Here is a 115,092-nt window from a genome sequence, read left to right on the forward strand (position 1 = left end):
CGGCGGAAGTGGTGTTTCTGTTGCAGGATGGGCGCGCTGGCTGGGCCCTCGTTAACGTGGCGGTGAACCTGCTGGGATCGTTTGCGATGACAGCGCTGGCGTTCTGGCTGTTTTCTGCGGCGAATGCAAACTGAAGGGATAAAAAAAACCCGCCGTGAGGCGGGTTTTGGGATTCTTGCTAAACGTAGCTCAATTAGACAGGCATTACGTTTGCAGCAGATGGGCCTTTGGCACCGTTAGTGATTTCAAACTCAACGCGCTGACCTTCAGCCAGAGTTTTGAAACCATTGCTCTGGATTGCAGAGAAGTGTACGAACACGTCTTTGCTGCCATCTTCCGGAGTAATGAAACCGAATCCTTTGGATTCATTAAACCACTTAACGTTACCTTTAATCTTAGACATCAAAATTACCTTTACATGAAAAAACGACACAAATGCTGTGTCGGGTATCAGTACAACAATTGTAGCGACTTTTGTCCAGTCGTTATTCACTAAAAAGTGATAAATGTCGCTAACTTTTTTTCGGTAGCAGGTTTATGCCGCATTTCACGCGCTGTATAAAAATTGCGCACCGCGTCAACCCGCTTTTACCCCCTTTACTGCCCTCAGAACTGAAAACGCATCCAGGCGAAGTAAACGTTACCGTTGTTGTATGTGCCGGGGATATAGGTCATCTGGAACGTTGCCGGACCGTAGCCAATCGACGCCAGCGGCAGCAGCACCGGGATCGGGATGTAGTGCCAGTTATCACGCGCGGTAAAGCCTGCCGTGTACCCCAATCCCAGGCGGAAATTATCGTCCGCCAGCGGGCGCCAGGTTTTCTCCCAACCGTAACCGCCAATCGGCTCCCATTTGTTGAAGGAGTCTTTAAACGCCATCAGATACAGGCCGTGCCAGTTACCGTTTTCATCCCAGCGAGACTGACCAAACCCCGCGCCCCAGGGACGCTCGTTATAGCGGTCAGTTTTTTCCTTGTCATAGGCAAAACGCGCATGCCAGGTGATCGCCGGCACATACAAGTCGTAATGCTCAGGCTGCTGCCAGGTTTGCTTCACATTGTCAGTAAAATCAGAAAACCAGCTGTTTTCTGCTGCGTGTGTGGAAACCACCGAAAGCTGACAAAATAAAGAGAATAAAATCCACAAAATCTTCTTATTTACAAACACCGTATTCATTCCATGTTACGAATCGACGTATATTCTCGGACAGGGTATCTGAATATTCTCTTAACGAAATCAGATTAATTCTGAAAACGCAGCGGCATTGTTTTTCGGCCATAATAAATTTTTTCCGCTAATACAATTAGATGCGCCCCGAATACGGAGCGCAAAATTAATTCAGCGTTGGCGATGCAGCAGTAAATAAATGGCCGGAATAACAAACATCGACAACAACGGCGCCGTTACCATGCCGCCAATCATCGGTGCCGCAATGCGGCTCATCACCTCGGAACCGCTGCCCCCGCCCCACATGATAGGCAGTAACCCCGCCATAATGGTCGCTACCGTCATCACTTTCGGGCGTACGCGCAGCACCGCTCCTTCGTGGATGGCGCGCATCAACACCTTATTTCCTTCATCAGGATCAGGTCGCCGGTATTTCTCCAGCGCATGATTGAGATAGAGCACCATAATAACGCCGAACTCGGCCGCCACACCAGCAAGTGCAATAAACCCAACCGCCCCGGCAACGGACAAATTATAGCCCAGCAGCCACAGTAACCAGACACCGCCAATCAACGAGAAAGGTAATGTCCCCATTATTAACAGGGCATCGGAAACCCGTTTAAAGGTAATAAATAACAGCACAAAGATAATCATTAGCGTCACCGGCAAGACAATTTTCAGTTTTGCCGTGGCGCGCTCAAGATATTCAAATTGTCCCGACCAGGAGAGCGTAACCCCTTGCGGTAACTGCACCTGTTGCGCCACCCGCTGCTGCATCTCATCAACCGCTGATTTTAAATCCCGTCCACGTAAATCAACGTAGATCCAGTTGGAAAGCCGCGCGTTTTCGCTTTTCAGCATCGGAGGCCCTTCTTTCACGACAATATCCGCCAGTTCACCAAGCGCAATCTGGCTGCCATTTTCGGTGATCACCGGCAAATTCCGCAGATCATCAACATTATCACGCAGTTCTCGCGGGTAGCGCACATTGATTGGATAACGCTCGCGCCCTTGCAGGACTTCGCCAATGTTTTCGCCGCCCACCAGCGTGGAAACCAGCGATTGCAGCTCTTTGACCGAGACCCCATAGCGCGCCGCCTGCTGGCGGTTAATCGTGATATCGACATAGCGACCACCCGCCAGGCGCTCTGCCAGCGCGGAGGTTACGCCCGGCACGGTTTTCACCACCTGTTCGATTTGCTGCGCCACGCGCTCAATATCGGCAATATTATTACCGTTCACCTTTATGCCCACCGGGCTTTTGATCCCCGTCGCCAGCATGTCCAGTCGGTTACGAATGGGCGGAACCCAAACGTTAGCGATCCCTGGCACATTGACGGTTTTATCCAGTTCCGCCACCAGTTTTTCCGGCGTCATACCGGCACGCCACTGGTCGCGAGGTTTAAAATGGATGGTGGTTTCCAGCATCGTTAGCGGCGCGGGATCGGTCGCGCTCTCGGCACGTCCGGCTTTGCCAAACACGCTTTCTACTTCCGGTACGCTTTTAATGAGCCGGTCGGTTTGCTGTAACAAACGCCCGGCTTCGCGGGCCGAAATCCCCGGTAGCGTCGACGGCATATACAGGAGATCGCCTTCGTTGAGCGGCGGCATAAACTCGCTGCCCAATCGACTGAGCGGCCACAGCGTTGCCAGCAGCAACAAGAGCGCCAGCCCCAGCGTCGCCTTCGGCCAGGCCAGTACGCGATCCAACAGCGGTTCATAAATGCGGATCAGAAAACGGTTAATCGGGTTGGCTTTCTCATCAGGGATCTTACCGCGAATAAACAGCCCCATCAGCACCGGCACCAGTGTTATCCCGAAACCTGCGGCCACCGCCATCGCCCAGGTTTTGGTAAAGGCCAGCGGTGAAAACATCCGCCCTTCCTGCGCCTCCAGGGAAAAAACCGGAATAAACGACAAGGTAATGATCAACAGACTGCAAAACAGCGCAGGCCCCACTTCAACCGCTGCTCTTTCCGAGAAGCGCCAGTAATCCGCCCCCGTTGGCTGCTGTCCGGGGTTATCGTGCCGCCACTGCTCCATCACTTTATGCATGTTCTCTATCATCACGATGGCGGCATCCACCATCGCGCCGATGGCGATGGCAATCCCCCCCAGCGACATGATATTGGCGTTAATCCCCTGATAGTGCATGACGATAAACGCGCCGAGGATCCCTAATGGCAAAGAGACAATCGCCACCAGCGCAGAGCGAAAGTGAAACAGAAACAGCGTACAAACCAGCGCAACAACGATGAATTCCTCAATCAGCTTATGGGTCAGCGTCTCAACGGCATGCTCAATCAGCGTCGAGCGGTCATACACCGGAACGATCTCAACACCCGCAGGTAATGTTTTCTGTATCTCGCTGAGCTTTGCTTTCACGGCATGAATGGTGTCCAGCGCGTTTTTGCCGTAACGCATCACAATGATACCGCCCGCGACCTCCCCTTCGCCGTTATACTCCGCCACGCCACGGCGCAGCTCAGGCCCAAGGCGTACCGTGGCCACATCAGATAACATCACTGGCACGCCATCGCGGCTGGCAATCACTATCTGGCGAAAATCCGCCAACTGGCGCAGATAGCCCGTGGTGCGCACCATAAATTCCGCTTCGCCCATCTCCAGCAATGCGCCGCCGCTCTCCTGGTTCGCCGCCTGCACGGCATTCACAATCTGCTCGTGCGTAATGTTAAGCGCCCGCATGCGCGCCGGATCCGGTACTATCTGATACTGGCGCACCATCCCGCCAACGCTGGCGACCTCCGCCACATTCGGCACCGTTTTCAGCTCAAACTTGAGCGTCCAGTCCTGCAACGCCCGCAGATCCGCAAGGTTGTGTTTCCCACTGCGATCCACCAACGCGTATTCGTAGACCCACCCCACACCGGTTGCGTCCGGTCCCAGCCCCACGTTCACCCCCGCAGGCAGCGATGACTGGATCTGGCTCAGGTTTTCCAGGACCCGCGATCGCGCCCAGTAGAGATCGGTATAGTCTTCAAACAAAACATAGACATATGCATCGCCAAACATTGAATAACCGCGCACGGTTTTCGCCCCCGGTACGGATAACATGGCGGTGGTTAACGGATAAGTGACCTGATCTTCGATAATTTGCGGCGCCTTCCCCGGGTAGCTGGCGCGAATAATGACCTGCACATCCGACAGATCCGGTAGCGCATCCAGCGGTGCACGCTGAACCGACCATAATCCCCAGCCGGTCAGCACCACGGCAGCCAGCAGGATCAACAAGCGGTTTCGCAACGAGGCGCGAATAACGGCAGCAATCATTTCATTGCCTCCTGCATCGGCATCAGGTGGGTGATCACCGCGCCTTCCTCATCATCCAGCATGAAACTAAACATCACCGTATCCCCGACTTTAATCGCCGGATCAGGTTGTTTCACAACAAAGTCCATGGTCATCGCCCCCCAGTTCAGCGCCGGAATGGGCTGGTGCGACAGCGTGATGCTGCCCGCATCAATGGCTTTCACCACGCCGGTAGCGTCGTACTGCTGCACGTTTTTCTTCGCAGTCTGTGTGGCCTGTTGTTCCGGTAACGCGCTGCGCAGGTTCGCTTCAGAGTCAATCAGGAACTGACCGGAGGTCACCACACTGTCACCCGCGTTAAGACCAGACAACACTTCCGTCCAGCCCTGCGCGGTGCGCCCGGTGGTGACATTTACCGCCCGGAAATGACCGTCGCCGGTAGCCAGCAATACCCGGCTGGCAGCGCCGGTTTCAATCAACGCCTCTTCCGGAATAGCCAACACCGCAGGCTGCTGCGCGGACGCCGCAGTGGAGACGGTCAGAAACATACCGGGTTTCAGTTTTTGTTGGGGATTGTCCAGCACGATACGGGCTTTCAGCGTACGGGTGGCGGTCTCCAGTTGCGGCAACAGTTCGCTGACGCGACCGTGAAATTGCTCACCCGGCCAGCTCGCCGAGGTCGCCACAATCTCGCTGCCCGTCGCCAGCGCTTGTGCCTGGGTTGGCGGGTAATCCACCACCAGCCACACCGGATCGAGGCTCGCCAGCTCAAACAGACTTTGCGTGGCAGCCACCTGCGCGCCTTCGCGCGAATCCAGTTTGACCACATACCCGTCTTTGTCAGCGCGCAGCGTCAGCCGCGTTTCCGGTTTACCACTGCGTTCGACGACCCGAATGATCGCTTCCGGCATAAACTGCAACGCCAGTCGTTCACGGGCTGCGCGGGTCAGTTCACTATCCCCCAACTGGCGAACAGCCAGATACTCCTGCTGAGCGGTAGTCCATTGAGGGATCCATAACTGCGCCAACGGTTGGCCTTTTTTCACCCACTGTTGCGGTGCACGAACAAAGAGTTTTTCCACCACCCCGGCCGCCGGTGACGGCACGCTCTGAATGCTGCGCTCATCGGTGGTCACGGTGGCAAAGGCGGAAAACGCGCTGGCCAGCACACGTTGTTCCACGCGCCCGGTGGTCATGCCCAGATTCTGCTGTTGCTGCGCACTGACGCTCACCCCGCCAGCAGCGGGCGCGTCATCGGCATAACGCGGCACCAGCGGCATATCCATAAATGGGGATTTACCCGGCTTATCAAAACGTTGATCCGGCATCATCGGATCGTACCAGTACAACACTTTACGCGCGGGGGCCGCTTCCGTTGAAGTGGCAGGCGCGGTATGTTGCCGCCCGGTCACATACCCAATACCCGCAGCCACGCCGGCGGCAATCACAACGGCAACTATGCTCTTTTTCATCACATCAACTCCTGCGGGATCAACCAGCGGATCGCGGCCCATGTCCGCGCCATCTCTTTTTCGGCCTGGTTTGCGGCCAGTTCGCTGTCGAGCACATTACGCCGCGCATCCAGCAGTTCCGGCAGCGCGCTCTGCCCGGATCGGTATTGCGCCGCCAATAGCGTGGCGCGTTGGCGCACCAGCGGTAGCACTTCATCGCGCTGGCGCATCCATAAGGTTTGTGCCGCGTTATATTCGGCAATCAGTGAGTGCAGTTGCGCCATGTGCTCACGCCCGGCAAGCGCCAGTTGATCGTTAGCCTGCATCGTGCGGGAGACATCCGCCGCGTGGTCTTTATCCTGGCGGCGTGACTGGAACAGCGGCAGATCGACGGTAAACATCACCCCGGCCATATCTTCATAGCCTTCGGCGCGCCGGCCATACCACACCTCCACTTCCACATCCGGAATGGCGGCAATCGCCGACTCCGCAGAACGGGCTTTAGCGCTGTTAGCGGCGCTGGCGGCGGCCACCACATCAGGATGTTGTGCGATGCCCTGCTCAAGCGTTTTTTCATCGGCGGGCAGGCGCTGGTAACGGGGGAGTTCACCGGCAATATCGGTCACGCTTTGCCCGGTGAGTTGCATCAGACGGGTTTGCGCCAGTTGCACATCCCGCTCGGCAAGGGTGACTTTGTCGCGCATGGCGCTAAGCCCAATCCGCAAGGCCAGTACGCTGTCCGGTGCGGCGCTGCCTGCCCCAACGCTGGCGCGCTGCGCCCCCTGCTGTCGCTCAGTCTCCTCCAGCAGTTTGCGGGCGGTTTGCACGGCTTTCTCTGAGAGCGCCAGATCAAGCCATGCCTGTGCGGTATCGCGCTGTAACGTGGCGCGCACCACGGCAGATTTGGCGCTCACACTCTGCGCTTCAGCCAACAGCGTATCGGCCTTGCGGTCACGTTTTTCCGCGCTGATGTATTGCTGCATGATGCCAACCCGCTGCATGGTCATGCCTTCACGGGTCAAACGGCGGTCGTTGTTGCCCTGCACCGGTACGTTTTCGATCCCGAATTTCAGCTTCGGATCCGGCAACTGACGGGCGGAATCCGCCATCGCATCCAGCGCTTGCGCTTCGTTACGATTGGCGGACAGTTCGGCGGAGTAACGTTCGGCAGCGGCGAGTGTCTGCGTCAGCGTCAGTGACTCCGCCTGTACGGCGGAGCACACTAATCCGAGCGCGACCGCACCGAGCCGCAGGCTCAGTGTGCATCGTTTCATTGTTGCCTCCGGTTACGCTTGTGGCGTCAATGAAACGAGCTGGTATCCATCGTCATGCTGGACGAAGGTAAAACTGACCTTATCGCCAGGCTTCACAGCAGGCAATGCACTCCCCTGAGGGCGTGCAAACTGCATGGTCATTGGCGGCCAGTTAAGGGCAGGAATGGCGGTATGGGCGATAGAGACAGATTGCGCAGAGACCTTTTTGACCACGCCCTGGCTTTGGTAGACCTGGGACTGCATAGCCTGGTGCTGCGACATATCGTGCATGCCCTGCATGTCGTGTTGCATGCCTTGCATGTCGTGGGTGGTTTGCGCCTGAGCGGCGGTGAAAGAGAACAGCAGTACGCCAGTCAGCGCACAAAGTACATGAGAACGCATAATAAGACTCCTGTTAATCATAAAATTATTAAAATTCAATGGATTAACAGTTATCTACTCCCGATACCGGCAAAAACGGATCGTTGCCGGCGGGCCTGCGGCAGGCGGGGTTAATGACCATCCCTCGCGGGAAACGTCGGTACAAACGGGTTTAACCACCGCAATGGCGAGCGTTGACGGCAGCGCCACCAGCGGTTGATGCGGCGTGTCTTTTTGCGCCAGGTCCGGAACACAATGTTTTTCGCACAATGGCGTTTTCATGGCGTTCATTTGCGGCGCGTTGTCCGCCATCATCATATGGTCCATATGCTGGACCATCACCGTTTCACCCTGCACGCTGACATCACAATCGTGGGACGCAATCGCCACCTGGCTTTGGATCAGTAACCAACCAAACGCCATCAGCAGCATCAGCAGATGCCGCTTAATAAAGCGCAGTCGGTATAGCCAGCCAGCGTGCATACACTACCTGAAGGTGAACGGGAATTAACGGCGAGTATAAGCAGGACAGTTTTTATTTTTAAAGATTTTTTTAACAAATTTACGTCGGGCAGGTTATTGCCGCAAATAACAGTAAAATCATTAACCAGGAATTATCATTAAATAAACAAATTCGCTACTATCATTCTTGCCGATTATTTATCGCTGCTTTTTATTTTTCGGCTGAATAGCAATTTCACGCGATATTCCGCTCAAAGCGTCGCTTTGTTGATTTTAATCATCTACAGAAAAGATGTTATTCGGCACATTGCGACTCCTGTTTTTTTACTTACTTATCTTTTCAGGTCAACTTCCGGGGCCAATAACATGATTTCTACACTCATTGAACTGCTGATCGGCGTGGTGGTGATTGTCGGCGTCGCGCGCTACATCATCAAAGGGTATTCCGCCACCGGCGTGCTGTTCGTCGGCGGTCTGGCGTTATTAATCGTCAGTGCGTTAATGGGCCATAAAATATTGCCCGGCAGCGCGACCAGCACCGGTTACAGCGCCACCGATATTGTGGAATACGTGAAGATCCTGCTGATGAGTCGCGGTGGCGATCTCGGCATGATGATCATGATGCTGTGCGGGTTTGCCGCCTATATGACGCATATCGGTGCGAACGATATGGTGGTGAAACTGGCCTCCCGCCCGCTGCGTTTTATCAACTCCCCTTATTTACTGATGATTGCCGCCTACTTCGTCGCCTGCCTGATGTCGCTGGCGGTGTCGTCAGCAACCGGTTTGGGTGTACTGCTTATGGCGACGCTGTTCCCGGTGATGGTGAATGTCGGGATCAGTCGCGGCGCAGCAGCGGCGATTTGCGCCTCTCCGGCGGCAATTATTCTCTCGCCAACCTCCGGCGACGTGGTGCTGGCGGCCAAAGCAGCGGAAATGCCACTGGTGGATTTTGCCTTTAAAACCACGCTACCGATCTCCATTGCCGCGATTATCGCCATGGCGATTGCCCACTTCTTCTGGCAACGTTACCTGGACAAGAAAGAACACATCGTCACTGAAATGCTGGATGTGAAAGATATCACCACCAGTGCGCCGATGTTCTACGCCATCCTGCCGTTTACACCGATTATCGGCGTGCTGATTTTCGACGGTAAATGGGGGCCTGAGCTGCACATCATCACTATTCTGGTGATCTGCATGTTGCTGGCGGCGGTGCTGGAATTCGGACGCGGCTTCAACACGCAGAAAGTCTTCTCCGGCCTTGAAGTGGCGTATCGCGGCATGGCGGATGCGTTTGCCGGTGTCGTCATGCTGCTGGTAGCGGCGGGCGTCTTTGCCCAGGGGCTGAGCACCATCGGCTTTATTCAGAGCCTGATCTCGATTGCCACCTCCTTCGGCTCGGCAAGCATTATTTTGATGCTGGTGCTGGTGATCCTCACCATGCTGGCTGCAATGACCACCGGCTCCGGTAATGCGCCGTTTTACGCCTTTGTCGAGATGATCCCGAAACTGGCGCATGAGTCCGGCATTAACCCGGCGTATCTGTCCATTCCGATGCTGCAAGCGTCAAACCTGGGTCGTACCATCTCCCCGGTATCCGGCGTTGTGGTGGCGGTCGCAGGCATGGCCAATATCTCACCGTTTGAAGTGGTAAAACGCACCTCGGTGCCGGTGGCTGTCGGGCTGATTGTGGTGATTATCGCAACCGAGATCCTGGTGCCGGGCGTTGCAGTGCACTAAGGCCTTCTGACGGATGAAAAAGCGCCAGCCTGGCGCTTTTTTTTATGCTTTAATTATTTCCTGTAATCATCCAAACACATTCATCAGGAATTGAAATGTTCAGACAGGGACTCGCCGTCAGCCTTTGCGCTACCGGGGTACTGTTCTCATGTGCCCACGCCGCGCCGCTTCAGCCCAAACAGTATGGGGATTATGACCGCTATGTGCTGGCGCTCTCGTGGCAAACCGGTTTTTGCCAAAGCCAGCATGTTAATGGGCGCAACGAGCCCGACGAATGCCGCCTGCAAAAAGAGCTGCCGCATAAAGTGGATTTTCTGACAGTTCATGGCCTGTGGCCCGGTTTACCGAAATCCATTGCCGCGCGCGGGGTCGATGAAAACCGCTGGATGCGCTACGGGTGCGCCACCCGCCCGATTCCCAATATGCCGGAGGCCAAAGCCAGCCGGAAATGCGCCGCTGCCGAAACCGGCCTCTCCCTTGAAATGGCCAACAAGCTGAATGACGTGATGCCAGGCGCAGGCGGCAACTCCTGCCTCGAGCGCTACGAATACGCCAAACATGGCGTCTGCTTTGGCTTCGATCCGGATGACTATTTCGGCGCAATGGTCCGCATGAATACCGAAATCAAACAGAACGCCCTTGGTACTTTCCTGGCGGACAACTACGGCAAAACGGTGACCCGCGCGGCGTTCGATAGCGCGGTTGCCAAGGCTTACGGCGAGCAGGGTGTGAAAGCGGTAAAACTGATCTGTAGCGGCAACCCGGCGTGGCTAACAGAAATGCAAATTGCCATCAAAGCCGATGCCATCAACGCGCCATTATCGGCAACCTCGCTGCTCGCGCAGCCGCATCCTGGCAACTGTGGCGCACAGTTTGTCATCGACAAGGTGGGTTACTGATCCGGCTCAATTCCGGCAAATGTGCGCCGTGTCACTTCACAGTTTGCTACGCTGTCAGTATCATCCCTTGTAGACAAACCCTCGCTGCCCGTCGGCGAGGGTTTTTCTTTGGATCAATCAGGCGGCGCTGCCGCTTAAACGACATGGAGTAACAGGAGTAACAGATGTCCAGACCTGCCATTATCATTAATGAGCGAGACGCCGAGCGCCTCGACCGACTGCTTGAGCAACCGGCTCACGCCAGCCTGCCGGTCGCGGATGCGCTGAATGAAGAACTGGATCGTGCACAAATGTGCGCGCCGGAAGCCATGCCGCACGATGTGGTGACGATGAACAGTCGGGTGAAATTTCGCGAGCTGAAAAGCGGCGAAGAGCGTGTCCGCACGCTGGTCTACCCGGCGCAAATGACCGACAGCACCAGCCAATTGTCGGTACTGGCCCCGGTCGGCGCGGCGCTGTTGGGCTTACGGGTTGGCGACAGTATTCACTGGGCATTACCCGGCGGCGCCACAGCCGATCTCGAAGTGCTGGAGCTCCTTTACCAGCCCGAAGCCGCTGGCGATTTTATGCTCTGATCGCGCCGCTGCTTTGTTTTGCAGAGGATGCGCCCGCATCCTCTTTCCGTCCTTTTCCCACCCATTTTTATATTTGCCAGCCAGGCAACAAAATATTTCTGCCCTTTATGCTTCAATCAGATGGACATAACCTACAGGGAGAAGCGTTTATGTATCAGACAATCATTATGCCGGTCGATGTTTTCGAAATGGAGTTAAGCGACAAAGCCGTGCGTCACGCTGAATTTCTCGCTCAGAGCGAAGGCGTTATCCATTTGCTGCATGTATTACCCGCCTCCGCCAGCCTGAGTCTGCACCGCTTCGCCGCCGATTTACGCCGTTTTGAAGAGCATCTGCAACACGAAGCACAAACGCGCCTCAGCACCATGATCACGCACTTTAATATCGACTCCTCACGTATTCATACCCATGTTCGTTTTGGTAACGTGCGCGATGTGCTGAATGAGTTAGCTGAAGAACTGCATGCCGATATGGTGGTGATTGCCTCGCGCAATCCGTCTATCTCCACTCACCTGCTCGGCTCCAACGCCGCCAATATTGTGCGTCACGCGCATATCCCGGTGCTGGTCGTCAGGTAGACCCGGTCAGGCGCAAGCCACCTGCGGGCATAAAAAAAGAGGCTACCCAAAGGCAGCCTCTTTTGTTTGCAGGTGTAGTCTTACTTTTTTTGATTATGCAGTTTTAGTACGGATCAGGTAGTCAAACGCGCTCAGCGACGCTTTAGCCCCCTCACCCGAAGCAATAATGATCTGTTTGTACGGCACCGTCGTGCAGTCACCGGCCGCAAACACGCCTTTCACGCTGGTTTCACAACGGGTATCGATAATGATTTCACCCATGCGGTTGCGCTCAATTGCGCCTTCCAGCCAGGTGGTGTTCGGCAGCAGACCAATCTGCACAAAGATCCCCGCCAGCGCCACGTGGTGCACATCACCACTGACACGATCGCGGTACTCAAGACCGGTCACTTTACTGCCGTCGCCTTTCACTTCGGTGGTCTGCGCATTCAGCACGATGTCGACGTTTTTCAGGCTACGCAGCTTATTCTGCAACACCTGATCCGCTTTCATCTCAGGAGCGAACTCCAGCAACGTGACGTGCTCAACAATCCCGGCGAGATCGATAGCCGCTTCCACACCGGAGTTGCCGCCGCCAATCACCGCCACGCGTTTGCCTTTAAACAGCGGGCCGTCGCAGTGCGGGCAGTAGGTCACGCCTTTGGTGCGATACTCATCTTCACCCGGTACGTTCATGTTGCGCCATTTCGCGCCGGTGGCAATGATGATGCTGCGTGCTTTCAGCACCGCGCCGGAGGCGGTTTCAATCTGATGCAGGCCGCCTTCAACCGCCGCTGGCGTCAGTTTGCTGGCGCTCTGGCTGTCAATCACGTCCACATCATACTCAGCCACGTGCGCTTTCAGCGCGCCAGCCAGTTTCTGACCTTCGGTTTTCGGCACGGAAATGTAGTTTTCAATGTCGACCGTATCCAGCACCTGGCCGCCAAAGCGCTCGCCCATCAGACCAGTACGGATGCCTTTACGGGCAGAGTAGACTGCTGCCGCTGCGCCTGCCGGGCCGGAACCCACAATCAGCACATCGTAGGCATCGCGTTTATTCAGTTCTTCCGCCGCACGTTTCTCTGCACCGGTATCAATTTTGGCGACGATCTCCGCCAGCGTCATACGCCCCTGGCCAAACTCTTTGCCGTTCACGAACACCGCCGGAACACCCATCACGTTACGATCGGTGATTTCGTTCTGGAAAGTGCCGCCATCAATTGCCGTATGTGTGATGCGCGGATTCAGCACCGCCATCAGGTTCAGCGCCTGCACCACGTCCGGGCAGTTATGGCAGGAGAGCGAGTAATAGGTTTCAAAGGCAAAATCCCCGTCGAGATCGCGGATCTGCTCCAGCAACGCCTGCGCTTCTTTTGACGGATGCCCACCGGTCCACAGCAGCGCCAGCACCAGGGAGGTAAATTCATGACCGAGCGGCGAACCGGCAAAGCGCGGGCCGTTGTTCGAGCCTGGGTTCGTTATCAGGAATGAGGGTTTACGCACCGCCAGGCTGTTGTCTTCTTTGAAGGAGACCTTGTCTGACAGTTCCGCGATTTCAGCCAGCAGTTCCTTGATTTCTGCCGATTTCGCGCTGTCATCCAGCGTAGCAATCAGCTCAACAGGTTTGGTCAGTTTCTCAAGGTACGCCTTGAGTTGCGTTTTCATATTGGTGTCGAGCATCGTCATTCCCTCTCTTAAAACATCATCATGCAAGCCGAATCATGTGAGGCTGCATCAATGCAACTTGCATCATGGTGCTGAATAAAACGGGCCCCAAAAAGCACCCGTTTGCAAGATAATTTCCCCAGTATTTCGCGTCAGAGCAAGGCGGCCAGCCTGCTCACCCCGGAAGCTTACACCAGTAAGCGACCGGGGTGAGCAGGAGACGCCAACGCCGCTATGCCGTGAAAGACGCCGGGAAATTTAGATTTTACCAACCAGGTCCAGAGACGGAGCCAGCGTCGCATCGCCTTCTTTCCATTTCGCCGGGCACACTTCGCCTGGGTGAGAAGCAACATACTGCGCCGCTTTCACTTTACGCAGCAGGTCAGACGCGTCGCGGCCGATGCCTTCAGCGGTCACTTCGATAGCCTGGATGATGCCCTGCGGGTCAACGATAAAGGTACCGCGGTCAGCCAGACCTTCGTCTTCACGCATGTTTTCGAAGTTACGGGTCAGGGCACCTGTCGGGTCGCCGATCATCGCGTATTTGATTTTCGCGATGGTGTCAGAGCTGCTGTGCCATGCTTTGTGGGTAAAATGGGTATCGGTGGAAACAGAGTATACGTCCACACCCAGTTTCTGCAGTTCGTCGTAGTGATCAGCCACGTCGCCCAGTTCGGTCGGGCATACGAAGGTGAAGTCAGCCGGGTAGAAGAAGAAGACGCTCCAGCGGCCTTCGGTATCTTTCTCGGTTACTTCGATGAACTCACCGTTTTTGAACGCCTGGTTTTTAAAAGGTTTAATCTTGGTATTAATTAAGGACATCTATACTTCCTCCGTGTTTTCGTTGGGGTGTAAGTTAACGAACTTTGTGTGACAGGGCTAATGCGTTTGCATTATCAAATCAATAAGCGTTAGCTAACAACCCGCAACAAGCAACCTTGTGAACGATCAATTTGCCAAACGTAAAAAGGCCACCGCGACGGGTGGCCTCGATACCTGAAATACCCGTGGGTGCTTCAGCGCCAGCAAGCTGGCAATGTGTTGCGCTCATAACCAAAGGTCATCAAGCAAATCGATTAGACCATCCCCGGCGTCCCGCGACAATGCCAGCCGGACGGGGTCTTATCTATGGCTGTGATAGGTTTGATCTAAGTTGAATTTTACCCATTGATTTTATAAGGATTTTTATGTTCAAGCGCCTGTTAATGCTGACATTGCTCCCGCTCACCCTGCACGCGGAAGAGCTGCCCGCGCCGGTAAAAGCCATTGAAAAGCAAGGCATCACCATTATCAAATCCTTTGACGCACCCGGCGGCATGAAAGGCTATCTCGGCAAATACCAGGACATGGGGGTCACCATTTACCTGACGCCGGACGGCAAACACGCCATCTCCGGCTATATGTATGACGAGGCAGGCAGCAACCTGAGCGAAAAATTGATCGCCAAAGAGATCTACGCGCCTGCCGGGCGCGCGCTGTGGCAACAGATGGAAAAAGCCGACTGGATCCTGGATGGCAAAAAAGAGGCACCGCGGGTGGTGTATGTGTTCGCCGATCCTTACTGCCCCTATTGCAAGCAGTTCTGGCAGCAGGCACGCCCGTGGGTAGAGTCCGGCAAAGTGCAGATCCGTACCTTGCTGGTCGGCGTGATCAAACCGGAAAGCCCGGCCGCGGCGGCCGCCATTCTGAGCGCGAAAGATCCGGCGAAAAGCTGGCACGACTATGAGCAATCCAACGGCAAAATGGCGCTGACCTTGCCCAAATCCGTCCCGCCGGAAATGATGAAAAAACTGAACAGCAATCAGAAAATCATGGACGATCTCGGCGCAAACGCCACGCCTGCGATCTACTACATGAATGAAGATAACGTCCTGCAACAGGAAGTCGGCCTGCCGGATGCTGAAAAACTGAAAACCATCATGGGCGACAAATAACGGCGACGCAGAGCGCGCCGCCGAAGAGGGTTACAGTTTACACAGGCGCTCTGCCGCTGCCAGCAGCGTCGATTCCTGTTTCGCAAAGCACAGACGAATAAGCTTGTGCGGGAAGGGATCGGCGCAGAACACCGACAGCGGGATCGCCGCCACGCCTACCTCTTTCGTCAGCCACTGGCAAAAGCTCACGTCGTCGAGATCGGAGATAGCGCTGTAATCCGCCAGCAGGAAATAGGTGCCTTCACAGGGCAAAATCTCCAGCTTGCTGTTGCTCAGCGCATTGACCAGTACATCGCGGCGGGCGCGGTAAAAGGCTGGCAACTCACGATAATGCTCAGGCGCAGCACGCAGCATATCCGCCAGCGCCAGCTGCGCCGGCGTATTGACAGAAAACGTCAGGTATTGATGCACCTTGCGCAGCTCCGCGCTGATGGCGGCTGGCGCTACGCAGTAACCCACTTTCCAGCCGGTCATATGATAAGTCTTACCGAACGACGACACCGCCACCGCCCGCTCACGCAGTTGCGGGTGCGCCAGCACGCTGGCATGGCCCTCTTCGGCAAAGCAGATGTGTTCGTAGACTTCATCGCTGATGACATAAATTTCACGATCGGCAATCGCCTGCCACAGCGCGGCAAAATCCGCATTGCGCCACACCGTTGCCGACGGGTTGTGCGGCGTGTTGAGGATCACCAGCCGCGTACGATCGCTCAGTAGCGTGGCAAATTCCTGCCAGTCGACGCGAAACTGCGGCGGCTGCAACGCAATGCGCTTCAGCACACCGCCGGAAAGTTCCACTGCGGGCGCATAGCTGTCGTAACTGGGATCAAAACAGATAACTTCATCACCCTGACGCACCAGTGCCGTAATGGCCGCATACAATGCTTCCGTCGCCCCGGCAGTCACCGTGATGTCGCTATTCACATCCGGTTTATGGCCGTACAGCGCTTCGGTTTTATCGGCAATGGCTTCGCGCAACGCCTGCACGCCTGTCATCGGCGCGTACTGATTCGCCCCCTGCGCCACGTGGTGCGCCAGCCGCTCCTGCAAATAGCGCGGGCCGTCGAAATCCGGGAAGCCCTGCGACAGATTGATCGCCTGATGCTGCTGCGCCAGCGCGCTCATTTGCGTGAAGATGGTGGTGCCAAGTGCGGGAAGTTTACTCTCAGGAATCAGTGGGTTATTGCTCATCGTTGCGTGCCTGCTTGTAATACTCATGTTGCTGCCACTATAACACGATGTTAGTATTTGGCAATCAAGACGCTTAGACGTCTATACGATAACAATATTCCTTATAAGGAAGGGTTATGACAGACAACCTGCAACTCCATGAACTCGTTTCCGCCTGCCACTGGCTGGGGGCGAAAGGCTGGGCGCCAGCCACCGGCGGCAATATGTCGGTGCGCCAGGACGCCGACTGGTGCTGGCTGAGCGAATCCGGTAAAGACAAGGGCAGCCTGACCACCGCAGACTTTTTGCAGGTTTCCATTGCCGACAATCATGCGCCTTCCGGCCGTAAACCCTCGGCGGAAACCGGGTTGCATACCCTGATTTATCGCCTCTACCCGCAAGCCAACGCGGTGCTGCATGTGCATACCGTCAACGCGACGGTGCTCTCCCGCGTGGAGAAATCCGCCGCACTGCAACTCAATGGTTACGAGATGCAAAAATCCCTGCGCGGGCAGACCAGCCATCTGGACACCGTGCCAGTGGCGATTTTCGATAACGATCAGGATATCGACGCGCTGGCAAAACGCATTGAAGACGCCGCACAAACCCACCCGCTACATTATGGTTTTCTGCTGCGTGGTCACGGGCTAACCTGCTGGGGGCGCGATGTCGCCGAAGCCCGCCGCCATCTGGAAGGGCTGGAATTTTTATTTGAATGCGAACTGCAGCGCCGCCTGCTGGAGAGACTATGATCCGCGCTATCGTTACCGATATTGAAGGCACCACCAGTGATATCCGCTTTGTGCATAACGTGTTGTTTCCTTACGCCCGCGAGCGTCTGGCCGCATTTGTCACCGCAGAGCAGTATAAAGAGCCGGTTAGCACCATTCTGAACAATCTGCGCGAAGAAGTGGTGCAACCGGATGCCAGCGCAGCCGAACTTACCGAGGTGCTGTTTGCTTTTATGGATGAAGACCGCAAGTCGACGGCGCTCAAAGCGTTGCAGGGGATCATCTGGCGCGACGGCTACGTCAACGGCGATTTTACCGGCCACCTTTACCCGGACGTGCTGCCGCAGCTTGAAAAATGGAAGGCGCAGGGCATTGATCTGTATGTATATTCCTCTGGCTCCGTTGCTGCGCAAAAACTGTTATTTGGCTACAGCGACGAAGGTGATATTACTCATCTGTTCAGCGGTTACTTCGATACGCTGGTGGGTGCGAAGCGGGAGGTGCAATCCTACCGTAATATTGCCACGCAGCTTGGACTGCCGCCCTCGTCCATTCTGTTCCTGTCGGATATTCACCAGGAGCTGGACGCCGCCGAAGAGGCCGGTTTTCGCACCACACAACTGATTCGCGGTGATGATGACGCAGCCAGCCATCATCATCAGGTTCCCTCTTTCAGCAACATTAAGCCGGAGCAGATACCTTCATGAGCGCACTGACGATTTACACCGATACCGATGCCAGCACGCCGGTGTGGCACAGCACAGAAGCGAGCGAAATCCAGCAGCAGCTGAACGCCAAAGGCGTGCGATTTGAACGCTGGCAGGCAGACCGCGACCTGGGCACGGACCCCACGCCGGAGACGGTGATCACCGCTTACCAGCACGCTATCGACACACTGGTGGCGGAAAAAGGTTACCAGAGCTGGGATGTGATCAGCCTGCGCGCCGATAATCCGCAAAAAGAGGCGCTGCGCGCGAAGTTCCTTAACGAACACACCCACGGCGAAGACGAAGTGCGCTTCTTCGTGGAAGGCGCAGGCTTGTTCTGCCTGCATATCGGCAACGAAGTTTACCAGGTGCTGTGCGAGAAAAACGATCTGATCTCCGTGCCCGCAGGCACCCCGCACTGGTTTGATATGGGCTCAGAGCCGAACTTCACTGCTATCCGGATTTTTGATAACCCCGAAGGGTGGATAGCGCAGTTTACCGGTGACGCGATAGCGGACCAGTATCCAAGGTTGAGTTAATCAATTAATGGCTCCCCTCCATTCAATTAAGAGGGGAGTTCTGCAGATTTAAAAAAACAAATCACACATAACTTATAAAAAGACTAAATGATGAAAAAGTGCAGTACAAATAACTATATTTATAGAAATTCATGAGAATAAAAATGCCCGGCAGAGAATTATTGAGATGTATTAATTAACTCATTGATTATAATGTCCTTTCAATCTTTACCACTGGCCCCATCGCATAAAAAAACAGCCTAAAATAAATTCTCAAACTAATATCATTAAAAAACCAGATAACAAAGGCTAAAGGACTGCTATATTATTCTTTTCAAAACATCGGCAGGTTCTAATCCCACCAATCTCGCCAAATGCACAAACTCAACCACGTCTAACCTTCTTTCACCGCTCTCAATTTTGGCAATGAAAGATTGTGGACGACCAAGCGCCTCTGCGAGTTGAACCTGCGTGATGCCACGCTCTTTACGGGCTTTTTTGAGCGCTGTGATCACGCTCTGATACTGTTCTGAATAGATGGATGCCATGCGCTCGATTCCATGATAAATATCCCGAAATCGAATATCTACTCATTGCCATTTTATCCCAAAACGGGATAATTGAACGCATAACAACCTGTGTAAGGAGCACACAATGGAAGGTCATAACTGGCATCATGCAGATATCCTCGCAGCCCTGAAGAAACGAGGAACCAGTCTGGCTGCACTATCCCGCGCAGCGGGACTGGCATCATCAACGCTGGCAAATGCATTACAGCGTCCATGGCCGAAAGGTGAATCTATTATCGCGAAAGCGCTTGAACTGGAGCCAGAAACTATCTGACCAGAACGCTACAGAGATCAGAACGGAAACAAGATCGAACGACGTTTTCGCCATTCTTTTCGCTAATGAAGAGAGAAGAAGATTCGCTGCCCTATATTCTCATTTGCCCTCTCCTGCTTGAGGAGAGGGATCAGTACATTCGACTCATTCTGAATGAAAATTCGTGGAAGCAAGTGATGGATGCATTGGAAAACCCGCCTAAACCGAATGCAAAACTCAAGCACGCAGCACATCGTTTGCGAAACATAAAAACCTAAGTCCCCGATTATCACCCTACCTCAACGGCAATGCGTTGCGCGGATTTCATGCTTCACGCTGGAAATATTCCCCACCACAGACAACACTCGTTAGGCCGTTTTATGGGAGAAGGAACGAAACATGTCGGACGATTTTTACTGGATCAACGCGCCGCACGTCTGGCGCAAAACGCCGGACGGGCTCAGCGTCGTGACCGATGGCAACACCGATTTCTGGCAAACCACCTGGTACGGGTTTGAGCGCTTCAGCGGGCACGGTTTTGTCCGCGACGTAACGGGGGACTTCACCTTTCAGGTGCGGATACAGGCGCGTTTCTCTGCGCTGTACGACCAGGCAGGTATTCTGCTGGTGGCAGACAAACAACACTGGCTGAAAGCCGGGATCGAGTTTAACGACGGCGCGCCAGCGATAGGCAGCGTACTGACGCACGGGCAGTCGGACTGGGCGACCGGTATTTTCCCCGGTGATGCGGGTGACTTCTGGCTGCGGCTGAGCCGCAAAGGCGACGCGCTCAGGCTGCAATACTCCACCGACGGTCAGGTGTGGCCGCTGTTGCGGCTCTGCCCTTTTGCGCACACGCAATGTGCCGTCGGCGTCATGTGCTGCACCCCCGAACGCGAAGGTCTGGAGGTGCGTTTTACCGATATCACCTTAACGCCATTGCAGGAAAAAGATCTTCACGATCTCTCCTGAGCATCAGGAAACGCCGTAGCCCGCCGGATGCGCTGGCTACGGACCTGACTCAGAACGTCTCCCAGTTCCCTTCGCCAGCCGGGGCCGCCGTTTGAGCCACTGGCTGAGCGGCAACGGTACGTGTTCTATGCGACTTACTTTCCCCGTCATGACCCAGTTTAAACAGGGAAATCAACCGGCTTAACTGGCCGGATTGTTGCTCAAGCGAGCCTGCGGCGGCGGAAGACTCCTGCACCAGCGCGGCGTTTTGCTGGGTGGTGGTGTCCAGTTCGCTCATCGCTTTACTGATCTGATCAATACCGCGACTTTGCTCGTCCGAAGCATGGGAGATCTCAGTCATAATGCCGCTTACGCCTTCCACGGAAGAGACAATCTCTTTCATGGTTTCTCCGGCTTTGTTCACCATTTCTGAGCCGGAACTGACCCTGGCGACCGACTCCTGAATCAGCCCTTCAATCTCTTTGGCAGCCTCGGCGCTACGCTGTGCGAGGCTTCTGACTTCACCTGCCACCACGGCGAAACCGCGCCCCTGCTCCCCGGCGCGGGCCGCTTCCACCGCCGCGTTCAGCGCGAGGATATTGGTCTGGAAGGAGATACCGTTGATCACGGTGATGATGTCTTTAATTTTATTGGAGCTTTCGGTGATGTTATCCATCGTGAGCACCACGTCCGACACCAGCTTGCCGCCGCTCTGCGCATTTTTCGCCGCCGTCTGCGCGAGGTTGCTGGCTTCGCGGGCGTTATCCGCGTTGCGTTTTACGGTGGAGGTCAGCTCTTCCATACTGGCGGCGGTTTCAACGACCGCCGCCGATTGTTCCTCCGTACGGGAGGCGAGATCGGTGTTGCCAGCGGCAATCTGCGACGATGCCGACGCCACGCTGACCACCGACTCTTTGATTTGTGAGATCAGATCGCGCAGTTTCTGGTTCATGGCCGCCATTGCCGTGCTCAGGCGCCCCAGTTCATCGGTGGATTCCGCTTCAATAATGGCCGTGAGATCGCCCTGGGCAATGCTTTCCGCCAGCGTCAGGTTGTAACGGATCTGCCGCGTCATCTGTCGGGTAATCAGCCATGCCGTCGCCATCCCAACCAGCACCGCACACACGGTGACCACCAGCAAAATGTAAATCACATTGCCGATGGAGGCGTTACTCTTCTCGGTCTGCATTTTCGCCAGGCTATTGGTGACAGTATTGAGCTTATCCGCAACGGCCGAAAGTGCATCCGACGCCGTCTGGGCTTTTGCCAGCGCGACAAAATAGCCGTCTACTAAGCGATCCAGATTCTGCAACTGGTTATGCACGTCATCCACCATCACCGTATCTGCCGTCCCCTCCCCCTGTTTTATCAGGGCGTGGAGCGCGTTGGCATTTTGCAGCGCCTCAGAGAACTGGCTCTTATCTTCTTTGCCGCGAGAGTCGACAATGCCGTCGGCATCTGCCTGCAACGCCGCCAGTAACATCATGTAATTGACGTCGTTTTTCTGCGGAGCCGCACTGCCTTTTATCACATCGCTGTATTCCGTGAACACCGGGTGGTTCAGCGCCGCCAGAACCTGTCTGGCCTGCTGGGTCGTGGCATTTTCATCAGCCAGCAGGTTATTGCGCAACTCCACATAGCGCGGAAGCGTGGATTTCAGTTCTTCGAACAACAGTCCGGTGTCATGCTCCCAGATGAGGTTACCGCCCTGCTCAATACCGGCCGACATTTTTTCGATAGCGGCATGGTTAGCCTCCATCGTTTTTTGATCATGATTTAGCTGAAAAACAAGGCGATTTCGTCTGGCGGTATTCAGATCCTCATTAATCTGTGTCACCAGTTGTGCTTTATCCGAGTGATCGCGAATAACCGATAGCTGATAAATACTTAATACAGAAGAAAGAATGATAATGGCGAGCAAAACAGAAAAGCCGCCAAATAACTTTGCCGCTACAGAGAGGTTTTTAAACATTGTAATCTGACGTGCCATCTGCTTACTCCTCGATGCCCTGTATGAGAATGATGACAACAAATAAATGCCGAAAACACCGGATTAGCCTGCTTAGTATTATCAGGCTAATTTCTGGTGCGGCGACATTAATGCTGTGTACTCGATGCTATATCTACTATCGGCAAGCCGTGCTTTTTTAATTAGTCAAAAAACGCATTAAAAAATAGTATTTATGTTTTTCACTATTAAATAAAACCACGATCACATTTTATTTTATATGATATATCAAGGAAATCAACACCACCCACCAGGAATATATTATATACAATTTAAAAACACCGCTTCACACGTTACTTATTGTATTAAAACACTATTTCAGCATTGCTATTTATTATTCCAGAATAGATCAAAAAATATCCGATTTTTACGTAAACAGCCGTGAAGATTTTAATCAGGAAGCCGATAAAAAAAACTCCTCTCTATGGAATGTTTCTGAGGCCATTATGACCATCCTGAAGAAATTGTTATTTGTTTTTCTTATCACGTTTGTTGCAATAATCATCCTGGGTAGCCTGAGCATCAGGGCTTTAGATAAAGCGCAGGAACGTTTTGATTACGTTGTAGAAAACAGCCTGCCAAGCATCAGTAAGATCAGCGAAGCACTCCAGCACCGTGAAGAAGCCAGACGGCAAATTCTGATGTCATTACTGGTTAATGATGAAAGCGTCTTTACTAAACATATTACCCAGGCAAAAGATGAACTGGGAAAAACACGAGCCATTCTCGATTATTACAAAACCGACCTGGTCAGCGATAAAATGGATGGCGAGTTGCAGCAAAAAACCAGCGATTCATTTGACGACTACGCGCAAAAAGTGGATGCGTTGATTACTGCCTACCACAGCGATGGGGGTATTGAAGCCGCCCGGAAAATGGTTTCTGATGGCGGAGTCACGGCAACGGCTTCCGTGGCGCTCAGCGCCAATTTAAATGGCATGCTCAAGCATAATTATGATATCGCTAAAGAATATGCACAAAACAACCATCAGCAATATATCAGTACCTTCTGGCTACTGGTCGGGACCATTATTGGTTTAGTGGCGCTGGTTGCCGTTTTCGCAACGTCTATTCTTAGCTATCTGAATAAAGGTTTAAAAAACCTGCAATCCAGTATGGGAACCATCAGTAACACGCTGGATTTAACCGTAAAAGTGGATCTGCATAAAAAAGACGAACTTGGCGCAACCGCAGAAAGTTTTAATAACCTGATGGATAAAATCCGCCAGGTGCTGGCAAGCGTAAAAGATGCCAGCAACGAAGTGGATATTGCCGCCAGTGAAATCGCCAAAAGTAACGATGATCTCTCTTCCCGCACAGAGTCTCAGGCTTCGTCACTGGAACAGACTGCCGCCAGCATGAACGAGCTGTCAGTGACGGTGAAACACAATATGGACAATGCCCAGGAAGCCAATGCGTTTATTGGTCGGGTTCAGTCCATGGTCAACGAAAGTCATCGGGAACTGAGTTCGCTGCAAAAATCCATTGATGATATTTCTGCTTCTTCGGCGAAAATCTCTGAAATTACCGACATTATCGACGGCATTGCTTTCCAGACCAACATCCTCGCGCTGAACGCGGCAGTGGAAGCGGCCCGCGCCGGAGAGCAAGGCAAAGGCTTTGCGGTCGTTGCCGGTGAAGTGCGCTCCCTGTCGCAGCGCTCCTCCGTGGCCGCACGGGATATTCGCGGGTTAATTGACGAAGCGATAAAAAACGTCGGTGAAGGTGTAAATTATGCGGCGAATGTCACCACGCGCATGAACGACGCATTGGGCGCGGTCGATGAAACCACGGTGCTTATCAATCAGGTCAATAACTCCTCCACCGAGCAGAGCCACGGCATCGAGCAGGTGAATATCGCCGTCAGCCAGATGGAGGGGAATTTGCAGCAAAACGCCGCGATGGTGGAAGAGATGGCCACGGCCGCAAACTCCCTGAGCCACCAGGCCGGGAAACTGCTCAACGATGTGAATGCGTTTAAGTTGTAGCCACAGAGCCGGGTGTTTCGCGCATCCGGCTACCCTACTCGCTTATCCAGGCACTGTTCCGGGTCCGCTAACCTCTATCGGCACAAAAGCTGGCGAATGGTCAGAGGTCCGGAACGTTCACAACGCATGCTGCTGTCTGCGTAACTGACTAAGCTTGCGATACCTCTGCGGCGGCATCCCCACATATTTGCGAAACGTACTGTAAAAACGGCTGCTGGAGCCAAACCCGGCGGTGAGCGCAATATCGAGTATGGTTTTATCTGTGTCGCTGAGCAACGCGCGCACATGGTTGATGCGCATAGCGGTAATGTACTGCTTCATGGTGAGTTGCATCACCCGCTGGAAGATCCCCATCGCATAGTTGGGATTCAGCTTCACATGCTCGGCAATCGCATCAATGGTCAGCACCTGGTCGTAATTGACTGCAATAAACTCCAGCATCTGACTGACATAAAACTGCGCGTGGCGCGAGACGCTGTTTTTGTGGGTGCGCGAGGTCTTATTCACCAGTATCGGCTGCCAGCCGGAGAGGCTAAAGCGCTTAAGCATCAGGGCGATTTCGTCGATGGCCAGTTGATGGATCTGTTCGTTATCGCTGTTGAGATCGTTCTGCCAGCGCTGCACTTCAAACGCGCTCAGCTGCTGCGCCGCCAGGGATTTGATCACCATCCCGTGCGTCACATGATTAATCAGCTCGCGATCCAGCGGCCATGACAAAAACAGATGCATCGGCAGGTTGAAAATCGCCATCTGCTTACACTCACCGGGGCGCGTAAGCTGGTGCGGCGTACAGGCCCAGAACAGGGTGATATAGCCCTGCTTGATGCGCACCACCTCGTTATTGATCAGGTACTCCACATCGCCATCAAACGGCACATTCACCTCCACCTGCCCATGCCAGTGGCTGGCGGACATCGCGTGCGGCGCGCGCAGTTCAATCTCCATGCGCTGATACTCGGAGTACAGCGACAGCGGGCCACGGGTGGTTTTCTCATCCCCGCTGCACATATCCGCTCTGATCTGCTCTTTTGCCATCCTGCCCTCTTCCTGGATCGTCACTTTCGCGATTCGTTTCTCTCAATACTGTTCTATTTTAGTTAACGGTATTTATGTGGAAGGGAAAATCTACAGAATGAATGTGAACCTGAATAGCGGTTTTAAGCGAGGAACAGACGTTATCCCTTAACACCCGGAGAGGGTCGGCATTATTCTGCCGACCCCAGGTAGCTCAGACGGAACGATCGCCATCAATGGCAAGTGCATCGTAGCCTTTCCATTTATAATTAAGGATCGAAATCAGCCAGCACAGAACAAATAATCCGACAACAAAGAATCCCGCATTGCTCAGGTTATCGTTCATGAGCCCGACAATTTCCCAAACGCCACCCTGTAAATTCAGCTTATCCATCAGCAGTCCTAACGCTTCTGTGCCGCCGATAAAAAGAGCAACAATGACGGATGTGCCTGTGATAGTCATATTGTAATAAAGTTTGCGTTGCGGTTTATTAAATGCCCAGCCGTAGGCGCTAACCATGATGATGTTATCCAGCGTATCAATTAACGCCATTCCACTGGTGAACAATGTGGGAAAGACCAGAATAGACCAGATAGACATACCGTCGGATGCCCCGGCTGCAGAGATACCCAGAACGCCAATCTCTGTTGCCGTATCAAAACCCAGACCAAATAAGAAGCCGACCAGGTACATTTGCCAGCTTCTGGAAATAAGACGAAATGTTTTTTTAAAGACCCAACTCATCATTCCGCCATGCGTATTGGCATCAAAATCCTGCGTAATTTGTTCACCTTTTTTGAGTCGGTGGAAAGCATGCCAGACGCCATGCAAAATAACGAGATTCACCAGCGCCATAAGGATCAGAAATACCGCAGATACTGTTGTACCAATGATCCCACCGGTTTCATGAAACCATTCCATTTGATTGCTGAATGCAGTAGCTGTTGCGGCGATAGCAATAGTAGCCAGTACGACGATGGTCGAGTGACCCAGCGAAAACCAGGTCCCAACACTGAAGGGTTTCTTACCCTGCTGCATCATTTTACGCGTGACATTATCAATTGCCGCGATGTGATCCGCATCGACAGCATGGCGTAATCCATAACACCATGCCAGCAGGCTTGCTGCGATCAGAGTAGGACTGTGGCCAAAGGCAATAAATGCCCATATCCAGGACGCAATGTTAACGAAAAGCAGGGTAGTTAAGAGCAAGCGCGCATGAAGATTTCTGGACAACACTGCAGACAACATAAAAAGCCTCGATGAGTTGAATTGACGAATAGCGCTATGTGTCAAACATGACAAATAAAACGCATTGTTTTTATGAGCTTTATTGCCATCAGTCAGGCCATTTCCTGCGATTTATGACGATGAGCGGGGGAAGCGTTACGCTCAGGGCAGAGCATTGGATGACTCACCATGACATCACGTTTGTTTGATAGAAAATCATTCCCATAATTAAATTATGGTTTTAAGGATTTACTCAAACTTTTTCAAGTGTTGCGTATGATAAAAATTGTAAATTATCATACAAAATGCGGAGTGAACCATGTCATGCCGCGCTTTTCTTAACCCCTGCCTGTTAAGCATCATTGCGGCCTGGGGATAAACATCTTGCACAGCGCGTGACCCATCGTTATATGCGGGGGAGAAAAAAGCGTGTCGCCTGGCGGGTATTCTCGCCATGGAGCCTGAAATACCGCGACTGGATGAACCAATCAAAGGTGTTGAACAATTGTCGCCTCTCTTCCTGTGATTATCAGATCGCAGGTTACGCTTATTTCCCCTCCTGGAATAATGTTTTAGATGCGGTAATAAATAACGCTTCGCAAGTAACGTTGAGAATAAGTTTTTAGTCTGCTTGTTGTGTTAAGTATTACTTTAGTAAATGTTGATACGCACCATTTTGATAAAAAATGATCTTTCACAGTGCAATACCCGTTTTTTTAAATGACACACCTCGACAATTAATCAACTAAAAACAATTAGTTATAATTTTGGCATATGGATTGCTTTTGGAATTCCATCTTGTATACCAACAGGAATTCCAGCATGACAATAATGACAGGGAAAACCCTGAGTGAATGGCGAAAGATAATTGAGAATGACAGTAAAGCGATACTCTCGCTATTAAAGACACACATTGACTCTCTTTCCGAAGACGATAACGCATGGATTGTTCTGGCTGATGAAGAACAATTACGTGTGCAACTGGATGCATTATTTCCACTGTATCTCGCGACCCCCCAGGCACTGCCGCTGTTTGGTATTCCGTTTGCGGTAAAAGACAATGTGGATGTCGCCGGCTGGCCAACCAGCGCCGCCTGTCCGGCATTTACTTACACCGCTGAGCACGATGCCACTGCGGTTGCCCGGCTCAAAGCAGCAGGTGCGGTGTTGATTGGTAAAACCAATCTCGATCAGTTCGCTACCGGACTGGTGGGAACGCGTTCGCCCTACGGCGCTGTGTCAAATACGTTTAACAGCGATTATGTGAGTGGCGGGTCGAGTTCCGGTTCCGCCTCGGTGGTTGCGCGAGGGCTGGTGCCATTCTCGTTTGGCACCGATACCGCCGGGTCCGGGCGTGTCCCAGCCGGATTCAACAACATCGTTGGGCTGAAACCCACCAAAGGCTGGCTGTCGGCGAAAGGCGTTGTTCCGGCCTGTCGCCTGAATGACACGCTCTCAGTATTTGCGCTCACTGTGGAAGATGCGTTTTACATTGCCACCCTTGCGGGCGGCGAAGATACAGATGATGCGTACTCCCGCACCAACCCGTCTACTGCACCTGCTGCGCTGGCGAAAAATCCGGTGTTTGCTATTCCTGCTGAACTGAAATTCTTTGGCGATGTGCAGGCCGAACATGCGTGGCTGAGCGCACTTGAGTCATTGCGTACCAGCGGTGCAACGTTGAAACCGATCGATTTCTCACCGTTCTACCAGCTTGCCGAACAACTTTATCAGGGACCGTGGGTGGCGGAACGTACCGCGTCAGTCGGCGAGATGCTGCAACACCCGGAGCAGATGGACCCCACCGTACACACCATTATTTCTGCCGGGTTGAACTACAGCGCAGTGGACGCATTCAACGCGGAGTATCTGCGCGCGGATCTGACACAAAAAATTCAGCAAACCCTGAGCGACGTCGATGCGCTGGTCGTACCGACATCGCCAACCATCCACACGCGGGAAGAGATGCAGCAGGAACCGATCCTGTTCAACTCGCAATTCGGCACTTACACCAACTTTACCAACCTGGCCGATCTCTGTGCGCTGGCCTTGCCTGCGCCATTCCGCGCCGACGGGCTGCCAGCCGGTATTACGCTGATCGCGCCGGCCTGGCATGACCGAGCGCTGGCGGATTTCGGCCTGCGCTGGCAGCAGCAACTGGCGCTGCCGCTTGGCGCGACCGGCCTGCCATTCACGCCGCAAGGGGCAACATTACCGGTTTCTCCGCACCATGTGCGCGTTGCCGTGGTGGGAGCTCATCTGCGCGGCATGCCGCTGAACTTCCAGCTCACCACGCGCAATGCCGTATTTGTTGAAGCGACCGAAACCGCACCGTGTTACGGGCTGTACGCGCTGGCAAACACCCAACCAGCCAAGCCGGGCATTGCCCGCCAGGCGTCGGGTGCCGCTATCGCGGTTGAGCTGTGGGATATCCCGCTGGCCCGCTTTGGCGAATTTGTCGCAGAAATTCCTGCGCCGTTGGGCATCGGTTCTCTGGAACTGGCCGACGGGCGTTGGGTTAAAGGGTTTATCTGCGAACCGGCTGCGCTGAACGATGCCACCGACATTACTGAATTTAAAGGCTGGCGTAACTGGATTACCCGCCAGGAGAGCAAACATGTTTAATACCGTACTGATTGCCAACCGGGGCGAGATCGCCTGTCGCGCCATCCGCACGCTGCAACGTCTGGGGATTAAAAGCGTGGCAGTCTATTCCGACGCCGATAAAAACGCCGAACATGTCAAACAGGCTGATGTTGCCGTGGCGCTCGGCGGCGAGAAGGCCAGCGACAGTTACCTGCGCATCGACAAAATTATCGCCGCGGCGCAGGAAACGGGCGCGCAGGCTATCTGGCCAGGCTACGGATTTTTGTCGGAAAGCCTGCCGTTTGCCGCCGCCTGCGAGCAGGCCGGAATTATTTTTGTCGGACCAACCGCGCAGCAGATTGGCGAATTCGGGCTGAAACACCGGGCGCGCGAGCTGGCCGCAGAGGCGGGCGTTCCGATGACGCCAGGCACCGGGCTGCTCGACTCGCGGGAAGAGGCACTGGATGCGGCGGCAAAAATTGGCTATCCGGTGATGCTGAAAAGCACCGCGGGCGGCGGCGGTATCGGCCTGACGCGCTGCGCCGATGCGCAAGCCCTCAACCAGGCCTGGGAGAGCGTGCGTCGTCTGGGCGAGCAGTTTTTTAGCGACGCCGGGGTGTTTGTCGAGCGTTGTATTGATCGGGCGCGGCATATCGAAGTGCAGATCTTTGGTGATGGCAAAGGCAATGTGGTGGCGCTCGGCGAGCGTGACTGCTCATTGCAGCGCCGCAATCAGAAAGTGGTGGAGGAAACCCCGGCGCCGCATCTGCCTGCAGCCACCCGCGAAGCGTTGCTCAGCGCCGCCGTGCAGCTTGGCAAGCAGGTCAACTATCGCAGTGCAGGCACCGTGGAATTCATCTATGACGCCACACGGGACGCATTTTATTTTCTGGAAGTGAATACCCGTTTGCAGGTTGAACATCCGGTGACTGAATGCGTGACCGGGCTGGATCTGGTGGAGTACATGCTGCGCGTGGCGGCGGATGAAGCGATTGACTGGGCGCGCCTGCAACAGGCTCCGCAGGGGGCGGCCATCGAAGTCCGTCTCTACGCCGAAAACCCGCTGAAAAACTTCCAGCCCAGCCCCGGTGTATTAACCGAAGTGGCTTTCCCGCAAGGTGTGCGCGTGGATACCGGCGTCACCACCGGCAGTGAAGTGTCGGCATTTTACGATCCGATGATCGCCAAACTGATTGTGCAGGGAGCCAACCGCGAAGAGGCACTGGCAAAATTACGGGCGGCGCTCGATGCCACCCAACTGCATGGCATCACCACTAACCTTGATTATCTGCGCCAGATCACGGCCAGCGAAGCCTTCCAGAATGGCAGCGTATGGACACGGATGCTCGACAGTTATGAAGCGTACTCGACGGTGATTGAAGTGCTTCAGCCGGGTACCTGGAGCAGCATTCAGGATTTTCCGGGTCGCCTCGGTTACTGGGACATCGGTGTGCCGCCCTCCGGCCCGATGGACGATTTTGCCTTCCGTCTTGCTAACCGCATTGTCGGTAACCACGACGCGGCAGCAGGACTGGAATTCACCCTGCAAGGCCCTGTACTGCAATTTCACAGCGCGGCGGTTATCGCCCTGACGGGCGCAGATTGTCAGGCGACGCTGGACGGCGAGGCGGTGCCATTGTGGCAACCCATCACCGTTAACGCCGGACAAACGCTGGCGTATGGACGTGCGCAGGTTGGCTGTCGCGCTTATCTCGCGGTGCGTAACGGCATTGATGTGCCGCAATACCTCGGCAGCCGCTCCACCTTTGCGCTCGGGCAGTTTGGCGGTCACGCCGGACGCACGCTGAAAGTCGCCGATCTGCTGCCGATTTCGCGCCCGGAACTGGCTGCCTGCACGACGCCCGCCCCGGTGAGCGAACCGCAGGCGATAAGTCCGTCGCTGATCCCGGAATATGGCGAACTGTGGCGCATCGGCGTGCTGTACGGGCCGCATGGCGCACCGGATTTCTTTACCCAGGAAGCGATTGATGCGTTTTTCGCCAGCGACTGGCAGGTGCACTACAACTCTAACCGCCTCGGCGTGCGGCTGATCGGGCCGAAACCGAGCTGGACGCGGCCAAACGGCGGCGAAGCTGGTCTGCATCCTTCTAACGTTCACGACTGCGAATACGCGATCGGCGCGATTAACTTTACCGGCGACTTCCCGGTGATCCTCACCCGCGATGGCCCAAGCCTCGGCGGCTTTGTCTGCCCGGTCACCATCGCCAAAGCGGAGCTGTGGAAAGTCGGGCAGGTCAAACCGGGCGACCGCATTCGTTTCTACCCCATCAGCGTGGAAGAGGCCGTGGCGCGGGAAAAAATGCAGGAGCGCTGCATTGAGACACTGCATACCAGCCATCTTGCTGAATTTACAACGCCATCGCTTGCAGATCGCGACGGCGTTTCTGCCACCGCACTGGTGTCGCTCCCCGCCACTGCTGGCGCCCCGCCGATTGTCTATCGCCAGGCCGGGGATAACTACATTCTGATCGAGTATGGCGACAACGTGCTGGATCTGGCGCTGCGCCTGCGTGTTCACCTGTTGATGGAGCAATTGCGCAAGCGGGCACATCCGGGCGTGAAAGAACTGTCGCCGGGCGTGCGTTCGCTACAGGTGCGTTACGACAGTCTGGCCATCAGCCAGCCGGAACTGGTGGCGCTGCTGCTGGAACTGGAATCGTGTATTGGCGATGTCAGCAAGCTGAAAGTACCTTCACGCATTGTGCATATGCCGATGGCGTTTGAAGACAGCGCCACGCTGGATGCGGTCAGCCGCTACAAAGATACAGTGCGTGCAACGGCACCGTGGTTGCCCAACAACGTTGATTTTATTCAGCGCATCAATGGGTTATCCAGCCGCGAAGACGTGAAACAGACGATTTTTGATGCCAGCTACCTGATTCTGGGCCTGGGTGACGTCTATCTCGGTGCCCCCTGCGCGGTGCCCGTTGATCCGCGCCATCGTCTGCTCAGCTCCAAATATAACCCGGCGCGCACCTTCACCGCCGAAGGTACCGTCGGGATCGGCGGGATGTACATGTGCATCTACGGCATGGATTCTCCCGGTGGTTATCAACTGGTGGGGCGCACACTGCCTATCTGGAACAAGTTCCTTAAAAACGAACAGTTTGCTGCCGACGAGCCATGGCTGCTGCACTTCTTCGACCAGGTGCGTTTCTACCCGGTGAGCGAAGAGGAGCTGGCGCTGCTGCGTGACGATTTCCGCGAAGGCCGAGCAACCATCCGCATTGAAGAGACGGTGTTTGATTTCCAGCAGCATTTGCAGTTCCTGCGTGACAACGCCGCCGACATTGCCGATTTCCGTACGCGGCAGGCCGAAGCGTTCGAAGCGGAAGTGGAACGCTGGCAACGGGACGATCAGGCCACAGTGACGGAAAGCCTGCCACCGGAGGTGGTGGAAGAGGATGACGGTGCGTTGCCGGTGTGCGCGGATATGAACGGCAACATCTGGAAAGTGCTGGTTAATCCGGGCGATGTCGTCGAGGAAGGTCAGCCGCTGGTTATCGTCGAAGCGATGAAGATGGAACTTGCCATCAACGCGCCGCAGAGCGGGAACGTCAAACGCATTGCCTGCCAGCCTGGGCGTCCGGTCAGCCCCGGCGACACGCTGCTGTGGCTGGAATAAGGGAGACTAATGATGAGCGAAAAAGACGGTAAAAAACGCACCGTGGGTCTGGCGGAGCGCATTTATCACGAGCTGAAAAACGACATCTTTGATTTCCGCTTAATGCCGGGCGCGCATTTCAGTGAAAACGAGATTTCCGAGCGAATGTCCGCCAGTCGTACCCCGGTGCGTCAGGCGCTGTTCTGGCTCGAACATGAAGGTTATGTGCAGGTGTACTCGCGCAGCGGTTGGCAGGTAAAACCTTTTGATTTCAATTATTTCGAAGCGCTGTACGACTTTCGCATCGTGCTGGAAAGGGAAGCAGTGCGTCGCCTGTGCGGCATGCCACCGGGCATCTGTTCAGAGCATCTGGCACCGCTGGTCAGCTTCTGGATGACCTCGCCGCGCATGGAGCCCAGTAAAGCGTTATCGCTTCAGGATGAGCAATTTCACACCACGCTGGTTCGCGCCAGCGGCAACAGTGAGATGGCACGGGTGCATGTGGAGCTGACCGAGAAGATGCGCATCATTCGCCATCTCGATTTCACCCGCGATGACCGTGTGGACGCGACTTACAACGAACATGCCCGTGTTTTACAGGCGATCCTGAAACAGCAAACCGAGGAGGCGCAACGCATTCTGACCGAGCACATTTCGCAGAGCAAAGCTGAGGTCAGGAAAATCACCTTACACATGCTCCAACAAGCCAGTTTACAACCCGTTTCACCGTAGCCGTGGTTCTGCCCCGCTGTACGGCGGGAATATTAATTACTCAATATCATTTAGGGGTTTTGTAATGAAAAGACGTTCTTTACTGAAAGCATTTGCCCTGTCAGCCACGTTTTTGAGCATGGGGTTATCGTTACAGGCATACGCAGCAGACACCATTAAAGTGGGGATCATGCACTCCCTCTCCGGCACCATGGCGATTTCAGAAACGCCGCTGAAAGACATGGCGCTGATGACCATTGATGAAATCAACGCCAAAGGTGGCGTATTGGGTAAAAAACTGGAACCGGTTGTGGTTGACCCTGCCTCTAACTGGCCGCTGTTTGCGGAAAAAGCGCGTCAGTTACTGACCCAGGATAAAGCGGCCGTGGTCTTTGGCTGCTGGACATCGGTATCGCGCAAATCGGTGCTGCCGGTGTTTGAAGAACTGAACGGCCTGCTGTTCTACCCGGTGCAGTATGAAGGTGAAGAGATGTCGCCAAACGTGTTCTACACCGGCGCTGCGCCAAACCAACAGGCGATCCCGGCAGTGGAATACATGATGAGTGAAGATGGCGGCAGTGCAAAACGCTTCTTCCTGCTCGGCACCGACTATGTCTATCCTCGCACGACCAACAAAATCCTGCGCGCGTTCCTGCACTCCAAAGGCGTTCAGGATAAAGACATCGAAGAAGTCTATACGCCGTTTGGTTACAGCGATTACCAGACCATCGTTTCCAATATCAAGAAGTTCTCAGCAGGCGGCAAAACTGCAGTGATCTCCACCATCAACGGCGACTCCAACGTGCCGTTCTATAAGGAACTGGCTAACCAGGGCATCAAAGCGACCGACGTGCCGGTAGTTGCTTTCTCGGTGGGTGAAGAGGAACTGCGCGGTATCGACACTAAACCGCTGGTCGGCCATCTGGCCGCGTGGAACTACTTTGAGTCAGTCAGTAACCCGGTGAACACCAAATTTGTTGCCGATTACCGCGCCTATGCCAAAGCGCACAAACTGCCGAACGCCGACACCGTTGTGACCAACGATCCAATGGAAGCGACCTACGTCGGGATCCATATGTGGGCGCAGGCGGTTGAGAAGGCGGGCACCACTGACGTGGATAAAGTCCGCGCCGCAATGGCAGGCCAGACGTTTGCGGCCCCAAGCGGCTTTACACTGACCATGGATGCCACCAACCACCACTTACACAAACCGGTAATGATTGGTGAAATCGAAGAGAACGGTCAGTTCAACGTGGTGTGGAATACCGATAAACCGATCCGCGCACAACCGTGGAGCCCGTATATCACAGGCAATGACAAAAAACCGGATTACCCGGTCAAAACCGGCGGTAAATAAACCCGGAGAAGTGACAGGGGCAGGTTCGCTGCCCCTGTCCGTGGTTGAATGTTCCGGCCTGGCCGGATAACCATCAAAAGACGCTGACAGATGAAAATATTCCCGGTTTTGGGCTTTCTCCTTTTCGGCTGCCTGCTGATGACCTCGTCAGCACAGGCCGGGCCTGCCGCAGATTACGGCAAGGCCAGCCGTGCGCAACAGGCACAACTGCTTCAGCAGTGGTCAGCCGCGCCGGAGGCATCACGGTTGCCGCTGTTGCAGGCGCTGAATGACGAAACAGTGGTCACTGACACCAACGGCCAGCTCTTCACCGATCAGAACGGCACATTGACGGCGCTGGAAGGTAATGCAGTACCTGAGGGTGCGACGAAAAAAGTGTTTATGAATAACCGCATTCGCAGCCTAGTGGCCAGCGCGCTGGCTACCCACCAGTTGATCAACAATGACGACAATGTACGCCTTCAGGCGGCGCTGACCTTGCAAAACAGCGCCCAGGCCGAACAGCTCCCGTTCCTCACCGGGCGGCTGGAGGCGGAGAAAAATGAACGCATACATACCGCGCTTGCCATCGCGGTGGCTAACTTACAGCTTTCCGACAGTCGGGCCGGGATGCGCTTAAAGGCAGTCAAATTGCTCGGCGAATCGAGCGACCCGCAGGTACAGGCGAGCCTGATCCGGCTGACGCAACCGCAAAATGAAGCAGATTCTTCAGTGCGTGATGCCGCTGCCGCCAGTCTTAAACAGGTGCAACAACGTCTCAAATGGGGTGACTGGCTGGGGCAGGCATTCAGCGGCATTTCACTAGGGTCAATTCTGCTGCTGGCGGCGCTGGGGCTGGCGATCACCTATGGACTGCTCGGTGTCATCAACATGGCACACGGTGAGATGCTGATGCTCGGCGCATACTCCACCTGGCTGGTACAGGATCTGTTTCAGCGCTTTGCCCCTGACTGGCTGGCGATCTACCCGTTGGTGGCGCTCCCAGTGGCGTTCTTTATTACCGCTGCCGTGGGGATGGTGCTTGAGCGCACCATTATTCGCCACCTGTACGGCAGACCGCTGGAAACTCTGCTCGCCACCTGGGGGATCAGCCTGATGCTTATCCAGTTGGTTCGTATCTTGTTTGGCACGCAGAACCTTGAAGTCGCCAACCCGGCATGGCTTTCCGGCGGCTGGGCGGTATTACCGAATCTGGTTCTGCCCTGGAACCGCATCGCGGTGATTATCTTCGTGTCAGGCGTCTTGATTCTGACCTGGCTGCTGCTTAACAAAACCCGTCTGGGGATGAATGTACGTGCGGTGACGCAAAACCGCCGGATGGCCGACTGCTGCGGCGTGCCTACCGGGCGTGTAGACATGCTGGCCTTCGGCCTGGGTTCCGGTATCGCCGGACTGGGCGGCGTGGCGCTGTCACAACTGGGTAACGTTGGCCCGGAACTGGGACAGGGTTACATCATCGACTCTTTCCTGGTAGTGGTGACCGGCGGCGTCGGGCAACTGGCGGGAACGGTGGTCGCGGCGCTGGGGTTGGGCGTGCTCAACAAAGTGCTGGAGCCGCAAATCGGTGCGGTGCTGGGCAAAATCGCCATTCTGGTGTTGATCGTGCTGTTTATTCAAAAACGACCGCAGGGGTTGTTTGCATTCAAAGGGCGGGTAATTGACTGATGAGCCAACCTATTACGCTAACTATCGCCCGCCGCGCACCGCGCCTGACCAGTATGCTCGCTTCACTGCTGCTGGTCGCACTGCTGATCCTGCCCTTTTTCGCGCTGCTTCCGGCGGAAAATCCGCTGGCGATTTCCACCTATACGCTGACGCTGATAGGCAAAATTCTCTGCTATGCGATTGTGGCTGTGGCGCTTGATCTGGTGTGGGGATACGCCGGGCTGCTGTCGCTGGGGCACGGTCTGTTCTTCGCCCTCGGCGGCTACGCGATGGGGATGTATTTAATGCGTCAGGCGGCGGGAGACGGGCTGCCCGCGTTTATGTCATTTCTGTCATGGACTGAGTTGCCGTGGTTCTGGGCGGGAACGCAGCATTTTGCCTGGGCGCTGTGCCTGATTATCCTGGTCCCCGGCTTGCTGGCGCTGGTGTTTGGCTACTTTGCCTTTCGCTCACGTATCAAAGACGTTTACTTCTCCATCATGACCCAGGCGCTGACCTACGCCGGGATGCTGCTCTTTTTCCGTAACGAAACCGGTTTTGGCGGCAACAACGGCTTTACCGGCTTTACCACACTGCTTGGTTTCCCGGTGTCCGCGACCGGCACGCGTATCGGCCTGTTTGTTGCCACCGTGCTGCTGCTGGCGGCATCGCTTGCCATTGGCGTGCTGCTGACACGCAGTAAGTTTGGCCGCGTGCTGACGGCGGTGCGTGATGCGGAAAACCGCCTGATGTTCTGCGGCTATGACCCGAAAGGTTTCAAGCTCTTCGTCTGGACGCTCTCCGCCGTGCTGTGTGGACTGGCGGGGGCGCTGTATGTGCCGCAGGTGGGCATTATTAACCCCAGCGAAATGTCGCCGACCAACTCCATCGAAGCTGCCATCTGGGTCGCACTTGGCGGGCGCGGATCGCTGGTTGGCCCGATCCTCGGGGCTGGTATCGTCAACGGTGCCAAAAGCTGGTTTACCGTGGCATTCCCGGACTTCTGGCTCTTTTTCCTCGGCCTGATGTTTATTCTGGTCACGCTGTTCCTGCCGCGTGGGGTGATTGGCCTTCTCAAACGGAGGAAGCATGACTGATTCGTTGTTTACCCAGCCACAGCCCCAGGATCGTTTTCGCAAGACGACCGACCCGGTGTTGCAGCTTGAAAATATCAACGTCACCTTTGACGCCTTTCGCGCACTGACCGACCTGTCGTTGTCGATTGGTGTGGGTGAACTGCGCTGCGTGATCGGCCCGAACGGTGCAGGGAAAACGACCCTGATGGATGTGATAACCGGCAAGACGCGCCCGGACAGCGGTAAGGTGATGTACGACCAGAATATCGATTTGATAGGTCTGTCATCGGTGGACATCGCCCGCGCCGGAATTGGACGTAAGTTCCAGAAACCGACCGTCTTTGAAGCATTGAGCGTGATGGAAAATCTTGAAATCGCGCAAAAAATGGATAAATCCGTGTGGACCAGCCTGCGGGCGAAGCTGACTGGAGAGCAGCAGGACCGAATTGACGAGGTACTGCAACTGCTCAGACTAACCGAGCACCGCCATCGACTATCAGGGCTGCTCTCCCATGGGCAAAAACAATTCCTTGAGATTGGCATGTTGCTGGTACAGGAGCCACATTTGCTGCTACTCGACGAACCTGCCGCCGGACTGACCGATGCTGAAACAGACTATATTGCGGAACTGTTTCGTACACTGGCGGGTAAGCATTCCCTGATGGTGGTCGAGCACGATATGGGTTTTGTGGAAACTATCGCTGATCACGTGACGGTGCTGCATCAGGGGCAGGTACTGGCAGAAGGCTCGCTGCGCGAAGTGCAGGCCAATGAGCAGGTTATTGATGTTTATCTGGGGCGCTAACTATGTTGCAGGTTAATGATTTAAATCAGTATTACGGTGGCAGCCATATTTTGCGTGGCCTGTCATTTGACACCACGCCCGGCGAAATTACGTGCTTACTGGGGCGTAATGGTGTGGGTAAAACCACGCTGCTGAAATGCCTGATGGGAATTATTCCGGCGAAGTCCGGTACCATTCACTGGCAGGGAAAATTAATCAACCACAGTAAGCCACACCAGCGGGTACAGCAGGGGATTGCCTATGTACCGCAGGGCCGGGAGATCTTCCCGCGCCTGACCGTTGAGGAAAATCTGTTGATGGGACTGTCGCGATTTTCCGGTCGCCAGGCGAAAAGCATACCGGAGGAGATTTATGACCTTTTCCCGGTGTTGCGCGAAATGAAACAGCGCCGGGGTGGCGATCTCTCGGGGGGGCAACAACAGCAACTCGCCATTGGCCGGGCGCTGGCCTGTAAACCCCAACTCCTTATTCTGGATGAACCGACCGAAGGCATTCAGCCCTCGGTTATCAAAGAGATCGGTGCGGTCATCCGGGGGCTCGCTAATCGCGGCGATATGGCCATTTTACTGGTAGAGCAGTTTTATGATTTCGCGGCTGAACTGGCGGATCAGTATCTGGTAATGTCCCGCGGCACCATTATTCAACGCGGTCGAGGTGATAATATGGAAGAAGAAGGCGTCAGGCATCTGGTGGCAATTTAGACGTTCTTTTCAGTGTCCTCTGAGCATGATGTTACTACTCCAACCCTGTTCGATCTTTATACAGCAAATATTGCATTCCACTTAACTGACTTGCCGTTAACTCTACTTAACCGCCTATTTTTTCCCGGAAACTCAGATCCAACGCCGTATATAGCGCAATCTGAGTTTTCGGGAATGCACCCGCAGGAACAAGGCAGATGGCGCACAAGGCGCGTGCCACGCTCAGGAAGAACAACCATCACCAGGGAGAATGCACATGCCTGCTGCAAAAATTACCTTTATCGGCGCCGGTTCAACGGTATTTGTTAAAAATATCCTCGGCGATGTTTTTCAGCGCCCGGCGCTGAAAGATGCGCACGTCGCCTTAATGGATATCGACGCCACCCGCCTGGAAGAGTCGCACATTGTGGTGCGTAAGCTGATGGACTCTGTCGGCGCGAACGGGCAAATCAGCTGCCATACCGACCAAAAGACCGCCCTGAAAGACGCCGATTTTGTGGTGGTCGCCTTTCAGATTGGCGGCTATGAGCCCTGCACCGTCACCGATTTTGAGGTCTGCAAACGTCACGGCCTCGAACAAACCATTGCCGACACACTTGGCCCCGGCGGCATTATGCGGGCGCTGCGCACCATTCCGCATCTGTGGCAAATCTGTGAAGACATGACCGACGTCTGCCCGAACGCCACCCTGCTTAACTACGTCAACCCAATGGCGATGAACACCTGGGCGATGTATGCCCGTTATCCGCATATCCGTCAGGTTGGCCTGTGCCACTCGGTGCAGGGCACAGCGGAGGAGCTGGCGCGCGATCTCGATCTCGACCCGGCGTTATTACGCTACCGCTGCGCCGGTATCAACCACATGGCGTTTTACCTGTCGCTGGAGAAAAAACAGCCCGATGGCAGCTACACCAGCCTCTATCCGGAGCTCCATCAGGCCTGGGCCGATAAACGCGCACCAAAGCCGAACATGCACGGCAATCCACGTTGCCAGAACATTGTGCGCTACGAAATGTTCCAGAAACTGGGCTATTTCGTCACCGAATCCTCCGAGCACTTTGCCGAATACACCCCGTGGTTTATCAAACCGGGGCGTGACGATCTGATCGCACGGTATCAGGTGCCGTTGGATGAGTACCCGAAACGCTGCGTCGAACAACTGGCGAACTGGCAAAAGGAACTCCAGGAGTACAAAACCGCCGACCGCATCACCCTCAAACCGTCGCGCGAATACGCCAGCACCATTATGAACGCCATCCACACCGGCGAGCCGAGCGTGATTTACGGCAACGTCCGCAATGATGGCCTGATCGACAACCTGCCGCAGGACTGCTGCGTGGAAGTCCCCTGTCTGGTGGACGCCAACGGCATTCAGCCCACTAAAGTGGGCAAACTGCCCGCGCATCTGGCCGCGCTGATGCAAACCAACATCAATGTGCAAACCCTGCTGACGGAGGCGATCCTCACGGAGAACAAAGACTACGTGTACTACGCAACCCTGATGGATCCGCATACCGCCGCCGTACTGGGTATTGATGAGATCTACGCGCTGGTAGACGACTTAATCGCCAGTCACGGCGACTGGCTGCCCGCCTGGCTGCATCGCTAATGCGCAACGCCGGGTTCGCCCGGCTGTGGGCTTCCCCTTCCGACACTGAAAGAGGCAATCGGTACCCTATGAGTATTTCAATGACAACAAAACTCAGCTACGGATTTGGTGCATTTGGTAAGGATTTCGCGATCGGCATCGTCTACATGTACCTGATGTATTACTACACCGATATCGTCGGCCTGTCGGTCGGCATGGTCGGTACGCTGTTTCTGGTCGCGCGAATTCTCGATGCGCTGGCAGACCCGATCATGGGCTGGATTGTGGACTGCACCCGATCGCGCTGGGGGAAGTTTAAACCGTGGATTTTAATCGGCACGCTGACCAACTCAGTGGTGCTCTATATGCTGTTCAGCGCGCATCACTTTACGGGCGCAACCCAACTGATCTGGGTGTGGGCGACTTACCTGCTATGGGGCTTCACCTACACCATTATGGATGTGCCGTTCTGGTCGTTGGTGCCAACCATCACGCTGGATAAGCGCGAGCGCGAACAACTGGTGCCCTACCCACGCTTTTTCGCAAGCCTGGCGGGCTTTGTGACCGCCGGGATTGCCTTACCGTTCGTCAATGCCGTTGGCGGCGCGGATCGCGGTTTCGGTTTTCAGATGCTGACGCTGGTGTTAATTGCTTTTTTTGTTCTTTCCACGCTCGTTACCCTGCGTAACGTGCATGAAGTTTACTCGTCAGATAAGCAGCCCAGCGCCGGGCAGAATGCCATGAGCCTGAAACAGATGGTGCAGCTGATTTTTAAAAACGATCAACTGGCTTGCCTGCTGGTGATGGCGCTGGCCTATAACACCGCAGCGAACGTGATTGAAGGGTTTGCCATCTACTACTTCACCTATGTGATTGGCAATGTCGACCTGTTTCCCTACTACATGTCCTATGCCGGCATTGCCAACCTGCTGATCCTGATTTTGTTCCCGAAACTGGTGAAGATCTTCTCCCGCCGGGTGCTGTGGGCGGGCGCATCGGTGTTGCCGGTGCTGAGCGGCGGCATATTGCTGTGGATGGCGCTGATGGGGCAGACCCATGCCTGGATGATTTTGCTGGCGGGCGTCTTTTTCAGTATCGGTAAAGCCTTCTTCTGGGTATTGCAGGTGATTATGGTGGCCGACACCGTCGATTACGGCGAATACAAACTGAATGTCCGTTGCGAAAGTATCGCCTATTCGGTGCAGACCCTGGTGGTGAAAGCCGGAGCGGCATTCGCAGCGTACTTTATTGCCATTGTCCTCGGAGTGATTGGCTATGTGCCGAACGTTGCGCAGTCCGCCAGCACCTTAATGGGCATGCAAGTGATTATGCTGGCGCTGCCGGCCTGCTTCTTCCTGGTCTCGCTGCTGGTCTACTTCCGCTTCTACAAACTCAATGGCGACCTGCTGCGCCGCATCCAGATCCACCTGCTGGATAAATATCGCCACGTGGATAAACCCGCCGCGAAAACCGCGCAGCCGGTCATGGCGGACCAGATTCAGGTGTAACACCATGATGATCAGGCAGCGGCGGCAACAGACTGCCGATTGTCACTTTTAAGCAATACGTTGTCATCTGCGCGTGCGCACGCCAATGGCTCTCCGTGGAAACTGGGGAAAACCCCGACGGAGAGCCATGATGTTAACGACCCCCAGTGACAAATATAAACCGCACACGCCAGTGAAACTCAGCGACCGCCGCTGGCCGGACAATACCCTTACACGCGCGCCGCGCTGGTTATCCACCGACCTGCGGGACGGCAACCAGGCACTCGCCGAACCCATGGATGCAGCGCGTAAACTGAAGTTCTGGGATTTACTGCTCGTCTGCGGGTTTAAAGAAATTGAAGTCGCTTTCCCATCCGCCTCGCAAACCGATTTCAATTTTGTGCGCCAGTTAATTGAGGAACAGCGCATCCCCGGCGATGTCACTATTCAGGTCTTAACGCAGGCGCGGGAAGACTTAATTGCCCGCACCTTTGAATCGTTGCAGGGCGCGCATCGCGCCACGGTGCATTTATACAATGCCACAGCGCCCGTGTTTCGCGAGCAGGTCTTCCGCCAGAGCCGTGAAGAGATTGTCATGCTGGCTGTCAACGCGGCAAAACAGATCCGCCGCCAGTGCGAAGAGGCAACGGGCACCGAGTGGGTGTTTCAGTACTCGCCGGAAACGTTCTGTTTTACCGAAGCCGAATTTGCGCTGGAGATTTGCGAAGCAGTAGCCGATGTCTGGGACCCCTCCCCCCAGCGGCCAATGATCATCAACCTGCCCGCCACGGTTGAAGTCAGCACACCGAATGTGTACGCCGATCAGATTGAGCACTTCTGCCGCCATTTCTCGCGCCGGAAACAGGTCTGCATCAGCGTGCATACCCATAACGATCGCGGCACGGGCATTGCCAGCGCGGAACTGGCGTTGCTGGCTGGTGCCGAGCGTGTAGAAGGGTGCCTGTTTGGCAATGGTGAGCGCACCGGGAATGCAGATCTGGTGACGCTGGCGCTGAACCTCTATACCCAGGGCATCGCCCCGCAGCTCGATTTCAGCGAAATGAAAAAAGTGGTGGAGATCGTCGAAGAGTGCAACCAGCTCCCCGTTGCGCCACGCCATCCTTACGCCGGAGAACTGGTGTTTACGGCGTTTTCCGGCTCGCATCAGGATGCCATCAAAAAAGGGTTCGCCGCCCGCCAGCATGCCCCGGCCCCGTACTGGGACGTGCCCTACCTGCCGCTCGATCCGGCGGACGTCGGTTGCAGCTACGAAGCGGTGATCCGCGTGAACAGCCAGTCCGGCAAAAGCGGTGCGGCATGGTTGCTGGAACAGAACCACGGTCTGAGTCTGCCGCGTAAACTGCAACAGGCCTTCAGCCAGCAGGTACAGCATGAAGCCGATCGCGCAGGAAAAGAGATGTCGCAAATGGCCATCTGGAACCTGTTCCGCCAGCGTTACGGCCTGGTGGATCAGCCCGCGCTGCAACTGATTGAGTACACCTGCACTAACCAGCCAGGGCAAGAGACCGCCCTGTTGGCGGAAATCCGCTACGAGGGTAAAGCACTGAAGTTCGGCGCGACCGGCAACGGATTTCTTTCCGCCGCCATCACCGCACTGTGCCGAAGCCTGAAAGTGGAGATCAACATTGAGAGCTATCACGAACATACGCTGGGGAAACACAGCGACAGCCGCTCAGTCGCCTATGTCTGCTGCGAAAATAAAAAAGGCGAGCGCGCCTGGGGCGTGAGCATTGATAGCGACATAACCCGCGCCTCATTACAGGCGTTGCTGAACGCTGCCGGGCAGTTTATTACGGCGTAAAGTAATCGCCGGGCGGCATGCCCATCACCCGGCGAAACATGGCGCTAAAGGCGCTGGGATTCGCATAGCCGGAGTCCAGCGCTACCTGCGTGACCGCCTCGCCTCTGGCCAGCCGCGTCAGCGCAACCAGCAATCGCGCGCGCCGCACCCATTCGCTGAACTGCAACCCGGTTTGCTGGTAGAAATGGCGCGACAGCGTGCGTCCACTCATGCTCACCTGGCGGGCGGCATTTTCCAGCGTCCACGCTCCGGCGGGCGTTGCACGCACGGCATCGCACAGCTGTTTTAAACGGGGTGACGAGGGTTCCGGTAAACAAAACGGCAGCGTGTTCATCAGGCGGATTTCATCGAGGATCAGTTCATAAATACGCTCCGCCCGCGTCCCGGCCTGATACGCCTCAGGCAGATCCAGGGCGTTCACAATCAGCGCCCGCAATAACTCACTGATCCGCACCACCTGGCAGATAACCGGCAGATCGGCGCGCGCCAGCGGCTGCACAAACACGCCCCGCGCCTGCACGTCGCCGTCAATATGCAGGGCATGAGAAACGTGCGCCGGGATCCAGACGCCACGGGCTGGCGGCACCACCCACGTCCCCTGCGCGGTTTCAACGCGGATCACGCCGCTCAGGGTATGAATCAGTTGATCGCAAGGGTGCGTATGCCACTGCTCATGCTCGCCATGCCGGTAGTCATGGGCATAAGGGATCAGAGAACGGTGGGAGAAATCCAAAACGAAAGTCTGTTTCACGGCGCGCCTGTAGGGGTCATTGGCAGAGTCACCCTACCTTAAACAGCGCCGCGTTTTCTGTCATCCGTTGTCTGCGTCGCCGGAAAGCAGCAGGCAGAAACGCAGACACACGCACAGGCCCGGTAAACCACACGCCACCGGGCACAATGCAAAACACTTACTGCCCGTAGTAGGCGTTTGAACCGTGCTTGCGCAAGTAGTGTTTATCCAGCAACGGTTGCTGCATATCCGGTAACTGCGGCGCCAGCTGGCGGGAGAAGAGTCCCATATACGCGCACTCTTCCAGCACCACCGCGTTGTGCACCGCGTCGGCGGCGTTCTTGCCCCACGCAAACGGGCCGTGGGAATGCACCAGTACCGCCGGGATCTGCATCGGGTCGATATCACGCTGTTCGAAGGTTTTAATGATCACCTCCCCGGTCTGATACTCATACTCGCCGTTGATCTCCTCGTCGGTCATCAAGCGGGTGCAGGGGATCGCGCCGTAGAAGTAATCCGCGTGGGTAGTCCCCCACGCAGGCAGATCCAGCCCGGCCTGCGACCAGATGGTGGCATGGCGCGAATGGGTATGCACAATGCCGCCAAGTTGCGGAAAACGGCGATACAGCGCCAGGTGCGTTGGCGTGTCGGATGACGGTTTTTTATTGCCCTCCACCACCCTACCGCTGGCAATCTCCACCACCACCATATCTTCTGCGGTCATCACGTCGTACTCCACGCCGGAGGGTTTGATCACCATCAGTGTGCCGCTCTCATCCACCGCGCTGACGTTACCCCAGGTGAAGGTCACCAGATGATGGGCGGGCAGCGCCAGGTTGGCGGCCAGCACCTCGGCTTTCAGTTGCTCTAACATACAAATCCTCCTTCCTGCATACGGGCTTCGATCCAGCGGCGGGCCTGGATAATTTCCAGCACCGGCTCTTTGGCTTTTTCGGTCCACATCTCAATTAAAAACGCGCCGCGATAGTTCAGTTGGTGCAGCGTGCGAAACACACCAACAAAATCGACGCAGCCTTCGCCAAACGGCACATCGCGGAACTGGCCAGGGCTCTCTTCAGTCACTGGCTGGGTATCTTTCAGATGAATAGCGGCAATGCGATCGATCCCCAGCGCCAGCTCGGCAGACACATCGTTACCCCAGGCCGTCAGGTTGCCGACATCCGGGTAGACGCTAAACCACGGCGAGGCAAGCATGTCATCCCACTTTTTCCATTTGCTGATGGAGTTCATAAAGGCGGTATCCATAATCTCGACCGCCAGCATCACCTGCGCAGCGGCGGCCTGTTCCACCGCCCACGCCAGCCCGTCGGCAAAACGCTGCTGCGTGCCCGCGTCATGCTCTTCGTAGTAAACGTCGTACCCGGCCAGTTGAATGGTGCGGATCCCCAGATCGCGCGCCAGACGAATAGCTTTTGTCATAATGTCCCGCGCCCGTTCACGCACGCGTTCATCACGGCTGCCAAACGGAAAACGGCGGTGCGCCGATAAGCACATCGACGGAATAGACACCCCGGTTTCCAGCATCGCTTCCACCAGCGATGCCCGCTGTGTGGTGCTCCACTCCAGTCGCGACAGACGCTCATCGGTCTCATCAACGGACATTTCGACAAAATCGAAACCGCAGCTTTTCGCCAGCACCAGCCTCTCCGGCCAGCTCAGATCTTTCGCCAGCGCTTTTTCATAAATGCCCAACGGATGTGTGCGCATTACTTCTCTCCCCAGATGGCATCAATGTGCTGATGAAACTCGCGGGCAATCTGCTGCGGGTTCGCCGCACCGGACAGTGCGCGCCCGGCAATAAAGGCTTTCACGTTAATGTCCTTAAACAGCGGCAGATCCGCAGGCGTCAGCCCGCCGGTGACCGACAGTTCGAGACCGATATCAGAAAGCGCTTTCATCCGCGCCAGATCCACCTCACCCCACTGCTGACCGCTGGCCTGCGCGTCACGGCCACGGTGGTAAATCGCCTGGCGCACTCCCACGCGATACCAGTCGCGGGCGTGGTCGAAAGTCCAGTTGCCAAACAGCTCAATCTGAATGTCACCGTGGTGCGCCTGCGCAACTGCATGGCCTTTTTCGATAGTCGCCAGTGGCGCAGCACAGATAATGGTCATCCAGTTCGCGCCCGCACCAAGCGCCTGCTGTGCCAGCGTTTCCCCGGCGTCGGCGACTTTCCAGTCCGCAACGATGATCTTCTCCGGGCACTGGGCGCGCAGCGCGCGTACGGCGTTCACCCCTTCGCACAGGCACAAAATGGTGCCGGCTTCGACGATGTCGACATGATCCTGTAACAGCGCCACATCGCGCTGGGCAGCCGCGAGGCTGGTATGGTCGAGCGCCAGTTGCAGTAATGGTCGGCTCATAACGTCTGCTCCTTAATGCGGGCGTGAAAGCCCTGTAGTGCTTCAATCAAAATCTGGTAACGCGCGTATTTGCGCTGATAAGCGGCGTGGGCGGTCATGTCCGGCGTCAGGGTGCGAATGTCATGCTTTAACACCTGCTGCGCGTGCTGGAAGTCGCGGTACTCGCCGGTACCGACAAGAGCGGCAAGCGCCGCGCCGAAACAGCCGGTCTCTTCCACCTGCGGCAGTTCCACAGGCAGCCCGCTGACATCCGCCAGCATCTGCATCCACACGTCGGAGTGCGCCGGACCGCCGGTAACGCGCAGCGCTTCAACGTGGGTAAAACGCGCCAGCATGCGGTTAAGGTGCGTCATATGGCAGAACACCACCCCTTCGTAAACCGCCTGTAAAAGGTGCGCGCGGGTGTGCAGCGCCTGCATGCCGTAAAAACCGCTGGTCATCTCCAGGCCCGCGTTGCTGCCATACAAAAACGGCAGGAAAAACAGCTCGCTGCCCGCTTTGGGCAACGAGGCAACGGCGTGGTTTATCTCCTCAAACGACATGTCGCCCCACTGTGCGGTCAGCCACTCGAGGTTGCCGGAGGAGGTCGGGCTGGCTTCGTGCACAATGTACTGACCGTCGTTAACGTAGCGCCCGTATACATAGGGGTGGGCTTCGTTGTCACGAAGGCCATCAGCAATGCCGCTGGCCACGGCCCAGGTCCCCATCACCGCATTCAGCCGCTGTTCATCTTGCAGCCCGGCGCAGAGCGCGGTGGAAACCACATCAAACAGACCGCCCACGACGGGCGTACCCGCCGCGAGACCGGTTATGGCGGCTGCCTGAGCGGTGATTTCCCCGCAGATTTCTGCTGAGCCCACAATCGGCGGTAACGCCGCATCAATTTCACCAATCCCCAGCCACTGCGACAGACGCGCGTCGTAGTAACCCCGGGACATGTTGTAAAGGTTGGATTCCGAGATATTGCTCTCTTCACAGCCTTTAACGCCGGTCAGACACCAGCGCAAATAGTCGTGCCCCATCAGTACGCAGCCAATCTGCGCATAACGCTGCGGCTCGTTCTCTTTCAGCCAGCGCAGCAATGAGACCGGGTGCCCGGTCCACAGCGTCTGGCGGGTCAGCGGGTAGAGCTGTTGCGGAATGCCATCCTGTTGCCAGCGCTTCACCACCTCCAGCGCGCGGCGGTCGGATGAGAGCATCGCATTGCCCAGCGGCTGATCGTTTTTATCCAGCAAAAACAGCCCTTTGCCCTGCGCCGAAATGCCCACGCCGCGAATGCGTTCGCCGGAGGTATGAGTGCGTTGCAGCAAACGCGAAACGGTCTGGGCGCAGGCGGTCCACAACGCGCGCATATCGCGCTCGGCGTAACCGGGTTGCGGGCTGAGCGTCTTCAGAGACTGGCGTTCAATACCGTGCTCCCTGCCCTGGCTGTCATATAAACCGGCTTTCAGATAAGTACCGCCACAATCGATACCCAGCCAGAAGGTCTCTTTATCACTCATCGTCGTGCTCTCGTTTTTATTGCCGGATGGCAACGGCCTTATCCGGCTTACAGAATCGGTCATTCTCTTGCCCGGTCAGCGCAGCGCCGCCGGGCTGGTTATCAGGCTTCGCGTTTACGGGTGCTGACCGGGCTGACTGAGACGTTTCCCGCGTCGCACTTCGCCGGGAGCAGCAGCGCCATCAGCGCCGCCAGCGCCAGAGAAATAGCGAGGCAGTACACCCCAGCATCTTTGCTGTAGAGGTTGATCAGCACGCCCACGGCATAGGGGCCGCAGAAACCGCCGAGGTTACCCAGCGCGTTAATCACCCCACGCGCCCCGCCTGCCATCTCTGCGCTGAACAGACGCGCCGGAATGGTCCAGAACACGCCCGCCGCCGATTGCAGGAAGAAACCACACCCCACCAGCGCCGCATACGACAGCCAGATGCTCTCTTTCAGCGCCACGGAGAGGAACATGCACAGCGCAAAGCCCAGCAGCGGGAGGGAGACGAACAGTTTGCGTTTACCGGTACGGTCAGAAAGGGACGAGAAGAGGAACATCCCGGCGATGGCCCCGAGGTACGGCAGGATGGCGAGCATGCCCACCTGCCCCATGGTGCTGTGGGTTAACTCTTTCAGAATGGTCGGCAGCCACAGGGTGTAGCCGTAAATTCCGGTCTGGTAGAAGAAGTTGAGGGCAATCAGTTGCCACATGGTTCTGTCGGACAGCACGGCGCTCAGCGAGGCGTTTTTCACCTCTTTACCGGCAATTGCGCGCTGCTCGGCGGCCAGCGTCTCCACCAGATATTTTTTCTCTGCGTCGGAGATCCAACGGGCTTCCTGCGGACGGTCATAAATCGTCAGTGACCACAGCACCAGCACCACCAGCGACAGCAGACCTTCAATGATAAACAGCCAGCGCCAGTCCAGCGCGGTAATGATCCAGCCAGAAAGCGGCGCCGTCACAATACCGGCAATCGGCACAAACATGATCACAATGGCATTGGCGCGCCCGCGTTCCGCATCCGGGAACCAGTTACTGATCATTGTCAGCACCACCGGCAACATGCCGCCTTCCGCCACGCCGAGTAAGAAGCGCAACGCCAGCAGTTGATACTGACTGGTGACAATCCCGGTCAGGACAGAGATCACCGCCCAGGCCACCAGCGACCAGCCAATGAATTTTTTGCCGCTGCCGTGAACGGCGATTTTGCCGCCCGGCACCTGCAAAAACAGATAACCGATAAAGAAAATGCCCCCGGCGAGACCAGCCATGGATGCAGAAATCCCTAATTCCTGATCCATCCCGCCGGGCATGGCGAACGCGATATTCACGCGGTCCATGTACGAAATAATACAAGCGATAAGAATAGGAGGAATTATTCTTAACCAGCGCTGGCGCGGAATATCCGCAGATGTAGAGTAAGAGGAAGTATTCATAATTAGCATCTCGTTAAAAGTAACTGGTATGCGATGTCAGATATTTTTGTATTTATTGTCTGGCTTTATGTAAGGCGTTAATGCCGTCGCGTAATATTTCCACGCGATGTCCCACACTGGCGTTGGCATCAATTTCCAGTAATTTAATACCGGTAAAGGACAAACTTTCTGGCGCCGCGACCTGAAATAAGGCGTTGGCGCTGTCGACGGTTAATAAACTCTCCGGGCAGAACGGCGCGAACGGTGCGTGCAGATCCTGCCACTCCCCGTACGGGCCGTTTTCCGTGGTGCCGGAAAACATCAGGCCACGCAGTTTCCCGGCTTGTTGCGCCTGCCGGGTATGGGCCAGCGGCAGCGTGGTGTTGCGCCCTTCAATGGCGGAACGCGCCCAGTTAATGCACACGCCGATCTCATAACCCGCCAGCGTTTCCAGCACGTTCTCCAGCGGTAAAAACCCTTTGCGCGGCGCGGCGGCATTCATGGCATCACAGTGTTCCAGCACCAGTTCGCACGTCCAGTCCCAACTGGCTATCTCCTTGATCGAACGGGCAAACGCCTCGGTGGCCTGTTCCACGCTGGCATTGCCCACCAATGGCGCGGCCTGCATTTCCAGCGCGACGACTTTGCCGGGGAAACGGGCATTCAGCGCAGCGATCTTGTCATGTACATGACGGTAATACGCCACGCAGGCACGGCGCTGCGCTTCATCACTGGAGGCGAGGCCAAAACCGCGTTCTCCACCGCCGCGGCGACGCATGGTTTCCATCACCGCCGTGACGACAATGCGCCACTCGCCCGGCGTATGCGTTAACAGCCACTCGTCACCAAGCGGGTGCAGTTCTTCCAGGCACGGCTGCTCCAGCCCGGCAATGTGCGGGGTATCCGCCAGTTGCCGCCAGAAATCCTGCTCTTGCTGTTCCCCTTGTTGGTGAAAAGAAGGCGCGCAGGGATACGCGCCGATAATATAACCGGCGTTATGACGCTTCATATTTAGCTCCTGCTTATGCGTGAATTAATTCAATGCAGAAATAGCCACCTTGACGACAATTTTACGAATAGGCGTGGCACGATATTTATTACAAGCGGGACGGTGTACATCCTGCGGGAAAAATATCGCGTAGCTGCCAGGCACCATTTCAAAAAAAGATTCGTTCTCGCTCGCCTGATAAAAAATAATATCGCGCTGCTCCAGCAGATTTTCCGCAATCACGTTATTACCGGTATCAATGGCAATACCGATTTCCTCTTCACCCCATGCCATAAACTGGATATCCAGATACTTGCGGTGCACTTCCGGTTTTTGCTCCTCACGGGGCCGGGTGGTGAGATCGAGGATCTGCGCAAAAATGGTGCGCCCTTCGATTTCTACCACGCCAGGCTCAAGCGTGCGGAAATCCGTGGTGCGCAGGAAATCGAGCGCTTTTTCAATCGCCGCCGGTAAACGGCAGGGATTGGGCTGTGAAATATGGCCGAATAACATCGTTCGCTCCTTACAGCGCCTGGATCTTCGCCCATACGCTGTCATCAACGGTGATACCGTCGCGACGGTTTTCTTCCAGCAGGCGCGTAAACTCGTGGCCCGGCAGACGAATCGGTGCATTTTCATCCGCGCGTTCCGCGCTGGTGATGTAATCCATAATGCGTTGCAGCTTGGCGTCACGGCTTGCGCCATCGATCAGCTTGTCGACTTCGATGGCGATAAACACCTGCGAAATGCCGTATTCATCGCTGTTCTCTTCGGTGACTTCAGCAACTGATGCCCCGTCTGACAGCAGGGTGGCGATCATGTCCAGCACGATGGATAAACCGGAACCTTTCCAGTAGCCCATCGGCAGAATGCGGCGGTTTTTCTCAATCACGCCGGGTTCTTTCGTTAACTTGCCATCGTCGTCAAAGCCGCCATCTACCGGCAGTTCGCGCCCGGCCAGGCGGTTCACTTCCAGCATGCCGTAGGAGAACATCGACATTGACATATCCACCATGGTGATTGGCGTAGAGGGGATCGCCACAATCAGCGGGTTGGTGCCAATGCGGCACTCTTTCGCGCCCCACGGTGGCATCACGGCGATGGAGTTGGTCCAGCAAATCCCGATATAGCCCTTCTCTGCCGCCTGCCAGCCATAGCTGCCGCCGCGCATCCAGTGGTTGGCGTTACGCACCGCCACCAGACCAATACCGTGATCGGATGCCAGTTCAATGGCGCGATCCATCATCTTCTTCGCGGTTAAGTTGCCAATCGAACGCTGCGCGTCCCACTGCTCAATCGCGCCGAGGTTCGCAATGCGCTTCGCCTGCGCATCCGGAATGATGTCACCGGCATCCAGTTGCTGAATGAAACGCGGAAAGCGGTTCACGCCGTGTGAATAGACACCCGACTCGGTGGTACGGGCAAACATCTCCGCGCAGGCGTCGGCAGTCTCTTCACGCACATTGCGGGAACGCAAAACGCGTTTGAAGGATTGCTTAAGCTCTTCGAAGGTAACCTTCATCTTTTTCTCCTGGTTGCATCGGACTTCTGTGTTGTTTTTATACTCCTGAATTTCAAAATGCGAAATACCATTCCACATAACAAAACACGGATGTGTGATCCACGCTTCACTTTAAATTTCGAAGTTGATTACTATCAAAGGCTTATAAACATAACCTGATTTTGTGTGGCCCGTTCCATTTTGCGCTAGTATTGAGGCTGGCAAAATTAACGGGTCCAAAAGCGGCAGGAAGCGAGAACGCATCAATGCAAGACGAAAAAGAGAAACCGGCGGGCAGTCAAAGCCTGTTCCGCGGATTACAACTGCTGGATATTCTGAGTAACTACCCGAATGGCTGCCCCTTGGCCCATCTTTCCGAACTGGCTCAGTTGAATAAAAGCACCGTGCACCGTTTGTTACAGGGGCTGCAATCGTGCGGCTATGTCAAACCGGCACCCGCGGCAGGCAGCTACCGGCTGACCACCAAATGTATCGCCATCGGGCAAAAGGCGCTGTCTTCGCTGAATATTATTCACGTGGCCGCCCCCCATCTTGAAGCCCTCAATCTGGCGATCGGGGAAACCATCAACTTTTCCACCCGCGAAGATGATCACGCAATTTTAATTTATAAATTAGAACCGACCACCGGCATGTTAAGAACGCGGGCCTATATTGGTCAGCATCAGGAGTTATATTGCTCGGCAATGGGCAAAGTCTATATGGCCTTCGGTCAGCCGGAATATGTGGAGCAATACTGGAAAAGCCATCGCGAATATATTAAGCCGCTCACCCGTTACACCATTGATAAGCTCGATGTGATGCAACAGGAGTTGAAAGAGATCCGCGCACAGAAATGGGCAAAAGACCGTGAAGAGAACGAGTTAGGCGTCTCCTGCCTGGCGGTTCCGGTGTTCGACATTCATGGTCGGGTGCCTTATGCCGTGTCTATTTCGTTATCCACTTCGCGCCTTGAATTATTAGGCGAAGCGCGTCTGCTTGCGGCGTTACAAAATACCGCCAAAGAAATTTCACAGGAATTAGGCTACGAAGTCGAAGCGTAAAATAAATGCCCGTTAGCTTTTTTTCAGCAGCGGGCAATTATGACAATACTCCACCGGTTGTGATGCCTTGTAATAAAAGCAGCAGGTGCGACGAAAACGCACCGCCTGCCCTGCTGCATTGTTTTGCAACGGTCGACGAAAGCGTTTTAGCGGGTTCCATGCCAGCCCAAACTGTTCCGGCTCAGCCTGTTCCAGCAGCCAGTGGAAATCCGCCTGCCGACGCTGTTCCTGCACCGCATCCAGCGTCTCCATGCGCCCCTGATACAGCGAATAGACCCGCACGGCGGTGTTTTCCCACAAGATAGCCTCCGGCAGGCCACTCACCCGCGCCAGACTTTGCCACAGCGGCGCAAAATAGCCTTTAAACAACGTGCTGACAATCTCCGCACGCCACGTCTCACGCTCCCCAGAAGCGGCCTGCGTGGTGGTAACATCCACCGGCAGCGAGGAGCGCCACACCCCATTATCGTGCGCATACTCCAGTCGACTGGCGGTTAATGACAATGGCAGACCTTTATCAAACACCGTCATGGCATACAGCACGTTGCCGGAAGCGAGAAAGGCCAGTCGTTTGGCAAGCAACGACGCGGCGATCGCCAGATCCGGCGCGCCCATAAACGTCATCACCCGTTGCAACACCGCGCGGCAGGTATCGTCATCCAGCATGGCGGACGCGGGCACGCTGCGTTCATCTGCCTGCGCCAGGCTGCGCAGACGAAACGTGTTTTGCAGATAGCTGTACTCTTCAGGACTCAGCATGCGAGTCACCAGGAAAAGGGATACACAACGGCGTGTGGAAAAAGGGATCGTCGATAATACGGCAACGCAGATTAAACACATCCTGCACCAGCGTTTCACTCATGATCTGCTGCGGCGCGCCCTGCGCGTAGACGCGCCCGTCATGCACCGCCACCAGGTGGTCGGCATAGCGGCAGGCCAGATTGAGATCGTGCAGCACCATCACAATGGTTTTCCCCTGCTGGCGATTGAGCGTGCGTAACAGTTCGAGGATCTCAATCTGATGTGCCAGATCGAGATAAGTCGTGGGTTCGTCCAGCAACAACGTACCGGTGGCTTGCGCCAGCGTCATGGCGATCCACACGCGCTGGCGCTGCCCACCGGAGAGCGCATCCACCGGGCGGTGCTGTAAAGGCGCAGTGCCCGTCAGTCGCAACGCCTCATTGACCTGCTGATCGTCCTCTTCGGACCACTGGCGTAACCAGTTCTGCCAGGGAAAACGCCCAAGGCTGACCAACTGGCGGACGGTGATCCCCTCCGGCGCAACCGGGGTTTGCGGCAGGATTGCCAGCTTTTGCGCCACCTGTTGCGTTGCGCTGGCGTGGATATCCAGACCATCGAGAATGACGCGACCAGACTGCGGCGTTAACAGGCGCGCCATCGCTTTTAGCAGCGTGCTTTTGCCACAGCCGTTACTGCCAATCAGCACCGAGACGCGCCCTGCGGGCAGGGCCAGATCCAGCGCGTTAATCACCGTTTGCTGTTGATAGCTGACGCTCAGCTTGTCAGTTGAAAGAGACACAGATTCCCCATTGCATTACGTCCGCTGCCGGATAAGCAGCCACAAAAAGAATGGCGCACCGGCCAGCGCCACAAAAATCCCGGCCGGGAGATCGGCGGGCCGGAACAGCGTTCGTGCCGCCAGATCGGCGATCATCACCATCACGCCTCCGCCGCTTACTGCCACACAGGCCTGGCCGACAAAGCCGTTACGCACCCACAACCGGGCAATGTGCGGCGCGATCAACCCGACAAACGCCATCGCGCCCACCTGCGCAATCGCACCGCCTGCCAGCACCACGCTGCCGAGCATCAGCAACACGCGTATCGCGTTCACCCGAATCCCCAACCCCAGCGCTTGCTCATCATTCAGTTGCAGCACGTTCAGGTAACGGATAAGACAAAACAGCAGCGGAACCGCCCACAGATAGACGGCAAGCAGGTGCAACACTTTTTCCCACGTGGCGGCGTACACACTGCCGCTCAACCAGACCCATGCCGACAGCGTGGTGGTGAGCGGGCTGAACACCAGCACCAGCGACACAATCGCGCCTGCCAGCGCCGAAACGCCGACTCCCGTCAGGATCAGCCGCAGCGGCGTGAGCCCTTTGCGCCAACTGAGCAGAAAAACGAACCCCACCGCGCACGCTGCGCCAGCCATCGCCGCATAAGGCAACATGCCGCTGCCATACTGCAAACTGAAGCCAGCCAGCCAGATCAATGCACCCGCGCTGGCTCCGGTGGTGACCCCCAGCGTATCCGGCGAGGCCAGCGGGTTACGCACCAGCATCTGGATAATCAGCCCCGCGATGCCAAGGCCACCACCCGCCAGTAACGCCAGCGCCACGCGCGGTAAACGCAGCTCATGCAGAATAAAACTCTGCGGCGACGCATCCGGGCTGAGCAACAGTGTGAACGTCTGCGAAAGCGGCAGCAGCACATCGCCAATGCTTAACGACACCAGCGCCAGCACCAGCGTCACAAGCAGGCAACTTAGCACCAGCGGAATACGCCCGCGCGCGGACTGGCGGGAAAACGCGCCCCAGCGCAACACCGGATTACCCCGCATGGCTCCCCCTTCGCTGCGCCAGCATGATAAAGAACGGCGCGCCCAGCAGTGCGGTCATCACGCCAACCGGCACCTCCTGCGGCACAATGATCAGCCGGGCGGCAATATCAGCCGCCAGCAGCAGTAACGCCCCCAGCAGCGCACAAGCGGGTAGGGTCCGACGTAAATCGCTGCCAAAGATCTGGCGAACAATGTGCGGCACCATCAGCCCGACAAAGCCGATATTACCGGCCAGCGCCACCGCGCATCCTGCAAGGCCAACCACCAGCACACTGGCAATCAACCGCACCCGGGCAATGTTCTGCCCCAGCCCGCGGGCGATCGCTTCCCCGGCGTTCAGTACATTCATCTGCCGCGCAAACAGCACCGCAATCACCACCAGCCCGGCGCCCGGCAACAGCAGCGGATAAAGCCGCGTCGCATCACTAGCGGACAGGCTGCCCGCCAGCCAGAACAGCATCGTATCGAGGCTTTGCTGATCAATAACGAGGATCGCCTGGGTGAAGGCGTTACACAGCGCGGTGATCGCCACCCCGGCCAGCACCAGCCGCAGCGGATTGAGCTGACCATTGCTGACGTTGCTGACAAACCACACCAGCATGCCGGTGGTACACGCGCCGAGAAACACCAGCAGCAGGGTGATCCACGGGTCGCCAATGGAAAACAGCGTACCGGCCAGCACAATCATCAGCGCCGCCCCGGCATTCACACCAAACAGCCCCGGCGCAGCCAGCGGATTACGGGTTAAAGCCTGCATCAGCGCTCCGGCGACCGCCAGAAACGCGCCCACGCACATCGCCAGTACCGTGCGCGGCAAACGCGAGGTCTGAATAATGGTATCCGCCGCGCGGGTCGCCTCCGGGTGCAGCAGAGCAGCGGCAATCTGCGACGGGGTGTACCAGCCCGCGCCCGCCATCATGCTGAGCAATGCCAGTAATCCCAGCAAAAGCGCGCAGAGCAAAAACTTCATTGCCCCTCCCCGCGCACAAAACGCTCTACATCGTCCACGATGTGATTCGCCCCCAGAATGCCGCCGGAGAGGCTCCAGGGCACACTGTCCACCGTCATAATGCGCCGGGCTTTTACTGCCCGCAGTTGCTGCCACAGCGGGTGAGCAATCAATCGCTGGTACTGGCGGTCAATGGCCGGGCTGTTGGCGCGCAGCAGAATGAAAAAGAGATCCGCATCCAGCAGCGGGATGTTCTCCAGCGTGGAGAAGCGCAGCGAGGCGCTACGGGCTTGCGCCGCCTGCGCATTCCACGTAAAGCCCAGTTCCGACATCACCGAGCCGGGAAAACTGTGCGCCACATAGCTGCGGATGTGATCCGGGCGGACTTCAATCACCGATACCTGCGGCGGGTTTTGCGCGGAAAACTGCCGCGCCATTAAGGCCTTGATCGTCGCCACACGGCTGTCCCAGCGTTGCAGTAACATCGCAGCGGCAGGGTTCAGGCTGAGTGCATCCGCCACCACGGTCAGCGTTTTTTTAAACTCAAACACATCATCCAGCAGCGTAACCGGGGCGATCTTCGCCATCACGGGGACGATATCCTGGTGGCGAAAACGCGACGCAACGATGCGATCCGGTTGCAGCATGGCGATTTTTTCCAGTGCGGGCTGCGTTTCCAGCCCCAGTTGCGCCACCGGGGACAACATTGGCCGCAAATAACGGTACACCGGTTTTTCCGCCCACGACTCAACGATGCCGCACGGCGTCACACCGAGCGCCACCAGGCTGTCCGTCGCGCCCTGGAACAGAGAAACCACGCGCGGTAAACGGGGCGTGGCGGCAAACAGCGACGGCGACAAACCGCCAAGCAAGAGTGCCTGGAGTAATCGTCTGCGCCGCAGCGAGCAATAAACAGAAGTCATCATCGTCAATCCGTGCTGTCGCCCCTTTTCAGAGGCGACGCGGGTCAGAAATCGAGACTGTAGCCCAGCGTTGCGGTACGCCCACGCCCGGCGAAGTAGCGATCCTCATCCACGGATGCACTCTGTGAGTAATAGGTGATGTACTGTTTATTCAGCAGGTTAGAAATCCCCAGGCTGAGCTGACCGTACGGCAGTTTATAACCGACCGCCGCATCCACCAGCACGTAGCCGGAGAAGTCTTTCTCCGCGTCATCAAACGACTTGCTGAGCGCCCAGTTGGCCTGCAGGAAGGTGGTCAGTTCCGCGTTCCAGTTTGCCGACCAGTTAGCAATGATGCGGTCCGGGGCGATGTTCAGGCCGTCCAGCTTCGCATCGAGGCTGCCGTTGTTGTCGCTGTCGTAACGCCCGCGCATATGCGACCAGGAGACGGTAAATTTGTGGTCCGCATTTGGCGTATAACCCGCACTCAGTTCCACGCCGTCAATTTCGGTTTTCTCACGGCGGGCAACAAAGGCATCGTTGAGCAACTCTACGCGGCTGCCCAGTTTGGAGGTGGACTGGTAATAGCTGGCTTCAAAATCAAACGGCGCGTGCTGCACACGGAAGCCCACTTCGCTGTTTTTGGTGACGATCGGTTGCAAACCAGAGTAATCATCCAGTTTGACGCCTGGCGTGTCGATGCCGCGCAACACGCGCCCGACATCCGGCACGGTGAAGCCCTCACTGTAGCTGGCGAACAGGCTCAGCGGTTCAACCGGCGTCCAGACAATGCCCGCATTGTAGAGGGTTTGATCGAACGACGGATTGCCGCCTTCCACCGTGACGCGATCGTTGGCCCATACCGTCTGGTAACTGTCGATATTCAGCCGCGCATATTCATAGCGCACACCGCCGCTAAGTTTGACGGACGCTACCGGGCTGTACTCCAGTTGCAGGAACGGCGACAGATCGGTGTAATTAATTTCCGGCACATAGGTACGCCCGGTGCCCCACAGATCCTGTTTGGAGTTATCAAACAGCGTGTCGAAACCGACCGTCGCCTTAATGCGATCGTCCCAGATGTCGTCTTTGGTCAGGGCAATTTTGCTGCCGTACTTGTCGGTATACGCCCGCGTCTGGTCATAGAGCGTGCCGAGGGGCGCAATGTTCGGATCCTGGAATGACGAGGAGTTGGTGGCGCCAAACAGCGCTTCGTAGCGCTGGTAATACGCCAGCACATTGAGCTTCATGCCCGCCAGGTTGTAGTTATCGTAGGTGGTGCCTACCGTCCAGACATCGTTATGCGGCGCGACGCCTTCCGGGTTGCCTTTCACCGATGTGGTGACAATACCGGCCTCGCGATCGCCGGTCACACTGACGTAGTTATCTTTGTTTTTCAGGCGGTAGCGATTCAGGCTCAGTTGCACGCGCTGATCGTTATCCAGCCAGTAGCCCACTTTCGCCAGCAGATCCCAGGCACGGGAATCCATCAAATCGCCCTGCGTATTATCAACACCAATGGCGTGATTATTGGCGTCTTTGAACAGGCCCTGATCTTCATAGCTCAATGCAAACAGGTAATCGATGTACTCTTCGCTGCCATTAATGCTGTAGTTGGTTTTGTACGACAGCGTATCGCGATCAAATGCCGCCGTTGGCGTGGTGGTTTCCACGCTGACGTGCTGGTTCACCGTACCCGGCTTCGCACGTTTGGTAATAATGTTGATCACCCCGCCGGTGGCTCCTACGCCGTTGCTGGCGTTGGCCCCTTTGATCACTTCAATCCGCTCAATCATCGACGCATCAATGGTGTGCATTTCGCGTCCTGTCGGGCGCAACGGGTTCGATTGCGGAATGCCGTCAATCATCACCAGCGGCGTTCTGCCACGCAGCGTCTCCCCGCTGCCGGACATTTTTTGCCGTGGCGGAGAAAATGACGGGATCAGGTTACTGAGGATCTGCGACGTGTCAGAGGTGACCTGACGTTGCTGCGCGATCTCTTGTTCGGTGATGACTTTGATGACCTGGGGGGAATCATTGCGCGAACCGTCGGTTCGTGTGGCGGTCACAATCATTTCGTCACTGCTATCGCCCGTTCCACTCTGCGCATAAAGCGGAGCGGCGATGACCAATGAGAGCACGCCGTACAGCGGGGAAAATCTCATACAAGCTATCCTCATTCTTCGATTCCCCCACAACCGCAAGGGATCATTCCGTAATAAAATCAAATAACAACAATAAGAAACAATTTGATACCGATTATCATTATCAACAACAAAATGTAAAGTGAATATTTTCGCGCCGAAACTGAAAAAACATGCGCCAGCGACAACGCAAAGAAAAGGAAAGAGGAGAAGGGAACGACAGCAATAGCCAGGCGAAAGCGCTCGCCCGGCGCTCAGCACAGGTTACTGCCCGATCAGGTTTTCTTCCGACAGATGTTCAATAAAGGCAGCGATCGTGGAGGGAACGGGTCGGATGGGCAAACGCAATAAATGCATCGGTCGCATCGGCGGCGTGTAATCCGGCAATACCCGGTGCAGCTTGCCGGAAATGATATCGGCTTCAAGGATCACCGCGGAATTAAACGCAATCCCCAGCCCCGACAGCGCCGCCTGACGCACCGCATCACCGGAGTTCACAATCAGCCGTGGAATGATTTCCACTTCGTAGCGCCCTCCCGGCCCTTCCATTTGCCAGAAATGGTTTGATTGCCACTGGGTAAAACTGATGCAGTTATGTTTCGCCAGATCTTCAGGTGTCTTCGGCGTGCCATAGGTTTCAAGGTAGGCGGACGATGCCGCCAGCAGCATGCGATAAGGGGGCATGGGCAAGGCGATTAACCCCTCATCGCGCACATTGCCAATGCGAATGGCGATCTGGAAACGCTCTTCAATCAGGTCAACACGCCGGTCGGTCAATACCAGATCGATATTCACTTCCGGGTAGCGCAGCAAGAAAGGCGTTAACACCGGTGTCAGCACGCGGTTGCCAAACGCCACCGGCGCGCTGATGCGCAGGTCGCCCGCCACTTCATCATTCAGGCGATGAACAATGGTATCCGCTTCGTGCACGGCGGAGAGGATCTGAATACCGTGCGCGTAAAAACGTTGCCCTGCGCCGGTCAGCCCCTGGCGTCGGGTACTGCGGTGGATCAACTGGCAACCGAGCCGCTTCTCCAGCTCGCGAATGTGCTTGCCCACCATTGCAGGGGTAATGCACATCACCTCCGCGGCGGCGGTGAAACTGCCTTTATCCGCAGAAAGGATGAACGCTTCAACGCTTTTCAGGTAGTCCATTTTTCGATACTCCGACCGTCAGTATTCGCATGATTATAAACTGACAGTAATAAATCAATAAAAAGAATGACTATTTATCCCCTCCTGGTTTTTGCCTAATAATGCCAGCAGCACAAGACGAGATGGCGGTACTCGCCAAGGTTTATGTGTGACGCATTCCCATCACGATTATCAGTGATATTCACCGCAGTGGTTCGGGGTTAAGCGCATGAGTAAATTTGTAGTATTTAATGGTAGCTCCCGCTATCCGGGCAACAGTTCCGTTATCGTTGAAAAAGTGTTTAGCGGCTTCGACGCTGAGGCGTTTCGCCTTAAAGACTTTACTATCACACAGTATGAAGATTATCGGGAAACCGATCTCAAATATAAGCCCGTCACCGATGATTACGATTATTTGATCAATAAATTTCTGCACAGCGACGTGGCCGTTTTTGTTTCCCCGGTTTACTGGTATGGCATTTCGGGAACGATGAAAATTTTCATCGATCGATTCTCTGAATCATTAAAGAAAATTCCCGACTTTCGCCAGCGCTGTCAGGGTAAAAAAATCGTCCTGATTGTGATCGGTGGCGATAATCCGCAACACAAAGCGGACATTATTACCACCCAGTTTGAATACATTTGCGAATTTCTCGGCATGTCGCTGTGCCACACCTTCAAAGGTGAAGCCGATCGCGTCGGAGAAATTGAGGAACAACACGAGTTTATTCTTTCCATTAAGAATTACTTCGAAAGCAACTTCATTATTTAATCTATCTTAAGGGAATTATCATGAAAGCATTTAAATGCCTGACCTGCTCATCTTCTGTTGACGTTGTTGACGATATTCTGGTTGGTGAAATTGTTGAATGCGGCGCTTGTGGCCAGGAACATGAATTAGTGAAAGATAGTAATGGCTATCACCTGGAATTTGCACCAGAGGTGGAAGAAGACTGGGGCGAATAATGGAAAGCAAACCCTCCGTCTTATTATTTGTTACCAAAATCAGGGAAGAAGAAAAGCGCATCGTCGAATTTTTACAGCACGAGGGCGCAGATGTAGAAATTATTTCTGAACAGTCTTCATGGAACGTACAGGATGTAAAACACTACGATATTGCGTTGGTGCGCTGCCTTTCACAGAGCACGGCTCTGGCGCGCGCCCGCTATATTGAAGCCGCTGGCGTTAAAGCCATTAATTCACGCCACGCGATTGAAATCTGTACGGACAAAGGATTGCAGTCGGTACTTTTTTCCCGGCATGAAATCCCGGTGCCAGCCTGGCGGGTTGTTCATCATTACCGCGATCTCGATGGACTACTGACGCAGTTTGGCAACCGCTTTGTGATCAAGCCCGTCAATGCTTCCTGGGGTCGCGGTGTGACGCTGATCGACAGTCCGGCAAGCCTGGCGGTCTGGCTGGCCGCCAGAGAATCCGTGGATCTCAAAGGACAGCACTTGCCGGTACTGGTTCAGGAATATATCGAAAAGGATAACTTCGATATCCGGGTGGTGATTGTTGGCGACCAGCCCGTTGCAGCCATAAAGCGGGTCTCAGAAGATAACTGGAAAACCAATACGCACCTCGGCGCAGACATTATTCCGCTGGCCATTGACGATGACATTACGCGTCTGAGCCACGCCGTTATCCAGGTATTGGGTGAAGGCGTTTACGGTCTGGATTTAATGTTTAACACACGCACCGGACAATATGTTGTCTGCGAAGTCAACCAGAATCCCGAATTTGCCAAATCATGGAAAATTCATCAGGTTGATATCGCTGCACTTATCGCCAGATATACCATCAACTCAATTGAGTAAATAAGGTGGAATTATGCAGTCTCAAGGAACTCATGAATTAGCAACACAGCATTTCCAGGTCTCATTCGTTTTAGCACGAGTGTTAACCTCGGGCGTAATTATGAGTATCGAGAAAAATGAAAGCGAACTGAAAGGCCTGGAGAATATTTTAAAAAAATCATCCGGCAAACAGTACGCAGTCACCTACAACAGCATCAGCGGCGCGGTGATTGGTGCGCTCTGGGGTCAGGATATTGTTTACGGTGGAAAGACCAACCAGCGTACCCTCGATGAGCAGCAAGAGAAATTACTGAAATGGTTGGGAATTGGCCACGATAATTTATTAGCCAGACCTTATCTTTTACATACCGCAAGCTGGGAAAACCTCGCCGGCACAGGCACGTCATGTCATAACGACGAGCCGGTCAATATTATTGACTTTGCCGGGCTGGGCTTTGGGCCCTGCGCGGTCTTACTGACCAACTCAGAGAGCATTTATAAAAAAGCGGAACGCTTAAAAATCTTTGGCGCTTTTGATTTACGCACCATGTGGACTCAGCAAGAAACAGAAAAAGAAATTCAGCCAGGTCTGCAATTTAACTTCCGCCTCAGTCCGCTGGTCGGCGCGTGCATCAAAATGTCGCTTATTAAAATGGGGTTAAACAAATGAAGACCGATTTCATTATGACGCCGCTGGCCATGCCAGAGGATGGCGTGGTTGACCATAATCTGGCACTCGATGGCGATGCGCCGGTTATTCCCAAAGCCAACCGTAAAACCCTTTTCCCGAATATCACCAAAGAAGATCTGTTCCAGATGATGATCTCTGTGCAGCAATCACCGCAGGACGTGGTGGCAGAGTTCGCAGAGAAATACCGCCAGCGCGTGGGCGCGGCGTATGCCATTCCGACCGCCAGCGGGACGTCCAGCCTGCATCTGGCGTTGATTGGCGCAGGCGTGAAACCCGGCGATGAAGTGCTGGTGCCCGCCTTTACCTTTATCGCGACTGCGCAGGCGATTGTCGCCGCCAAAGCGATCCCGATTTTTGTCGATATTACTCCCGGAACGTGGTGTATCGACCCGGCGCAACTGGAGAAAAAACTCACGCCCCGCACCAAGGCGGTGATGCCGGTGCATGTGCACGGCCTGCCTGCGGACCTCGATGCCCTGACGGAATTCTGCCAGCGGCATAATCTGGCGTTAGTTGAAGATGCCTCCCATGCGCACTCCGCAAGCTGGCAGGGACGCCATTGCGGCACCTTTGGCGATGCCGCCGGGCAGAGCCTGATGGCGGATAAAAACTTCCCGCTCGGCGGCGAAGCCGGGATTGCTTTCTTTAAAGATCGCAGCAGCTACCAACGCGCCTGCGCGTTCCTCGAAGAATCCGGCCTGGATTACAGCATGTCCTGGGTGGCGGCGGCCTTTGGCATCAGCCAGCTCGCGCGTCTCGATTACTATGATGAAATCCGCCAGCGCAATGCACAGCACCTGATTGCAGAGCTTGCCACCACGCGCCTGTTCCGTGGCCCGGCCATCCCGGAAGGGGCGAAACACAGCTTCAATATGTTCCGCATCAACATCAACTGCGATTTGCCCGAGCTGGCTGGCATTCCGGAACACAAAGTCAAACAGGCATTACAGCAGGCGCTAAATGAAGAAGGGGTATTTGCCCGCGAGTGGCAAAACACCCTGCTGCCCTTCCATCTCCCCTTCCAGAACCAGAAAGGGTTTGGCAAAGGCTTCCCGTTCTTCCTGGCAGAGCGGAAACACTACCAGCATGAAGACTTCCCTAACGCCATGAAGATGCTGCGCAGCACGCTGGTGCTGTGTCGCGAACTGCGCTCGCCGGTGGAGTACGAAAAACTGCGGTCCTATGTGCTCGCGTTCAAAAAAGTGGATCGCCATCTTTCCCGCATCGCGGAGATCGCCCGTCACATCGACGATGTTCCGCCCTACGAAAAGGATGCACGACTCGGATGAATACTGTCTACACCGCCGCCATTCTTGGCGGCTCCGGATTCGTCGGCGGTGAAGTGTACCGCCTGTTAAGCACCCATCCGCAGATTGATGTGCAGTTTGTCTCTTCGGAGTCTAAAAAAGGGCTGCCGGTGGAACGCCAGATGCGCAGTTTCCGCCGTCACAGCCATAAACCGGGTCTGAAGTTCTCGTCCATCAGCGACATCAAAGACAACCATTACGATCTGGTCTTTTCCTGCCTGCCGAACGGCAAACTGCCACAGATGGTGTCGTTAGTCAGCGAACACTGCACGCGCCTGTTCAACCTGAGCGGCGACTACCGCTTTGATGAAGAGGCGATTAACGCGGTGCACTACCCGGCCACACCGGGCAGTTTGCCGCCGCAGGTGGTCAGCCAATATTTTGTGCCGGAATTCACCACGCCCGACCCGGCGGCGACCCTCATCAACCTGCCTGGCTGTATGGCGGTGGCTTCGCTCTATGCGCTGTGGCCGCTGGTCAGCAAACAGCTGGTGGCGGGCAATATCATCGTTGATGCGAAAACCGGCTCCAGCGGCGCAGGGAAAAGCAGCGCCGAAACCCATGCCGAACGCTCACACAATTTCCGTCTGCACAAAGCGTTCAACCATCGTCACGGGCCGGAAGTGACGAAATTACAGCAACTGACCGCCGATCCGCTGGACATCACCTTTGCGGCTTTCAGCCTCGATACCGCCAGAGGGATCTACGTCAGCGCTTACAGCACGCTCAAACCGGGCTGTACGGCGGCGGATGTGCGTCAGGCGTTTTTCTCCCACTACCAGCAGACGCCGTTTGTTCACTACCTGAAAAACGGCCAGGTGCCGATGCTGAAAACCGTCTGCGGCACCAATCACGCCGAGGTCGCCACGCTGGTTGAGGGTGATAAGTGCCTCAGCCTCTGTTCGCTGGACAACCTGCTTAAAGGCGCGGCGGGCCAGGCGGTGCAGGCGGCAAATCTCTGGCTCGGCCTGGAGTCGTTTGCCGGGCTGGATCATCTTAACGAAGCCGGGTGGCCATAATGGATAATCTCTACGTCATCAAAGCCGGAAGCAGCACCCTGTATAGCGGCAGTGGTTTTTTCCGTGAAGTGATGGAGATCAGCCGCGCCGGCGGTAAGGTGCTGGTGATCTGCGGCGGCGCGGAGGCTATCGAACGGGAGTACCGCCACCAGGAGATCGAGGTGGCGTATCTGCCGCTGGCGAACGGCGATCGGGTGCGCTATTGCAGCCCGGAACACATGGACGTGATCCTTAAAGCCTACCGCGAGCGCATTGGCAACCTGATTAGTCTTGCGGCACAAACGCTGGATTTTTCCGCCTATTACCAGGTCGCTGGCGACAATCAGCTGGTGACCGGAAAGATGGGTAAGCCACTGAAAATCACCGAAGGCGGGCGCAGCCGCATTGTGCGCGACTCGCTTTACGGTGGATTCAACGACGCAAAAACCGCCGTCTTGCGCGCGCTGCTGGAAAGCTATGACATTGTTTTTCTCTCACCGCCAATCTGGGAAAGCCACGCGCGGCAGTACATCAATATTGATGCCGATATGCTGGCAGCACACCTGGCGGTGGCGCTGAACGCCAACCATCTGCGCTTTGTCACCGGTACAGCGGGGATCCTGCGGGACATCAACGATAGCGCCAGCACCCTGCTCGATGTCTACGCCGACGACGAACTGGTGGTAAGCGGGCGGATGAAACAGAAAGTCCGCGCCTGCCAGCTCGCGCTGCAACAGGGCGTTTGCGATATCGCCATCAATGGCCCGCACTCACTCTCTGCCGCCGCCACCTGGTTCTGGCGTGGCACCGGCGTCAGCGAGCCGATGCGCCTGCTGAATATGATGGTCAATATCTCGTCCATTTCCGGCGACGAGTCGGTACTGGCGAACTTTTTGTCTCAGCGTCTGGCCGGTAGCGACATCGATGCGCAGATTGACCCGGCAGGCAACCTGGTGCTGAGCAAAGGCAACGGACCAAACACTCTGCTGATGCTCGGCCATCTGGACACCGTTCCGGGGCTGTGGCGCAGCGACGCGGGCGAGGATTTTGTCAGCGGTCGCGGCAGCGTCGACGCCAAAGGCTGCCTGGCAAACTTTATCGACGTTCTGCAACAGGTTGAGGTGCCGCCTCACGCGCGTTTACTGGTGGTGGGCGCCACCGAAGAGGAGGTTTCCTCCTCGAAAGGTGCTTACTACGTACGCGATAACTACCCCGCCAACGCGGTGATCATTGGCGAGCCCAGCGGCGTGATGCACGTTGCCATTGGCTATTATGGCCTGCTGAAGATCAAAGTGACCGTGCGCAAAGGCATGGAGCACACCGCCGCACGGGACGCGAAAACCTCTATCGAACACGTTTATGAAGCCGCTGGCGCACTGCGGGCGGTGATGAACGATTTTGACAGCAACAATATCTCCAACATCATCGGCATCACCCATCGCCACGCGCTTTCCTGTGAAGAGTCGCAGTTGGTGATCAATTTCCGCGTTTCGCCGGAAGCGCGCCCTGGCTACATCGAACCACTGCTTGCGCTGAGCGGCGATGGGCTCACGGTGGAGATCGAGCGCAGCACGCCGGGCTATAAATCGTCACGCACCAACCCGCTCTACCGCGCGCTCAATCAGGCTTTCAGTCGCGTACTGACGGACACGCCACCGCGGCCGGTAGTGAAAAAAGGCACCTGCGATATGAATACGCTGGCAACAAGCTGGCGCAACGTGCCGTTCATCGCCTATGGCCCCGGTGATTCCGCGCTTGATCATACCGACAAAGAGATCAACTACACCGACGATGTGCTGCTGTCGCGGCGCATTTTGCAGGAGACCGTTATCAACTGGATGCGGCTGAATGGAGGGGAGAAGTAATGGCCTCGTTGCATGAACTGCCCGCACTGGCAGCCCAGGCGCGCGGCGTGATTATTGATATCGCCGCCAGCGACGTCGGTTGCCATATTGGCGGCTCGCTGTCAGTCATCGATATTCTGCTCTACGCCCTTAACCGCTACCAGGCGGATGAGCATAACTGCGTGGTGCTGAGCAAAGGGCACGCCGCCGCCGCGCTCTATAGCGCACTGTACGTGCTCGGTTACAGCGACACCAACCCGGCGGAACACTATGGCCGCAGCGATTCGCTGCTGACCGGCCACCCGAACCATAAAATCCCGCATATTCGTTTCTCTACCGGCAGCCTCGGGCACGGCATCGGTTATGCCGCAGGCTGGGCGCTGGCGCAGCGTCAGTTGAACAGCAACGGCATTGCCGTGGCGATTGGCGGTGATGGCGAGTTGCAGGAGGGGTTGTGCTGGGAAGTGCTACAGGTGCTTTCCGCGCAGGAGATCAACAACCTGGTGTATGTCATTGATAACAATGGCGCACAAAACGATGGCTATGTCCGGGATATCTCCCCCATCGCCGATATCAAAGCGCGTTTCGCCTCTTACCGCATGGATGTGGTGGAAATTGACGGGCACGACTTCGGGCAACTGGAGCAGGCGTTTTCTGCCCGTCAAAACCGCGGGCTGGTGATCATCGCCAACACGGTGAAAGGCAAAGGCATTGCCGAGCTGGAAGGCAACCCGTCCTGCCACTACGCCAGGCTGAAGCTTCACCAGGCAATCAAATGGAAAAGGAGACTCGCCGATGCTGTCAGGTAGAGACGCGTGCAAGGATGAACTGGTTAATTGCGCGCAGGAAGACGCGAAAATAGTGTGTCTGGAGGCAGATCTCGGCGGGCGTAATCACCCTTTTCAACAGCGCTTCCCGGACCGTTTTTACAATATCGGCATCGCCGAAATGGCGGCCATCGATATGTGCACCGGGCTTGCCGCTGCCGGGTTCAAACCCTTTTTCACCACCTTCGCGCCGTTCGCCGCGCTGCGTTGTGCGGAGGCGATCAAGCTGTCGCTCGGCTATATGGGCCAGCCGATCACCGTGATTGGCGCGTATGGCGGCGCCTCTGGCGGCTGGTTTGGCACCACCCATCACAGCCTTGAGGATGTCGGTGCGGTGCGATTGTTCCCCGGTATCCGTATCGCCTGCCCGTATGGCGAAACCGAAACGCGGCAGGTGCTGCGCAACGCCGCCCTGGGCAGCGAGCCTTGCTATATCCGGCTGGGGCGCAACGACGTTTACCCCGATCTTGAACGCTCGGCGGAATTCGACACGCTGATCGTTGAGCAGGGTTATCGCGCCAGCCACCCGGTTACGCTTGTCTCGGTGGGCGAAAAAGCCACGCAATTGTGCGTCGCCGCCAAGCAAGAACTGGGCGAAATCAATCACCTGCATTTGTGCTATGTGGACAACGCCTCCCTGCACCACCTTATGCCAGACATCGCCCGGCTTCCCGGCCCGCTGATGGTGGTGGAAGAACATCGCCGCGCGGGCAGCGTGGCGGCGGAACTGGCGCTCAGCATGCCGCATAAACAGGTGCTTTCTTACACCCCCAACGATGACTGGCCACAGTATGGCGGCAGCCAGGACGACGTACTGGCGGGCCTGAACTTCTCTCTTGAAAGGTTACTCACCACCATAAAAGACATTATTTATGCCAAGGAGCATGTATGAGCACGAGCTTTGCCATTTTAAAAGATCCGCGTTTCCGGGCGTTTTTTCTCTCTGATATCGTTTCAGGGTTTGGCGTCGGAATGGCGACGATCGGGGCCAACTGGTTTGTGCTGATGAAAACCGGGTCGAATCAATATGTCGGTATCTTACTGGCGGTGAACGTGATCGCAGGGTTTGTGGCCTCCCTCTTTTCCGGGGTGATCACCGATAAATATAACCGTAAGACCGTGATCTTTTTCACCCATGCTATTCGCGCGCTCTTTTTGCTGCTGCTGTTCGTCATGCTGTCGAATTTCGATTTCAATATGTACTACCTGTACGCGTTCGCCATTATTAATGGCGTCGGCTGGACGGTGTATATGTCGGCTTCGCGCAGTTTCCTGCAGGAAATTCTCGAAGAGAAAAAATATGTCACCGGCAACTCTCTGCTGGAGATCAGCTTGCAGGTCGGGATGTTTCTTGCGGCGGCAGCGTCCGGGTTTATTTATAAGTACTTCAGCTTTAACGCCATTCTGCTGGTAAATGCGCTGATGTTTGTCTTCAGCGCCATCACCATTAACCTGATTAAGTACCGCGCCGTCTCCCGCGAAACCGACAGCGAAAATTACACCGTAATGCTGCGTCGCGGCTGGTCATTTCTCTATGAAAATAAGGGAATTTTCGTGCTTGGCGTGGTATCGATTGTGCCGCTGATTGTCACCATGATCTATAACGTGGTGCTGCCGGACTACGTGAACAATACCCTGCAACGGGATAGCGTCACTTTCGGCTTTGCGGATATGTCTTACGGCATTGGCGGGTTGCTTTCCGGGATCATGATGTCGTCGCTGGCCATGAAACTCGACGCCCGTAAATTAATCAGCGCGTTCTTTGTTCTGGCCTGCATCAACCTGTTATTCCTCAGCCAGAACAGCTTCGTCTTTAATTTATATCTGTGCAGCCTGTTACTGGGCCTGTGCAACTCTTCGCTGCGTATCTTAATGAACTCCCTGCTGATGCAAACCGTGCCAAAAGATTATATGGGGCGTTCGATGGCGGTGTGGATCGGTATTTCGCTGATCTGCCAGTGCCTCTTCTCACTGTTTATTGGGTCCTACCTCGATCAGCATGGCGCAATGATTGGCATTGTGATCATGGCGCTGATGATGGGGGCGGGATTCGTCATGTTTGTTCTTAATCAACTGTTGCTCTCAAAAAAGCATCCTGAAAATTTACAGGGGTAACGACTATGTCAGATAAAAAAGTCATTTTTTTGGTTGAACCGAGTTTCTTCGGCGTCAGTTTTGCCCGCGAGGCGCACAAAGCAGGTTTCTACGTTGTTGTGCTGGTTTCGGCGAAAGACAATCCACAGCTCTATGGTTATGAAGGCGAATACGATGACTTGCTGGTCTGCGACATCCGCGATGCGGACTCCATCTACCAGGCCATCTATCGCAGCCCGTATAAACGCATCGACGCGATGATTTCGGCAACGGACTACGCCATGGCGACCACCGCCGAGGCGGCGCAGCGTTTAAACATTCCCTGCATCAGCCATGAAACGGCGACGCTGGCGCGCAACAAAGATTTGGCCCGTATTCGCTACAGCGAACGCGGCGTGCCAAGCGCGCAGTTCAAAATCGTCCACCGGTTGGGAGAAGCGGAAGACGCGGCGGCAACGATTGGCTACCCGGTGGTACTGAAACCCACCAATACCGCCAGCAGCCAGAACGTCTTTTTTATTAACGATCGCCAGCAACTGCGCGACGCCTTTAAAGTGCTGGAAAATTTCACCACCAGCTATATGGGCTTCAGCGTGCGCAAAGAGTACCTGGTGGAAGAGTATCTGGAAGGGCCGGAATTCAGCGTGGAGATCTTCTTAACCCACGGTGAAGTGGTCTTCGCGGAAGTGACCGAAAAAGTCACGTCGCCGCTGCCTTACTTTGTCGAAATGTTCCATATCTTCCCGACGTCCGTGCTGGAAGATAAAAAGCCGCAAATGATTGAAGTGGCACGCCAGGCGCTGGAAGCCATCGGCTTCACCAACGGCCCGGCGCACGTCGAGGTGAAATACACCCAAACCGGGCCGCGTATCGTTGAGGTCAACGGCCGACCGGGCGGGGATAATATTACCTCCGACCTGATCCCTGGCGCCTACCACCTCAATATTTTCCGCCAGGCGGTATTTAACGCGCTGAAACTGCCGGTTGACTTTACGGTGGAAAAACCGATGAGCTGCGCAGTAGGCTATATCTGCGCCGATCGCGACGGCGTGTTAGCGTCCATTGAGAACCTTGCCAGCGTGCAACACGATCACGCAGTGCTGCGCTCCGCCATCAGCGCCAGACCGGGCGATAAAGTCGTGGTGCCGAAAAGCTCCGATGACCGGTTAGGGTATTTTATTGTGCAGGCGGAAACCCCGGCCAAAGCAAAAGCCAAGATCACCGAACTGATCGGCAAATTAAAACTGACCTACCGCAACTAACATCCTGACGCAGCCCCTCTCCATTCAGCGGGAGGGGCGCATTGCTAACCCCCGCCACCTGTTCTATAACGTAAATCCTCTTCATCAACGGATCCCGATAATGGACACCAGGTTACAAGCCGCCATTGCACTGCGCAAACAGGGCGAACATGAGCAAAGCCGCCAGCTGTTACAGGCGCTGACCACCGAGCCGGAACTGCGCGCCCTCGCCTTTTTACATCTGGCCTGGTCTTACGATAATCAGGGACTGGAACGGGAAGCCGAGCACAACTACCTTGCCGCACTGGACGCAGGACTTGATGAAGAAGAGCGGTTCGAAGCCCGGTTTGGCCTCGCCTCAACCTGGCGCTGCCTCGGCAAGTATCAGCAAGCCAAAGCGCTGTTTGAAGAGATCATGATCGCGTGGCCTCAGGCGACGGAAGTCAGGCCGTTTTATGCATTGTGCCTGTATAACCTGGGTGAACATGAATGTGCAGTCAGCGTGTTACTGGAATCTGTCGCACAACACCCCGATGAGCGTACCGCGCCCTATCAGGAGGTTCTGCGCTATTACGCGCAGAACCCGGATCAACGCTGGTAACACAGTCCCCCTCAGCAAACGGAGGGGGTAGCCTTCAGCGGTGCTGTTTTTGTGTTTGCCACAGCGCCGCAACGCTGAGAAACACGGTGACCATCAGGTATAACCCCGGCGCGAAGTGGCTGCCGGTAGCACTAATCAACAGCGTACAGATAAACGGCGCAAAGCCGCCAAACACCGTGACCGCCACGTTGTAACTGATCGACATCCCGCTGGCGCGGGTCGACACCGGGAAGATATCCGCCATCAACGACGGAATGGTGGAGAAGTAGACCGATTTCAGTAACGCCATCCAGCCCACCAACAACGCCAGCGACAGCGGCGTCACATTCAGGCTGGTCAGCCAGAAAGCAGGCAGCAGCGTAAACGCCATCAACACCAGCGCCACCCACAGCAGGCGCACGCGCCCGACACGTTCCGCGAGCAGACCGCCAATCGGCGTGACCACCGTCAGGATCACCCCGGCCAGCAGCGTGGCGCTATAGGCAGACGACGGCGGTAACCCCAGACTTTTCGTCGCCCAGGTCGGCACGTAGTTAAGCATATAGTTGATCGCGGTCGACACCACCATCAGACCGATCGCCAGCCCGATCAGACGTTTTTGCGCACCGAATAACAGCCTGACCGGATGGCGCGGTTTTTCCGTCTGCGCATAGGCCGCAGGTTCATGCACATGGCGACGGATCCACACGCCAACCGGACCAATCAGCAGACCGAAGGCGAACGGAATACGCCAGCCCCAGTCGCTGAGTTGCTCCGGGGTAAGCCACTGCGCCAGCCCGAGACCAAACGCGGACGCCAGCAGTGTGCTTGCCCCCTGCGTCGCAAACTGCCAGCTGGCGATAAACGCTTTTCGCTCCGGGAAGTGCTCCACCAGAAACGCGGTCGAGCTACCAAACTCACCACCGGCAGAGAACCCCTGAATCAACCGCGCCACCAGAATCAACAACGGTGCTGCCACGCCCAATGTGGCATACCCCGGCATAAAGGTGATCATCGCACCACCCAGCATCATCAGGTTAATGGAGAGCAGCAACGACGCCTTACGTCCATGCTTATCGGCGTACGCCCCCAGCACCACCGCGCCCAGCGGACGGATCAGAAAGGCCACGCCAAAGCTGCCAAATGCCAGCAATAACGACACTGTCGGGTTGGCGGTAGGGAAAAACGCATGCGCAATGTAGCTGGCGAAAAAGCCGTACACCGCGATATCAAACCACTCCAGCGCATTACCGATGCAGGTGGCGAACAGCGTTTTATAAAGGCTCGGGCGCTCTCCGCCCTGCTCGATTTCACGGGCAAGCGTACTCATTGCGCACCTCCGGCCTGATGTTGACGATGGCGCGCCAGCAGCTCACGCCCCTGTTCGCCTAAATCCCAAAACAGACGGGTCATGATTGCCAGGCCTTCACGGGCAATGGCAATCGGCAGATGTTCATCCGGTGCATGCTGCCCACAGGCAGGATATGAATGCGGCACCCACAGCGTCGGCAAACCTAAAATTCCGGCGAACACGTCGTTCGGCAGCGAGCCGCCCAGGTTTGGCAGCAGCGCTGGTTTACTGCTGCTGGTTTCCGCCATCACCTCAAGCGCCCAGTGCACCAGCGGATCGGTCGGATCGAAGCGAGTCGCCGGCGTTCCGCGCACATCGCTGATGGCAACCATCGAAAAACCGTGCGCATCGAGATGTTCACGCAGCGCCTGTTCCAGTGCTGTCCAGTCCGTGCCGACCACAAAGCGCAACTGACACACGGCGGTGGCGTGGCCGGGGATCGCATTCATGGGCTGCGCCGGGTTGCCGGTCAGAAACGACAACACTTCCAGCGTATTCCAGCCAAACAGCTTCTCGGCGGCCGACAACCCTGGCTCGCCCCAGTCCGGATCGGTTTGTGGATCGTTGTTACCGCGCGCCGGGGTGATATCTGCGAGGATCGCTTTTAAGGCAGGCGTTAGCGCAGGCGGCTTCAGCGCCGGGATACGCATTTCGCCTTTGCCATCCACCAGGCTGGCAATGGCGTTCGCCAGTTGCGTTCCGGGGTTGCTGAGCAGACCGCCCCAGTTGCCGGAGTGATAATCTTTGGCGCGGGCGTTGATGGTCAGGCGGAAGTTCGCGCAGCCGCGCGAGCCAAGAAACAGCGTCGGGCGATCCGCACTCAGGCGTGGGCCATCGGAGGCGATAAACAGATCCGCCTTCAGCCGTGTTTTCAACTGCTGACACACTTCCGCCAGCCCCGGCGAGCTCATCTCTTCGCCCATTTCACACAGCCAGACACAGTTAAAACCCAGCCGCCCCTGGCGAGCGTGGTACACCTGCGCCAGTGCCGCGAGGTTGACCGTATGCTGGCCTTTGTTATCGGCAGCGCCGCGCCCGTACCAGTTACCGTCGCGCTCCACCAGCGTCCAGGGTGATAACCCTTCCGTCCAGCGCGCGTCATCGCCAAACACCACATCACCGTGGCCATAGCACATCACGGTCGGCAGCGCCGGATCCTCTTCATAACGGGCGAGCAAAAAGGGCCGGGCGGCGTTAACCGGGTTGGCCACAATTTCCGTTTGAAAACCCATTTCACGAAACGCGGGAGTAAACGCCTCGTGGTAGTAGCGCAGCAGTTGATCGTCGCGGTCGGTGCGCTGGCTTTCGCTGGGAATAGCGACCCGGCTGGCGAGCGTCGTTTTAAAATGGCCGCTGTCAAACCACGCCAGCGCTTGCGCGATAAGTTGTTGTGTTGTCATGGTGTTTACCCTGTTCATGTTGCTGCCGGTGGCGCAACTGTCTGTTGTTGTCTTTTTGTTCTAAACCAGAACAGAGCCTTGCCACAATAATAATAATTGCAATTTGGCATTGCCTTTTTGATAAGGGTAAACTGCACAATCTCAGGGCACTGCACCGGAAACACCCATGCTGACCAATGAACTGCGTTATTTCCTCGCTGTCGCCACGTCCGGCTCGCTCAGCACCGCCAGCGAACAGCTTTATGTGGCGGGTTCCGCCATCAGCCGACAGATCCAAAAACTGGAGACCCGGCTGGGCGTGACGCTGTTTGAACGTCATGCGCGCGGCATGATCCTTACCGACGCGGGGCAAATTCTGGCGAACCATGTGCGCAAGAGCATGCGCGACATGGAGTATGCGCTGGCGGAAATTCAGGGCCTGAAAGCCGTGCGCAAAACGCTGGTGCGTATCGCCTGTACCGACGGCATGGCCTTTGATTTGCTGCCGGGTTTGCTGGCGCGTTTTCGCCAGCACTATCCGGGCGTCAGTTTTGATTTGCAGGTCGGCAGCGCGATGCAGGTGGCAGAGTGGATACGGCGCAGCGAGTGTGATGTGGCTTTTCAGTTCAGCCTCGCGCCGGAAAAAGAAGTGGAGATCATCGCCGCATGGCCTGCGCCGGTCCTGCTGTTGCTGGACTCAGCCCATCCGCTGGTGCAGCAGTCTGGCGTGGCGATTGATGATTTACACCCCTACCCGCTGGTGTTACCGGAAGCCGGCACCACTATTCGTCAGCTATTCGACCTGTCATGCCGGATGGCGGGCACCTTTCTCGAACCGGCATTCAGCAGCAATAACTTTTCTGCGCTGTATGAATTTACCCGCCACACACCGCAGGCGATTACCGTCTGTAGCCACTTCAGCGTACTGTGGCGTGCGCGGCTTGATGCAATGACACTGAAGCCGATGACCAATACCTCGCTCAGTCAGCGCACGTTGCAGATTCAGGTGCCGGGCAGCAAACACCGCCCGGCGGCGGTGAGCGCCTTTTTAGCGATGGCGGAGCACATACTGGGGGAAGAGCATGGGAAATGGATGCAGGATCTGGGGTGATGTTCCCCTCACCCCAGCCCTCTCCCCAGAGGGGAGAGGGAGATGAAGGTTCCCTCTCCCCTCCGGGAAAGTGCCTATACTGTTCCCTCTCCCCTTCGGGAAAGTGCCTATACTGTTCCCTCTCCCCTTCGGGGAGAGGGTTAGGGTGAGGGGAAAAACAACAGCATTACGTCAACCCGTCAATAATCACCTGCTTCATCCCCTGCGAACATGGCTCTACGCGCCCGCGCACCCCGTAAACCTGCGCCAGCGTCTGCGGGGTGATCACGTCGCCCGGCGCACCGTTGGCGACCAGTTCCCCTTGTTTCAGGATCAGCACATGATCGCCGTGACGCAGAGCGATATTGATATCGTGCACCACCACCACGGTAACGATATTGCGGCTTTGCGTTTCGCGCTTCACCAGATCCATCACATGGAACTGGTAGTTCAGATCCAGCGCACTGAGCGGTTCATCCAGCAGCAGTAACGAGGGTTGACGAATCAGCGACTGCGCCAGTCCCACCAGTTGTTTCTGCCCGCCAGAAAGCTGGTCGAGAAAGTGCAGCGCCAGGTGTTCAATACCGAGCTGTCGCAACAGTCCCATCACTTCCGCCTGTTTCGCCGCGCTGTGCAACCCGCCGGAGGCGCGCTGCGCAACGATAATCGACTCCAGCACATGCAGATGCACGCCCGCAGGCAGCGACTGCGGCAGGTACACCACCTGCTCCGCACGCTTCGCAAACGGCTGACTCAGCAGGTCAAGCCCGTCCAAACGCAGTTCGCCCTGCGCGCGGTTTAACCCGGCCATCGCCCGCAGCAGGGTCGATTTGCCACTGCCATTCGGCCCGAGCAAAATCGTCACTTTGCCGCGCGGCAAGAGCGGAATATTGAGGTTCGCAATAATCTGTCGTTGAGGGTAGCCCGCACCAAATCCGCGCAGGCTCAAACCATGTTGTCGGTTCATACACTCCCCCGGTGGCGCACAATGATGGTAATGAAAAACGGTACGCCGACCAGCGATGTCACGATGCCGACCGGGATAATGACGCCGGAAATCAGGTTCTTGGAAACGATAGACGCCAGCGATAACACCAGCGCGCCCAGCAATGCGCTGGCAGGCAGATAGAAGCGGTGATCTTCGCCAAACAGCATGCGGGCAATGTGCGGTGCCACCAGCCCGATAAAACCGATAGGCCCGACAAACGCCACTGACAGCGCCGAGAGAATACTGATGCGCAGCAGCGTCGCCAGCCGCAAGCGGCGCACGTTTATACCAAAACTGATGGCGCGATCTTCCCCTAAACGCAGGGAGGTTAGCTTCCATGAGCTGAGCATCGACAGCGGGGCAATCACCGCCAGCGCCAGCAGCAGAATGCCCAGTTTTTCCCACGAGGCGCGGGCAATGCTGCCCATGGTCCAGAACACCAACCCCTGTAAGGTGTCTTCGTTGGCGATAAACTGCAACATCGACACCAACGCGTTAAAAGTAAAGACCAGCGCAATGCCGAATAACACCACCCCGGAGGTCGCGACCTGCGTCCAGCGGGTGATGCCATCCAGCAGCAGCGCCGCCAGTAACGCAAAGAGAAACGCATTCGCTGAAATAAACCACTGCGCAGGCACACCGGGAAGACCAATGCCAAGCACAATCGCCAGCGCTGCGCCAAAGGCCGCCGCCGAAGAGACGCCGAGCGTAAACGGGCTGGCAAGCGGGTTATTGAGGATGGTCTGCATCTCCGCCCCCGCCAGTCCCAGCGTTAAACCGACGACAATCGCCATCAGCGCATAGGGCAGGCGGATATCCCAGACAATCACCTGTGTACCGGTATTCACGCTGCCGGGGTCGACCAGCGTTTGCCACAGCACGTTCAGCGGTAAGCCTGAAGGCCCAAGGGTAAAATCCAGCAGCATCGAGGCCATAATCAGCGCCACCAGCAGCGCCAGCAGGCCGATACGTTTGCGGATGATGCCGCGATAGCTGAGCATCAGGCCGTCGGCTGTAATGTCGGCCCGCTGTTCGCCCGATTCAATGGTGGTACTCATGACGCCTATTTGCCCTGCTGCCAGCTATACACGAAAGAGGTGTCCGGCAGTTTGGTGAAGTTTTTGATGATGTGATGGTACGTCGCATCCGGGTCGAGATCAGCAAAAGCCTGCGGATAAATATCTTTCGCCAGATATTCCATGCCGACGATGTTGTACGGATGGTTGTAGAAGTGGTGATAAACGCCGTAAACCCGTTTCGCCGCTATCGCCGGGATCTGGCTGACACCGGTGCGCTGTAACAACACCTGCGCCTGGGTGTTCACCTCATCCGGCGACACATTCAACCCTAACGGCAGCACCTGGCTGTTACCGCGTTTGGAGCCGGTCATGATGTACACATCCGGGTTGACGCTAATCAGTTTCTCCAGCGCAACAAAGCCGCTCGCTCCCGGCAGCAAATCCGATCCGATATTCTTCGCGCCCACCGCTTCAACTAACCCACCCCAGCCACTGTGCCCATGGGTAAAGCAGCAGGAATCGGTATTCCCCGCCAGCGCTTCAACAAAGACGCTGGGTTTCGGGTTGATGGTCGCGGTTTTCTGCTCAATGGCGTGCAGTTGCTGGCGATAATAGGCGGTATACGCCGCCGCATTGCTTTCGCGGTTGAGGACTTTGCCCAGCAGGTCGATACTCGGCGCGGTGTCTTTCGCCGGGTTGACTTCATAATCGATAAACACAACCGGGATCTTCAGCGCAGTCAGTTTCTGCAATACGCCGCTCTCTTCCAGCGCGGGTCTGGCGCGAAGCTGGGCGATCATCAGATCCGGCTGTTTCGACAGCACGCTTTCCAGGTCGACATTGCCCTTATCGCTAAAGCCCATATCCATAATATGGGTCGCTTCCGGCCACTGCGTTTTCAGCATCTCCCAGGTGGCGACATCCTGTTTTTTCGCCAGGTTATTCCATGCCACCAGTCGTTTAAACGGGTCGTCGCGATCCAGCAACGCCATCGCCATAATGTCGCGCCCGTCCTGCAAAATAATGCGTTGCGGTTCGTGTTCGACGGTGACGCTGCGACCATCGAAATCGGTGACGGTGAGAGGATATTGACTGGCGTGAGCCAGTAACGGGGCGGAGAGAACAACGGAAAGAACAAGCCTGGCGATGGATTTCCCTTGCATAAAAAACAACCTGTCGATAGTTGGAATATAATGATTTTGATAATTATTATCATGTCAAATTAAACAAATCATATACAGAATCAATAATTCGCCCTGCTTCCCCCTGCCGCTTAACATCCTGATTCGTTTTGTGTTTCTCTGACATAGTTTTTAACGGCTTTTCATCAGCGTGATGGATTACCCTCATGCCCTGCCCTGTTTTACGGATACCACCATGAAATATCCTCTGCTGTTGCTGCTCGGTCTGTTCTCAACCGCCCATGCCAACGACGCGATTAAGCTCAATTGCCCGGTACGTGGCGCACTGACGGTGTCGTTTTTTGATTACCATCTGATCACGATGAAGTGGGGCGATCATTTCCAGGTCGCCTCCGGTAAAGAGCAGGGGCGTACCAAAGCGGGCGTGCCGTTCTGGAGCACGACGTTTGGTAACGGCGACAACCTCGCCTTCTTCCCGGACTCCGGGGCGTATTATCTGTTTTATGCAGGTTCACAGGAACCGGTGCAGTGCACCGAGGTGGGAAGCTATGCTTACCCGGTGATCACGCCGCCACGCTATGAGAACAACGGGGGTGTCACGGAGAGTCAGGCGAAACGAACAGAAGATGATGTGGTGCTGCTGCACCCGGCAGCGTAGTTTTCCGGTTTTCCCGTTTTCCCCTCACCCTGCCCCTCTCCCCAAAGGAGAGAGGGGATGAAAGGCAGACCACCTTTCCCCAACAGAGAAGGGATAAAAAAACAGACCACCTCTCCCCGACGGAGAGGGGATAAAAAACAGACCACCTTTCCCCGACGGAGACGGGGTAAAAAACTGCCCCCTCTCTCCCTGTGATAATCGCGATAAACCAGACGAACTCTTGCTACGCGAACACCCCGTTTGCCACCTCTGCAGGCGTGACCACGCCGCTGTCCAGCACCCAACCGCTAATCAGCGCGGCGGGAGTAACGTCGAACGCGGGGTTATAGACCTGCGCATTTTCCGGCGCCCACTGAACCGCGCCAAAACTGCCTGCCACACCGGTCACTTCCGCCGCCGCACGCTGTTCAATCGGAATGGCGTCGCCGTTCGGGCAACCTCTGTCGAGGGTGGTTTGCGGTGCGGCAACGTAGAATGGCACGCCGTGGAATTTCGCCAGCACCGCCAGGGAATAAGTGCCAATTTTATTCGCCACATCGCCATTGGCGGCAATACGGTCCGCGCCGACCCACACCGCATCAACCTGCCCCTTCGCCATCAGGCTGGCGGCCATTGAATCGGTAATAAGCTGATAAGGGACGCCCAGTTCGCCCAGTTCCCAGGCAGTCAGCCGCCCCCCCTGCAACAGCGGGCGGGTTTCATCCACCCACACATTCGCCACCTTGCCTTGCTGGTGTGCTTTCGCAATCACCCCTAACGCCGTGCCAACGCCTGCCGTCGCCAGCCCGCCGGTGTTGCAGTGGGTCAGCAAGCGACTGCCAGGAGTGACCAGCGCAACGCCTGCGTGGGCAATGTCGTCGCAAAGCTGCCGGTCTTCGTCAATTAAACGCAGCGCTTCCGCCGTCAGTGCGGCGACAAAATCGTCCTGCGCCAGCGCCAGTTTCATACGGTCGAGGTTATTCATCAGGTTGACTGCGGTCGGGCGGGCAGCGCGCAGGGTTTCCAGCGCCTGCGCCAGTTGCTCGCGGTCTGCACCTTGCTCCGCCAGGAGCGCCAGCAACAGGCTGGCAGACAGACCAATCAGCGGCGCACCGCGCACGCGCAGGGCATGAATATGCCCGACAAGTTCTTCTACCGTGGTGGCAGGCAGCCAGCATTTCTCCTGCGGTAGCGCCTGCTGATCGAGAATAAAGAGCTGGTTTTCGACAACCCGCAGGCTGGTAGTCTGTAATGACGGCATATCGTTAAATCCCTGTTGCGTTGTTGTATCGTATTGTGTCAGGATGAAGTCCGGATGTATAGACGTCTAAATGGCTTTGTTTGCAAAAAGAGGATCGAGGCAATGTCGCAATACCGTACCTTTACCGCCCGCGATGCCGTGGCATACGCCCAACAATTTGGCGGCCTGGACACCCCGTCCGAGCTGGTTGACGCGCAGGAGGTGGGCGACGGTAATCTCAATCTGGTGTTCAAAATTTTCGACCGCCAGGGCGTCAGCCGCATTATCGTCAAACAGGCCCTGCCCTACGTGCGCTGCGTCGGAGAATCCTGGCCGTTAACGCTGGACAGAGCCCGTCTGGAAGCGCAAACGCTGGTCGAGCATTATCAGCACAGCCCGCAACACACCGTTAAAATTCATCACTTCGACCCGCAACTGGCGGTGATGGTGATGGAAGATCTCTCCGATCATAAGATCTGGCGCGGCGAACTGATCAATAACGTTGACTACCCGCAGGCAGCCGCGCAACTGGGGGAATACCTGGCGCAAACCCTGTTTCATACCAGCGATTTTTACCTGCATCCCCATGCCAAAAAAGCGCAGGTAGCGCAGTTTATCAACCCGGAAATGTGTGAAATCACCGAGGATCTGTTCTTTAACGATCCGTACCAGATCCACGAACGCAACAACTACCCCGCAGAGCTGGAAGCCGATGTCGCCGCCCTGCGCGAGGATGCACAACTGAAACTGGCGGTTGCCTCGCTCAAACACCGTTTCTTTTCGCAGGCTGAAGCCTTGTTGCATGGCGACATTCACAGTGGTTCGATTTTTGTTGCCGAAGGCAGCCTGAAAGCCATCGATGCCGAGTTCGGTTATTTCGGCCCGATGGGCTTTGATATCGGCACCGCCATTGGCAACCTGCTGCTGAACTACTGCGGCCTGCCGGGGCATCTCGGCATTCGCGATGCCGCTGCTGCACGCGAGTTGCGTCTGAATGATATCCAGGCCCTGTGGACCACCTTCGCAGCGCGTTTTCAGGCGCTGGCGGCAGAGAAAACCCGCGATGCGGCACTGGCGCAGCCAGGCTATGCCAGCGCTTTTTTACAAAAAGTGTGGGTGGATGCCATCGGTTTCTGCGGCACTGAACTGATTCGCCGCAGTGTCGGGCTGTCGCACGTGGCGGATATTGATACCATCGCCGATGACGAGATGCGCCACGCCTGCCTGCGCCATGCCATCACCCTCGGCAAGGCGCTGATTGTGATTGCCGGGCGTATTGATAGCGTCGGGGAGTTGATTGCCCGGGTGCGGCAGTACAGCTAGTTTCCCCTCACCCCGGCCCTCTCCCTGGAAGGGAGAGGGAGTAAAAGCGGTCTCGCCCCGGTACGCCTTCAAAGGGTGTGGGAGTAAACATCCCCACGCCGGACTCTCTTTATTCCCTCTCCCCTCCGGGGAGAGGGTCAGGGTGAGGGGGAAACCGCGCTCCAGCTATTCCCTCTCCCCTCCGGGGAGAGGGTCAGGGTGAGGGGAAACCGGGCTCCAGCTATTCCCTCTCCCCTCCGGGGAGAGGGTCAGGGTGAAGGGGAAACCGCGCTCCAGCTATTCCCTCTCCCCTCCGGGGAGAGGGTCAGGGTGAGGGGAAACCGGGCTCCAGCTATTCCCTCTCCCCTCCGGGGAGAGGCTTAGGGTGAGGGGAAACCCGGCTCCAGCCTTACCCCAAATACTCAATCACCGACAACCCACCGTTGTAATCCGTACTGTAAATAATCCCCTGCGCATCCACAAACACGTCGCAAGACTGGATCACGCGCGGACGCCCTGGCCGGGTATCCATCATTGTTGCCGGTGCCGCGGGCACCAGCGCGCCGGTCTCCACCGGGCGATACGGGTTGGAAATATCGTAAGCGCGAACGCCCGCATTCTGATACGTGGCAAAAATCAGCGTGGAGCTGATAAAGCTGCCCGGGCGGTTTTCGTGCAGGTTGTGCGGCCCGAAATGCGCCCCTTTCGCCACGTAATCCGTTTCGTCCGGCTGGGGGAAGGTTGAGATGCTGACCGGGTTGGACGGATCGCGAATATCAAACAGCCAAATCAGTTTCTCGCCATCTTCCTGATTGTCGAGCACCGCTTCATCAAGCACCACCAGCAGATCGCGGTCGGGCAACGGCAGCGCGGTATGCGTGCCGCCGCCGAATGGCGGACTCCAGTTGCGATGGCTGATCAGCTTCGGCGCACTGCGATCTTTCACATCCAGCAGCGTCAGGCCGCCATCGCGCCAGCTACCGTAAGCCGTGTCGCCAGCGATAATGGCGTGATGAAGCGCGTAGCGTTTGCCTTCCGGCCATGCGGGTGTTTCACCTGCGGCCTGGTTCATCCCCGGCAACCACCAACGCCCGGCAACCTGCGGTTTACGCGGGTCGGCCAGATCGATGGTCAGGAAGATATAGTCGGTGAAACCGTCGATCAACGCCGAGACATACGCCCAGCGACCGCCGACGTACCAGATACGGTGGATGCCAATGCCGTTCAGCGACAGGAAGCTGATTTCACGGGGTTTATCCGGTGTGGAGATATCAAAAATGCGCAGCCCGGCACTCCAGCCTTTGTCCTGCACATCGCTGACCGTGTCACCGACCGACCGGGTGTAATAGACCTTTTCATCGGCAAAGCGCGCATCGGCGAACAGGTCGCGGGCATTGATCACCAGCAGCAGATCGTCGTGAGCTTGCAGATGCACATTCCAGGTGCCGGGTGGCGCAGGCACATATCCTGCCGCTTTCGGGTTTTTCGGGTCGCGCACATCCACAATAGAAAAACCCTGCGACACCATATGACCAATGTACGCAAAGCCGCGATGCACCATTAACTGGACGCCATCCGGGCGCCCTCCCTGGTCGCTGTGCCCAATCAGCCGCATATTGCGGCTATATTCGGGACGCGGAAGTTCAGTTGCCATGATTCATCCTTTCAACAGCCGTATTGCTCTTCGCAGGCCAGGCAGCGCTAAAGGCTTATCTGGCCTGCGGTTTCGGCCTGGATTGTTATTTGTTTTTCGCTTCCAGCGTAGCGAACCACGGGGCGATAAAGTCTTCGGTCTGGCCCCAGCCCGGAATGATTTTGCCCAGCGAGGCCACGTTTACCGCACCCGGCTGGCTGGCCAGCAGCGCCTGCGGGATCGCCGCCGCTTTAAAGTCATACGTTGCAGGCGTCTGTTCACCGGCAATCTTGTTGGCGATCAAACGCACGTTAGTTGCGCCAATCAGCTTCGGATCCACCGCCACGCTCACTTTCCACGGGCTGTTGGCTTCCCGCATCAGTTGCAGATCCTGGTTAGACACATCGATGCTGTAGAGTTTAATCTCGGTGCGTCCGTTCTCTTTCAGCGCTTTATACGCGCCCTGGCTGAACGCATCCCAGGTCCCCCAGATCGCGTCGATTTTGCCTTTCGGGTATTTCGCCAGCACTGCGCCGACTTTGTTGGCGGTATCGCCCTGCACGTCAGAGGAGACCGCGCCAATCGATTCCAGCTCTTTGATACCCGGGTTCGCTTTCAGCAGTTCCGCGTAGGCCGCCTGGCGGCGCTCCATGGGCGGGAAGCCAGCAACCCACAGTTTGATGATGTTGGCTTTACCGTTGAAGTCTTTCACCAGCTCGCCAAAGGAGAGTTTGGTCAGCGACGCATCATCCTGCTGGGTAACGGTCACGCCCGGGATCTCACCGTTCACGGCAGTATCGAACACCGACACTTTAATCCCGGCGGCGACGGCTTTTTTGATCAGATCGGTGGAGTACGGGTCGCGCCCCTGCGAGAGGATAATACCGTCATACTTCTGGCTGATGGCCTGATTGACGAAATCCTGGAATTTCGCGTCATCACCGTTGCTGAGGAAGGTGCTGATTTTAAAGCCCAGCTTTTTCCCTTCCTGCAACGCGCCGGAGACAAACTGCGTGGTGTTATCGTCCGACCCGAGGTTACGGATCAGCGCAATACGCACCGGTCCATTATGATTGGCAATGGCGTCCGGCACCGGTGCAGGCGTGGCCGCGTGGCCCGGCAGCGCGCTCAGTAATCCCAGCGCCAACAGCGAAAGTGCAATTTTTTTCATGTCTGTTTTCCCCTGAATAATTAACGACGCTGGAAGTAAGTCAACGCAAGAGCACCGGCCAGCACCAGCCCCTTAATAATGTCCATTGCGTAATACGGCACTGACAGCATCACCAGCCCGTTTTGCAGCACACCGAGGATCACCGCCCCCACCAGCGTGCCGAAGGCATTCGGTTTACCGGACCCCGCCAGCGAAAAGCCGATCCATGCTGCCGCTACGGCATCCATCAGGTAGCCGCCGCCGGCATTCACCTGCGATGAGCCAATGCGCGAGGCCAGCAAAATCCCGCCCAGCCCTGCCAGCAGCGAAGAGATAACGTAAGCCGCAACCTTGTAGCGCGTGGTGCGAATACCAGAAAGTCTTGCCGCTTCCGGGTTGCCGCCAATGGCGTACATCCGGCGACCGTGGGTCGTCAGTGACAAACCAAGCTGCGCGACCAGCGTCACCACCAGCATAATCACAACAATCGTCGGTACCTGGCCCAGCGAAGCAAACGCGGCCGGGATGGTGCCTTCCGCCATGTCGCCGCTCGGCAGTACCATGTTTTCAGTGATCGAGCCGCCGTAGCTGTAGGTCATCGCCACGCCCTGAATCACGAACAGGCTGCCGAGCGTGGCCAGCATATCGGGAATGCGCAGCACCACGATCAGGAAGGCGTTAAACAGGCCGACCAGCGTACAAAGCACCAGCGTGATAAGGATCGATTCGGTGGTGCCGAAGCCGTGCCAGACAAACAGCGAAATCACCAGCGCATTGGCCAGTGAAGCGGTCGAACCGACCGACAGGTCAAACCCGCCGATGGTCAGCGAAATGGAGACGCCAACGGCGATCACCGTCACGATGGCAATCGAACGTAAAATGTTGATGATGTTGAAGGGATCGAGGAAGTTGTCCGATGCCACGCCAAAAATCGCGATCAGCGCGACAACGGTAAGCAACATGCCCCATTTATAAAGAAAATCAAAAAACTGCTGGCGGGGCGTCACCGCCGCATTGACTGTCAGGGCCTTACTCACGGCGCCGTTCCTCCGGTGGAATAATAAAGTAGTGTCTCTTCGCGGGCATCCTCGCCCGGCACTTCTGCAACAATGCGCCCGTCCCACAGCACACAAATCCGATCACATAAACCCACCAGCTCGGCGAATTCCCCCGACGCATAGATCACGCCTTTGCCTTCCCGCGCCAGGCCATCAATCAGCTGGAACAGATCGGTCTTCGCCTTGACGTCCACCCCTTTGGTCGGCTCATCAAAAATCAGCACGTTCGCATTGCCACGCAGCCATTTGCCAATAGCCACTTTCTGCTGGTTGCCGCCAGAGAGGCGACGCAGTGTTTGCCCCGGCCCGGTCGTGCGCACGCCCACGCGGGCAATCACTTCCTGCGCCCAGCGCCACGCCTGGCGGTGACCAAACAGACTCCAGCGCGAAAAGCTGTTATCCGCGCTGATGGATAAATTCATGCTGATGGGCTCTTCAATAAAGATGCCCTCTTTGCGCCGCTCTTCCGGAACCAGCGCCAGACCGCGCGTTACTGAATCCGCCGGATCGCGGGGTCGCCACGGTTGGTTATTCAGCTCACCGCGGGTAATGCGGCTTTTACTCGCGCCAAACAGCGCTTTGCAAAGTTCGGTTTTCCCCGCCCCCGCCAGCCCGGCGATGCCGAGGATTTCCCCTTTGCGCAGCCGCAACGAGATATCTTTCAGCAGCCCTTCATCATGCAGACCGTCAACGCTCAGCAGCACTTCATCACTGTGCGGCGGACGCGCAGGCGGATAAATATCGCTCAGTTCATGGCCGAGCATTTTTTCCACGATCTGCTCGCCGCTCAGATCGGCCATCGGGCCGGACTCAATCAGTTTGCCGTCGCGCAGCACGGTTAAGGTGTCGCAAATGGCCTTCAGTTCATGGATGCGGTGCGAGATAAACACCACGCCAATGCCCTGCTGTTGCAGGCGTTTCACCACGGTGAATAAGCGCTCACTTTCCCGGCTATCAAGAGGAGCGGTCGGTTCATCAAGGATTAAAAAACGGCAGCGATGCGAGAGCGCGCGCGCCAGCAGGATTTGCTGTTTTTCCGCCAGCGAGCAAGTGTCAATTGAGCGTTTAACATCCAGCGTCACATCGAGCTGCGCCAGCGCTTCCCGCGCCTGCTGGCGAATCTCGCCCCAGCGGTAGCGGTGCCCCTCTTCGGCCAGCTTATCGAGCATGATGTTTTCCGCGATGCTCAAACCGGGGATCAGCGCGACATCCACTTCCTGCTGCACCAGGTGGATGCCAAACATTTTGGCGTCGCGCGGTGTGCGAATACTCACTACCTGGTTATTGATGCTGATTTCGCCTTCGTAGTGATCGTGCGTTCCGCACAGTACCGCCATCAGCGTGGACTTCCCCGCGCCGTTGGCGCCGGTTAACGCATGCACTGAACCGCCCCGTAAGGTGAAATCCACGTGCGACAGCGCCCGGAAGCCGCCAAAGGCCAGGCTTATGGTGCGCATTTCGAGGTGGTTGCTGCTCATGCTGCGGAAATCCCTGCCATTAATAGATTGATTTAACGAATTTTTCACAGCCTTGCTTGACTGGCAACGACAGAAAAGGCATAAGATAAAGCAAAATAATATTAGCCATCCGGATGTCCAGACATAACATCGGGTTAGCCATTACGCACAAGGACACAACACATGAGCAACACTGATATTCGCGTCGTACCCGGCCCCGCTAACTACTATTCCCATGCCGGGAGCCTTGCGCGTTTGCACGATTTCTACAGCGCGGAGCAGCTCTCCCGCGCGGTGTGGATCTACGGCGAACGCGCCTTTGCTGGCGCAAAAGCGTTTCTGCCGGAAGGGTTTAACGCGCCAGGTGCGAAACATATTCTGTTTAAAGGCCACTGTAGTGAGCGCGATGTTGGCGAGCTGGTTGAGCAAGCGGGGGATGACCGCGCAGTGGTGATTGGCGTGGGCGGCGGAGCACTGCTGGATACCGCCAAAGCGGTGGCGCGCCGTCTGGGTTTGCCTGTGGTGGCGATCCCGACCATTGCCGCGACCTGCGCAGCCTGGACGCCGCTGTCGGTGTGGTACAACGATGCCGGGCAGGCGCTGCAATTCGAAATCTTCGACGACGCCAATTTCCTGGTGCTGGTGGAACCGCAGATCATCCTTAATGCCCCGGCGGAATATTTACTGGCGGGCATTGGCGATACGCTGGCGAAATGGTACGAAGCGGTGGTGCTGGCGCCACAGCCGGAAAATCTGCCGTTAACCGTGCGTCTGGGCATTAATGGCGCGCTGGCCATTCGTGATGTGTTACTGGAAAGCAGTGAGCAGGCGCTGGCCGATCAGCAGCGCGGCGACGTGACGCAAGCGTTTCGCGATGTGGTGGATGCGATTATCGCTGGCGGCGGTATGGTTGGCGGTCTTGGCGAGCGTTATACCCGCGTTGCGGCTGCACATGCGGTGCACAACGGGCTGACCGTGTTACCGCAAACGGATAAATTCCTGCATGGCACCAAAGTGGCTTACGGCATTCTGGTGCAGAGCGCCCTGCTCGGCCAGGACGATGTGTTGGCGCAGTTGATTGACGCTTATCAGCGTTTCAACCTGCCGACCACGCTGGCCGCGCTGGATGTCGACATCACTCACCGCGCCGAACTGGACAAGGTGATTGCGCATACCCTGCGCCCGGTTGAATCTATTCATTATCTGCCGGTAGAACTCACCGCCGACACGCTACGCGCAGCATTTGAAAAAGTGGAAACCCTAACGCGTTGATATGCGAGCCCGGCGTGAGGTGCAACGCCGGGCGAAATCCTATCCAGTGATCAACGGGACCTGATTGACGGCCTCAAGCCATTTACCTTTCAGAAGCCTGTAACTATGCGGCTAACAGCCAGGAGACTCAGACGGTTGAGATTAACAGACTGAGTCTCCTTTTTTATCAGTCGAACAAAAGGTTATACATTATTTTTTGTATTTTTCAGGCAAGTACTCAGGTCTTTCGACCATCTTTATCAATTTCACAAGTTCATCCTTGTAAAAAGCCAGTTCGTCTTTATCACCACAGCCAGTAATGCGAAAAATCTCTTCATCTGAACAATTATTCATGATGTGATCGATGCATCCTTCATACACCATGAGTTCCCCTTCAGAAGCTCTCACATGAAATAATGTAACACTGGCAACACATTCTTTCTGTAACAAGTCCATTACCTTACCACCTGACATAATCAGAGAATTTCTGCCTGAACTGCTCTAATTGAGCATTTGAGTGAATCGCCACAGATTTAACAGACACCTCAGAGTCATTCCCATTATGCAGGCCAGAGCGCCATAGCCATTCTGGCGACGCCGAGCAGCGTTTCACAGCTTGCCCCATCCCGCGCCTGAATCGACATTCCCTGCTGGATGCTGACGTATAACCGCGTCAGCGCGTCGATATCCGTCGAAGCCGGTAAATCGCCCTGCTCCTGCGCCTGCGTTAACCGCGCGTTGAGCAGTTCCACACCGCCGTTGCGTAACTGTTGTACCCGCGCGCCAAGGCGATCGTTGCCTTCGCTGGCGACCGCCGACAGCGTCACCATACACCCGTGCGGCATACCGCTGCGCGTCAGCGTCTGTGCCGAACGCGCCAGCCATTGCGCGACAGCCGTTTTCGGCGACGGTTCACTGTCCATCCCGCCCCAAATCAGCGGCGCAACCGTCTGTTCGTAGTGCTGCAAAACCTCATCATAGAGATCCTCTTTGCTGCCGAACGCCGCATACAGGCTCGGGGATTTAATGCCCATCGCCTGGTAGAGATCGTTCATCGACGTGGCGGTATACCCCTTCTGCCAGAAGAGTTTCATCGCTTTATCCAGCGCATCGGTACGGTCAAATTCCCGTGGTCTTCCCCGGCTCACAGTGCCTCCTCACATTTTGTGCTGATCGGTATATTAATACTATTGACGGCGAGGTGAAAGCCCGTTTACTTTAATTATGTATCAATCGACACATAATTAGGAGCGACCATGTCACACTCACTTGCAGGTAAACGCGCACTGGTCACGGGCGCCAGTCGAGGTCTGGGTAAAGCCATTGCGCTCACGCTGGCGCAGGCAGGCGCAGATGTTGCCATTACCTGGGAAAAATCCGCAGACAAAGCCCAGGCTGTTGCCGAATCGATCCGCGCGCTGGGGCGTAACGCCGTGGCGATTCAGGCCGACAGCGGCAACCCACAAGCCGCGCGCGCCGCCGTTGCGCAGGCGGTAGAAGCGTTAGGCGGGCTGGATATTCTGGTCAATAACGCCGGTATTGCACGCGCCGGGCAACTGGAAACGATGTCGCAGGAGGACATCGACGCGCAGATCAACGTCAACATCCGCGGTGTCGTGTACACCACGCAGGCGGCGATCGCGCATTTGCCTCGGGGCGGGCGCATTATCAACATCGGCAGTTGCCTGTCCGATCGCGTACCGTTCACCAACATTGCCATCTACTCGATGACCAAATCGGCGCTGAACTCGTTAACGCGCGGTCTGGCGCGCGACCTCGGGCCGCGCGGCATCACCGTCAATATGGTGAAACCCGGCTCAACCGACAGCGATATGAACCCGGCGGATGGCGAAGGCGCTGAAGAACAGCGTCGGTTAACGGCACTCGGGCATTATGGTGAGGCGCAGGATATCGCCGAAGCCGTGGCTTTCCTTGCCAGCCCGGCGGCAAAACAGATCACCGGTACGGATATTGTGGTGGACGGCGGCACAAACGCCTGAGTGACGCGCAGAGAAAAGGCGGCGCAGAGCGCCGCCTTTTCGAGAAACCGGGGGATCAACAGCAGCGCGCGCCGCCTTTGCCACCGTAGCGCGCATCCTGGCGCTCGCGGAAAAACTCCTCGTAGGTCATCGGCGTCTGATCCGGGTGCGTCACGCGCATATGCTCAACGTAGTTGTCATAATCCGGAACGCCAATCATCATTTTCGCCGCCTGGCCTAAGTACTTACCGGCTTTAGAGAGCGTGTCGAACATGTTATCCCCTCATCCGCCCTCTCCCACAAGAGAGAGGGGGAAACACGGTTAATGAACGCCTTTCGCCTGACCCACAATCTGGCCAACATCTTCCGGCATCGCCTCATACGGCGTCTCTTTCGCCGTCGGGTGATCCACTTTCAGCGCCGCCAGCGCGGTTTTCAGCGAGTAGAGCGCCAGCACCACCACCACGACCATAAAGAAGATGGTCAGACCGGCATCGAGACGGTTATTAAACACCAGTTGCGCCAGTTGTGACTGGGTATACTGCGCCGGGATTGTCCCGCTGTCGATCATCGCCTGGAACTTATTGGCAATGGCGAGGAAGCCAACTTTATTGTCCGGGCTGAAGGCTTTTTGCCAGCCAGCAGTGAGCGTACAGACCAGCAGCCAGGCGGTCGGCAGCAGTGCAACCCACGCATAACGCTGGCGTTTCATCTTAAACAGCACCACGGCGCACAGCATCAGCGCCATACCGGCCAGCATCTGGTTGGCAATGCCGAACAGCGGCCACAACGTGTTAATGCCGCCAAGGGGATCCACCACGCCCTGATGCAGGAAGTAGCCCCACGCCAGCACGCACAACCCCGTCGCCAGCAGGTTAGCGGGCAGCGACTCGGTGCGTTTCAGGTTCGGGGAAATCACCCCCAACAGATCCTGCAACATAAAGCGCGCCGCACGCGTCCCGGCGTCCACCGCCGTCAGGATAAACAGCGCCTCAAACAGAATCGCGAAGTGATACCAGAACGAGACCCCCATTAAACCGCCAAGCGCACCGTGCAGAATATAGGCCATGCCGACCGCCAGCGTAGGCGCGCCGCCTGCGCGGGAGATAATCGACTGTTCGCCCACTTCTTCTGCGATCTGCCGCAGAGTATCCGGCGTGATGCTAAAGCCCCAGCCGCTCACCACCTGCGCAGCAGATGCCACCACATCGGGGGTTCCTGCCGGTGCCAGCACCGCCATGGGGCTGTTCATCGCGAAGTAAACGCCTGGATCGATAATACAGGCTGAAACCAGCGCCATGATCGCCACGAACGACTCCATCAGCATACCGCCGTAGCCGATAAAGCACGCCTGTCCTTCGCTGGCGAGCATTTTCGGCGTGGTGCCGGAGGAGATCAGCGCATGGAAGCCAGACACCGCGCCGCAGGCAATGGTGATAAACAGGAACGGGAACAGGCTCCCGCTCCACACCGGACCGGTGCCATCCACAAACTTCGTCAGCGCAGGCATGGTCAGCGTCGGGCGCATAATCAGAATGCCGATCGCCAGCCCGATAATAGTACCGATTTTCAGGAAGGTAGAGAGATAGTCGCGCGGTGCGAGCAGCAGCCAGACCGGCAGTACGGAGGCCACAAAACCGTAACCCACCAGCATCCACGTTAACTGTACGCCGGTAAAATCAAAATAGGGTGCCAGCGCCGGGTTTGCCGCCACCCAACCACCGGAAATAATGGCGAACACCAGCAGCACCAGGCCAATCACCGACACCTCGCCAATGCGCCCCGGGCGCAGATAGCGAATATAGATACCCATAAAAATCGCCAGCGGGATGGTAAAGGCCACGGTGTAGGTTCCCCACGGGCTGTGGGTCAGCGCTTTCACCACAATCATCGCCAGCACCGCAAGGATGATCACCATGATCATAAAGGTCGCCACCAGCGCAATCACCCCAACGGTCGCGCCCATCTCCGCTTTCACCAGTTCGCCAAGCGAACGCCCGTCGCGGCGGGTGGAGACAAACAGCACCATGAAGTCCTGCACCGCACCGGCCAGCACCACGCCTGCCAGGATCCAGATCATCCCCGGCAGATAGCCCATTTGCGCCGCCAGCACCGGCCCCACCAGCGGGCCTGCCCCGGCAATCGCCGCAAAGTGGTGACCAAACAGCACTTTTTTGTCTGTCGGCACATAGTCGAGACCATCATTGTGCCGTACCGCCGGTGTCATGCGCGTCGGATCAACCTGCAGCACATTTTTGGCGATATAAAGACCATAAAAACGGTAAGCGATAAGGTAGATACAGACCGCAGCCACCACAATCCACAGTGCATTGATCTGTTCGCCGCGATTCAGTGCGATATAACCAAGAGCAAACGCTCCAACAAGGGAGAGCACGCCCCAAATAAGGTATTTCCCTGAGTTGTTCATAGCGGTTATCCGTTGAGAGATAAGGAGATGTTACATTTTGTTTCTATATCAACTCGCAGGTTTTAACAACTTTGAAACAAGGAAAATTCGTCCTGACGGCAGGCATTTACCTCATTGTGTTACCAGGATCACTTATAGGGGGAGAAGATCCCCTCTCCGGACGCAGAGAGGGGGGAAAACCTTAACCGAGGACAGCCGTACTCAGGCGACAGGTACAGCAGCGACGTCCCTGCTCATCAAACACCACAATCTCCCAGCTTTGACACTGACGGCCAAGGTGCAGAGGCTGGCAAACGCCGCGCACTTTGCCTTGCGAGACCGGGCGATGATGCGATGCGTTTAACTCCGTGCCCACCACGCACTGACCGTCGCGGGTCATCAGATAACCGGCCATCGACCCCAGCGTTTCCGCCAGCGCCGCCGACGCGCCGCCATGCAGTAAACCAAACGGCTGATGCGTGCGGGTATCCACCGGCATTTCCGCTTCCAGCAGATCATCGCCAAGGCGGGTGTAGACAATGCCGAGGTGCGCCACCAGCGTGTTATCACTGGTGCCGTTCAGCTCCTCAAGCGTTAAATGGCGTTTCCAGATCATTTACGCCCCCAGCGTTGAACCGCCATCCACCACAATATCCTGCAGGGTGATATGGCTGGCCAGATCGGAAGCAAGGAACAGGATGGTGTTCGCCACTTCCTGTGGACGGGCAATTTTGCCCAGTGGAATACCCAGTTTGAACTGCTCGCCAAAGCCGCGAATGCGCTGCTGTTCAGCGTCATCGCTGACCCACAACGTGCGTTGCATGTCCGTGTCCGTCGAGCCCGGCGAGACAACGTTGCAGCGCACATGGCTTGCCGCCAGTTCCAGCCCGACGCTCAGCGCCAGGCTTTTCAGCGCGGCTTTCGACGCGCCATAGGCGCTCATACCAATGCGCGGTGTATGCGCCGCGTCGGAAGCAACAGTGACAATGGCCCCGCCCTGCTGACGGCGGAACTGCGCCATCGTCTGGCGAAACAGATTGAACGCGCCGCCGACGTTAACGGCGAAAGTCTGCTGCCAGGCGTCGGTGGAGAGTTCATCCGTCGCCCCCATATGCAAAATCCCGGCGGCATTGACCAGCACATCCAACCGTTCGCATTGCGCCAGCAGACGTTGACAGACGGCGTCCACCTGTTGCGCATTGGCGATATCCACCACCTCGCAGTAGAAAGGATAGTCGCGACCGGCAAACGCCAGATCAAACCCGGTCACCTGCGCGCCAGCCTCCACAAACGCCAGCGCAGTAGCGTAACCAATCCCCTTCCCGGCGCCGGTCACCCACACGGTTTTACCGGTAAAATCCAGGTGGGCCATTATTTCACCTCGCGGGAGAGCAATGTCCACCAGGCATCAATCGTCGGGTTCTTCGCCAGCATCACAAAGTCGATATCGCCGTGCGCTTTGCGCCAGCGGGCCGCCAGCGCCATCATGCGCACGGAATCCAGACCGTAGTCGATGAGGTTTTCGTCATCCAGCGGCTCGTCGGACTCATCCAGCAGCGGCAGGATCAGCGCCCGCAGTGCAGCTTTGCTTCCCGGAACGGGTAACAGATCCTGGGTCATCACCACGCGCCCGGAACGCCCGGCCACGTACTTGAGCGACATCAGGTGATCCTCGCGACTGAAGTCCGCCAGCGCATCGGCAACCATAAACGGTTTGATATCACGCATAAACGCATCGGTGGCGGTGGTCATACAGCCAATGTGCGAATAGACACCGGTGATGAGCAACTGGTTGCGGCCGGTCTCTTTCAGCGCCTGCTCCAGCGGCGAGCGATGAAACGCGCTGTAGCGCCATTTGACCAGTACGGTATCGGCATCATCGGGCGTCAGTTCCGCCACGATTCGCTGTTGCTCCGGCGAGCGGGTCAGTCCCGGCCCCCACATGTCATTCAGCAGCGCGCGATCTTCATCACTCTGCTCTTTCGGCTGCGCCGTGTAATAGACCGGAATATGGTGCTGTTTGCAGTAGCGACGCAGGGCGGCGATGTTCGCCACCACTTGCTGCATCATCGGGCAGTTATCGCCCCAGAAGTTAACAAAGTACTCCTGCATATCGTGGATCAGCAGCGCGGCGCGTTCAGGTTCAAACGCCCAGCTGACTTTGTTTTCCGGGATATCGGCTGCCACTGGCAGTGCGTAGCCCTGTAATTTTGGAATCGCCATCTTCTCTCCTTTACGCCGGTGTACGCTGTGCTAACCACTGGCGTAATTGTTTTTTATCCACCTTGCCGACCGGCGTCAGCGGCAGCGCCTCAAGGCACTCCACGCGATCCGGCAGTTTGAATTCCGCTACCCCTTGCTCACGCAGGAACCGACGAACCGCCACCGCGCGCAACGGCGTTTTCGTCACCAACCAGGCGCAGCTCTTTTCGCCGAGCAGGCTGTCTTCCATGCTAACCAGTGCCGCGTGGATCACGGCCTCATGGCGCAGCAACAGGTTTTCGATCTCCTCGGCAGCAATCTTCTCGCCGCCGCGGTTGATCTGATCTTTTTCACGCCCCTGCACGGTGATATAGCCCTGCTCATCAATGGCAATCAGATCGCCGGAGCTATAAAAGCCGTTTTCATCAAAGGCGCTGGCATTATGTTCCGGGCTGTTAAAGTAGCCGCGGAAGGTGTACGGTCCGCGCGTCATCAGACGCCCTACCTGCCCTGCAGGCAGCGGGTTACCGTTTTCATCCGCCACCCAGACTTCGTCGTCCGGGCACATCGGGCGGCCCTGGGTATGGGTAATGCGCTCCAGCGGATCGTCCAGCCGGGTGTAGTTCACCAGCCCTTCCGCCATACCGAACACTTGCTGCAACTGGCAGCCAATCTCCGCCGGGATCCGCGCTGCCAGCGTGGTCGACAGCCGTGCGCCGCCCACCTGCAACAGTCGCAACGACGCCAGTTGGGCATTGCTGCCCCACTCCTGAATCGCCTGTAGCCACAGGCTGACCGCGGGCGGCACCAGCGCAGTGACGTTAATGCAGTGTTTTTCAATCAGCGGGAAGCACAGCGTCGCGCTCGGATCGGCGGCCAGCACCACGCAACCGTGCGCCAGGAACACACCCAGCGCGCCAGGAGAACTCATCGGGTAGTTATGCGCCGCAGGCAATGCGCACAAATAGCGGGTGTCAGCGGTAAACCCGCACACCTCGTTGCTGCGCACAATGCTGTAGTAGTAATCGTTATGTGTACGGGGGATCAGCTTCGGCGTGCCGGTGCTACCGCCAGAGAGCTGGAAGAATGCCACTTCATCGGCGGGCGTCGGCGTGGTAATAAAGCTCTCCGCCGGGCGGGCAATCGCCGCGTCCAGCGCGTGTTCACCCTTATCGCCGCGCAGCAACACGGCGCGCAGCGTGTCGTGTTCCGCCACAAAGGTGGTGACAAAGTCATCACCGGCAAACAGCATATGTTCACGATCGGCAATCAGTAATACCGGCTTAAGCTGCGTGGCGTAAGCGTTCAGTTCGTTGCGCTGGTGGCTGAACAGGGCATTCACTGGCGCGACGCCGATTTTCAGCAACGCAAAAAAGGTGATGTAAAACTCCGCCACATTCCCCAGTTGCACCAGCGCAGTTTCCCCGCGTTTGATGCCCAGCGTCTGCAGCGAGCAGGCCAGGTTATCCGAGAGCTGATTCACCTGGCGGTAGCTGTACGCGCGGTCGCCGTCGATCACCGCCGTGGCATCACTGTGCGCGTGACGGGTAAGAATGTCGGTCAACGGCAAGTCCTGCCAGTAGCCTTTTTCGCGGTAACGGCGGGCAAACTCATCCGGCCAACGGTTAAAAGGAAGGGTCATCTCAGCTCCTCAATGCAAACCAAAAGCATTCAGCATGGTGGTCAGTTTCACGCCGGTTTCACGCCACTCCGACAGCGGAGAAGAGGCGGGAACAATCCCGGCACCGGCAAACAGCCGAACGGTGTTACGGTGAATACGGGCGCAGCGGATAGTCACCACCCACTCGCCGTTTCCTTCGGCGTCGCACCAACCGACAATGCCGCCAAACAGTTCGCGGTTGAACGGTTCCAGTTCGGCGATCAGTTTCTTCGCCACCTGGTGCGGGAAACCGCTCAGCGCGGGTGTCGGGTGCAACAAACAGGCGAGGCTTAAGGCGTTTTCATCGTCGTGTGCAACACCGTCAATCGGCGTTGCCAGGTGCCATAACGTTGGCGTGGTCACCAGTTGCGGGGAGTCGGGCAGCGTCAGCGAACGACTGCGCGGTTTGAGCACCGCTTTCATCGCCTGAGTCACCAGTTCATGTTCGTGGCGATCTTTTTCCGAGGCCAGCAGCTTATTGCCCGCTTCGCGATCGAGCATGTCGTCTGGCTGGCGGCGTGCAGAGCCTGCCAGCGGCAGTGAACTGAAGCGGTTTTCCTCTTTGCGCAGCAGCAGTTCCGGGCTGGCGCCCAGCAACGCGCCGCCATCCGGCAACGGGACATGGAAATTGAAGCTGGCCGGGTTCTGGGCAATCAGACGCTCCAGCAGCACGCCGCTGTCGATGTTGTTGTCCGTCGCAATATCAATCAAACGGGAGAGCACCACTTTATCCACTTCCGGCGTGGCGGTTTTCGCTGCACCGCGCTCAACCATCTGCATAAAGTGGTCTTGCTCCGGGATAAATGTCTGCGTTTTCACGTTCGGCATTTCGCCGGCGTTGAAATAGCGGGCCGATCGCTGTTTTGCCGGGCGGGAGAAGGTCTGCCAGGATTGCGGAATAAACAATGCGGAAGGCTGCGTGGTATCAAAGGGGATTGCACCGACCATCACCGGTCTGGCGATGCCCTTCGCTTTCGCACTGGCAAAAGCCTGCGCCAGTTTTTGCTGGAAAGCGCCCTCCCGATCATCGCCGCCTGCGGCGGGCTCAGAGAAACGGGCAAAGCAGCCGGACGTGGTAAAACTGCGGTACGGCGACATAAAGAAAAACTGATCCGCGGCCAGCGTCTGCACAGACTGCTGGATTTCCTCAGCCAGGGACGTATCCATATCATCCTCCAACAATGATAAGTGAACTAAGAATGATTATCATTTGTATTATTATGCAGTAAGATAAAAAGTTATGACCCGCTCTGTCAACAGCAGAATATCCCCCCGCACGACTGCCTCTTGCATCCGTCTCGCTCAACATTGAAAATGAGAAGCATTAACCTCAACAAAAACAGGACGCGACTCGTGAGATTTCCCTTTTGGTGCCGTAAGCCCATTGTGTTTCTGGGCATTTTTGTTTTAGGACTATCCTCAGCGCTGGCTGCCGACTGGCCCCGCCAGGTGAGCGACAGCCACGGCGCACACCAGCTCGATAGCAAGCCACTGCGCATTGTTTCCACCAGCGTGACCCTCACCGGTTCATTGCTGGCAATAGACGCGCCGGTCATTGCCAGCGGTGCGACCACGCCGAAAAACCGTTTTGCCGACGATCAGGGCTTTTTACGCCAGTGGGGCGACGTGGCGAAACAGCGTAAGGTCGCGCGGATTTACATCGGCGAACCGAATGCCGAAGCCGTCGCCGCGCAAATGCCAGACCTGATCCTGATAAGCGCCACCGGCGGCGACTCCGCACTGGCGTTGTACGATCAACTTTCCGCCATCGCGCCAACGCTGGTCATCAACTACGACGACAAAAGCTGGCAGGCGCTGCTGACGCAACTTGGCCAAATCACCGGTCAGGAAAAACAGGCGGCAGCGCGCATCGCACAGTTCAATCAGCAACTGGCGGATGTAAAAGCGCATATCACCCTGCCGCCACAGCCGGTCAGCGCGCTGGTCTATACCCCGGCGGCGCACGGCGCAAACCTGTGGACCCGCGAGTCCGCGCAGGGCAAGCTGATGCAGCAGCTCGGCTTTACCCTTGCTGACCTGCCCGCCGGGCTGCAAACCAGCCAGAGCCAGGGCAAACGCCACGATATCGTGCAACTGAGCGGCGAAAACCTGGCCGCCGGGCTGAACGGTGAATCACTGTTCCTGTTCGCCAGCGATCAACAGGATGCCGACGCCCTGAGCGCAAACCCGCTGCTGGCGCATCTGCCTGCCGTGCAACACAAGCGCGTTTACGCCCTGGGCGCAGAGACGTTCCGCCTCGACTATTACAGCGCCACCCGCGTGTTGCAGCGTCTGTCGGCACTGTTTGGCTAATTCCGTTGGGCTGGCAGTGATTACGCCGCGGGCTGCGTCTGACGAAAACGTCGCAGCTCGCTGAGCCCGCCCACCAGCGCCAGACCAACGACCGCCAGCACCAGCCCACTGAGACTGGCGGAAGAGACCGGCGTCATCATCGACCCCATCGCCCCCAACAACGCCGCGCCAATGGCATCGCCGGTGACGTTTTGCGCCGTCCATAAACCATTTATGCGCCCGAGCATCGCTTCCGGGGTCTGGGTTTGTAGCAGCGTGTACTGCAACAGCGAACTTACTGCCGTCAGCCAGCCGCACAGCGCCAGAAACACCACGCCCAGCGCCCAGAAAGGCATCAGGCTGAATAAACCAATGGCGATAAACGCCCCGACGGTGGTGATCAGCATAATCACCCCCGGACGCTCGCTGTGCGCCAGCTTACCGCTGGTCAATGCACCAATAGCCGCCCCCAGCGGCAGTGCGGCATACAGCAAGCCGATCTCCGCCGCCGACATGTTCCAGCCAATGGCCAGCGCCGGGTACAGCACGCGCACCGCGCTTGCCATCGTCAGCAGCCCGCCAAGCAGCGCAATACCGCCGATCAGCGGATTACGCAGTAAAAATTGCAGCGCCGTCAGCAGCGATTTCAACGGATGCTCGCGCGGCTGGGGAGGCGGCGGCAGCGCAGGCAAACTGAGCAACGGCAGCAAGGTAATAAACGTGCCTGCCGCTGCCAGACCGTAGTTCCACACCACCCCGCCGGAGGCCAGCAGCAAACCACCGCACATAGGCGAAATCACCGAGCCGAGGCGAACCGTCAGCATGGTGATCGCGCCCGCCTGCATCAGGTTTTCCCGCCCGACCAGCGCAGGCGTCGCCGCCAGCAGCGCCGTGACACCCAGCGCGCCGAAAAAACCATCCCACAAGCCGAGCAGATAAATGGCCGCCAGCGACGGTTCCGGCAAGAGCGCATTCAGGCACAGGCCAATGAAACCCACGCCACAGGTAGAACGCGCCAGTAAAATCAGTCTCTTACGTTCGTAACGATCCGCCAGCACACCGCCGAGCATCAGGCCAACAAACATTGCGCCGCCGGTCAGCGTCACCGCCAGACCCACCTGCCAGCTGGAGTGGGTCATGGCCTGGATTTGCACCGGCACCGCCACGCCCAGCAGCCCGAGCGATAAAATCGAGATAAAACGCGCCAGAAATACCGCGCGGAAAGCCGGATGCGTCTGCAGCAGGCTCAGGTTCAACAGCCAGGATTGTTGCTTCATTACAACGCCTTAAATACGCACTTTTTGTGTCCATTCGCAGGCTATGCATGTTAACATATCAAAACAAGATCGATAACGATAATTACTATCATTATCAAGTTTGGGACGTTTTATGTCGTTTTCTGCTTTCCCGGCGCGCCCTGTCGCCCTTGCCGGGTTATTGATATTGCTGTTAGCCGCCGTTGCACTCAGCCTGTTTATTGGCGCAAAAACCCTGCCCGCCGCCGTGGTGATGGATGCCCTCACCGGCGTCTGCCAGAGCGCGGACTGCATCATCATCAAAGACGCTCGCCTGCCGCGCACGCTGGCGGGACTGCTTGCGGGCGGCGCGCTCGGACTGGCTGGCGCGTTGATGCAAACGCTGACCCGCAACCCACTGGCCGACCCCGGCCTGCTGGGCGTTAATGCGGGAGCCAGTTTCGCCATTGTGCTCGGCGCGGCGCTGATCGGCATCACCTCCCCCACGGAACAACTGCTGCTGGCGTTTTGCGGCGCGCTGGCGGCATCGCTGCTGGTGGCGTTTACCGGCAGCCAGGGCGGCGGGCAGCTTAGCCCGGTGCGCCTCACGCTGGCGGGCGTTGCGCTGGCCGCCGTGCTGGAAGGGTTGTCCAGCGGCATCTCGCTGCTGAATGCCGACGTCTACGATCAGCTGCGTTTCTGGCAGGCAGGCTCGCTGGATATTCGCACCCTGCATACCCTGAAGATTGTCGTGCTGCCGGTACTGCTGGCAGCAATAGCCGCGCTGATGCTGAGCCGATCGCTCAATAGCCTGAGCCTCGGCAGCGATACGGCCACCGCGCTGGGCAGCAAAGTGGCGCGCACACAGTTGCTCGGTCTGCTGATCATTACCGTCCTGTGCGGTAGCGCCACAGCGCTGGTCGGCCCGATTGCCTTTATCGGCCTGATGATGCCGCACATGGCGCGCTGGCTGGTGGGCGCCGATCATCGCTGGTCGCTGTCGGCCACGCTGATCGCTACCCCGGCGTTGCTGCTGTTCGCCGATATGATTGGCCGGGTGATTGTGCCGGGTGAATTACGCGTCTCCGTGGTCAGCGCCTTTATCGGTGCGCCGGTGTTGATTGTGCTGGTGCGCCGCGCGCGCGGAGGCGGCTTATGATGGCCCCTTCCCGTCGCCTGGTCGCCAGTTGCCTGCTGATGGCGCTCGCCGCACTGCTGCTGGCCGTGTGGAGCCTGCGCAGCGGCACCGTGACCCTGGCGTTCTCGCAGGTTATTGATGCCCTGACCGGCGATGCGCCCCGCGCCATGCAGCTTGTGGTGACCGAATGGCGTTTACCCCGCGTGTTGATGGCGCTGCTGGTGGGCGCGGCCCTTGGCGTCAGCGGGGCGATTTTCCAGTCCCTGTTGCGCAACCCCTTAGGCAGTCCGGATGTGATGGGATTTAATACCGGTGCCTGGAGCGGCGTGCTGGTGGCGATGGTGCTGTTTGGTCAGCACATGACCGCCATTGCCCTGGCGGCGATGGCGGGCGGCATAGTGACATCGCTGGTGGTCTGGCTGCTGGCCTGGCGCAACGGGATTGAAACCTTCCGTTTGATCATTGTCGGCATCGGCGTGCGCGCGATGCTGATGGCGTTTAACACCTGGCTGCTGTTGCATGCCTCACTGGAAACGGCCCTCTCCGCCGGGCTGTGGAATGCCGGTTCGCTGAACGGGCTGACCTGGGCGAAGACCCTGCCTTCCGCGCCGCTGATTGCGCTGATGTTTATTTTTGCCGCCCTGCTCGCCCGGCGTATGCGCTTACTGGAGATGGGCGATGACAGCGCCTGCGCACTCGGCGTCAGCGTCGAACGCTCCCGGCTGATGCTGATGCTGGTCGCCGTGGCACTCACCGCCGCCGCCACCGCGCTGGCGGGGCCGATTTCGTTTATCGCGCTGGTGGCGCCGCACATCGCCCGCCGCCTGAGCGCCACTGCCCGCTGGGGATTGGTCCAGTCTGCGCTGTGCGGCGCACTGGTATTGCTCCTGGCGGACATGCTCGCTCAGCAAGGCTTTACGCCGTATCAGTTGCCGGTGGGTGTCGTGACCGTCAGTCTCGGCGGTATTTACCTTATCGCCTTGTTAATTCAGGAGTCCCGCAAAAAATGATCGACACACAAACCCGTTTGCGCGGCGAAGCGTTAACCCTGGGTTACGGCAAAAAGATTGTCGCCGAGCAGTTAAACGTCGCCATTCCCGACGGCCATTTCACCGCCATTATTGGCCCCAACGGCTGCGGCAAATCGACGCTATTACGCACCTTAAGCCGCCTGATGACACCCGCGCAGGGGCATGTCTATCTGGATGGTGAACAGATCCAGCGTTTTGCCAGCAAAGAGGTGGCGCGTCGCGTTGGCCTGCTGGCGCAAAACGCCACCACGCCGGGAGACATCACGGTGCAGGAGCTGGTAGCGCGCGGTCGTTACCCGCACCAACCTCTGTTTACCCGCTGGCGTAAAGAGGATGAAGAGGCGGTTAAGCGGGCGATGAACGCCACGGGCGTCGATGCGCTGGCCAACCAGAGTGTGGATACGCTCTCGGGAGGACAGCGTCAACGGGCATGGATCGCCATGGTGCTGGCGCAGGAAACGGCGATCATGCTGCTCGACGAGCCGACCACCTGGCTGGATATCAGCTACCAGATTGATCTGCTGGAGCTGTTAAGTGAACTCAATCGCGAACAGGGTTACACGCTGGCGGCGGTACTGCACGATTTGAACCAGGCCTGCCGCTACGCAACACATCTGATAGCCCTGCGGGATGGCAAGATCGTGGCGCAGGGCGCGCCGAAAGAGATTGTCACCCCGGCACTGATTGAGGCGGTATACGGTTTACGCTGTATGATCATTGACGATCCGGTGGCGCATACCCCGCTGGTGGTGCCGCTGGGGCGCAGCAAATAGCAGGTTTACTTTCCACACGCTGAACCGCCAGGATATCTTTCATTTCTGATGCGCAGGTATATCTACATACCTGCGCATTTTTTTTCGCCGCCGCACGACATTTTACTGTAAACAATAAATGATATTCTTTATGCTATTTTCCAGCGTCTTTATTCTTAAGCTGCAATAACGTTATTATTAAGGAATGCTAATAGTGACTGTAATATAACCATAAAAAACCTTAATCAATATAAACACCTCCGGCCAGCTCCCCTTTTAAGATATTTTAGCGTAAGAAAAACCGTCTGAAAAATATCTCGCAAAAACGCAAAAACAAAGGACGTCATGCTTTTTTGCATTCCCGTCGTTAATGTTTATTGGGATTTATCTCAATAAAAACTAACATCAGGTTTCCAAAACCTGCATATATCCAAAAGGTTATTTTATGTTTATCCGCATAATAACAGGGGTGGCTGGTGCCATTCTGTTAACTCTGTCACTTTCAACTCACGCAGCCAATTCACCTCCGGTACCGGAAGAAAAAGAGTGGATTGCCAAAGAATTCACCTTTAATAACGGCGAAAAACTGAACGACTTGCGCCTTCATTACTTTACGCTGGGGGACAAAAGTAAACCTGCCGTATTACTGCTTCACGGGACGAATCAACCCATTAAAGCCTTATTAGCGCAGGGATTTGCCGGTGAGTTGTTTGGCCCGGGCCAGGCTCTGGACAGCAGTAAATACTTTATTATCATGCCGGAAAGTATCGGGTCAGGAAAATCATCCAAACCGTCAGACGGCTTGCGTATGGCATTTCCGCACTACGATTATGACGATATGGTGACCGCACAATATCGCTTAGTGAAAGAAGGTTTGGGCATTTCTCATTTACGCCTGGTGATGGGTTATTCAATGGGGGGCATGCAAACCTGGTTATGGGGTGAAAAATACCCGTCAATGATGGATGCGCTGGTGCCGATGGCATCGCAACCCAATGAATTATCGGGACGTAACTGGATGCTGCGTCGGATGTTGATTGAGTCCATCAAAAACGATCCCGCCTGGGCTGAAGGCAATTACCGCCAACAGCCGCCCGCGTTAAAGACAGCCAATATTATGTTCAGTATTGCCACAACGGGCGGTACGCAGGCCTTACAACATAAAGCGCCAACCCGCGCGCTGGCGGATAAAGTGGTTGATGAACGACTCGCTGCGCCCGTCACTGCCGATGCCAACGATTTTATTTATCTCTGGGGTTCGTCCGCCAATTACAACGCCCTGCCCACCTTAAAGAACATTACCGCGCCAATGTTGATCATTAATTCAGCAGATGACGAACGTAATCCACCGGAAACCAGTACCTTCAGCGAGACATTAAAGCAGATAAAACAGGCTGAACTGTTCCTTATTCCGGCAAGCACAGAGACCAGTGGTCACGGCACCACGATGTCCGCCAAATTTTATAATGAAAAACTCAAAATATTTTTAGCCAGCACGGCCAACGAGCACGCTAAACATTAATCTTCGTCGCACACAGGGAATATTCAATGTTTCGTAAAATAAAGATCCGCACCGCACTCAGCATAATGATTTTCTCGCTGACAGCACTATTACTCTTCGTGGGAATTTTGGGTTCAGTCGCCGTACAGTCGGGCAATAAATCCTTTGCTCACGTCGATACTGAAGTATTACCGGGACTGGTCGCACTGAATGAAAGCTCTGAATTATTACTGCGCGGCCGCCTGGATTTACGTCTGTATGAATCACTGATGGGCAGTGGCGAAACGGAAAAAGCGAAAGTGGCGTTGGATCGCGCCAAAAGTAAGATCGATAGCGCCGGCGCGAAATGGCAGGAGTACCTGAAATATCCGCAATCCGCTGAAGAGCAGGCGATTGCCGCAGAAATGGCGGCATCGCGCGATACGCTGATGAAAACGTTTATTGGCCCGGCGTTTACCGCGCTGGAAGCCGGTAAACTGGATGAGTACCGCCAGTACGCCGGGAAATCCACCGCTCTGTACGCCGATTTTGATAAAGCCTCGAAAGCGCTGGTCGCCTGGAAGCTGAAAAGCATTGATAACGCCTACGATGACTCCAATAACCGCGTCACGCGGATGTCGTTCGCCCTCTATTTCTCTATCGCCTGTGCGCTGGTGCTGGCAGGACTGGCCTGGTCAGTAATGACCAATCTGATCGTCAAGCCACTCAATCATGTGATTACCGTGTTCGACCGTATTGCCGAAGGCGATCTGCGGGCGCGCATCGATATCAGCGGTAAAAACGAGATAGCCCAGCTCTTTGCCGCCGTCCAGCGTATGCGTGATGGGCTGGAAAACATCGTGCAGAGAGTGCGTAGCGGCACGGATGCTATCGGCTCGGGGGTGGAAGAGATTGCGTCCGGGAATATCGATCTTTCCAGCCGCACAGAGCAGCAGGCCGCGTCGCTGGATGAAACCGCCTCCAGCATGGAGCAGATCATGGCGACGGTGAAAAACAACGAAGAGAACACGCGCAAGGCAAACGACCTGTCGCTGAAGGCGTCGTCGACAGCCTCCCGTGGCGCTAACGTGGTGTCTGAAGTGGTTTCCACCATGGATGCGATTGAAAAAAGCTCCGCCAAAATTGGCGATATCGTGGGTGTGATTGACGGCATTGCCTTCCAGACCAACCTGCTGGCGCTCAATGCGGCGGTGGAAGCGGCGCGCGCCGGAGAAGCCGGTCGCGGTTTTGCCGTGGTGGCCTCAGAAGTGCGTGTGCTGGCGCAGCGCAGCGCCACGGCGGCGAAAGAGATTGGCACGATGATCAATGACTCTCTCAGCCGTATTGAACAGGGTTCAGGGTTGGTGAAAGAGGCTGGCGCGACCATGAACGACGTGATGCTCGATGTCAAAAAGGTGGTGGATATTATGGATGAGGTGATGATGGCATCCGGCGAGCAGACGCGGGGCATTTCACAGATTCATATTGCGATCCATCAAATGGACGGCGTAACCCAGCAGAATGCCTCACTGGTGGCAGAAGTCGCAACCGCAGCCGGTTCCCTGCAACAGCAGGTGGCGCATTTGCAACAATCGGTGACGCGTTTCCAGCTTGCTGACGGCGGGCGCGCATCCGGAAACGATCGCCATGATCATGCCGGACAGCAGAACATGGCGTTCGCGAATGTGAACTAACCGATTATCCCCCACCCCACCCGGGATGGGGGATAAACATTACGCCCCTAACACTTCCCGTAATACCGGGCCGATACGTTCAAACGCCTGCGGCGAGATGATATCCACGTGGGCGCAATCCTGGCGATACACCTCCAGTTCTTTCACCCACGGCGCCCAGGCTTTATGCGGATCCGTTCCCGGTTGCAGCGTACGTTCGGCAACAAACAGTGTGGCTTTACCGTCAAACGGCACGCTGTGCGCGGTAGTCAACAGACGCACGGCATCCGCATAGTTGCCTTCAATGTGGCGGAACAGCTCGCCGGAAGCTTGCCCCTGTTGTGCCGCCAGGAAGGCCTGCCGCTCGCGCTCAATTTCCGCCAGCACGTCAGGATCCAGCCCGTTAGCCTCTTTCTCCGCCCAGTTTTGCGTTTCCGGCGGCCAGGTGTCGAGCAGCCCGAGGAACGCCACGTCTTCGCCACGCTGGCGCAGGCGTGCAGCAATGCCCTGCGCCAGCGTGCCGCCCAGCGAATACCCGAACAGGTAGTAAGGCCCGTGCGGTTGCTGCGCCAGCAGCGTCGCCAGATGTTGCTCGCAGGCATCATCCAGCGTAGCGGCCTGCTGCAACGGCCCGGACGGTCGCGGCGACTGGATCCCGGTGATTGACCAGCGCGGCGCTAAGTAGCGCGCCAGCACGCTAAACTGCCAGGCAAAGCCGGAAGCCGGGTGGAAGCAAAACAGCGTTGGGCCGTCGCTTTCACGCAGCGGCAGCAGCGTTTCCAGCCCCAGACGTTGCGCCTCTTCCGCCGACAGACTTTGTTCCAGCAACGCAGCCAGTTTTTCCACCGTCGACGCCACCATAATCTGCCCCGGCGTCACCTGGCGCTCGCATTCGCGACTCAACTGTGCCGCCAGGCGCATTGCCAGCAGTGAGTGGCCGCCAAGGGCGAAGAAGTCGGCTTCGGCATCGTTCACTTCGCAGCCCAACAGCGCGGCAAAGGCCTGCGCTACCTGCGTTTCTCGGCCCTCGCGCAGTGGGCGACCGCCGCGTTTCGTGGTCAGCGTTGGCAGCGGTAGCGCTTTACGATCGAGTTTACCGTTGGCGCTCAGCGGCAGTTCCGCCAGTTGCAGCAACAGCACCGGCACCATATGTGGCGGTAACTGCTCGCGCAGGTGCGCCTGCAACGCGGCGGTATCCAGCGGTAAGCCGGACGCCGACACCACATACCCCACCAGTTGACGCGCATCGCCGCCGCTGGCCGCCGCCTGGTTGAAGACGCACGCGTAAGCAACCGCCTGCGCGACATCCGGTAAGGTCAGCATGGCGCGATCAATTTCGCCCAGTTCAATACGCTGACCGCGAATTTTCAGTTGATCGTCGCTGCGCCCGAGGTACTCCACCGCGCCGTTATCCAGCCAGCGCGCCACATCCCCGGTGCGGTACATCCGCTCGCCAGCAACAAACGGGTCGGCGATAAAACGGCTGGCGGTCAGGTCCGGACGCCCCAGATACCCTTGTGCCAGTTGAATGCCGGTGAGATAGAGATCCCCCGCCACGCCTGGCGGAACCGGGCGCATCATGGCATCCAGAATGCGCAAACCGGTATTCCACACCGGGTAGCCAATGGGCACGCTGTTGCCTTGCACGCCCGCCAGTGCCTCGCCGTACGCCGGGTACCAGCTCACGTCCACCGCCGCTTCGGTTGGGCCATACAGATTGTGCAATGGCGCGCCCGTCAGTTGCTGCCACTCACGGCATAGATCGGCAGGCAGCGCTTCACCGCTACAGAACACCTGTTTCAGCGTCCGGCAGCTCTGCTGCGCGCTTTCCGGCGTCAGCGAGGCGACAAACGCCGCCAGCATCGACGGGACAAAGTGGGTGGTGGTCACACCGTAGCGAGCAAAGAATGCCTGCAAGGCTTGCGGATCGCGGTGCGCTTCCGGCTCCGCCATCACCAGTTGACTACCGGCGATAAACGGCCACCAGAACTCCCACACCGAGACGTCAAAACTGCACGGCGTTTTTTGCGCGACCACATCGTCGCCATTCAGCGGGTAATGATCCTGCATCCACAGCAGGCGGTTAACGATGGCGGTTTGACCGACCATCACCCCTTTGGGTCGCCCGGTAGAACCCGAGGTGAAAATGATATACGCGGTATGATCGGGGCGCGCCAGATTGAGCGGTTCGCAACGGCCCGTTGCCAACGGCTGCTGATAACAGAAGTGGGTAAGACCCGGGATATCGCTAAAGCGCGCCAGTTGATCTTCCGAGGTGATCAATAACCGCGGCTGCGCATCTTCCAGCATCATGCGCAGGCGATCGTCCGGATAACCGGTATCCAGCGGCAACCAGGCGGCGCCTGCTTCAACAATACCGTGCAATGCCAGCGTCAGAAACACCGAGCGCGGCAACGCCACCGCCACGCTATCGCCGGGCTGTACGCCAAGCTGGCGCAACTGGTTTGCCAGCGCGACCACCTGCTCACGCAATTCGCGGTAGCTGAACTGCCAGCGGGCGTCCGCCAGCGCGGGCGCATCCGGGGTTTTCGCCGCCTGCGCCGCCACCAGCGCGCTTAGCGTGGTCGCGGGCAGCGCAACCTGCGTCGCGTTGATTGTCGCCAGTTGTTCGGCTTCGTGTGGCGCAATCAACTCCGCATCGCCACAGCGCAGCGCCGGATTGCCGGCAAACTGACGCAGCAATTGCGGCAGGCGCGCAATGTGCGCGTCCAGTGTCTGCCGATCATAGCGGCTGCGGTTGGCCAGCACTTCCAGCGTCAGGCCGCCCTCTTCGTCCGGGAACAGGGCAATCTCCAGATCGTTCACCGGCCCGGTCGCCAGCGTGTGCGTGACGCCGTTGATGCCATCAACATCCAGCAAATAGTCGAACATTTTGACGTTGAAGACCGGGCCAAACAGCGGCTCGTCTCCGGCAGCGCGCCCGGCATCACGCACGATCTGCTCGGCGTCATACCGCTGATGGCGGCGCATCGCTTTCAGCGACGCGGCAAGCTGAGTCGCCAGCGCAGGCAGGGTTTGCGTGGCGTCCAGGCGAACACCCAGCGGCAACACATTCAATACCGGGCCGGTAGCGGTCAGTGCCGCCGATCCCATGCGGCGCATAAAGATAAAGCCCGCCGCATAATCAGTGCGTCCGCAGAGTCGTCCCAGCCACAACGCCACCAGCGCCAGCGCCAGGTCTGCCGGGGCGTTCTGCGGCGCGGCCTGGGTTAAGCGGCGAAAGGCCTGCGCATCCATCGCCATTTTCAGCCGCAGGATGTCGGTGGTCGCCGCACGCCCGGGCAATGGCGTGGCGGAAAGCGATACCGGCGGCGGCAGTTCGCTGCGCTGTTTCGCCCAGAAAGCGCTGTCCCGCTGCCAGCTCTCGCTGTCCCGGTAACGCTGATACTCATCCACCACCTCAGCAAACGGCGTGAACGGCGAAGACGGTGTGGGTTCACTGCGACGCCAGGCGCTGTAAATAGCGGCAATCTGGCGGGTAATAGCCGGGAAACTGAAGCCATCCACCACTAAATGATGATAACGCTGATACCAGTACCAGCGTTGTTCACCCACGCGCAGTAACTGATGGAACACCAACGGTTTGCCGCTTTCTACGCGCAGGTTTTGCCCGAGATCGGCCTGCATCGAACTGAGGGCGGCGGCGTGCGGGTCGGACTCGCGGCGAAGATCGACAATCGCCGGGACGGCAAAGGTCTGCGCGTCATCCACCCATTGCCACACGTCACCGTTATCTTCCGTAAAACGCATACGCAGCGTGTCCGCTTGCATCATTCCGGCGACAATCGCCTGCGCCAGCAACGCCGCATCTATCTCTCCCTGCAACTCCACATAGTGCGCTACGCTCCAGGCATTGGGCAGTGACGAAAGTTGTTCCGCCATCCAGATCCCTGGCTGGGCGGCCACCAGCGGTAAACGTGTGCTCATTGATCGCTCCCTGATTGCGCGTAGTGCGCCGGGGTTAATGTCTGCCAGTTCGCCGCAAGCCAGGCGTTGCATTCCGCCTGCGGCTGCGGCTCGCACAGAACACGCCAGCCGGCGGGTAAGCTGCACTGCGCAGGCCACAGGCTGAACTGTTGCTGCGAATTTTGCAGAATGTAAAACCGCCCTTGCGGATTATCGAAGGGGTTGGTGAATTCCATAGCAAACTCCTGTCGTGGAAAGGCGCTTTAGCGCGGGCGGGTCAGTGGCTGCCAGAGCGTAATAAGCCCGGAAGTCAGCCCGCCCCGCCAGCAAAGCACATCATGTCCGCCGTCTACCTGACGCCAGAAAACCGACTGCTGTGTGCGTTGCAACAGAGAAAAGAGAGCCTGATTGGCCCGAAAAATGACCGGCTCGCGTACACCCGCCTCCAGCACAATGCGCAGGCCGTGCGGCTGTAACTCGCCGTTTTTAAGTTGTTCAATAAGGATGCCGTCCTGCTCTCCGCCACGGTGCGGCCACCAGTACGAACCGGACTGGCTGAGCACACAACCAAAGCGCTGCGGCCAGTGCAACCCGGCATACAGCGAAGAGAGGCCGCCAAAACTCTGCCCTGCCACCACCGTGCGATCCGGGCGATCGCTAAACGGAGCAAGCGCCCGCACCTGCGGCAACAGCTCTTCCTGCACCGCTTCCCAGAAGGTGGCGTTGCAGGGTAATTCCTCGCTGCGATGCGCGTTATCAATCACGTCAATCAGGACATACACCGCTTCAGGCAGTTGTCCCGCACGGGTGAGGGAAGCCAGCGCCGGCCACACCGGCATGCTTTTCGCCCAGAACTGACCGTCCAGCAGGATCGCCAGCGGGCGCTGCGTCGGGTCGCTGTCGCCGGTGGTATACACCCAGACTGTCCGCGTGTTGTTCAATCGCTGGCTGCGCCATTGCAGACGCTGCGGTTCAGTAAACGGTGTTTCGGAATCGCGCCAGCCGGGTTGTAATGGCGCATCGGGCATCTCCAGCGCCGACACCGGATGACCGCGCCCGCCACGCCAGCTTTGCGGGTTCAGCGGATCGGCAATCGCATGGGACAGTAACCTGCGCCAGCCTTCGCGCAACGCATAGCGGTCCGGCGGCGTGGTGTTAAAAACCTCAGCAGGAAAGTCGTCGTTATTTTCAGACGGGATCAGACAATAACTGCCGCGCCAGCCCGCTTCCAGCCGCGTTTTCCAGTACCAGACATCTGTACCGGCAATGCGCGTCAGCGATTGCGGCAACGCCTTTTGATGGTGATCGGTGACACCGGTAATGTAAATCCATACCCGGCGCACGTTTGATGTCGCTTCCGTTCCTGCCGGGTCCCGCCACCAGAAAGTCACACTGTATTCTTCCGGTGTTTCTTTGACCCATTCCGGCCCCTGTTTTGACTCCCACCAGGCATCACTTCCCGTTGTTGACGTCACGACTTTAACCTCAAATTTACTGTGGAAATTTTTGCTTGCAGATCAAAAAATATCGATAATATTATTGATAACTATTTTCATTTGCAATAGCGTAATGGCGCGCTGTGGGAAGCGCGTCTTTCTTTTAAAAATGGCCACCGTGGGCGAATTTTCTCAGGACTGAGCACCTCGCTGCGTGTCGGCTTCATCATGCCGCCTCCTCTCCCCCTGGGAAAGGATTAGCCAAGGAAGCGGCGACGAAAAGCAGGTAATACAATGAAGAACAAAATCAAGTCCCTGGCCTTATTGGTCAATCTGGGGATCTACGGTGTTGCGTTGCCCGCAATGGCCGCAGACAGCACCACCAGCGACGCCGGTACGCACGATGACACCATCGTCGTCACGGCAGCACAGCAAAACCTTCAGGCACCGGGTGTTTCCACCATTACGGCCGAAGAGATCCGCAAAAACCCGCCCGCCCGCGATGTCTCTGAGATCATTCGCACCATGCCGGGCGTGAACTTAACCGGTAACGCCACCAGCGGTCAGCGCGGGAATAACCGCCAGATCGATATTCGCGGTATGGGCCCGGAAAACACCCTGATCCTGATCGACGGCAAACCCGTCACCAGCCGTAACTCCGTACGCCTGGGCTGGCGCGGCGAGCGCGATAGCCGTGGCGATACCAGTTGGGTACCGGCAGAGATGATCGAGCGCATCGAAGTGATCCGCGGCCCGGCGGCAGTACGTTACGGGAATGGCGCGGCGGGCGGTGTGGTGAATATCATCACTAAAAAAGATAGCTCGCAGGAGTGGCATGGTTCGTGGAACAGCTACTTCAACGCACCGGAGCACAAAGACGAAGGCGCGACCAAGCGCACGGATTTCAGCCTGAGCGGCCCGCTGGGCGGCGATGTCAGCTTCCGCCTGTACGGCAACCTGGCGAAAACCCAGGCCGACGCATGGGACATCAACCAGAATCACCAGTCTGAGCGCACCGGTATTTACGCCAACACCATGGCGGCAGGCCGCGAAGGGTCAATCAATAAAGATCTTAACGGCGTAGTGCGCTGGGACTTTGCGCCGCTGCAATCCCTGGAGTTCCAGGCAGGCTATAGCCGCCAGGGCAACCTTTACGCGGGCGACACGCAAAACACCAACAACGACAGCAGCACCAATAACTACGTGAAAGAGAACTACGGCAAAGAGACCAACCGTCTCTATCGTCAGAACTACTCCATCACCTGGAATGGCGGCTGGGATAATGGTGTCACCACCAGTAACTGGGTGCAGTACGAACATACCCGCAACTCGCGTCTTGGCGAGGGACTTGCCGGGGGCACTGAAGGTCTGTTCAACAGCAATCAGTTTACGGATATCGATCTCTCCGACGTGATGCTGCATAACGAAATCAACCTGCCGCTGGATCTGCTGGTGAACCAGACCCTGACGCTGGGCACCGAATGGAACCAGCAGCGCATGAAGGATATGGCGTCCAACACCCAGTCTTTCATGGGCGGTCCGATTACCGGTCTGGACAGCACCGGTCGTAGCCCCTATTCCGATGCCGATATTTACTCGGTGTTTGCCGAAGACAACATGGAGCTGACTGACAGCACCATGCTGACCCCGGCGCTGCGTTTCGACCATCACACCATCGTGGGTAATAACTGGAGCCCATCGCTGAACCTGTCTCAGGGGCTGGGCGATGACTTCACCCTGAAAATGGGTATTGGCCGCGCGTATAAAGCACCGAGCCTGTATCAAACCAACCCGAACTACATTCTTTACAGTAAAGGCCAGGGTTGCTACGCCAGCGGCAGCGGCGTGGGTTGCTACATGATGGGCAACGATGACCTCAAAGCCGAAACCAGCATCAACAAAGAGATTGGTCTGGAGTTCAAGCACGAAGGCTGGCTGGCCGGGGTGACCTGGTTCCGCAACGATTATCGTAACAAGATTGAAGCCGGTTATTCACCGCTGAGCCAGACGGCTGTGGGTAAAACCAAAACCGACCTCTATCAATGGGAGAATGTGCCAAAAGCGGTCGTAGAAGGTCTGGAAGGAACGTTGAATGTGCCGGTAACCGATGCGGTCACCTGGAGCAACAACTTCACCTATATGCTGCAGAGCAAAAACAAAGAGACCGGCGAACGTCTGTCGATCATCCCGGAATACACGTTAAACTCCACCCTGAGCTGGCAGATTGTGCCGGATGTTTCTGTGCAGTCGACCTTTACCTGGTACGGCAAGCAGGAACCGAAAAAGTACGATTATCAGGGTAACCGTGTGACCGGCTCCGCCACCAACGAAGTCAGTCCGTACAGCATTGTTGGCCTGAGCGCGACCTGGGATGTGATGAAAAACGTCAGCCTGACGGGCGGCGTTGACAACCTGTTCGACAAACGTCACTGGCGTGCAGGTAATGCCCAGGCCACTGGCGGTACAACCGGGTATATGTACGGCGCAGGTGCGGAGACGTATAACGAATCCGGTCGTACCTGGTTTATGAGTGTGAACACGCACTTCTAATCCCGGTCAGCGAAGGGGGATTTCGGTCCCCCTCACCCCGGCCCTCTCCCCCGAGGGGCGAGGGAGAAAAC

Annotated in this window: 101 protein-coding genes and 1 pseudogene (1 of these 102 only partly in view); 49 read left to right on the forward strand and 53 right to left on the reverse strand. The window is 56.6% G+C overall.

The window, feature by feature from the left end:
* Positions 1-134, forward strand: partial view of a fluoride efflux transporter CrcB gene (gene crcB / locus ACQ3G7_RS04620; protein ID WP_430888995.1) — the 3' end only. Its footprint begins 250 nt before the window's first position; 134 of the gene's 384 nt are visible here — the last part of the coding sequence; its start codon lies off the left edge, out of view; its stop codon occupies positions 132-134.
* Between the two features lie 59 nt (positions 135-193).
* Here crcB and cspE read toward each other — a convergent pair whose 3' ends face one another.
* From cspE to ACQ3G7_RS04655, 7 genes are all read right to left on the reverse strand, one after another.
* Positions 194-403: a transcription antiterminator/RNA stability regulator CspE gene (cspE, locus tag ACQ3G7_RS04625; RefSeq protein WP_007373839.1), complete on the reverse strand. Its 210-nt coding sequence runs from the start codon at positions 401-403 to the stop codon at positions 194-196.
* 203 nt (positions 404-606) lie between these two features.
* Positions 607-1,176 carry a lipid IV(A) palmitoyltransferase PagP gene (gene pagP / locus ACQ3G7_RS04630; protein WP_430888996.1) on the reverse strand — a complete coding sequence of 190 codons (570 nt, stop codon included), beginning with the start codon at positions 1,174-1,176 and terminating at the stop codon, positions 607-609.
* A gap of 162 nt (positions 1,177-1,338) precedes the next feature.
* On the reverse strand, positions 1,339-4,458 hold the full coding sequence (locus tag ACQ3G7_RS04635) for an efflux RND transporter permease subunit (RefSeq protein WP_430888997.1): 3,120 nt from the start codon (positions 4,456-4,458) through the stop codon (positions 1,339-1,341).
* Positions 4,455-5,909, reverse strand: a complete 1,455-nt coding sequence (locus tag ACQ3G7_RS04640; protein ID WP_430888998.1) for an efflux RND transporter periplasmic adaptor subunit — start codon at positions 5,907-5,909, stop codon at positions 4,455-4,457. Before ACQ3G7_RS04640 ends, ACQ3G7_RS04635 begins: the two co-directional genes overlap by 4 nt.
* Positions 5,909-7,162, reverse strand: coding sequence for a TolC family protein (locus ACQ3G7_RS04645; protein WP_430888999.1), 1,254 nt, complete (start codon positions 7,160-7,162; stop codon positions 5,909-5,911). The genes ACQ3G7_RS04640 and ACQ3G7_RS04645 overlap by 1 nt, the downstream gene beginning before the upstream one ends.
* A gap of 12 nt (positions 7,163-7,174) precedes the next feature.
* Entirely contained in the window at positions 7,175-7,543 is a 369-nt protein-coding gene (locus ACQ3G7_RS04650; protein WP_263097541.1) for a copper-binding protein, read from the reverse strand.
* 54 nt (positions 7,544-7,597) lie between these two features.
* Positions 7,598-8,005, reverse strand: coding sequence for a DUF2946 domain-containing protein (locus ACQ3G7_RS04655; RefSeq protein WP_430889000.1), 408 nt, complete (start codon positions 8,003-8,005; stop codon positions 7,598-7,600).
* Positions 8,006-8,353: 348 nt separating this feature from the next.
* Between ACQ3G7_RS04655 and dcuC the strand changes: the two genes are divergently transcribed.
* The 4 genes from dcuC (at position 8,354) to uspG (ending at position 11,779) form a co-directional block, all read left to right on the forward strand.
* Positions 8,354-9,727, forward strand: coding sequence for an anaerobic C4-dicarboxylate transporter DcuC (gene dcuC / locus ACQ3G7_RS04660; RefSeq protein WP_430889333.1), 1,374 nt, complete (start codon positions 8,354-8,356; stop codon positions 9,725-9,727).
* Between the two features lie 95 nt (positions 9,728-9,822).
* Positions 9,823-10,626 carry a ribonuclease I gene (rna, locus tag ACQ3G7_RS04665; RefSeq protein ID WP_430889001.1) on the forward strand — a complete coding sequence of 268 codons (804 nt, stop codon included), beginning with the start codon at positions 9,823-9,825 and terminating at the stop codon, positions 10,624-10,626.
* A 164-nt stretch (positions 10,627-10,790) separates the two neighbouring features.
* Positions 10,791-11,201 (forward strand): nucleoside diphosphate kinase regulator, encoded by a 411-nt coding sequence (rnk, locus tag ACQ3G7_RS04670; RefSeq protein WP_430889002.1) that lies wholly within the window; start codon positions 10,791-10,793, stop codon positions 11,199-11,201.
* Between the two features lie 149 nt (positions 11,202-11,350).
* On the forward strand, positions 11,351-11,779 hold the full coding sequence (uspG, locus tag ACQ3G7_RS04675) for a universal stress protein UspG (RefSeq protein ID WP_061494420.1): 429 nt from the start codon (positions 11,351-11,353) through the stop codon (positions 11,777-11,779).
* A 93-nt stretch (positions 11,780-11,872) separates the two neighbouring features.
* On the opposite strand, the gene ahpF is transcribed toward uspG, so the two are convergent.
* Positions 11,873-13,438, reverse strand: coding sequence for an alkyl hydroperoxide reductase subunit F (ahpF, locus tag ACQ3G7_RS04680; protein WP_430889003.1), 1,566 nt, complete (start codon positions 13,436-13,438; stop codon positions 11,873-11,875).
* 243 nt (positions 13,439-13,681) lie between these two features.
* Positions 13,682-14,245: an alkyl hydroperoxide reductase subunit C gene (gene ahpC, locus ACQ3G7_RS04685; protein ID WP_061494418.1), complete on the reverse strand. Its 564-nt coding sequence runs from the start codon at positions 14,243-14,245 to the stop codon at positions 13,682-13,684.
* 365 nt (positions 14,246-14,610) lie between these two features.
* Here ahpC and dsbG point away from each other — a divergent pair, with 365 nt between their 5' ends.
* Positions 14,611-15,357 carry a thiol:disulfide interchange protein DsbG gene (dsbG, locus tag ACQ3G7_RS04690; protein WP_061494417.1) on the forward strand — a complete coding sequence of 249 codons (747 nt, stop codon included), beginning with the start codon at positions 14,611-14,613 and terminating at the stop codon, positions 15,355-15,357.
* A gap of 30 nt (positions 15,358-15,387) precedes the next feature.
* Here the strand turns inward: dsbG and ACQ3G7_RS04695 are convergent, their stop codons facing one another.
* Complete coding sequence (locus ACQ3G7_RS04695) at positions 15,388-16,548, reverse strand: pyridoxal phosphate-dependent aminotransferase (RefSeq protein ID WP_430889004.1); 1,161 nt, start codon at positions 16,546-16,548, stop codon at positions 15,388-15,390.
* Between the two features lie 116 nt (positions 16,549-16,664).
* Between ACQ3G7_RS04695 and ACQ3G7_RS04700 the strand changes: the two genes are divergently transcribed.
* Genes ACQ3G7_RS04700 through ACQ3G7_RS04710 form a run of 3 tightly spaced genes read left to right on the forward strand, consistent with a single transcriptional unit; the run spans position 16,665 to position 18,504 of the window.
* Entirely contained in the window at positions 16,665-17,279 is a 615-nt protein-coding gene (locus tag ACQ3G7_RS04700; RefSeq protein ID WP_430889005.1) for a methylthioribulose 1-phosphate dehydratase, read from the forward strand.
* Positions 17,276-17,965: an acireductone synthase gene (gene mtnC, locus ACQ3G7_RS04705; protein WP_430889006.1), complete on the forward strand. Its 690-nt coding sequence runs from the start codon at positions 17,276-17,278 to the stop codon at positions 17,963-17,965. The genes ACQ3G7_RS04700 and mtnC overlap by 4 nt, the downstream gene beginning before the upstream one ends.
* Complete coding sequence (locus tag ACQ3G7_RS04710) at positions 17,962-18,504, forward strand: 1,2-dihydroxy-3-keto-5-methylthiopentene dioxygenase (RefSeq protein ID WP_430889007.1); 543 nt, start codon at positions 17,962-17,964, stop codon at positions 18,502-18,504. Before mtnC ends, ACQ3G7_RS04710 begins: the two co-directional genes overlap by 4 nt.
* Positions 18,505-18,803: 299 nt before the next feature.
* Here the strand turns inward: ACQ3G7_RS04710 and ACQ3G7_RS04715 are convergent, their stop codons facing one another.
* Entirely contained in the window at positions 18,804-19,031 is a 228-nt protein-coding gene (locus ACQ3G7_RS04715; RefSeq protein WP_430889008.1) for a helix-turn-helix domain-containing protein, read from the reverse strand.
* 106 nt (positions 19,032-19,137) lie between these two features.
* Here ACQ3G7_RS04715 and ACQ3G7_RS04720 point away from each other — a divergent pair, with 106 nt between their 5' ends.
* The 3 genes from ACQ3G7_RS04720 (at position 19,138) to ACQ3G7_RS04730 (ending at position 20,277) form a co-directional block, all read left to right on the forward strand.
* The gene (locus tag ACQ3G7_RS04720) at positions 19,138-19,326 is read left to right on the forward strand and encodes a helix-turn-helix domain-containing protein (RefSeq protein WP_430889009.1); all 189 of its coding nucleotides are present in this window, start codon (positions 19,138-19,140) and stop codon (positions 19,324-19,326) included.
* Between the two features lie 65 nt (positions 19,327-19,391).
* A complete protein-coding gene (locus ACQ3G7_RS04725; RefSeq protein WP_430889010.1) occupies positions 19,392-19,583 on the forward strand; it encodes a type II toxin -antitoxin system TacA 1-like antitoxin in 192 nt (63 codons plus the stop codon).
* Positions 19,584-19,704: 121 nt separating this feature from the next.
* A complete protein-coding gene (locus ACQ3G7_RS04730; RefSeq protein WP_430889011.1) occupies positions 19,705-20,277 on the forward strand; it encodes a DUF1349 domain-containing protein in 573 nt (190 codons plus the stop codon).
* Between the two features lie 49 nt (positions 20,278-20,326).
* On the opposite strand, the gene ACQ3G7_RS04735 is transcribed toward ACQ3G7_RS04730, so the two are convergent.
* Positions 20,327-22,246, reverse strand: coding sequence for a methyl-accepting chemotaxis protein (locus ACQ3G7_RS04735; RefSeq protein WP_430889012.1), 1,920 nt, complete (start codon positions 22,244-22,246; stop codon positions 20,327-20,329).
* Positions 22,247-22,710: 464 nt separating this feature from the next.
* On the opposite strand from ACQ3G7_RS04735, the gene ACQ3G7_RS04740 reads away from it, so the two are divergent.
* The gene (locus ACQ3G7_RS04740; RefSeq protein WP_430889013.1) at positions 22,711-24,252 is read left to right on the forward strand and encodes a methyl-accepting chemotaxis protein; all 1,542 of its coding nucleotides are present in this window, start codon (positions 22,711-22,713) and stop codon (positions 24,250-24,252) included.
* A 117-nt stretch (positions 24,253-24,369) separates the two neighbouring features.
* Here ACQ3G7_RS04740 and melR read toward each other — a convergent pair whose 3' ends face one another.
* Both melR and ACQ3G7_RS04750 read right to left on the reverse strand, forming a co-directional pair.
* Positions 24,370-25,287, reverse strand: coding sequence for a transcriptional regulator MelR (gene melR, locus ACQ3G7_RS04745; RefSeq protein ID WP_430889014.1), 918 nt, complete (start codon positions 25,285-25,287; stop codon positions 24,370-24,372).
* 193 nt (positions 25,288-25,480) lie between these two features.
* Positions 25,481-26,518, reverse strand: coding sequence for a HoxN/HupN/NixA family nickel/cobalt transporter (locus ACQ3G7_RS04750; RefSeq protein WP_430889015.1), 1,038 nt, complete (start codon positions 26,516-26,518; stop codon positions 25,481-25,483).
* Between the two features lie 801 nt (positions 26,519-27,319).
* Between ACQ3G7_RS04750 and atzF the strand changes: the two genes are divergently transcribed.
* The 11 genes from atzF (at position 27,320) to leuA (ending at position 43,899) form a co-directional block, all read left to right on the forward strand.
* Positions 27,320-29,122, forward strand: a complete 1,803-nt coding sequence (gene atzF, locus ACQ3G7_RS04755; protein ID WP_430889016.1) for an allophanate hydrolase — start codon at positions 27,320-27,322, stop codon at positions 29,120-29,122.
* Complete coding sequence (gene uca, locus ACQ3G7_RS04760) at positions 29,115-32,729, forward strand: urea carboxylase (protein WP_430889017.1); 3,615 nt, start codon at positions 29,115-29,117, stop codon at positions 32,727-32,729. Before atzF ends, uca begins: the two co-directional genes overlap by 8 nt.
* Before the next feature lie 9 nt (positions 32,730-32,738).
* A complete protein-coding gene (locus ACQ3G7_RS04765; protein ID WP_430889018.1) occupies positions 32,739-33,440 on the forward strand; it encodes a GntR family transcriptional regulator in 702 nt (233 codons plus the stop codon).
* Positions 33,441-33,504: 64 nt separating this feature from the next.
* A complete protein-coding gene (gene urtA, locus ACQ3G7_RS04770; protein ID WP_430889019.1) occupies positions 33,505-34,776 on the forward strand; it encodes an urea ABC transporter substrate-binding protein in 1,272 nt (423 codons plus the stop codon).
* A 90-nt stretch (positions 34,777-34,866) separates the two neighbouring features.
* Positions 34,867-36,441, forward strand: coding sequence for an urea ABC transporter permease subunit UrtB (urtB, locus tag ACQ3G7_RS04775; protein ID WP_430889020.1), 1,575 nt, complete (start codon positions 34,867-34,869; stop codon positions 36,439-36,441).
* A complete protein-coding gene (gene urtC, locus ACQ3G7_RS04780; RefSeq protein WP_430889021.1) occupies positions 36,441-37,517 on the forward strand; it encodes an urea ABC transporter permease subunit UrtC in 1,077 nt (358 codons plus the stop codon). The genes urtB and urtC overlap by 1 nt, the downstream gene beginning before the upstream one ends.
* The gene (gene urtD, locus ACQ3G7_RS04785) at positions 37,510-38,301 is read left to right on the forward strand and encodes an urea ABC transporter ATP-binding protein UrtD (protein ID WP_430889022.1); all 792 of its coding nucleotides are present in this window, start codon (positions 37,510-37,512) and stop codon (positions 38,299-38,301) included. Before urtC ends, urtD begins: the two co-directional genes overlap by 8 nt.
* Positions 38,302-38,303: 2 nt before the next feature.
* Complete coding sequence (gene urtE / locus ACQ3G7_RS04790) at positions 38,304-39,002, forward strand: urea ABC transporter ATP-binding subunit UrtE (RefSeq protein WP_430889023.1); 699 nt, start codon at positions 38,304-38,306, stop codon at positions 39,000-39,002.
* Between the two features lie 256 nt (positions 39,003-39,258).
* On the forward strand, positions 39,259-40,611 hold the full coding sequence (locus ACQ3G7_RS04795; RefSeq protein ID WP_430889024.1) for an alpha-glucosidase/alpha-galactosidase: 1,353 nt from the start codon (positions 39,259-39,261) through the stop codon (positions 40,609-40,611).
* A 68-nt stretch (positions 40,612-40,679) separates the two neighbouring features.
* Positions 40,680-42,098, forward strand: a complete 1,419-nt coding sequence (melB, locus tag ACQ3G7_RS04800) for a melibiose:sodium transporter MelB (RefSeq protein WP_263097559.1) — start codon at positions 40,680-40,682, stop codon at positions 42,096-42,098.
* 130 nt (positions 42,099-42,228) lie between these two features.
* Positions 42,229-43,899, forward strand: coding sequence for a 2-isopropylmalate synthase (leuA, locus tag ACQ3G7_RS04805; protein ID WP_430889334.1), 1,671 nt, complete (start codon positions 42,229-42,231; stop codon positions 43,897-43,899).
* Here leuA and ACQ3G7_RS04810 read toward each other — a convergent pair.
* From ACQ3G7_RS04810 to yiaK, 9 genes are all read right to left on the reverse strand, one after another.
* The gene (locus tag ACQ3G7_RS04810) at positions 43,889-44,650 is read right to left on the reverse strand and encodes an AraC family transcriptional regulator (RefSeq protein ID WP_430889025.1); all 762 of its coding nucleotides are present in this window, start codon (positions 44,648-44,650) and stop codon (positions 43,889-43,891) included. The two genes, leuA and ACQ3G7_RS04810, sit on opposite strands and share 11 nt — an antisense overlap.
* A gap of 157 nt (positions 44,651-44,807) precedes the next feature.
* Positions 44,808-45,503 carry an L-ribulose-5-phosphate 4-epimerase gene (araD, locus tag ACQ3G7_RS04815; RefSeq protein WP_263097561.1) on the reverse strand — a complete coding sequence of 232 codons (696 nt, stop codon included), beginning with the start codon at positions 45,501-45,503 and terminating at the stop codon, positions 44,808-44,810.
* Positions 45,497-46,357, reverse strand: coding sequence for an L-ribulose-5-phosphate 3-epimerase (locus ACQ3G7_RS04820; RefSeq protein WP_263097562.1), 861 nt, complete (start codon positions 46,355-46,357; stop codon positions 45,497-45,499). Before ACQ3G7_RS04820 ends, araD begins: the two co-directional genes overlap by 7 nt.
* On the reverse strand, positions 46,357-47,013 hold the full coding sequence (gene ulaD / locus ACQ3G7_RS04825; RefSeq protein WP_430889026.1) for a 3-keto-L-gulonate-6-phosphate decarboxylase UlaD: 657 nt from the start codon (positions 47,011-47,013) through the stop codon (positions 46,357-46,359). The genes ACQ3G7_RS04820 and ulaD overlap by 1 nt, the downstream gene beginning before the upstream one ends.
* Entirely contained in the window at positions 47,010-48,515 is a 1,506-nt protein-coding gene (locus ACQ3G7_RS04830) for an FGGY-family carbohydrate kinase (RefSeq protein ID WP_430889335.1), read from the reverse strand. The genes ulaD and ACQ3G7_RS04830 overlap by 4 nt, the downstream gene beginning before the upstream one ends.
* A 101-nt stretch (positions 48,516-48,616) precedes the next feature.
* Complete coding sequence (locus ACQ3G7_RS04835; RefSeq protein ID WP_430889027.1) at positions 48,617-49,936, reverse strand: MFS transporter; 1,320 nt, start codon at positions 49,934-49,936, stop codon at positions 48,617-48,619.
* A 52-nt stretch (positions 49,937-49,988) separates the two neighbouring features.
* Positions 49,989-50,924 carry a DUF4862 family protein gene (locus ACQ3G7_RS04840; RefSeq protein WP_430889028.1) on the reverse strand — a complete coding sequence of 312 codons (936 nt, stop codon included), beginning with the start codon at positions 50,922-50,924 and terminating at the stop codon, positions 49,989-49,991.
* 24 nt (positions 50,925-50,948) lie between these two features.
* On the reverse strand, positions 50,949-51,416 hold the full coding sequence (locus tag ACQ3G7_RS04845; RefSeq protein WP_430889029.1) for a YhcH/YjgK/YiaL family protein: 468 nt from the start codon (positions 51,414-51,416) through the stop codon (positions 50,949-50,951).
* Positions 51,417-51,426: 10 nt separating this feature from the next.
* Complete coding sequence (gene yiaK / locus ACQ3G7_RS04850) at positions 51,427-52,425, reverse strand: 3-dehydro-L-gulonate 2-dehydrogenase (protein WP_430889030.1); 999 nt, start codon at positions 52,423-52,425, stop codon at positions 51,427-51,429.
* A gap of 245 nt (positions 52,426-52,670) precedes the next feature.
* Between yiaK and ACQ3G7_RS04855 the strand changes: the two genes are divergently transcribed.
* Complete coding sequence (locus tag ACQ3G7_RS04855; RefSeq protein WP_430889031.1) at positions 52,671-53,465, forward strand: IclR family transcriptional regulator; 795 nt, start codon at positions 52,671-52,673, stop codon at positions 53,463-53,465.
* A 12-nt stretch (positions 53,466-53,477) separates the two neighbouring features.
* On the opposite strand, the gene ACQ3G7_RS04860 is transcribed toward ACQ3G7_RS04855, so the two are convergent.
* From ACQ3G7_RS04860 to ACQ3G7_RS04890, 7 genes are all read right to left on the reverse strand, one after another.
* The gene (locus ACQ3G7_RS04860) at positions 53,478-54,224 is read right to left on the reverse strand and encodes an IucA/IucC family C-terminal-domain containing protein (protein ID WP_430889032.1); all 747 of its coding nucleotides are present in this window, start codon (positions 54,222-54,224) and stop codon (positions 53,478-53,480) included.
* Positions 54,211-55,005, reverse strand: coding sequence for an ABC transporter ATP-binding protein (locus ACQ3G7_RS04865; RefSeq protein ID WP_430889033.1), 795 nt, complete (start codon positions 55,003-55,005; stop codon positions 54,211-54,213). The genes ACQ3G7_RS04860 and ACQ3G7_RS04865 overlap by 14 nt, the downstream gene beginning before the upstream one ends.
* 15 nt (positions 55,006-55,020) lie before the next feature.
* Complete coding sequence (locus ACQ3G7_RS04870) at positions 55,021-56,052, reverse strand: FecCD family ABC transporter permease (RefSeq protein ID WP_430889034.1); 1,032 nt, start codon at positions 56,050-56,052, stop codon at positions 55,021-55,023.
* Positions 56,042-57,022, reverse strand: a complete 981-nt coding sequence (locus ACQ3G7_RS04875) for a FecCD family ABC transporter permease (protein WP_430889035.1) — start codon at positions 57,020-57,022, stop codon at positions 56,042-56,044. Before ACQ3G7_RS04875 ends, ACQ3G7_RS04870 begins: the two co-directional genes overlap by 11 nt.
* Complete coding sequence (locus tag ACQ3G7_RS04880) at positions 57,019-57,927, reverse strand: ABC transporter substrate-binding protein (protein WP_430889036.1); 909 nt, start codon at positions 57,925-57,927, stop codon at positions 57,019-57,021. The genes ACQ3G7_RS04875 and ACQ3G7_RS04880 overlap by 4 nt, the downstream gene beginning before the upstream one ends.
* A gap of 41 nt (positions 57,928-57,968) precedes the next feature.
* The gene (locus ACQ3G7_RS04885) at positions 57,969-60,068 is read right to left on the reverse strand and encodes a TonB-dependent receptor (protein ID WP_430889037.1); all 2,100 of its coding nucleotides are present in this window, start codon (positions 60,066-60,068) and stop codon (positions 57,969-57,971) included.
* Positions 60,069-60,311: 243 nt separating this feature from the next.
* On the reverse strand, positions 60,312-61,202 hold the full coding sequence (locus tag ACQ3G7_RS04890; protein WP_430889038.1) for a LysR family transcriptional regulator: 891 nt from the start codon (positions 61,200-61,202) through the stop codon (positions 60,312-60,314).
* 208 nt (positions 61,203-61,410) lie between these two features.
* On the opposite strand from ACQ3G7_RS04890, the gene ACQ3G7_RS04895 reads away from it, so the two are divergent.
* The 12 genes from ACQ3G7_RS04895 to ACQ3G7_RS04950 all read left to right on the forward strand — a co-directional run bounded on the left by ACQ3G7_RS04895 (position 61,411) and on the right by ACQ3G7_RS04950 (position 72,583).
* Positions 61,411-61,953: a flavodoxin family protein gene (locus ACQ3G7_RS04895; RefSeq protein ID WP_263097574.1), complete on the forward strand. Its 543-nt coding sequence runs from the start codon at positions 61,411-61,413 to the stop codon at positions 61,951-61,953.
* Positions 61,954-61,973: 20 nt separating this feature from the next.
* On the forward strand, positions 61,974-62,147 hold the full coding sequence (locus tag ACQ3G7_RS04900; RefSeq protein ID WP_263097575.1) for an alpha-aminoadipate/glutamate carrier protein LysW: 174 nt from the start codon (positions 61,974-61,976) through the stop codon (positions 62,145-62,147).
* Positions 62,147-63,001 carry a RimK family alpha-L-glutamate ligase gene (locus ACQ3G7_RS04905; RefSeq protein ID WP_430889039.1) on the forward strand — a complete coding sequence of 285 codons (855 nt, stop codon included), beginning with the start codon at positions 62,147-62,149 and terminating at the stop codon, positions 62,999-63,001. Before ACQ3G7_RS04900 ends, ACQ3G7_RS04905 begins: the two co-directional genes overlap by 1 nt.
* A 13-nt stretch (positions 63,002-63,014) precedes the next feature.
* Positions 63,015-63,650, forward strand: coding sequence for a hypothetical protein (locus tag ACQ3G7_RS04910; RefSeq protein WP_430889040.1), 636 nt, complete (start codon positions 63,015-63,017; stop codon positions 63,648-63,650).
* Complete coding sequence (locus ACQ3G7_RS04915) at positions 63,647-64,960, forward strand: DegT/DnrJ/EryC1/StrS aminotransferase family protein (protein WP_430889041.1); 1,314 nt, start codon at positions 63,647-63,649, stop codon at positions 64,958-64,960. Before ACQ3G7_RS04910 ends, ACQ3G7_RS04915 begins: the two co-directional genes overlap by 4 nt.
* A complete protein-coding gene (gene argC, locus ACQ3G7_RS04920; RefSeq protein ID WP_430889042.1) occupies positions 64,957-65,997 on the forward strand; it encodes an N-acetyl-gamma-glutamyl-phosphate reductase in 1,041 nt (346 codons plus the stop codon). Before ACQ3G7_RS04915 ends, argC begins: the two co-directional genes overlap by 4 nt.
* Positions 65,997-67,841 carry a M20/M25/M40 family metallo-hydrolase gene (locus ACQ3G7_RS04925; protein WP_430889043.1) on the forward strand — a complete coding sequence of 615 codons (1,845 nt, stop codon included), beginning with the start codon at positions 65,997-65,999 and terminating at the stop codon, positions 67,839-67,841. Before argC ends, ACQ3G7_RS04925 begins: the two co-directional genes overlap by 1 nt.
* Positions 67,841-68,629: a thiamine pyrophosphate-binding protein gene (locus ACQ3G7_RS04930; protein ID WP_430889044.1), complete on the forward strand. Its 789-nt coding sequence runs from the start codon at positions 67,841-67,843 to the stop codon at positions 68,627-68,629. The genes ACQ3G7_RS04925 and ACQ3G7_RS04930 overlap by 1 nt, the downstream gene beginning before the upstream one ends.
* A complete protein-coding gene (locus ACQ3G7_RS04935; RefSeq protein ID WP_430889045.1) occupies positions 68,616-69,539 on the forward strand; it encodes a transketolase family protein in 924 nt (307 codons plus the stop codon). The genes ACQ3G7_RS04930 and ACQ3G7_RS04935 overlap by 14 nt, the downstream gene beginning before the upstream one ends.
* Entirely contained in the window at positions 69,536-70,762 is a 1,227-nt protein-coding gene (locus ACQ3G7_RS04940; RefSeq protein WP_263097583.1) for an MFS transporter, read from the forward strand. Before ACQ3G7_RS04935 ends, ACQ3G7_RS04940 begins: the two co-directional genes overlap by 4 nt.
* Positions 70,763-70,767: 5 nt before the next feature.
* Entirely contained in the window at positions 70,768-72,003 is a 1,236-nt protein-coding gene (locus ACQ3G7_RS04945; RefSeq protein ID WP_430889046.1) for an ATP-grasp domain-containing protein, read from the forward strand.
* Positions 72,004-72,103: 100 nt separating this feature from the next.
* Positions 72,104-72,583 (forward strand): tetratricopeptide repeat protein, encoded by a 480-nt coding sequence (locus ACQ3G7_RS04950; RefSeq protein WP_430889047.1) that lies wholly within the window; start codon positions 72,104-72,106, stop codon positions 72,581-72,583.
* Positions 72,584-72,617: 34 nt separating this feature from the next.
* Here ACQ3G7_RS04950 and ACQ3G7_RS04955 read toward each other — a convergent pair whose 3' ends face one another.
* Positions 72,618-73,892 carry an MFS transporter gene (locus ACQ3G7_RS04955; RefSeq protein WP_430889048.1) on the reverse strand — a complete coding sequence of 425 codons (1,275 nt, stop codon included), beginning with the start codon at positions 73,890-73,892 and terminating at the stop codon, positions 72,618-72,620.
* Entirely contained in the window at positions 73,889-75,313 is a 1,425-nt protein-coding gene (locus ACQ3G7_RS04960) for a M20 family metallopeptidase (protein ID WP_430889049.1), read from the reverse strand. The genes ACQ3G7_RS04955 and ACQ3G7_RS04960 overlap by 4 nt, the downstream gene beginning before the upstream one ends.
* 166 nt (positions 75,314-75,479) lie before the next feature.
* On the opposite strand from ACQ3G7_RS04960, the gene ACQ3G7_RS04965 reads away from it, so the two are divergent.
* Positions 75,480-76,403: a LysR family transcriptional regulator gene (locus tag ACQ3G7_RS04965; RefSeq protein WP_430889050.1), complete on the forward strand. Its 924-nt coding sequence runs from the start codon at positions 75,480-75,482 to the stop codon at positions 76,401-76,403.
* A gap of 166 nt (positions 76,404-76,569) precedes the next feature.
* Here the strand turns inward: ACQ3G7_RS04965 and ACQ3G7_RS04970 are convergent, their stop codons facing one another.
* Genes ACQ3G7_RS04970 through ACQ3G7_RS04980 form a run of 3 tightly spaced genes read right to left on the reverse strand, consistent with a single transcriptional unit; the run spans position 76,570 to position 79,552 of the window.
* Positions 76,570-77,349 (reverse strand): ABC transporter ATP-binding protein, encoded by a 780-nt coding sequence (locus ACQ3G7_RS04970; protein ID WP_263097589.1) that lies wholly within the window; start codon positions 77,347-77,349, stop codon positions 76,570-76,572.
* Complete coding sequence (locus tag ACQ3G7_RS04975; RefSeq protein WP_263100944.1) at positions 77,346-78,374, reverse strand: FecCD family ABC transporter permease; 1,029 nt, start codon at positions 78,372-78,374, stop codon at positions 77,346-77,348. The genes ACQ3G7_RS04970 and ACQ3G7_RS04975 overlap by 4 nt, the downstream gene beginning before the upstream one ends.
* A gap of 59 nt (positions 78,375-78,433) precedes the next feature.
* Entirely contained in the window at positions 78,434-79,552 is a 1,119-nt protein-coding gene (locus ACQ3G7_RS04980; protein WP_430889051.1) for an ABC transporter substrate-binding protein, read from the reverse strand.
* Positions 79,553-79,766: 214 nt separating this feature from the next.
* Here ACQ3G7_RS04980 and ACQ3G7_RS04985 point away from each other — a divergent pair, with 214 nt between their 5' ends.
* Complete coding sequence (locus tag ACQ3G7_RS04985) at positions 79,767-80,189, forward strand: hypothetical protein (protein WP_430889052.1); 423 nt, start codon at positions 79,767-79,769, stop codon at positions 80,187-80,189.
* Positions 80,190-80,412: 223 nt separating this feature from the next.
* On the opposite strand, the gene mtnA is transcribed toward ACQ3G7_RS04985, so the two are convergent.
* Entirely contained in the window at positions 80,413-81,429 is a 1,017-nt protein-coding gene (mtnA, locus tag ACQ3G7_RS04990; protein ID WP_430889053.1) for an S-methyl-5-thioribose-1-phosphate isomerase, read from the reverse strand.
* A 102-nt stretch (positions 81,430-81,531) separates the two neighbouring features.
* On the opposite strand from mtnA, the gene mtnK reads away from it, so the two are divergent.
* Positions 81,532-82,731 (forward strand): S-methyl-5-thioribose kinase, encoded by a 1,200-nt coding sequence (gene mtnK, locus ACQ3G7_RS04995; RefSeq protein ID WP_430889054.1) that lies wholly within the window; start codon positions 81,532-81,534, stop codon positions 82,729-82,731.
* A gap of 388 nt (positions 82,732-83,119) precedes the next feature.
* Here the strand turns inward: mtnK and ACQ3G7_RS05000 are convergent, their stop codons facing one another.
* The 4 genes from ACQ3G7_RS05000 to ACQ3G7_RS05015 form a co-directional block, all read right to left on the reverse strand.
* Positions 83,120-84,364 (reverse strand): LVIVD repeat-containing protein, encoded by a 1,245-nt coding sequence (locus tag ACQ3G7_RS05000; RefSeq protein WP_430889055.1) that lies wholly within the window; start codon positions 84,362-84,364, stop codon positions 83,120-83,122.
* 85 nt (positions 84,365-84,449) lie between these two features.
* Positions 84,450-85,514: a sugar ABC transporter substrate-binding protein gene (locus ACQ3G7_RS05005; RefSeq protein WP_263097595.1), complete on the reverse strand. Its 1,065-nt coding sequence runs from the start codon at positions 85,512-85,514 to the stop codon at positions 84,450-84,452.
* Positions 85,515-85,534: 20 nt separating this feature from the next.
* Positions 85,535-86,530, reverse strand: a complete 996-nt coding sequence (locus ACQ3G7_RS05010; RefSeq protein ID WP_263097596.1) for an ABC transporter permease — start codon at positions 86,528-86,530, stop codon at positions 85,535-85,537.
* Positions 86,527-88,029 (reverse strand): sugar ABC transporter ATP-binding protein, encoded by a 1,503-nt coding sequence (locus ACQ3G7_RS05015; RefSeq protein ID WP_430889056.1) that lies wholly within the window; start codon positions 88,027-88,029, stop codon positions 86,527-86,529. The genes ACQ3G7_RS05010 and ACQ3G7_RS05015 overlap by 4 nt, the downstream gene beginning before the upstream one ends.
* A 162-nt stretch (positions 88,030-88,191) precedes the next feature.
* On the opposite strand from ACQ3G7_RS05015, the gene ACQ3G7_RS05020 reads away from it, so the two are divergent.
* On the forward strand, positions 88,192-89,280 hold the full coding sequence (locus tag ACQ3G7_RS05020; protein WP_430889057.1) for an oxidoreductase: 1,089 nt from the start codon (positions 88,192-88,194) through the stop codon (positions 89,278-89,280).
* Positions 89,281-89,469: 189 nt separating this feature from the next.
* Here ACQ3G7_RS05020 and ACQ3G7_RS05025 read toward each other — a convergent pair whose 3' ends face one another.
* Positions 89,470-89,715 carry a hypothetical protein gene (locus ACQ3G7_RS05025; RefSeq protein WP_430889058.1) on the reverse strand — a complete coding sequence of 82 codons (246 nt, stop codon included), beginning with the start codon at positions 89,713-89,715 and terminating at the stop codon, positions 89,470-89,472.
* 104 nt (positions 89,716-89,819) lie between these two features.
* The gene (locus tag ACQ3G7_RS05030) at positions 89,820-90,407 is read right to left on the reverse strand and encodes a TetR/AcrR family transcriptional regulator (RefSeq protein WP_430889059.1); all 588 of its coding nucleotides are present in this window, start codon (positions 90,405-90,407) and stop codon (positions 89,820-89,822) included.
* Between the two features lie 108 nt (positions 90,408-90,515).
* Between ACQ3G7_RS05030 and ACQ3G7_RS05035 the strand changes: the two genes are divergently transcribed.
* On the forward strand, positions 90,516-91,259 hold the full coding sequence (locus tag ACQ3G7_RS05035) for an SDR family NAD(P)-dependent oxidoreductase (RefSeq protein WP_430889060.1): 744 nt from the start codon (positions 90,516-90,518) through the stop codon (positions 91,257-91,259).
* A gap of 55 nt (positions 91,260-91,314) precedes the next feature.
* On the opposite strand, the gene ACQ3G7_RS05040 is transcribed toward ACQ3G7_RS05035, so the two are convergent.
* The 7 genes from ACQ3G7_RS05040 to entC all read right to left on the reverse strand — a co-directional run bounded on the left by ACQ3G7_RS05040 (position 91,315) and on the right by entC (position 98,674).
* On the reverse strand, positions 91,315-91,512 hold the full coding sequence (locus ACQ3G7_RS05040) for a YbdD/YjiX family protein (RefSeq protein ID WP_000460621.1): 198 nt from the start codon (positions 91,510-91,512) through the stop codon (positions 91,315-91,317).
* A gap of 48 nt (positions 91,513-91,560) precedes the next feature.
* Positions 91,561-93,666, reverse strand: a complete 2,106-nt coding sequence (gene cstA / locus ACQ3G7_RS05045; RefSeq protein WP_430889061.1) for a pyruvate/proton symporter CstA — start codon at positions 93,664-93,666, stop codon at positions 91,561-91,563.
* Between the two features lie 181 nt (positions 93,667-93,847).
* Positions 93,848-94,261 (reverse strand): proofreading thioesterase EntH, encoded by a 414-nt coding sequence (entH, locus tag ACQ3G7_RS05050; RefSeq protein ID WP_263097602.1) that lies wholly within the window; start codon positions 94,259-94,261, stop codon positions 93,848-93,850.
* Positions 94,262-95,017: a 2,3-dihydro-2,3-dihydroxybenzoate dehydrogenase EntA gene (gene entA, locus ACQ3G7_RS05055; protein WP_430889062.1), complete on the reverse strand. Its 756-nt coding sequence runs from the start codon at positions 95,015-95,017 to the stop codon at positions 94,262-94,264. It lies immediately after the preceding gene.
* Complete coding sequence (locus ACQ3G7_RS05060; RefSeq protein ID WP_430889063.1) at positions 95,017-95,868, reverse strand: isochorismatase; 852 nt, start codon at positions 95,866-95,868, stop codon at positions 95,017-95,019. Before ACQ3G7_RS05060 ends, entA begins: the two co-directional genes overlap by 1 nt.
* Positions 95,869-95,878: 10 nt before the next feature.
* On the reverse strand, positions 95,879-97,489 hold the full coding sequence (gene entE, locus ACQ3G7_RS05065) for a (2,3-dihydroxybenzoyl)adenylate synthase EntE (RefSeq protein ID WP_430889064.1): 1,611 nt from the start codon (positions 97,487-97,489) through the stop codon (positions 95,879-95,881).
* Between the two features lie 9 nt (positions 97,490-97,498).
* Positions 97,499-98,674, reverse strand: coding sequence for an isochorismate synthase EntC (gene entC, locus ACQ3G7_RS05070; protein ID WP_430889065.1), 1,176 nt, complete (start codon positions 98,672-98,674; stop codon positions 97,499-97,501).
* Positions 98,675-98,860: 186 nt separating this feature from the next.
* Between entC and fepB the strand changes: the two genes are divergently transcribed.
* Positions 98,861-99,820 carry a Fe2+-enterobactin ABC transporter substrate-binding protein gene (gene fepB / locus ACQ3G7_RS05075; protein ID WP_430889066.1) on the forward strand — a complete coding sequence of 320 codons (960 nt, stop codon included), beginning with the start codon at positions 98,861-98,863 and terminating at the stop codon, positions 99,818-99,820.
* A 20-nt stretch (positions 99,821-99,840) separates the two neighbouring features.
* On the opposite strand, the gene entS is transcribed toward fepB, so the two are convergent.
* The gene (gene entS / locus ACQ3G7_RS05080; protein WP_263097608.1) at positions 99,841-101,076 is read right to left on the reverse strand and encodes an enterobactin transporter EntS; all 1,236 of its coding nucleotides are present in this window, start codon (positions 101,074-101,076) and stop codon (positions 99,841-99,843) included.
* 112 nt (positions 101,077-101,188) lie between these two features.
* Between entS and fepD the strand changes: the two genes are divergently transcribed.
* The 5 genes from fepD to ACQ3G7_RS05105 all read left to right on the forward strand — a co-directional run bounded on the left by fepD (position 101,189) and on the right by ACQ3G7_RS05105 (position 107,129).
* Positions 101,189-102,193 (forward strand): Fe(3+)-siderophore ABC transporter permease, encoded by a 1,005-nt coding sequence (fepD, locus tag ACQ3G7_RS05085; RefSeq protein ID WP_263097609.1) that lies wholly within the window; start codon positions 101,189-101,191, stop codon positions 102,191-102,193.
* Positions 102,193-103,182 carry an iron-enterobactin ABC transporter permease gene (gene fepG / locus ACQ3G7_RS05090; protein WP_430889336.1) on the forward strand — a complete coding sequence of 330 codons (990 nt, stop codon included), beginning with the start codon at positions 102,193-102,195 and terminating at the stop codon, positions 103,180-103,182. Before fepD ends, fepG begins: the two co-directional genes overlap by 1 nt.
* Positions 103,179-103,976, forward strand: a complete 798-nt coding sequence (gene fepC / locus ACQ3G7_RS05095; RefSeq protein ID WP_430889067.1) for an iron-enterobactin ABC transporter ATP-binding protein — start codon at positions 103,179-103,181, stop codon at positions 103,974-103,976. The genes fepG and fepC overlap by 4 nt, the downstream gene beginning before the upstream one ends.
* 424 nt (positions 103,977-104,400) lie before the next feature.
* Positions 104,401-105,477, forward strand: a complete 1,077-nt coding sequence (locus ACQ3G7_RS05100) for an alpha/beta fold hydrolase (RefSeq protein ID WP_430889068.1) — start codon at positions 104,401-104,403, stop codon at positions 105,475-105,477.
* Positions 105,478-105,503: 26 nt separating this feature from the next.
* Complete coding sequence (locus tag ACQ3G7_RS05105; RefSeq protein WP_430889069.1) at positions 105,504-107,129, forward strand: methyl-accepting chemotaxis protein; 1,626 nt, start codon at positions 105,504-105,506, stop codon at positions 107,127-107,129.
* Positions 107,130-107,168: 39 nt separating this feature from the next.
* On the opposite strand, the gene entF is transcribed toward ACQ3G7_RS05105, so the two are convergent.
* The 3 genes and pseudogenes from entF to fes all read right to left on the reverse strand — a co-directional run.
* Positions 107,169-111,056, reverse strand: a complete 3,888-nt coding sequence (entF, locus tag ACQ3G7_RS05110) for an enterobactin non-ribosomal peptide synthetase EntF (protein ID WP_430889070.1) — start codon at positions 111,054-111,056, stop codon at positions 107,169-107,171.
* The gene (locus tag ACQ3G7_RS05115) at positions 111,053-111,271 is read right to left on the reverse strand and encodes an MbtH family protein (RefSeq protein ID WP_263097613.1); all 219 of its coding nucleotides are present in this window, start codon (positions 111,269-111,271) and stop codon (positions 111,053-111,055) included. Before ACQ3G7_RS05115 ends, entF begins: the two co-directional genes overlap by 4 nt.
* A 27-nt stretch (positions 111,272-111,298) precedes the next feature.
* Positions 111,299-112,513, reverse strand: a pseudogene (gene fes, locus ACQ3G7_RS05120) (enterochelin esterase); the annotation flags it as partial.
* Positions 112,514-112,765: 252 nt separating this feature from the next.
* Between fes and ACQ3G7_RS05125 the strand changes: the two are divergent.
* Positions 112,766-115,021, forward strand: coding sequence for a TonB-dependent siderophore receptor (locus tag ACQ3G7_RS05125; RefSeq protein ID WP_430889071.1), 2,256 nt, complete (start codon positions 112,766-112,768; stop codon positions 115,019-115,021).
* Positions 115,022-115,092 lie beyond the last annotated feature (71 nt).

The sequence above is a fragment of the Kosakonia sp. N21 genome, assembly GCF_050587465.1.
Lineage (GTDB): Bacteria > Pseudomonadota > Gammaproteobacteria > Enterobacterales > Enterobacteriaceae.

What these genes read in the sequence shown, in the direction of transcription:
- ACQ3G7_RS04750 (WP_430889015.1), bottom strand. Translation starts at nt 26,518, where the DNA reads ATGTTGTCTGCAGTGTTGTCCAGAAATCTTCATGCGCGCTTGCTCTTA.
- ACQ3G7_RS04635 (WP_430888997.1), bottom strand. Translation starts at nt 4,458, where the DNA reads ATGATTGCTGCCGTTATTCGCGCCTCGTTGCGAAACCGCTTGTTGATC.
- fepG (WP_430889336.1), top strand. Translation starts at nt 102,193, where the DNA reads ATGGCCCCTTCCCGTCGCCTGGTCGCCAGTTGCCTGCTGATGGCGCTC.
- argC (WP_430889042.1), top strand. Translation starts at nt 64,957, where the DNA reads ATGAATACTGTCTACACCGCCGCCATTCTTGGCGGCTCCGGATTCGTC.
- ACQ3G7_RS05105 (WP_430889069.1), top strand. Translation starts at nt 105,504, where the DNA reads ATGTTTCGTAAAATAAAGATCCGCACCGCACTCAGCATAATGATTTTC.
- ACQ3G7_RS04735 (WP_430889012.1), bottom strand. Translation starts at nt 22,246, where the DNA reads ATGGCACGTCAGATTACAATGTTTAAAAACCTCTCTGTAGCGGCAAAG.
- ACQ3G7_RS04875 (WP_430889035.1), bottom strand. Translation starts at nt 57,022, where the DNA reads ATGAAGTTTTTGCTCTGCGCGCTTTTGCTGGGATTACTGGCATTGCTC.
- urtB (WP_430889020.1), top strand. Translation starts at nt 34,867, where the DNA reads ATGAAAATATTCCCGGTTTTGGGCTTTCTCCTTTTCGGCTGCCTGCTG.
- ACQ3G7_RS04715 (WP_430889008.1), bottom strand. Translation starts at nt 19,031, where the DNA reads ATGGCATCCATCTATTCAGAACAGTATCAGAGCGTGATCACAGCGCTC.
- uca (WP_430889017.1), top strand. Translation starts at nt 29,115, where the DNA reads ATGTTTAATACCGTACTGATTGCCAACCGGGGCGAGATCGCCTGTCGC.
- ACQ3G7_RS04870 (WP_430889034.1), bottom strand. Translation starts at nt 56,052, where the DNA reads ATGCGGGGTAATCCGGTGTTGCGCTGGGGCGCGTTTTCCCGCCAGTCC.
- ACQ3G7_RS04720 (WP_430889009.1), top strand. Translation starts at nt 19,138, where the DNA reads ATGGAAGGTCATAACTGGCATCATGCAGATATCCTCGCAGCCCTGAAG.
- ACQ3G7_RS04700 (WP_430889005.1), top strand. Translation starts at nt 16,665, where the DNA reads ATGACAGACAACCTGCAACTCCATGAACTCGTTTCCGCCTGCCACTGG.
- ahpF (WP_430889003.1), bottom strand. Translation starts at nt 13,438, where the DNA reads ATGCTCGACACCAATATGAAAACGCAACTCAAGGCGTACCTTGAGAAA.
- entE (WP_430889064.1), bottom strand. Translation starts at nt 97,489, where the DNA reads ATGACCCTTCCTTTTAACCGTTGGCCGGATGAGTTTGCCCGCCGTTAC.
- melR (WP_430889014.1), bottom strand. Translation starts at nt 25,287, where the DNA reads ATGGCAAAAGAGCAGATCAGAGCGGATATGTGCAGCGGGGATGAGAAA.
- ACQ3G7_RS04965 (WP_430889050.1), top strand. Translation starts at nt 75,480, where the DNA reads ATGCTGACCAATGAACTGCGTTATTTCCTCGCTGTCGCCACGTCCGGC.
- ACQ3G7_RS04930 (WP_430889044.1), top strand. Translation starts at nt 67,841, where the DNA reads ATGGCCTCGTTGCATGAACTGCCCGCACTGGCAGCCCAGGCGCGCGGC.
- ACQ3G7_RS04765 (WP_430889018.1), top strand. Translation starts at nt 32,739, where the DNA reads ATGATGAGCGAAAAAGACGGTAAAAAACGCACCGTGGGTCTGGCGGAG.
- entC (WP_430889065.1), bottom strand. Translation starts at nt 98,674, where the DNA reads ATGGATACGTCCCTGGCTGAGGAAATCCAGCAGTCTGTGCAGACGCTG.
- ACQ3G7_RS04885 (WP_430889037.1), bottom strand. Translation starts at nt 60,068, where the DNA reads ATGAGATTTTCCCCGCTGTACGGCGTGCTCTCATTGGTCATCGCCGCT.
- ACQ3G7_RS05115 (WP_263097613.1), bottom strand. Translation starts at nt 111,271, where the DNA reads ATGGAATTCACCAACCCCTTCGATAATCCGCAAGGGCGGTTTTACATT.
- yiaK (WP_430889030.1), bottom strand. Translation starts at nt 52,425, where the DNA reads ATGAAGGTTACCTTCGAAGAGCTTAAGCAATCCTTCAAACGCGTTTTG.
- ahpC (WP_061494418.1), bottom strand. Translation starts at nt 14,245, where the DNA reads ATGTCCTTAATTAATACCAAGATTAAACCTTTTAAAAACCAGGCGTTC.
- ACQ3G7_RS04640 (WP_430888998.1), bottom strand. Translation starts at nt 5,909, where the DNA reads ATGAAAAAGAGCATAGTTGCCGTTGTGATTGCCGCCGGCGTGGCTGCG.
- atzF (WP_430889016.1), top strand. Translation starts at nt 27,320, where the DNA reads ATGACAATAATGACAGGGAAAACCCTGAGTGAATGGCGAAAGATAATT.
- ACQ3G7_RS04860 (WP_430889032.1), bottom strand. Translation starts at nt 54,224, where the DNA reads ATGCTGAGTCCTGAAGAGTACAGCTATCTGCAAAACACGTTTCGTCTG.
- urtE (WP_430889023.1), top strand. Translation starts at nt 38,304, where the DNA reads ATGTTGCAGGTTAATGATTTAAATCAGTATTACGGTGGCAGCCATATT.
- ACQ3G7_RS04960 (WP_430889049.1), bottom strand. Translation starts at nt 75,313, where the DNA reads ATGACAACACAACAACTTATCGCGCAAGCGCTGGCGTGGTTTGACAGC.
- ACQ3G7_RS05060 (WP_430889063.1), bottom strand. Translation starts at nt 95,868, where the DNA reads ATGGCGATTCCAAAATTACAGGGCTACGCACTGCCAGTGGCAGCCGAT.
- araD (WP_263097561.1), bottom strand. Translation starts at nt 45,503, where the DNA reads ATGTTAGAGCAACTGAAAGCCGAGGTGCTGGCCGCCAACCTGGCGCTG.
- ACQ3G7_RS04845 (WP_430889029.1), bottom strand. Translation starts at nt 51,416, where the DNA reads ATGTTATTCGGCCATATTTCACAGCCCAATCCCTGCCGTTTACCGGCG.
- mtnK (WP_430889054.1), top strand. Translation starts at nt 81,532, where the DNA reads ATGTCGCAATACCGTACCTTTACCGCCCGCGATGCCGTGGCATACGCC.
- ACQ3G7_RS04830 (WP_430889335.1), bottom strand. Translation starts at nt 48,515, where the DNA reads ATGAGTGATAAAGAGACCTTCTGGCTGGGTATCGATTGTGGCGGTACT.
- ACQ3G7_RS04890 (WP_430889038.1), bottom strand. Translation starts at nt 61,202, where the DNA reads ATGGACTACCTGAAAAGCGTTGAAGCGTTCATCCTTTCTGCGGATAAA.
- ACQ3G7_RS04945 (WP_430889046.1), top strand. Translation starts at nt 70,768, where the DNA reads ATGTCAGATAAAAAAGTCATTTTTTTGGTTGAACCGAGTTTCTTCGGC.
- ACQ3G7_RS04910 (WP_430889040.1), top strand. Translation starts at nt 63,015, where the DNA reads ATGCAGTCTCAAGGAACTCATGAATTAGCAACACAGCATTTCCAGGTC.
- ulaD (WP_430889026.1), bottom strand. Translation starts at nt 47,013, where the DNA reads ATGAGCCGACCATTACTGCAACTGGCGCTCGACCATACCAGCCTCGCG.
- ACQ3G7_RS04740 (WP_430889013.1), top strand. Translation starts at nt 22,711, where the DNA reads ATGACCATCCTGAAGAAATTGTTATTTGTTTTTCTTATCACGTTTGTT.
- ACQ3G7_RS04895 (WP_263097574.1), top strand. Translation starts at nt 61,411, where the DNA reads ATGAGTAAATTTGTAGTATTTAATGGTAGCTCCCGCTATCCGGGCAAC.
- entA (WP_430889062.1), bottom strand. Translation starts at nt 95,017, where the DNA reads ATGGCCCACCTGGATTTTACCGGTAAAACCGTGTGGGTGACCGGCGCC.
- ACQ3G7_RS04725 (WP_430889010.1), top strand. Translation starts at nt 19,392, where the DNA reads ATGAAGAGAGAAGAAGATTCGCTGCCCTATATTCTCATTTGCCCTCTC.
- melB (WP_263097559.1), top strand. Translation starts at nt 40,680, where the DNA reads ATGAGTATTTCAATGACAACAAAACTCAGCTACGGATTTGGTGCATTT.
- leuA (WP_430889334.1), top strand. Translation starts at nt 42,229, where the DNA reads ATGTTAACGACCCCCAGTGACAAATATAAACCGCACACGCCAGTGAAA.
- entH (WP_263097602.1), bottom strand. Translation starts at nt 94,261, where the DNA reads ATGATCTGGAAACGCCATTTAACGCTTGAGGAGCTGAACGGCACCAGT.
- ACQ3G7_RS04835 (WP_430889027.1), bottom strand. Translation starts at nt 49,936, where the DNA reads ATGAATACTTCCTCTTACTCTACATCTGCGGATATTCCGCGCCAGCGC.
- mtnC (WP_430889006.1), top strand. Translation starts at nt 17,276, where the DNA reads ATGATCCGCGCTATCGTTACCGATATTGAAGGCACCACCAGTGATATC.
- ACQ3G7_RS05015 (WP_430889056.1), bottom strand. Translation starts at nt 88,029, where the DNA reads ATGAGCAGCAACCACCTCGAAATGCGCACCATAAGCCTGGCCTTTGGC.
- ACQ3G7_RS04925 (WP_430889043.1), top strand. Translation starts at nt 65,997, where the DNA reads ATGGATAATCTCTACGTCATCAAAGCCGGAAGCAGCACCCTGTATAGC.
- ACQ3G7_RS04980 (WP_430889051.1), bottom strand. Translation starts at nt 79,552, where the DNA reads ATGCAAGGGAAATCCATCGCCAGGCTTGTTCTTTCCGTTGTTCTCTCC.
- entS (WP_263097608.1), bottom strand. Translation starts at nt 101,076, where the DNA reads ATGAAGCAACAATCCTGGCTGTTGAACCTGAGCCTGCTGCAGACGCAT.
- rnk (WP_430889002.1), top strand. Translation starts at nt 10,791, where the DNA reads ATGTCCAGACCTGCCATTATCATTAATGAGCGAGACGCCGAGCGCCTC.
- ACQ3G7_RS04710 (WP_430889007.1), top strand. Translation starts at nt 17,962, where the DNA reads ATGAGCGCACTGACGATTTACACCGATACCGATGCCAGCACGCCGGTG.
- ACQ3G7_RS05035 (WP_430889060.1), top strand. Translation starts at nt 90,516, where the DNA reads ATGTCACACTCACTTGCAGGTAAACGCGCACTGGTCACGGGCGCCAGT.
- ACQ3G7_RS04955 (WP_430889048.1), bottom strand. Translation starts at nt 73,892, where the DNA reads ATGAGTACGCTTGCCCGTGAAATCGAGCAGGGCGGAGAGCGCCCGAGC.
- ACQ3G7_RS04940 (WP_263097583.1), top strand. Translation starts at nt 69,536, where the DNA reads ATGAGCACGAGCTTTGCCATTTTAAAAGATCCGCGTTTCCGGGCGTTT.
- fepD (WP_263097609.1), top strand. Translation starts at nt 101,189, where the DNA reads ATGTCGTTTTCTGCTTTCCCGGCGCGCCCTGTCGCCCTTGCCGGGTTA.
- ACQ3G7_RS04985 (WP_430889052.1), top strand. Translation starts at nt 79,767, where the DNA reads ATGAAATATCCTCTGCTGTTGCTGCTCGGTCTGTTCTCAACCGCCCAT.
- ACQ3G7_RS05000 (WP_430889055.1), bottom strand. Translation starts at nt 84,364, where the DNA reads ATGGCAACTGAACTTCCGCGTCCCGAATATAGCCGCAATATGCGGCTG.
- urtC (WP_430889021.1), top strand. Translation starts at nt 36,441, where the DNA reads ATGAGCCAACCTATTACGCTAACTATCGCCCGCCGCGCACCGCGCCTG.
- pagP (WP_430888996.1), bottom strand. Translation starts at nt 1,176, where the DNA reads ATGAATACGGTGTTTGTAAATAAGAAGATTTTGTGGATTTTATTCTCT.
- ACQ3G7_RS04795 (WP_430889024.1), top strand. Translation starts at nt 39,259, where the DNA reads ATGCCTGCTGCAAAAATTACCTTTATCGGCGCCGGTTCAACGGTATTT.
- ACQ3G7_RS04645 (WP_430888999.1), bottom strand. Translation starts at nt 7,162, where the DNA reads ATGAAACGATGCACACTGAGCCTGCGGCTCGGTGCGGTCGCGCTCGGA.
- dsbG (WP_061494417.1), top strand. Translation starts at nt 14,611, where the DNA reads ATGTTCAAGCGCCTGTTAATGCTGACATTGCTCCCGCTCACCCTGCAC.
- ACQ3G7_RS05125 (WP_430889071.1), top strand. Translation starts at nt 112,766, where the DNA reads ATGAAGAACAAAATCAAGTCCCTGGCCTTATTGGTCAATCTGGGGATC.
- ACQ3G7_RS04855 (WP_430889031.1), top strand. Translation starts at nt 52,671, where the DNA reads ATGCAAGACGAAAAAGAGAAACCGGCGGGCAGTCAAAGCCTGTTCCGC.
- urtD (WP_430889022.1), top strand. Translation starts at nt 37,510, where the DNA reads ATGACTGATTCGTTGTTTACCCAGCCACAGCCCCAGGATCGTTTTCGC.
- ACQ3G7_RS05100 (WP_430889068.1), top strand. Translation starts at nt 104,401, where the DNA reads ATGTTTATCCGCATAATAACAGGGGTGGCTGGTGCCATTCTGTTAACT.
- uspG (WP_061494420.1), top strand. Translation starts at nt 11,351, where the DNA reads ATGTATCAGACAATCATTATGCCGGTCGATGTTTTCGAAATGGAGTTA.
- cstA (WP_430889061.1), bottom strand. Translation starts at nt 93,666, where the DNA reads ATGAACAACTCAGGGAAATACCTTATTTGGGGCGTGCTCTCCCTTGTT.
- ACQ3G7_RS04905 (WP_430889039.1), top strand. Translation starts at nt 62,147, where the DNA reads ATGGAAAGCAAACCCTCCGTCTTATTATTTGTTACCAAAATCAGGGAA.
- urtA (WP_430889019.1), top strand. Translation starts at nt 33,505, where the DNA reads ATGAAAAGACGTTCTTTACTGAAAGCATTTGCCCTGTCAGCCACGTTT.
- ACQ3G7_RS04820 (WP_263097562.1), bottom strand. Translation starts at nt 46,357, where the DNA reads ATGCGCACACATCCGTTGGGCATTTATGAAAAAGCGCTGGCGAAAGAT.
- ACQ3G7_RS04915 (WP_430889041.1), top strand. Translation starts at nt 63,647, where the DNA reads ATGAAGACCGATTTCATTATGACGCCGCTGGCCATGCCAGAGGATGGC.
- ACQ3G7_RS04655 (WP_430889000.1), bottom strand. Translation starts at nt 8,005, where the DNA reads ATGCACGCTGGCTGGCTATACCGACTGCGCTTTATTAAGCGGCATCTG.
- ACQ3G7_RS04935 (WP_430889045.1), top strand. Translation starts at nt 68,616, where the DNA reads ATGCTGTCAGGTAGAGACGCGTGCAAGGATGAACTGGTTAATTGCGCG.
- mtnA (WP_430889053.1), bottom strand. Translation starts at nt 81,429, where the DNA reads ATGCCGTCATTACAGACTACCAGCCTGCGGGTTGTCGAAAACCAGCTC.
- ACQ3G7_RS04900 (WP_263097575.1), top strand. Translation starts at nt 61,974, where the DNA reads ATGAAAGCATTTAAATGCCTGACCTGCTCATCTTCTGTTGACGTTGTT.
- ACQ3G7_RS04695 (WP_430889004.1), bottom strand. Translation starts at nt 16,548, where the DNA reads ATGAGCAATAACCCACTGATTCCTGAGAGTAAACTTCCCGCACTTGGC.
- ACQ3G7_RS04880 (WP_430889036.1), bottom strand. Translation starts at nt 57,927, where the DNA reads ATGATGACTTCTGTTTATTGCTCGCTGCGGCGCAGACGATTACTCCAG.
- ACQ3G7_RS04840 (WP_430889028.1), bottom strand. Translation starts at nt 50,924, where the DNA reads ATGAAGCGTCATAACGCCGGTTATATTATCGGCGCGTATCCCTGCGCG.
- entF (WP_430889070.1), bottom strand. Translation starts at nt 111,056, where the DNA reads ATGAGCACACGTTTACCGCTGGTGGCCGCCCAGCCAGGGATCTGGATG.
- fepC (WP_430889067.1), top strand. Translation starts at nt 103,179, where the DNA reads ATGATCGACACACAAACCCGTTTGCGCGGCGAAGCGTTAACCCTGGGT.
- ACQ3G7_RS05025 (WP_430889058.1), bottom strand. Translation starts at nt 89,715, where the DNA reads ATGGACTTGTTACAGAAAGAATGTGTTGCCAGTGTTACATTATTTCAT.
- cspE (WP_007373839.1), bottom strand. Translation starts at nt 403, where the DNA reads ATGTCTAAGATTAAAGGTAACGTTAAGTGGTTTAATGAATCCAAAGGA.
- ACQ3G7_RS05040 (WP_000460621.1), bottom strand. Translation starts at nt 91,512, where the DNA reads ATGTTCGACACGCTCTCTAAAGCCGGTAAGTACTTAGGCCAGGCGGCG.
- ACQ3G7_RS04650 (WP_263097541.1), bottom strand. Translation starts at nt 7,543, where the DNA reads ATGCGTTCTCATGTACTTTGTGCGCTGACTGGCGTACTGCTGTTCTCT.
- ACQ3G7_RS05020 (WP_430889057.1), top strand. Translation starts at nt 88,192, where the DNA reads ATGAGCAACACTGATATTCGCGTCGTACCCGGCCCCGCTAACTACTAT.
- ACQ3G7_RS04730 (WP_430889011.1), top strand. Translation starts at nt 19,705, where the DNA reads ATGTCGGACGATTTTTACTGGATCAACGCGCCGCACGTCTGGCGCAAA.
- ACQ3G7_RS04970 (WP_263097589.1), bottom strand. Translation starts at nt 77,349, where the DNA reads ATGAACCGACAACATGGTTTGAGCCTGCGCGGATTTGGTGCGGGCTAC.
- rna (WP_430889001.1), top strand. Translation starts at nt 9,823, where the DNA reads ATGTTCAGACAGGGACTCGCCGTCAGCCTTTGCGCTACCGGGGTACTG.
- ACQ3G7_RS04950 (WP_430889047.1), top strand. Translation starts at nt 72,104, where the DNA reads ATGGACACCAGGTTACAAGCCGCCATTGCACTGCGCAAACAGGGCGAA.
- ACQ3G7_RS05005 (WP_263097595.1), bottom strand. Translation starts at nt 85,514, where the DNA reads ATGAAAAAAATTGCACTTTCGCTGTTGGCGCTGGGATTACTGAGCGCG.